115 protein-coding genes and 3 pseudogenes (2 of these 118 cut by a window edge) are annotated in these 110,116 nt (G+C 67.3%); 70 read left to right on the top strand and 48 right to left on the bottom strand.

Going from position 1 to position 110,116, the window contains the following annotated elements; genetic code table 11:
• Both ACTIF2_RS09570 and ACTIF2_RS09565 read left to right on the top strand, forming a co-directional pair.
• On the top strand, positions 1-269 hold the end of the coding sequence (locus tag ACTIF2_RS09570) for a proteasome-type protease (RefSeq protein WP_439496823.1). 481 nt of this gene lie to the left of the window's left edge; 269 of the gene's 750 nt are visible here — the last part of the coding sequence; its start codon lies beyond the left edge, outside the window; its stop codon occupies positions 267-269.
• Positions 270-356: 87 nt separating this feature from the next.
• Positions 357-2,585 (top strand): putative bifunctional diguanylate cyclase/phosphodiesterase, encoded by a 2,229-nt coding sequence (locus ACTIF2_RS09565; protein WP_439496822.1) that lies wholly within the window; start codon positions 357-359, stop codon positions 2,583-2,585.
• A 9-nt stretch (positions 2,586-2,594) separates the two neighbouring features.
• Here ACTIF2_RS09565 and ACTIF2_RS09560 read toward each other — a convergent pair whose 3' ends face one another.
• Both ACTIF2_RS09560 and ACTIF2_RS09555 read right to left on the bottom strand, forming a co-directional pair.
• Positions 2,595-3,194 carry an exopolysaccharide biosynthesis protein gene (locus tag ACTIF2_RS09560; RefSeq protein ID WP_439496821.1) on the bottom strand — a complete coding sequence of 200 codons (600 nt, stop codon included), beginning with the start codon at positions 3,192-3,194 and terminating at the stop codon, positions 2,595-2,597.
• 79 nt (positions 3,195-3,273) lie between these two features.
• The gene (locus tag ACTIF2_RS09555; protein ID WP_439496820.1) at positions 3,274-3,543 is read right to left on the bottom strand and encodes an usg protein; all 270 of its coding nucleotides are present in this window, start codon (positions 3,541-3,543) and stop codon (positions 3,274-3,276) included.
• A gap of 159 nt (positions 3,544-3,702) precedes the next feature.
• Here ACTIF2_RS09555 and bcsS point away from each other — a divergent pair, with 159 nt between their 5' ends.
• On the top strand, positions 3,703-4,437 hold the full coding sequence (bcsS, locus tag ACTIF2_RS09550; RefSeq protein ID WP_439496819.1) for a cellulose biosynthesis protein BcsS: 735 nt from the start codon (positions 3,703-3,705) through the stop codon (positions 4,435-4,437).
• A gap of 13 nt (positions 4,438-4,450) precedes the next feature.
• On the opposite strand, the gene ACTIF2_RS09545 is transcribed toward bcsS, so the two are convergent.
• From ACTIF2_RS09545 to ACTIF2_RS09515, 7 genes are all read right to left on the bottom strand, one after another.
• Entirely contained in the window at positions 4,451-6,052 is a 1,602-nt protein-coding gene (locus ACTIF2_RS09545) for an NTP transferase domain-containing protein (RefSeq protein WP_439496818.1), read from the bottom strand.
• Entirely contained in the window at positions 6,049-6,741 is a 693-nt protein-coding gene (locus ACTIF2_RS09540) for an XdhC family protein (RefSeq protein ID WP_439496817.1), read from the bottom strand. The genes ACTIF2_RS09545 and ACTIF2_RS09540 overlap by 4 nt, the downstream gene beginning before the upstream one ends.
• A gap of 4 nt (positions 6,742-6,745) precedes the next feature.
• Positions 6,746-7,378 (bottom strand): LysE family translocator, encoded by a 633-nt coding sequence (locus tag ACTIF2_RS09535; RefSeq protein ID WP_439496816.1) that lies wholly within the window; start codon positions 7,376-7,378, stop codon positions 6,746-6,748.
• Entirely contained in the window at positions 7,378-7,701 is a 324-nt protein-coding gene (locus tag ACTIF2_RS09530; protein ID WP_439496815.1) for an XdhC family protein, read from the bottom strand. The genes ACTIF2_RS09535 and ACTIF2_RS09530 overlap by 1 nt, the downstream gene beginning before the upstream one ends.
• Positions 7,702-7,739: 38 nt before the next feature.
• A complete protein-coding gene (locus tag ACTIF2_RS09525; protein ID WP_439496814.1) occupies positions 7,740-8,939 on the bottom strand; it encodes a vWA domain-containing protein in 1,200 nt (399 codons plus the stop codon).
• 13 nt (positions 8,940-8,952) lie between these two features.
• Positions 8,953-9,324, bottom strand: a complete 372-nt coding sequence (locus ACTIF2_RS09520; RefSeq protein WP_439496813.1) for a nuclear transport factor 2 family protein — start codon at positions 9,322-9,324, stop codon at positions 8,953-8,955.
• Between the two features lie 118 nt (positions 9,325-9,442).
• Positions 9,443-10,363, bottom strand: a complete 921-nt coding sequence (locus tag ACTIF2_RS09515; protein WP_439496812.1) for an AAA family ATPase — start codon at positions 10,361-10,363, stop codon at positions 9,443-9,445.
• A gap of 139 nt (positions 10,364-10,502) precedes the next feature.
• Between ACTIF2_RS09515 and ACTIF2_RS09510 the strand changes: the two genes are divergently transcribed.
• A complete protein-coding gene (locus ACTIF2_RS09510; RefSeq protein WP_439496811.1) occupies positions 10,503-10,856 on the top strand; it encodes a SnoaL-like domain-containing protein in 354 nt (117 codons plus the stop codon).
• Positions 10,857-10,874: 18 nt separating this feature from the next.
• Here the strand turns inward: ACTIF2_RS09510 and ACTIF2_RS09505 are convergent, their stop codons facing one another.
• From ACTIF2_RS09505 to ACTIF2_RS09480, 6 genes and pseudogenes are all read right to left on the bottom strand, one after another.
• The gene (locus ACTIF2_RS09505; protein ID WP_439496929.1) at positions 10,875-11,066 is read right to left on the bottom strand and encodes a RidA family protein; all 192 of its coding nucleotides are present in this window, start codon (positions 11,064-11,066) and stop codon (positions 10,875-10,877) included.
• A 43-nt stretch (positions 11,067-11,109) separates the two neighbouring features.
• Positions 11,110-11,259 (bottom strand): annotated as a pseudogene (locus ACTIF2_RS09500) (RidA family protein); the annotation flags it as partial.
• A 177-nt stretch (positions 11,260-11,436) separates the two neighbouring features.
• A complete protein-coding gene (locus ACTIF2_RS09495; RefSeq protein WP_439496810.1) occupies positions 11,437-12,240 on the bottom strand; it encodes an FAD binding domain-containing protein in 804 nt (267 codons plus the stop codon).
• 16 nt (positions 12,241-12,256) lie between these two features.
• Positions 12,257-13,324: pseudogene (locus ACTIF2_RS09490) on the bottom strand (xanthine dehydrogenase family protein molybdopterin-binding subunit); the annotation flags it as partial.
• Positions 13,325-13,468: 144 nt separating this feature from the next.
• Positions 13,469-14,620: pseudogene (locus ACTIF2_RS09485) on the bottom strand (xanthine dehydrogenase family protein molybdopterin-binding subunit); the annotation flags it as partial.
• A gap of 84 nt (positions 14,621-14,704) precedes the next feature.
• Positions 14,705-15,205 (bottom strand): (2Fe-2S)-binding protein, encoded by a 501-nt coding sequence (locus ACTIF2_RS09480; RefSeq protein ID WP_439496809.1) that lies wholly within the window; start codon positions 15,203-15,205, stop codon positions 14,705-14,707.
• 347 nt (positions 15,206-15,552) lie between these two features.
• Between ACTIF2_RS09480 and ACTIF2_RS09475 the strand changes: the two genes are divergently transcribed.
• The gene (locus ACTIF2_RS09475) at positions 15,553-16,896 is read left to right on the top strand and encodes a methyl-accepting chemotaxis protein (protein WP_439496808.1); all 1,344 of its coding nucleotides are present in this window, start codon (positions 15,553-15,555) and stop codon (positions 16,894-16,896) included.
• Between the two features lie 9 nt (positions 16,897-16,905).
• Here the strand turns inward: ACTIF2_RS09475 and ACTIF2_RS09470 are convergent, their stop codons facing one another.
• Complete coding sequence (locus ACTIF2_RS09470) at positions 16,906-17,358, bottom strand: SRPBCC family protein (RefSeq protein WP_439496807.1); 453 nt, start codon at positions 17,356-17,358, stop codon at positions 16,906-16,908.
• 195 nt (positions 17,359-17,553) lie between these two features.
• Here ACTIF2_RS09470 and pcaB point away from each other — a divergent pair, with 195 nt between their 5' ends.
• From pcaB to pcaC, 5 genes are read left to right on the top strand one after another with little or no spacing between them, the layout of a single operon-like run.
• Positions 17,554-18,918 carry a 3-carboxy-cis,cis-muconate cycloisomerase gene (pcaB, locus tag ACTIF2_RS09465; RefSeq protein WP_439496806.1) on the top strand — a complete coding sequence of 455 codons (1,365 nt, stop codon included), beginning with the start codon at positions 17,554-17,556 and terminating at the stop codon, positions 18,916-18,918.
• Position 18,919: 1 nt separating this feature from the next.
• A complete protein-coding gene (locus ACTIF2_RS09460) occupies positions 18,920-20,179 on the top strand; it encodes an aconitase X (RefSeq protein ID WP_439496805.1) in 1,260 nt (419 codons plus the stop codon).
• On the top strand, positions 20,170-20,580 hold the full coding sequence (locus ACTIF2_RS09455) for an aconitase X swivel domain-containing protein (RefSeq protein WP_439496804.1): 411 nt from the start codon (positions 20,170-20,172) through the stop codon (positions 20,578-20,580). The genes ACTIF2_RS09460 and ACTIF2_RS09455 overlap by 10 nt, the downstream gene beginning before the upstream one ends.
• Positions 20,581-20,596: 16 nt before the next feature.
• Positions 20,597-21,376, top strand: a complete 780-nt coding sequence (pcaD, locus tag ACTIF2_RS09450) for a 3-oxoadipate enol-lactonase (protein WP_439496803.1) — start codon at positions 20,597-20,599, stop codon at positions 21,374-21,376.
• Between the two features lie 11 nt (positions 21,377-21,387).
• Positions 21,388-21,783, top strand: a complete 396-nt coding sequence (gene pcaC, locus ACTIF2_RS09445) for a 4-carboxymuconolactone decarboxylase (RefSeq protein ID WP_439496802.1) — start codon at positions 21,388-21,390, stop codon at positions 21,781-21,783.
• Between the two features lie 6 nt (positions 21,784-21,789).
• Here the strand turns inward: pcaC and ACTIF2_RS09440 are convergent, their stop codons facing one another.
• Together ACTIF2_RS09440 and ACTIF2_RS09435 are read right to left on the bottom strand one after the other, a co-directional pair.
• A complete protein-coding gene (locus ACTIF2_RS09440) occupies positions 21,790-22,308 on the bottom strand; it encodes a flavin reductase family protein (RefSeq protein WP_439496801.1) in 519 nt (172 codons plus the stop codon).
• Between the two features lie 163 nt (positions 22,309-22,471).
• On the bottom strand, positions 22,472-23,203 hold the full coding sequence (locus tag ACTIF2_RS09435) for a GntR family transcriptional regulator (RefSeq protein ID WP_439496800.1): 732 nt from the start codon (positions 23,201-23,203) through the stop codon (positions 22,472-22,474).
• Positions 23,204-23,338: 135 nt separating this feature from the next.
• Between ACTIF2_RS09435 and ACTIF2_RS09430 the strand changes: the two genes are divergently transcribed.
• The 11 genes from ACTIF2_RS09430 (at position 23,339) to ACTIF2_RS09380 (ending at position 35,135) form a co-directional block, all read left to right on the top strand.
• Positions 23,339-24,241: a dihydrodipicolinate synthase family protein gene (locus ACTIF2_RS09430; protein ID WP_439496799.1), complete on the top strand. Its 903-nt coding sequence runs from the start codon at positions 23,339-23,341 to the stop codon at positions 24,239-24,241.
• Between the two features lie 11 nt (positions 24,242-24,252).
• A complete protein-coding gene (locus tag ACTIF2_RS09425; RefSeq protein WP_439496798.1) occupies positions 24,253-24,579 on the top strand; it encodes a cupin domain-containing protein in 327 nt (108 codons plus the stop codon).
• Entirely contained in the window at positions 24,576-25,808 is a 1,233-nt protein-coding gene (locus tag ACTIF2_RS09420; RefSeq protein WP_439496797.1) for an NAD(P)/FAD-dependent oxidoreductase, read from the top strand. The genes ACTIF2_RS09425 and ACTIF2_RS09420 overlap by 4 nt, the downstream gene beginning before the upstream one ends.
• Positions 25,809-25,847: 39 nt before the next feature.
• On the top strand, positions 25,848-26,858 hold the full coding sequence (locus ACTIF2_RS09415) for a 4-hydroxyproline epimerase (protein ID WP_439496796.1): 1,011 nt from the start codon (positions 25,848-25,850) through the stop codon (positions 26,856-26,858).
• A gap of 269 nt (positions 26,859-27,127) precedes the next feature.
• Positions 27,128-28,051, top strand: a complete 924-nt coding sequence (locus ACTIF2_RS09410; RefSeq protein WP_439496795.1) for an ABC transporter permease subunit — start codon at positions 27,128-27,130, stop codon at positions 28,049-28,051.
• 3 nt (positions 28,052-28,054) lie between these two features.
• On the top strand, positions 28,055-29,437 hold the full coding sequence (livM, locus tag ACTIF2_RS09405) for a high-affinity branched-chain amino acid ABC transporter permease LivM (RefSeq protein ID WP_439496794.1): 1,383 nt from the start codon (positions 28,055-28,057) through the stop codon (positions 29,435-29,437).
• A complete protein-coding gene (locus tag ACTIF2_RS09400) occupies positions 29,437-30,318 on the top strand; it encodes an ABC transporter ATP-binding protein (RefSeq protein ID WP_439496793.1) in 882 nt (293 codons plus the stop codon). The genes livM and ACTIF2_RS09400 overlap by 1 nt, the downstream gene beginning before the upstream one ends.
• The gene (locus ACTIF2_RS09395) at positions 30,315-31,046 is read left to right on the top strand and encodes an ABC transporter ATP-binding protein (RefSeq protein WP_439496792.1); all 732 of its coding nucleotides are present in this window, start codon (positions 30,315-30,317) and stop codon (positions 31,044-31,046) included. The genes ACTIF2_RS09400 and ACTIF2_RS09395 overlap by 4 nt, the downstream gene beginning before the upstream one ends.
• A 13-nt stretch (positions 31,047-31,059) precedes the next feature.
• Positions 31,060-31,413, top strand: a complete 354-nt coding sequence (locus tag ACTIF2_RS09390; protein WP_439496791.1) for a DUF6867 family protein — start codon at positions 31,060-31,062, stop codon at positions 31,411-31,413.
• Positions 31,414-31,562: 149 nt separating this feature from the next.
• Positions 31,563-32,678: a branched-chain amino acid ABC transporter substrate-binding protein gene (locus tag ACTIF2_RS09385; protein WP_439496790.1), complete on the top strand. Its 1,116-nt coding sequence runs from the start codon at positions 31,563-31,565 to the stop codon at positions 32,676-32,678.
• Between the two features lie 159 nt (positions 32,679-32,837).
• Positions 32,838-35,135, top strand: coding sequence for a DUF2235 domain-containing protein (locus ACTIF2_RS09380; protein ID WP_439496789.1), 2,298 nt, complete (start codon positions 32,838-32,840; stop codon positions 35,133-35,135).
• On the opposite strand, the gene ACTIF2_RS09375 is transcribed toward ACTIF2_RS09380, so the two are convergent.
• Together ACTIF2_RS09375 and purB are read right to left on the bottom strand one after the other, a co-directional pair.
• A complete protein-coding gene (locus ACTIF2_RS09375; protein ID WP_439496788.1) occupies positions 35,122-35,673 on the bottom strand; it encodes an RBBP9/YdeN family alpha/beta hydrolase in 552 nt (183 codons plus the stop codon). The two genes, ACTIF2_RS09380 and ACTIF2_RS09375, sit on opposite strands and share 14 nt — an antisense overlap.
• Before the next feature lie 3 nt (positions 35,674-35,676).
• Positions 35,677-36,984, bottom strand: coding sequence for an adenylosuccinate lyase (purB, locus tag ACTIF2_RS09370; RefSeq protein WP_439496787.1), 1,308 nt, complete (start codon positions 36,982-36,984; stop codon positions 35,677-35,679).
• A gap of 135 nt (positions 36,985-37,119) precedes the next feature.
• On the opposite strand from purB, the gene ACTIF2_RS09365 reads away from it, so the two are divergent.
• From ACTIF2_RS09365 to ACTIF2_RS09350, 4 genes are all read left to right on the top strand, one after another.
• Positions 37,120-37,755: a TetR/AcrR family transcriptional regulator gene (locus ACTIF2_RS09365; RefSeq protein ID WP_439496786.1), complete on the top strand. Its 636-nt coding sequence runs from the start codon at positions 37,120-37,122 to the stop codon at positions 37,753-37,755.
• Between the two features lie 26 nt (positions 37,756-37,781).
• On the top strand, positions 37,782-38,225 hold the full coding sequence (locus ACTIF2_RS09360) for an SRPBCC family protein (protein ID WP_439496785.1): 444 nt from the start codon (positions 37,782-37,784) through the stop codon (positions 38,223-38,225).
• 71 nt (positions 38,226-38,296) lie between these two features.
• The gene (locus tag ACTIF2_RS09355; RefSeq protein ID WP_439496784.1) at positions 38,297-38,947 is read left to right on the top strand and encodes a glutathione S-transferase family protein; all 651 of its coding nucleotides are present in this window, start codon (positions 38,297-38,299) and stop codon (positions 38,945-38,947) included.
• 89 nt (positions 38,948-39,036) lie between these two features.
• Positions 39,037-39,393 (top strand): DUF1428 domain-containing protein, encoded by a 357-nt coding sequence (locus tag ACTIF2_RS09350; protein ID WP_439496783.1) that lies wholly within the window; start codon positions 39,037-39,039, stop codon positions 39,391-39,393.
• 135 nt (positions 39,394-39,528) lie between these two features.
• Here the strand turns inward: ACTIF2_RS09350 and rpe are convergent, their stop codons facing one another.
• From rpe to ACTIF2_RS09335, 3 genes are read right to left on the bottom strand one after another with little or no spacing between them, the layout of a single operon-like run.
• Positions 39,529-40,212: a ribulose-phosphate 3-epimerase gene (gene rpe / locus ACTIF2_RS09345; RefSeq protein ID WP_439496782.1), complete on the bottom strand. Its 684-nt coding sequence runs from the start codon at positions 40,210-40,212 to the stop codon at positions 39,529-39,531.
• Positions 40,213-40,223: 11 nt separating this feature from the next.
• Positions 40,224-40,943: a glutathione S-transferase family protein gene (locus ACTIF2_RS09340; protein ID WP_439496781.1), complete on the bottom strand. Its 720-nt coding sequence runs from the start codon at positions 40,941-40,943 to the stop codon at positions 40,224-40,226.
• Between the two features lie 47 nt (positions 40,944-40,990).
• Complete coding sequence (locus tag ACTIF2_RS09335; RefSeq protein ID WP_439496780.1) at positions 40,991-41,971, bottom strand: sodium:proton symporter; 981 nt, start codon at positions 41,969-41,971, stop codon at positions 40,991-40,993.
• A 262-nt stretch (positions 41,972-42,233) separates the two neighbouring features.
• Between ACTIF2_RS09335 and ACTIF2_RS09330 the strand changes: the two genes are divergently transcribed.
• The 3 genes from ACTIF2_RS09330 to ACTIF2_RS09320 all read left to right on the top strand — a co-directional run bounded on the left by ACTIF2_RS09330 (position 42,234) and on the right by ACTIF2_RS09320 (position 45,716).
• Positions 42,234-43,481 carry an NAD(P)/FAD-dependent oxidoreductase gene (locus ACTIF2_RS09330; RefSeq protein ID WP_439496779.1) on the top strand — a complete coding sequence of 416 codons (1,248 nt, stop codon included), beginning with the start codon at positions 42,234-42,236 and terminating at the stop codon, positions 43,479-43,481.
• Positions 43,482-43,658: 177 nt separating this feature from the next.
• Positions 43,659-44,798, top strand: coding sequence for a dipeptidase (locus ACTIF2_RS09325; RefSeq protein ID WP_439496778.1), 1,140 nt, complete (start codon positions 43,659-43,661; stop codon positions 44,796-44,798).
• Between the two features lie 117 nt (positions 44,799-44,915).
• Positions 44,916-45,716, top strand: a complete 801-nt coding sequence (locus ACTIF2_RS09320; RefSeq protein WP_439496777.1) for an RNA methyltransferase — start codon at positions 44,916-44,918, stop codon at positions 45,714-45,716.
• A gap of 68 nt (positions 45,717-45,784) precedes the next feature.
• Here ACTIF2_RS09320 and ACTIF2_RS09315 read toward each other — a convergent pair whose 3' ends face one another.
• Complete coding sequence (locus ACTIF2_RS09315) at positions 45,785-48,016, bottom strand: TonB-dependent hemoglobin/transferrin/lactoferrin family receptor (RefSeq protein WP_439496776.1); 2,232 nt, start codon at positions 48,014-48,016, stop codon at positions 45,785-45,787.
• 382 nt (positions 48,017-48,398) lie between these two features.
• On the opposite strand from ACTIF2_RS09315, the gene ACTIF2_RS09310 reads away from it, so the two are divergent.
• From ACTIF2_RS09310 to ACTIF2_RS09300, 3 genes are all read left to right on the top strand, one after another.
• The gene (locus tag ACTIF2_RS09310; protein ID WP_439496775.1) at positions 48,399-49,691 is read left to right on the top strand and encodes a flavin monoamine oxidase family protein; all 1,293 of its coding nucleotides are present in this window, start codon (positions 48,399-48,401) and stop codon (positions 49,689-49,691) included.
• 110 nt (positions 49,692-49,801) lie between these two features.
• A complete protein-coding gene (locus ACTIF2_RS09305) occupies positions 49,802-50,794 on the top strand; it encodes a hypothetical protein (RefSeq protein WP_439496774.1) in 993 nt (330 codons plus the stop codon).
• 8 nt (positions 50,795-50,802) lie between these two features.
• Positions 50,803-51,267, top strand: coding sequence for a DUF805 domain-containing protein (locus tag ACTIF2_RS09300; RefSeq protein WP_439496773.1), 465 nt, complete (start codon positions 50,803-50,805; stop codon positions 51,265-51,267).
• 136 nt (positions 51,268-51,403) lie between these two features.
• On the opposite strand, the gene ACTIF2_RS09295 is transcribed toward ACTIF2_RS09300, so the two are convergent.
• Positions 51,404-52,333 (bottom strand): bifunctional helix-turn-helix transcriptional regulator/GNAT family N-acetyltransferase, encoded by a 930-nt coding sequence (locus ACTIF2_RS09295; RefSeq protein WP_439496772.1) that lies wholly within the window; start codon positions 52,331-52,333, stop codon positions 51,404-51,406.
• A 142-nt stretch (positions 52,334-52,475) separates the two neighbouring features.
• Between ACTIF2_RS09295 and murI the strand changes: the two genes are divergently transcribed.
• Both murI and rpsD read left to right on the top strand, forming a co-directional pair.
• The gene (murI, locus tag ACTIF2_RS09290; protein WP_439496771.1) at positions 52,476-53,345 is read left to right on the top strand and encodes a glutamate racemase; all 870 of its coding nucleotides are present in this window, start codon (positions 52,476-52,478) and stop codon (positions 53,343-53,345) included.
• Between the two features lie 193 nt (positions 53,346-53,538).
• Positions 53,539-54,156 carry a 30S ribosomal protein S4 gene (rpsD, locus tag ACTIF2_RS09285; RefSeq protein ID WP_439496770.1) on the top strand — a complete coding sequence of 206 codons (618 nt, stop codon included), beginning with the start codon at positions 53,539-53,541 and terminating at the stop codon, positions 54,154-54,156.
• A 105-nt stretch (positions 54,157-54,261) separates the two neighbouring features.
• Here the strand turns inward: rpsD and ACTIF2_RS09280 are convergent, their stop codons facing one another.
• Positions 54,262-54,414, bottom strand: coding sequence for a hypothetical protein (locus ACTIF2_RS09280; protein WP_439496769.1), 153 nt, complete (start codon positions 54,412-54,414; stop codon positions 54,262-54,264).
• A 250-nt stretch (positions 54,415-54,664) separates the two neighbouring features.
• Positions 54,665-55,336, bottom strand: a complete 672-nt coding sequence (locus ACTIF2_RS09275; RefSeq protein ID WP_439496768.1) for a Spy/CpxP family protein refolding chaperone — start codon at positions 55,334-55,336, stop codon at positions 54,665-54,667.
• Between the two features lie 192 nt (positions 55,337-55,528).
• Here ACTIF2_RS09275 and ACTIF2_RS09270 point away from each other — a divergent pair, with 192 nt between their 5' ends.
• From ACTIF2_RS09270 to ACTIF2_RS09260, 3 genes are all read left to right on the top strand, one after another.
• Complete coding sequence (locus ACTIF2_RS09270) at positions 55,529-56,527, top strand: P1 family peptidase (RefSeq protein ID WP_439496925.1); 999 nt, start codon at positions 55,529-55,531, stop codon at positions 56,525-56,527.
• A gap of 165 nt (positions 56,528-56,692) precedes the next feature.
• Positions 56,693-57,004 (top strand): hypothetical protein, encoded by a 312-nt coding sequence (locus ACTIF2_RS09265; RefSeq protein ID WP_439496767.1) that lies wholly within the window; start codon positions 56,693-56,695, stop codon positions 57,002-57,004.
• A complete protein-coding gene (locus ACTIF2_RS09260; protein WP_439496766.1) occupies positions 57,001-58,461 on the top strand; it encodes a methyl-accepting chemotaxis protein in 1,461 nt (486 codons plus the stop codon). Before ACTIF2_RS09265 ends, ACTIF2_RS09260 begins: the two co-directional genes overlap by 4 nt.
• 48 nt (positions 58,462-58,509) lie before the next feature.
• Here ACTIF2_RS09260 and ACTIF2_RS09255 read toward each other — a convergent pair whose 3' ends face one another.
• Together ACTIF2_RS09255 and ACTIF2_RS09250 are read right to left on the bottom strand one after the other, a co-directional pair.
• Positions 58,510-59,013: a GNAT family N-acetyltransferase gene (locus tag ACTIF2_RS09255; RefSeq protein ID WP_439496765.1), complete on the bottom strand. Its 504-nt coding sequence runs from the start codon at positions 59,011-59,013 to the stop codon at positions 58,510-58,512.
• Positions 59,014-59,104: 91 nt separating this feature from the next.
• Positions 59,105-59,362 (bottom strand): YjhX family toxin, encoded by a 258-nt coding sequence (locus tag ACTIF2_RS09250; protein WP_439496764.1) that lies wholly within the window; start codon positions 59,360-59,362, stop codon positions 59,105-59,107.
• Between the two features lie 312 nt (positions 59,363-59,674).
• Here ACTIF2_RS09250 and ACTIF2_RS09245 point away from each other — a divergent pair, with 312 nt between their 5' ends.
• Complete coding sequence (locus tag ACTIF2_RS09245; RefSeq protein ID WP_439496763.1) at positions 59,675-60,463, top strand: ATP12 family chaperone protein; 789 nt, start codon at positions 59,675-59,677, stop codon at positions 60,461-60,463.
• Between the two features lie 40 nt (positions 60,464-60,503).
• Here ACTIF2_RS09245 and ACTIF2_RS09240 read toward each other — a convergent pair whose 3' ends face one another.
• The 3 genes from ACTIF2_RS09240 to ACTIF2_RS09230 are packed head-to-tail and all read right to left on the bottom strand — an operon-like array spanning position 60,504 to position 61,821.
• Positions 60,504-61,115, bottom strand: coding sequence for an ATP-dependent Clp protease proteolytic subunit (locus tag ACTIF2_RS09240; protein ID WP_439496762.1), 612 nt, complete (start codon positions 61,113-61,115; stop codon positions 60,504-60,506).
• Positions 61,116-61,159: 44 nt separating this feature from the next.
• Positions 61,160-61,510, bottom strand: a complete 351-nt coding sequence (locus ACTIF2_RS09235) for an SRPBCC family protein (RefSeq protein ID WP_439496761.1) — start codon at positions 61,508-61,510, stop codon at positions 61,160-61,162.
• A complete protein-coding gene (locus ACTIF2_RS09230) occupies positions 61,507-61,821 on the bottom strand; it encodes an ArsR/SmtB family transcription factor (protein ID WP_439496760.1) in 315 nt (104 codons plus the stop codon). The genes ACTIF2_RS09235 and ACTIF2_RS09230 overlap by 4 nt, the downstream gene beginning before the upstream one ends.
• 167 nt (positions 61,822-61,988) lie before the next feature.
• Between ACTIF2_RS09230 and ACTIF2_RS09225 the strand changes: the two genes are divergently transcribed.
• On the top strand, positions 61,989-63,518 hold the full coding sequence (locus ACTIF2_RS09225) for an acyl-CoA carboxylase subunit beta (protein ID WP_439496759.1): 1,530 nt from the start codon (positions 61,989-61,991) through the stop codon (positions 63,516-63,518).
• 61 nt (positions 63,519-63,579) lie between these two features.
• Here ACTIF2_RS09225 and fabF read toward each other — a convergent pair whose 3' ends face one another.
• Both fabF and ACTIF2_RS09215 read right to left on the bottom strand, forming a co-directional pair.
• Complete coding sequence (gene fabF / locus ACTIF2_RS09220) at positions 63,580-64,845, bottom strand: beta-ketoacyl-ACP synthase II (protein ID WP_439496758.1); 1,266 nt, start codon at positions 64,843-64,845, stop codon at positions 63,580-63,582.
• Positions 64,846-64,854: 9 nt separating this feature from the next.
• Entirely contained in the window at positions 64,855-65,373 is a 519-nt protein-coding gene (locus tag ACTIF2_RS09215) for a winged helix-turn-helix transcriptional regulator (RefSeq protein WP_439496757.1), read from the bottom strand.
• A 155-nt stretch (positions 65,374-65,528) separates the two neighbouring features.
• Between ACTIF2_RS09215 and ACTIF2_RS09210 the strand changes: the two genes are divergently transcribed.
• Together ACTIF2_RS09210 and dksA are read left to right on the top strand one after the other, a co-directional pair.
• Positions 65,529-66,902 (top strand): MBOAT family O-acyltransferase, encoded by a 1,374-nt coding sequence (locus ACTIF2_RS09210; RefSeq protein WP_439496756.1) that lies wholly within the window; start codon positions 65,529-65,531, stop codon positions 66,900-66,902.
• A 273-nt stretch (positions 66,903-67,175) separates the two neighbouring features.
• Entirely contained in the window at positions 67,176-67,598 is a 423-nt protein-coding gene (gene dksA / locus ACTIF2_RS09205) for an RNA polymerase-binding protein DksA (RefSeq protein ID WP_439496755.1), read from the top strand.
• Positions 67,599-67,823: 225 nt separating this feature from the next.
• Here dksA and flgH read toward each other — a convergent pair whose 3' ends face one another.
• From flgH to flgF, 4 genes are read right to left on the bottom strand one after another with little or no spacing between them, the layout of a single operon-like run.
• Positions 67,824-68,573, bottom strand: a complete 750-nt coding sequence (gene flgH / locus ACTIF2_RS09200; RefSeq protein ID WP_439496754.1) for a flagellar basal body L-ring protein FlgH — start codon at positions 68,571-68,573, stop codon at positions 67,824-67,826.
• A 23-nt stretch (positions 68,574-68,596) separates the two neighbouring features.
• Positions 68,597-69,643: a flagellar basal body P-ring formation chaperone FlgA gene (gene flgA / locus ACTIF2_RS09195; protein WP_439496753.1), complete on the bottom strand. Its 1,047-nt coding sequence runs from the start codon at positions 69,641-69,643 to the stop codon at positions 68,597-68,599.
• 10 nt (positions 69,644-69,653) lie between these two features.
• Positions 69,654-70,445: a flagellar basal-body rod protein FlgG gene (gene flgG, locus ACTIF2_RS09190; protein ID WP_439496752.1), complete on the bottom strand. Its 792-nt coding sequence runs from the start codon at positions 70,443-70,445 to the stop codon at positions 69,654-69,656.
• A gap of 20 nt (positions 70,446-70,465) precedes the next feature.
• Positions 70,466-71,209 (bottom strand): flagellar basal-body rod protein FlgF, encoded by a 744-nt coding sequence (flgF, locus tag ACTIF2_RS09185; protein WP_439496751.1) that lies wholly within the window; start codon positions 71,207-71,209, stop codon positions 70,466-70,468.
• A gap of 291 nt (positions 71,210-71,500) precedes the next feature.
• Between flgF and fliL the strand changes: the two genes are divergently transcribed.
• The 6 genes from fliL (at position 71,501) to ACTIF2_RS09155 (ending at position 78,895) form a co-directional block, all read left to right on the top strand.
• A complete protein-coding gene (gene fliL / locus ACTIF2_RS09180; protein ID WP_439496750.1) occupies positions 71,501-72,004 on the top strand; it encodes a flagellar basal body-associated protein FliL in 504 nt (167 codons plus the stop codon).
• 46 nt (positions 72,005-72,050) lie between these two features.
• Complete coding sequence (gene fliM / locus ACTIF2_RS09175; protein WP_439496749.1) at positions 72,051-73,187, top strand: flagellar motor switch protein FliM; 1,137 nt, start codon at positions 72,051-72,053, stop codon at positions 73,185-73,187.
• A 17-nt stretch (positions 73,188-73,204) separates the two neighbouring features.
• Positions 73,205-73,657, top strand: coding sequence for a DUF6468 domain-containing protein (locus ACTIF2_RS09170; protein ID WP_439496748.1), 453 nt, complete (start codon positions 73,205-73,207; stop codon positions 73,655-73,657).
• A complete protein-coding gene (locus tag ACTIF2_RS09165) occupies positions 73,654-74,478 on the top strand; it encodes a MotE family protein (RefSeq protein WP_439496747.1) in 825 nt (274 codons plus the stop codon). Before ACTIF2_RS09170 ends, ACTIF2_RS09165 begins: the two co-directional genes overlap by 4 nt.
• A gap of 49 nt (positions 74,479-74,527) precedes the next feature.
• Positions 74,528-75,307, top strand: coding sequence for a hypothetical protein (locus ACTIF2_RS09160; protein ID WP_439496746.1), 780 nt, complete (start codon positions 74,528-74,530; stop codon positions 75,305-75,307).
• A gap of 147 nt (positions 75,308-75,454) precedes the next feature.
• On the top strand, positions 75,455-78,895 hold the full coding sequence (locus ACTIF2_RS09155) for a tetratricopeptide repeat protein (RefSeq protein ID WP_439496745.1): 3,441 nt from the start codon (positions 75,455-75,457) through the stop codon (positions 78,893-78,895).
• A gap of 25 nt (positions 78,896-78,920) precedes the next feature.
• Here ACTIF2_RS09155 and fliP read toward each other — a convergent pair whose 3' ends face one another.
• Positions 78,921-79,622 carry a flagellar type III secretion system pore protein FliP gene (gene fliP, locus ACTIF2_RS09150; RefSeq protein WP_439496924.1) on the bottom strand — a complete coding sequence of 234 codons (702 nt, stop codon included), beginning with the start codon at positions 79,620-79,622 and terminating at the stop codon, positions 78,921-78,923.
• Between the two features lie 205 nt (positions 79,623-79,827).
• A complete protein-coding gene (locus tag ACTIF2_RS09145; protein ID WP_439496744.1) occupies positions 79,828-80,703 on the bottom strand; it encodes a hypothetical protein in 876 nt (291 codons plus the stop codon).
• A 68-nt stretch (positions 80,704-80,771) separates the two neighbouring features.
• On the opposite strand from ACTIF2_RS09145, the gene ACTIF2_RS09140 reads away from it, so the two are divergent.
• The 9 genes from ACTIF2_RS09140 to ACTIF2_RS09100 all read left to right on the top strand — a co-directional run bounded on the left by ACTIF2_RS09140 (position 80,772) and on the right by ACTIF2_RS09100 (position 87,976).
• Positions 80,772-81,182 (top strand): hypothetical protein, encoded by a 411-nt coding sequence (locus ACTIF2_RS09140; protein ID WP_439496743.1) that lies wholly within the window; start codon positions 80,772-80,774, stop codon positions 81,180-81,182.
• A gap of 281 nt (positions 81,183-81,463) precedes the next feature.
• Positions 81,464-81,865 carry a flagellar basal body rod protein FlgB gene (gene flgB / locus ACTIF2_RS09135; protein WP_439496742.1) on the top strand — a complete coding sequence of 134 codons (402 nt, stop codon included), beginning with the start codon at positions 81,464-81,466 and terminating at the stop codon, positions 81,863-81,865.
• Positions 81,866-81,889: 24 nt separating this feature from the next.
• Positions 81,890-82,300 carry a flagellar basal body rod protein FlgC gene (gene flgC / locus ACTIF2_RS09130; protein WP_439496741.1) on the top strand — a complete coding sequence of 137 codons (411 nt, stop codon included), beginning with the start codon at positions 81,890-81,892 and terminating at the stop codon, positions 82,298-82,300.
• A 23-nt stretch (positions 82,301-82,323) separates the two neighbouring features.
• Complete coding sequence (locus ACTIF2_RS09125; protein WP_439496740.1) at positions 82,324-82,650, top strand: flagellar hook-basal body complex protein FliE; 327 nt, start codon at positions 82,324-82,326, stop codon at positions 82,648-82,650.
• Positions 82,651-82,675: 25 nt separating this feature from the next.
• Positions 82,676-82,942, top strand: coding sequence for a flagellar biosynthesis protein FliQ (gene fliQ, locus ACTIF2_RS09120; protein WP_439496739.1), 267 nt, complete (start codon positions 82,676-82,678; stop codon positions 82,940-82,942).
• An 80-nt stretch (positions 82,943-83,022) separates the two neighbouring features.
• A complete protein-coding gene (gene fliR, locus ACTIF2_RS09115) occupies positions 83,023-83,781 on the top strand; it encodes a flagellar biosynthetic protein FliR (RefSeq protein WP_439496923.1) in 759 nt (252 codons plus the stop codon).
• 9 nt (positions 83,782-83,790) lie between these two features.
• Complete coding sequence (flhB, locus tag ACTIF2_RS09110) at positions 83,791-84,858, top strand: flagellar biosynthesis protein FlhB (RefSeq protein WP_439496738.1); 1,068 nt, start codon at positions 83,791-83,793, stop codon at positions 84,856-84,858.
• Between the two features lie 76 nt (positions 84,859-84,934).
• Complete coding sequence (cckA, locus tag ACTIF2_RS09105; RefSeq protein ID WP_439496737.1) at positions 84,935-87,439, top strand: cell cycle histidine kinase CckA; 2,505 nt, start codon at positions 84,935-84,937, stop codon at positions 87,437-87,439.
• Positions 87,440-87,496: 57 nt separating this feature from the next.
• On the top strand, positions 87,497-87,976 hold the full coding sequence (locus ACTIF2_RS09100; RefSeq protein ID WP_439496736.1) for a hypothetical protein: 480 nt from the start codon (positions 87,497-87,499) through the stop codon (positions 87,974-87,976).
• A gap of 29 nt (positions 87,977-88,005) precedes the next feature.
• Here the strand turns inward: ACTIF2_RS09100 and ACTIF2_RS09095 are convergent, their stop codons facing one another.
• Genes ACTIF2_RS09095 through ACTIF2_RS09085 form a run of 3 tightly spaced genes read right to left on the bottom strand, consistent with a single transcriptional unit; the run spans position 88,006 to position 90,726 of the window.
• Positions 88,006-89,049, bottom strand: a complete 1,044-nt coding sequence (locus ACTIF2_RS09095; protein ID WP_439496735.1) for a DUF2955 domain-containing protein — start codon at positions 89,047-89,049, stop codon at positions 88,006-88,008.
• A complete protein-coding gene (locus tag ACTIF2_RS09090) occupies positions 89,039-90,169 on the bottom strand; it encodes an HlyD family secretion protein (protein ID WP_439496734.1) in 1,131 nt (376 codons plus the stop codon). The genes ACTIF2_RS09095 and ACTIF2_RS09090 overlap by 11 nt, the downstream gene beginning before the upstream one ends.
• Positions 90,170-90,186: 17 nt before the next feature.
• Positions 90,187-90,726 (bottom strand): transporter suffix domain-containing protein, encoded by a 540-nt coding sequence (locus ACTIF2_RS09085; RefSeq protein ID WP_439496733.1) that lies wholly within the window; start codon positions 90,724-90,726, stop codon positions 90,187-90,189.
• 343 nt (positions 90,727-91,069) lie between these two features.
• Here ACTIF2_RS09085 and recA point away from each other — a divergent pair, with 343 nt between their 5' ends.
• From recA to ACTIF2_RS09070, 3 genes are all read left to right on the top strand, one after another.
• On the top strand, positions 91,070-92,155 hold the full coding sequence (gene recA / locus ACTIF2_RS09080) for a recombinase RecA (protein ID WP_439496732.1): 1,086 nt from the start codon (positions 91,070-91,072) through the stop codon (positions 92,153-92,155).
• 277 nt (positions 92,156-92,432) lie between these two features.
• Entirely contained in the window at positions 92,433-95,084 is a 2,652-nt protein-coding gene (gene alaS / locus ACTIF2_RS09075; RefSeq protein WP_439496731.1) for an alanine--tRNA ligase, read from the top strand.
• Positions 95,085-95,145: 61 nt separating this feature from the next.
• Complete coding sequence (locus ACTIF2_RS09070) at positions 95,146-95,769, top strand: hypothetical protein (RefSeq protein WP_439496730.1); 624 nt, start codon at positions 95,146-95,148, stop codon at positions 95,767-95,769.
• Between the two features lie 168 nt (positions 95,770-95,937).
• On the opposite strand, the gene ACTIF2_RS09065 is transcribed toward ACTIF2_RS09070, so the two are convergent.
• A complete protein-coding gene (locus tag ACTIF2_RS09065) occupies positions 95,938-97,152 on the bottom strand; it encodes an NADP-dependent isocitrate dehydrogenase (RefSeq protein ID WP_439496729.1) in 1,215 nt (404 codons plus the stop codon).
• Positions 97,153-97,441: 289 nt separating this feature from the next.
• Between ACTIF2_RS09065 and ACTIF2_RS09060 the strand changes: the two genes are divergently transcribed.
• The 3 genes from ACTIF2_RS09060 (at position 97,442) to ACTIF2_RS09050 (ending at position 99,682) form a co-directional block, all read left to right on the top strand.
• Positions 97,442-98,215, top strand: a complete 774-nt coding sequence (locus ACTIF2_RS09060) for a hypothetical protein (protein ID WP_439496728.1) — start codon at positions 97,442-97,444, stop codon at positions 98,213-98,215.
• Positions 98,216-98,305: 90 nt separating this feature from the next.
• A complete protein-coding gene (locus ACTIF2_RS09055; protein ID WP_439496727.1) occupies positions 98,306-99,025 on the top strand; it encodes an SDR family NAD(P)-dependent oxidoreductase in 720 nt (239 codons plus the stop codon).
• A 105-nt stretch (positions 99,026-99,130) separates the two neighbouring features.
• Positions 99,131-99,682 (top strand): 2,4'-dihydroxyacetophenone dioxygenase family protein, encoded by a 552-nt coding sequence (locus ACTIF2_RS09050; protein ID WP_439496726.1) that lies wholly within the window; start codon positions 99,131-99,133, stop codon positions 99,680-99,682.
• A gap of 141 nt (positions 99,683-99,823) precedes the next feature.
• Here ACTIF2_RS09050 and ACTIF2_RS09045 read toward each other — a convergent pair whose 3' ends face one another.
• Positions 99,824-100,231, bottom strand: coding sequence for a flagellar assembly protein FliX (locus ACTIF2_RS09045; RefSeq protein ID WP_439496725.1), 408 nt, complete (start codon positions 100,229-100,231; stop codon positions 99,824-99,826).
• A gap of 207 nt (positions 100,232-100,438) precedes the next feature.
• On the opposite strand from ACTIF2_RS09045, the gene ACTIF2_RS09040 reads away from it, so the two are divergent.
• The 8 genes from ACTIF2_RS09040 to flaF all read left to right on the top strand — a co-directional run bounded on the left by ACTIF2_RS09040 (position 100,439) and on the right by flaF (position 106,557).
• Positions 100,439-101,572 (top strand): flagellar basal body P-ring protein FlgI, encoded by a 1,134-nt coding sequence (locus tag ACTIF2_RS09040; protein WP_439496724.1) that lies wholly within the window; start codon positions 100,439-100,441, stop codon positions 101,570-101,572.
• Positions 101,572-101,943, top strand: coding sequence for a rod-binding protein (locus tag ACTIF2_RS09035; RefSeq protein WP_439496723.1), 372 nt, complete (start codon positions 101,572-101,574; stop codon positions 101,941-101,943). Before ACTIF2_RS09040 ends, ACTIF2_RS09035 begins: the two co-directional genes overlap by 1 nt.
• Positions 101,930-102,418, top strand: coding sequence for a hypothetical protein (locus tag ACTIF2_RS09030; protein WP_439496722.1), 489 nt, complete (start codon positions 101,930-101,932; stop codon positions 102,416-102,418). Before ACTIF2_RS09035 ends, ACTIF2_RS09030 begins: the two co-directional genes overlap by 14 nt.
• 164 nt (positions 102,419-102,582) lie before the next feature.
• Positions 102,583-103,023, top strand: a complete 441-nt coding sequence (locus tag ACTIF2_RS09025; RefSeq protein ID WP_439496721.1) for a hypothetical protein — start codon at positions 102,583-102,585, stop codon at positions 103,021-103,023.
• 247 nt (positions 103,024-103,270) lie between these two features.
• A complete protein-coding gene (locus ACTIF2_RS09020) occupies positions 103,271-104,410 on the top strand; it encodes a flagellin N-terminal helical domain-containing protein (RefSeq protein ID WP_439496720.1) in 1,140 nt (379 codons plus the stop codon).
• Between the two features lie 210 nt (positions 104,411-104,620).
• Positions 104,621-105,763 carry a flagellin N-terminal helical domain-containing protein gene (locus ACTIF2_RS09015; RefSeq protein WP_439496719.1) on the top strand — a complete coding sequence of 381 codons (1,143 nt, stop codon included), beginning with the start codon at positions 104,621-104,623 and terminating at the stop codon, positions 105,761-105,763.
• A gap of 46 nt (positions 105,764-105,809) precedes the next feature.
• Entirely contained in the window at positions 105,810-106,202 is a 393-nt protein-coding gene (gene flbT, locus ACTIF2_RS09010; protein ID WP_439496718.1) for a flagellar biosynthesis repressor FlbT, read from the top strand.
• Positions 106,186-106,557, top strand: coding sequence for a flagellar biosynthesis regulator FlaF (flaF, locus tag ACTIF2_RS09005; RefSeq protein ID WP_439496717.1), 372 nt, complete (start codon positions 106,186-106,188; stop codon positions 106,555-106,557). The genes flbT and flaF overlap by 17 nt, the downstream gene beginning before the upstream one ends.
• 13 nt (positions 106,558-106,570) lie before the next feature.
• On the opposite strand, the gene ACTIF2_RS09000 is transcribed toward flaF, so the two are convergent.
• Positions 106,571-107,446: a LysR family transcriptional regulator gene (locus tag ACTIF2_RS09000; protein WP_439496716.1), complete on the bottom strand. Its 876-nt coding sequence runs from the start codon at positions 107,444-107,446 to the stop codon at positions 106,571-106,573.
• 55 nt (positions 107,447-107,501) lie between these two features.
• On the opposite strand from ACTIF2_RS09000, the gene ACTIF2_RS08995 reads away from it, so the two are divergent.
• Positions 107,502-107,792: a YciI family protein gene (locus ACTIF2_RS08995; RefSeq protein WP_439496715.1), complete on the top strand. Its 291-nt coding sequence runs from the start codon at positions 107,502-107,504 to the stop codon at positions 107,790-107,792.
• A 13-nt stretch (positions 107,793-107,805) separates the two neighbouring features.
• Here the strand turns inward: ACTIF2_RS08995 and ACTIF2_RS08990 are convergent, their stop codons facing one another.
• Positions 107,806-109,323, bottom strand: coding sequence for a flagellin N-terminal helical domain-containing protein (locus tag ACTIF2_RS08990; RefSeq protein WP_439496714.1), 1,518 nt, complete (start codon positions 109,321-109,323; stop codon positions 107,806-107,808).
• Between the two features lie 13 nt (positions 109,324-109,336).
• Positions 109,337-110,116 carry the 3' end of a flagellar hook-associated protein FlgK gene (gene flgK / locus ACTIF2_RS08985; protein ID WP_439496713.1) on the bottom strand. 1,080 nt of this gene lie beyond the right edge of the window, so the window shows 780 of its 1,860 coding nt (coding positions 1,081-1,860); its start codon lies beyond the right edge, outside the window — the gene reads right to left on this strand; the stop codon is at positions 109,337-109,339.

The following is a 110,116-nucleotide window of genomic DNA, read 5'->3' as shown; positions in this document are numbered from 1 at the left end:
TGGATCGGGCCGTGACCTTCAAGACCGATCTCTACGACGCCTTGAAGGTCGGGCTGATCTCCATGGATTCGACCATGCGCTCCAATCTCGGCGTCGGCCTGCCCATCGACATCATCGTCATGCGTCGCGATGCCGACGAGCCCGAGCTGAATCGCCGCATCGAGGCCGGGGAGCCCTATTTCCACGATCTGCGCGAGCGCTGGTCTGCCGCGCTGCGGGCCGCCCACACCGCGATTCCGCGCCCGCCCTACGGACCAACTTCTGCCTGAATTTCTCCGACCACACGCTTGGCTGGCAACGGGATATCAACAAACCGCTGCAAGAGTGCCGATACTGACGGCCCTCTGAGACAGCTGATGCATTCGCCCCCTGTCGCGAAGACGACCAACGCGGACTCCTCGGCGCGCATGCTCACCAGCACTGTCGCGACGCTGGGTTGCGCATTCGTGCTGGTCATTGTCGCCGCCGTGACGGCGATGCTCGCGATCACCCACGAGGCCAACCGAACCGAAGCCGTGCGGCAGCGCGACCGTGTCGAGGCGGCCATCGAAAGTCAGGTGCGGCTGCGCCGCCTCCGCCTCGAAAACTTTGCCGCGGCCGGCGCGCTGCAACTCGTGCTGAATCCCGGCGTGCCGGCCAACGCGCTGCAATGGGCCTTCACCAAGCTCAGCAACCGCTTCCTCGAATTCGACGGCGCCTATCTCGTGACAGCGACCGGGCAGGTGCTCGCCGGCGTCGAGGGCGGCAAGCCGGCCGGCCAGCCCGGCTATGAGGGGCTCAGGCATTTCAGCCATGCGATCCCTGGCGCCGAGAAGCCGCAAGGCGGGGCGACCGGGACGGAAATCGCCGGCGCCAAACGCGACGCGATGAGCCTGAAGCTCGTCGATGACGGGCATGCGACGGTGGCGCTGATGATCGCGGAGCTGACCGCGCTGCCGGGCCTGGAGGAGACGCAGCCGGCGCGCCGGGTCTTCATGGTCGGCTACCGGTCCGTGACCGCGCCCATGCTCGCAGAACTGGCAGTCCGCTACCGCGTCCCGGATGTCAGGGTGGTCCGCGACATGCCGGCCGACCCGCTGCTGCGTCGCGAAATCTTCGCGCCCGATCAGAGCGTCAAGGCGTGGCTGAGCTGGACGCCGGAAAGGCCCGGCGACGCCATGATCCAGCAATTCGCCTGGGCGCTGGTCGGCGTCGGCATCATCTTCGCGGCGATCTTCGTCTACGTCATCCAGCGCCTGCGCGGCGCCGCCAGCGAGATCGGCCTGCGCGAGCGCCAGATCCAGCGGCTCGCCGCCCATGACGAGCTCTCGCTGCTGCCGAACCGCCGCACCTTCGATCTCAGGCTCGATCAGGAGCTCGCGCAGCTCGGCCGCACCAAGACCGGGATCGCGGTCCTGCTGCTCGACCTCGATCGCTTCAAGGCCGTCAACGACACCTATGGCCACACGGCAGGCGACGAGCTCATCAGGCAGGTCGCCGACCGCCTCGCCGGAATGATGCGCGCGGGAGATACGGTCGCTCGCCTGGGGGGCGACGAATTCGGCATCATCCAGACCAATCTCCAGGACGCGGCCGGCTGCGCCGCCCTGGGCGAACGCATTCTCGAAGCGCTGACCCGGCCCTTCGACCTGATGGGGATCGATACCATCATCGGCTGCTCGATCGGCATCGCGCTCGCACCGCAGGACGGCAGTGACCGCGAGACCCTGCTGAAGCTCGCCGACACCGCGCTCTATCAGTCGAAGAACGAGGGGCGGAACCGCTATTCCTTCTTCGAGGCGCGGATGAACCGCTCGCTGCAGCTCAAGCGCCTGGTCGAGGACGATCTGCGCAAGGCCATCGCCAACGACGAGTTGCTCCTGCATTTCCAGCCCCAGGTTTCCGTCGATGGCTCGACCATCACGGGCGTCGAGGCGCTGGTGCGCTGGCCCCACCCCGTCCATGGCATGGTCCCGCCCTCGGAATTCATCGGCATCGCCGAGGAGCGCGGCCTGATCGTGCCGTTGAGCGAATGGGTGCTGCGCCGCGCCTGCCTGGAGGCGAAGCGCTGGGATCGCCTCAAGCTCGCGGTCAACATCTCGCCGGTCCAGTTCCGTCACAAGGATTTCGTCCGCAACGTCATCCGCATCATCGAGGAGACCGGCTTCGATCCGGCGCGCCTCGAGCTGGAACTGACCGAGGGCGTCGTCGTCGAGGACGCAGACGCGGCCGAAACCGCGCTGATGGACCTGCGCGCCCATGGCATCGGCCTGGCGCTGGACGATTTCGGCATCGGCTATTCCAGCCTGATCTATCTGCGGCGCTTCGCCTTCGACAAGATCAAGATCGACCGCTCCTTCCTCGAGTACATGGAGACCACGGGCGAATCTGCCATCCTCGTCCATTCGGTGGTGCATCTTGGCCGGGCGCTTGGATTGCGGGTCTGCGCGGAAGGTGTCGAAACCACCGAGCAGCACCGCTTCCTGCAGGCGATCGGCTGTCACGAGCTGCAGGGCTTCCTGTTCTCGAAAGCGGTCTCGCCCGACGAGATCGACCGGCTTCTCACTCTCGACGCGCCCTTCGCCGACAGCCTTGCCGCGGCGTGAAGTCGCGGCTCAGAAGAAGAGGCCCGAGATCCCGCTCACGATCGCATAGGCGAAGCCGGCGCTCAGCAGCAGCCCGCCCGCCCCGACCAGCGCGCCGGCGATGATGAACAGCCCGTCACGCTCGACCAGCCCAAGCCCGACCAGGCAAACGGCGAGACCAAGCGGGATCTGCCCGATGAAAGGGGCCGACACCACCAGTCCGAGCGCCAGCACCAGGATCAACAGGCCGAGGATCGGGATCGCGACGGCCCCGCCCAGCATGGTCAGCCTCGGCCGCGAGATCCGCTCCAGCCTGACCAGCGGAGGCAAGGCGCGCGACACCGCCCGCGCCAGTTCCGGCTTGCCGATGGTCTTTCCGAGCAGCCCTTGCGGCAGCCAGGGCATGGCGCGCCCGGCCAGCATCTGCGCGGCGACGAAGGCGAGCACCAGCCCGCAGACCAGCGGGATCGGCGGCGGCATCGGCAGGCAATTCGGCAGGCCGAGCAGGACCACGAGCAGCGCGTAGGTCCGGTCCTTCAGCGCGGCGACGATCGATGCGACCGAGATCCGGTCCCCGGGCAGGCTGGCAAGGGCAGTGAGAAGTCCGGATGTGCGTAGAGGAGATGACAAGCGTCGTGGCCGGGCCGTGGCGGAAGCTGCGGCCTAGCACGCCCCCGCTTCGTGCAACAAGCTCCAGCGGCGCAGACGCTCAATGCAAGGTCAGCACGCCGTTCACGTTCACGATCTCTGCCGGCCGGATAAGCCGCGCATGCGCGACGACGACCGAATGCAGCGGGCCGTCGAGCTCCCGCTTCCAGAAATCGAGAAAATCGTGCAGGGCCGGAAACCTCGGCGCCAGATCATATTGCTGCCAGATGAAGGTCTGCAGCACGCTGGGATGATCCGGCATGCGATAGAGGATCGTCGCCGTCGTCAGACCGTAGCCCTTGAGCTGCCGGATGAAATCCTCTGACACCATCGCCACCTCCCTCGTCGCGATGCGATGAAAGCTTAGCCGATTTCCCGAGGCTGCGCCCGCTTGGTTAACAAAACCTTGCCATCCTGCGGCCAAGCTGCTGCAATTCTGACGTGTGACGGCAGCCTGCAATGGCTGGCGGCGTGAGTTCCGGGGGCGTGCGTGGCTTGTCGTTGCGCGGAGTTGGGGAGAGCCCGGCTGGCTGCTCTGGCCGGTGTGCTCGTCGCCGCGCCCGCGCTGGCGGAGGATGATGATTTCTCCCCGCCCTCTCCGGTCTCGGCCGTGCTCTTCGGCTCGCTCGAGGCCGGGGCCTCGAAGACGCTGGCGACGATCGGCATCAAGCAGGCCTGGGGTGGCGCTGGGCTCGATGCCAGCGGCTTCCGCACGCTCATGAAGATCGGAGCCGCCCGCGAAGGAGCGAGCCGCACCCGCCCGCGCGGTATCGCCTACAAGGCCGAGAGTCAGGCGCTGTTCGGCTATGAATGGCGCTTCGGCGATAACTTTATCGCTCTCTATGCCGGCCCGGATGTCGAAGCCGAGTATCGGGAGCAGTGGAACGCCTCGTCCTACATCGTCAGGATGGGCCCGCGCCTGCAGGCCGACCTCTGGGCGAGACCCACCGGAACGACGATGGTGCAGGCCGCCGCCTATCTCTCCTCGCTCGACCGGCGCGCCTGGCTGCGGGTCGCACCGGGCTGGGCGATCAGGCAGGATCTTTATGCCGGCCCCGAGATCGAGCTCTACCGGCAGGACGGCTACCACAAGCTCAGGGTCGGGCTTCATCTGACCGGCCTGAGGCTTTTCGGCCTGACCTGGCGGCTCGCCGGCGGCTGGCAGCGGACGAACCACCGGTCGTCGGAAGCCTATGCGACGCTGGGCCTGCACTGGCGGCGATGAGATCGGCAGAAGCCTACCCCGCCAGCGCCTTCAACGCCTCCGGCGTATCGACATCCAGCGCGATGGCGGGATCGTCGAGCGGCACCTCGACGATCGCCTCGCCAGCGGAATCGAGCAGGCGTCGTGCGCCCTCGTCTCCCGTCAGCCGTTCGACCCGGGTAAACAGCGCCCGGGACAACAGCACGGGATTGCCGCGCTGGCCGAACAATGTCGGCACCACGGCCGGCGCATCCGGGCGATCCGCGAAGGCCTCGGCCAGACGGTCGATCACTTGCGGCGTGACGTTCGGCATGTCGGCGAGCGACACCACCACGCCGGGCGCATCGGCCGGCAGGGCCGCGATCCCGGCCTTGACCGAGCCGGCAAGCCCCGTGGCGAAATCGGGATTGTGGACGAATGTCACATCGAGGCCGGCGAGCGCGGCCCTGATCTCGTCCTGCTGGTGCCCGGTGACGACCAGCACCGGCGCGGCGCGGGACGCCAGTTGCGCCTTGACCGCGTGACGGACCAGCGTCTCGCCGCGCACCGGCTGCAGCAGCTTGTTGCGCTCGCCCATGCGCGTCGACCGACCGGCCGCGAGCACCAGCCCGGCGACCGGCGCCGTCGCCGCGTGGCCCGGCGCACGCGGCTGCGGCCGCGAGACGATCTCCATCAGCAAGCCGCCCACGCCCATTTTCTGAACGTCGGCCCGCGTCACCGGAATGCCCGCGAGGCAGCGCTGCAGCACCCAGTCGAATCCGTTCTCCTTGGGCGAGCGGGCGCAGCCGGGCGCGCCGATCACCGGCTTGCCGTCGAGCTCGCCGATCAGCAGGAGGTTGCCGGGGTCGACCGGCATGCCGAGATGCTCGATGCGCCCCCCCGCCTCGATCAGCGCCTGCGGGATCACGTCGCGGCGGTCGGTGATCGCGGACGCGCCAAAGACGACGACGAGCTCGGCCGGCCCCGCCACCGCCTCGCGGATCGCCACGGCAAGCGGCGCGGCCTGATGCGGCACGCGCTCGTCGGACACGACCTGCGCGCCGGCCGGTGCGACGCGTTCGGACATCACCCGCAACGTCTTGTCGACCACCGAGGGCTTCAGGCCGGGCAGCAGCGTCGAGACGACGGCGACCGAAGCGAGCCGGTATTCGGTGATCGCGATCGGCTTGACCGCGCCGATCCGCCCCAGCGCATCCTCGACGCGGTCGCTGGCGACGCCATAGGGAATGATCTTCACGGTCGCCACCATCTCGCCGGCGACGACCGCCTTCAGCGCCGGCAGCGTCGCGACGGTGATCGCCTCGTCGATGGCGTTGAAGGCGTCGAGCGCCGCGACATCGAGCGTCAATATCCCGGCCGCCGCGGCGAAGAGATTGACCCGCCCGGTGAAGGGCGCCTCGGTGACGACGCCGCGCCCGGCAAGCGCTCTTGCCAGCCGCTCCGCCGCCTCGTTCTCGTCGACATCGCCGGCCTCGAGCCAAACGGCAACGAGTTCGCTGACGCCGGCGGCCGTGAGGCGGCGGACATCTTCCTGCGTGATCGTCGCGCCCTTGCGGACGATCACGTCGCCGGCGCGCACGGAATGCGCGGCGACGGATCCGGCCGCCTCGGAGACCGCTATCGAGCCGAACTTCATGGCTTCGGCCGGCGCGGGCCGCGCAATGTGCTGATGATCTCGCCGAGGATGGCGAGCGCGATCTCGGCCGGCGAGACCGCGCCGATATCAAGCCCGATCGGCGCATGGATGCGGCCGAGCGTCGTCTCATCGAACCCGGCCGCCGTCAGCCTCTCGAGGCGCCTGCCATGCGTCTTCCGGCTGCCGAGCGCGCCGATATAGAAGCAATCGGAGCGCAAGGCCGCCTCCAGCCCGGGATCGTCGATCTTGGGATCATGGGTCAGCGCCACGAAAGCGCTGTAGGAATCGAGCCCGAGCGAGGCGAGCGCGGCGTCCGGCCATTCGGTCAGCAAGGTGACATCGGGAAAGCGCTCCGGCGTCGCGAAAGCCGCGCGCGGGTCGATGATCGCGAGATCGAGGTCGAGCAGCTTCGCCATCGGCGCCATGGCCTGCGAGATATGCACGGCGCCGGTGACGATCACGCGCGGCGGCGGCGCCTGCACGGTCAGAAAGTAGCTGTTTCCGCCAGCCTCCACGGTGCCGCTCTTGCCGGTGCGCAACTGCTTGTCGAGCAGCTCGGCCAAGGGATCGGCGGCGAGGTCGGCAGCTTTCACCAGCCGCTGCGCGCCTGAGCCGGTATCGGTGACCAGCACAGCCGCGCGGCGGGCGGCGCGCTCGGCGTTCAGCGCGGAGAGCAGCGACAGATCCATCGCGTCAGCCCTTGTCGGTCGCGAGCTTGATGCCGAGTCCGATCATCAGCGAGCCGCCGAGCCAGCGCCCGAGCGCGAAACCGGCGCGGCTCGCCTTCATCGTCTTCATCACAAGCGTCGCGCCGAAGACGGTGACGAGATCGGCCGAGGAGAAGGCGAAATTGACGAGCATGCCGAGGATCAGGAACTGCGCCCAGACCGGCAGCGAGCCTGCCGGGTCGACGAATTGCGGCAGCAGCGCGATGAAGAACAACGCCACTTTCGGGTTGAGCACCTCGACGATGAAGGAATCGGTCAGCGCCCGGCGCACCGTCTTCGACGGCGCGAGCGCCTGCGGCTCAGCCGCGCCGAGCCTGGAGCGGATCATGTCGATGCCGAGCCAGACCAGGTACAGCGCGCCGATGAGCTTCACCGCGAGATAGAGCTCCGGCACATGCTTGAACACGGCCGAGAGGCCGAAGGCTGCGGCGAAGACGTGGACATAGCAGCCGAGATGGATGCCGAGCATCGCCATCAGGCCGGCCTTCCTGCCATGCGCGATGGTCTGCGCGGCCGTATAGAGCAGCGCCGGTCCAGGGAAATAGGCGACGATCAGCGTCAGCGTCGCGAAGGCGAAGAGGGTTTCCCAGGAGGCCATCAGTTCACCTTTTCCACATAGACCCTGATGCGCCCGCCGCAGGAGAGCCCGACCTTCCAGGCCGTCTCGTCGGCGACGCCGAATTCGAGCGTGCGCGCCTTGCCGTCAGCGATGACGTCGGAGGCTTCCTCCACCACCGCGCCCTCGACGCAGCCTCCCGAGACCGAGCCGAGGAAATTGCCTTCCCCGTCGATCACCAGATGCGAGCCGACCGGCCGCGGGGCCGAGCCCCAGGTCTCGATCACGGTGGCAAGCGCGACGCCGCGCCCGGCCTTGGCCCAGGCTTCGGCGGTGGCGAGGATGTCGGTGTCGGTGCTGATCATGACTGGATCTCCTGCCGGGATTCCCTAGAGATCATGCCTCACCCCGCCTTCTTCAACCACAGGCGCGGATCGCTTCTCCGGTCTGCGTCCGGCGAGAGCGCAGCGCAGAGATCGGTCATCGCCGCGAGGTTGTGGATCGGCCTGAACGAGTCGACATGGGGCAGCATCGCCCGGATGCCGCTGGCGCGCGCTTCGAAGGCGTCGAAGCGCAGCAGCGGGTTGAGCCAGACGAGCTGGCGGCAGGAGCGGCGCAGCCGGTCCATCTCGAAACCGAGCTCTCCGTCGAGATGGCGCTCCAGCCCGTCGGTGAAGAGCAGCACCACCGCTCCCCCTGAGAGCACCCGCCGCGACCAAACCCGGTTGAAGCTGTGCAGCGCATCGGCGATGCGTGTGCCGCCTTCCCAGTCGGGCGCAGCCTTGCCGGCGAGCGCCAGCGCCTCGTCGGGATCGCGCGCCCGCAGCATGCGGGTGACATTGGTCAGCCGCGTGCCGAAGACGAAGGAATGCACGCGCCGGCGCTTCTCGGTGACGGCGTGCAGGAAATGCAGGAAGATCCGCGAATACTCGGCCATCGAGCCCGAGATATCGACAAGCGCGACCACCGGCGGATGGATTTCGGCACGCTCGCGGAAGGCGAGATCGATCGAGCCTCCCCCGCCCCTGAGCGAGCGCCGGAAGGTTCGGCGCGGGTCGATCCGGGCGCCGGCATGGGCAGCCTGGAAACGCCGCGTCGGCACGGTGTCGTCGGGCAGGCGCAGCTCGGCGATGAGCTGCTTTGCCCTCGCGATCTCGGCCGCGCTCATTTGCGCGAAATCGCGCGACTTCAACAGCTCGCGGTCGGAGACCGTCAGCCTTGCCGAGAGCTCGGTCAGCTCGACCGGCTCCTCGCGCTCGTCGCGTGGCGGCGCGAAGGCCTCCGCGACCCGCAAGGCACCGGCCTCGGCCTTCTCGGGCTGGCTGTCGCCACCGGGCGAAACCGGCGACATCTGCGCCATGATCTTCTCGATCAGGTTGCGCCGCCGCCAGAACAGCCGGAAGGCCTGATCGTAGACCGCACTGTCCTCGTGGCGCTTCACGAAGATCGCATGCAGCACCCAATAGACGTCCTCGCGCCCGCCGAGCGCGCCATCGGCCAGCGCCTCGACCGCCTCGACCACCGCGCCGGCGCCGACCGGCACGCCGGCGATGCGCAGGGCCCGGGCGAAATAGACGATGTTCTCGGGCAGCTTGCCGGTCACGGTGATGCCGACCTCATGCCGTCTCGGTCATAAAAACCTTCTGCGCCACGACCCATTTGCCATCGAGTTTCACGAAGGAGAGCAGGTCGGTGAAATAGCGCGGCGGCATCTGGCACTTGACCTTGACCAGCGCCAGCGACGGGCCGACGAGGTCGATGGTCAGGACATGGTCGCCGCGCGCGAGGCCCGCCGCCTTCGGCGAGGCCCGGTTGCGCACCGCCTCGAACCACTCGGCCCGCGGCACGATCTTGAGCTCGCCCTCGAGCGATTGGGTCAGCGCGCTGGACGGGTGGAAGACCTGGCCGAGCTTCTCGACATCGCCCTCGTAGAGCCCGTCGAGATAGGTCCAGGTCGCGGCCTCGATCGCCTTGATGTCGTCGTTCATGGTCTGCTCCAGTTGCAGCGCGTCATGCTCGGGCTTGACCCGAGCATCTCGGAAACCAGCTCCATCCTGCAGGAGATTCTCGGGTCTGCGCTCCGCTCCGCCGAGAATGACGAGTCCCCTACGCCCGCGCCTCCGCCTTCACCTGATCCAGCAGCTCCTTCACCTTCGAGCCCTGCATCGCCTGGATGTCGTCCTGGTACTTCAGCAGGGCGCCGAGCGTGTCGGAGACGATGGCCGGGTCGAGCGCCACCGCGTCGAGCTCGACCAGAGCGCTCGCCCAGTCCAGCGTCTCGGCGACGCCCGGCGCCTTGAACAGCTCCTCCTTGCGGATCGCCTGCACGAAGGAGACGACCTGCCGGGCGAGCCTGGCCGGCGCCTCCGGCGCGCGCGCCTTGAGGATCGCGAGCTCGCGCGCGGTGTCGGGATAGCCGACCCAGTGATAGAGGCAGCGGCGCTTGAGGGCGTCGTGGATCTCGCGCGTGCGGTTCGAGGTCAGGATCACGATCGGCGGTTCCGCCGCCTTGATCGTGCCGAGCTCGGGGATCGTCACCTGCGCATCGGCAAGGACCTCGAGCAGGAAGGCCTCGAAAGCTTCGTCGGTGCGGTCGAGCTCGTCGATCAGCAGGATCGGCGCTCCGCCCTCCTGCGGCTCCAGCGCCTGCAGCAGCGGCCGCTTCACCAGATAGCGCTCGGAGAAGATGTCGGATTCGAGCCGGTCACGGTCGCCGGCCGCGCCGCCCGCCTCCGCCAGCCGGATCGCCATCATCTGGCCGGCATAGTTCCACTCATAGACCGCCGAGGCGAGATCGAGCCCCTCATAGCATTGCAGCCGGATCAGCCGGCGCCCGAGCCCGGACGCGAGCACCTTGGCGATCTCGGTCTTGCCGGTGCCGGCCTCACCCTCGAGCAGCAGCGGCCGCTTCATCCGGAGCGCGAGGAACAGCACGGTCGCCAGCGCCCGGTCGGCGACATAGCCCTGCGATTGCAGCAGCGTGAGGGTGGCGTCGATGGAGGCGGGAAGCGGAGCGGTTTCAGGCATGCGCGACCTTTAGTGCAGGATGGCGAAAACTCGAAGCGGTTGGGCATGTCGGGCAGGGCTGCTGTCATGCTCTGGCGACAGGGAGGTGGAAGGATCGCGCCGCGATGCCGGCCACGGCATCGGGACTAAGGAGGTTGATATGACGACACAGGCTCTCGCACAGGATTTCACCGAGCTGCTCAAGGCCGGCAAGCATGACGAGGCGGCGGAACGCTACAATGCCGACGACATCGCCAGCTATGAGAACATGGAAGGCCCGATGTCCGCCTGCAGCGGCAAGGACGCGGTGAAGGCCAAGGGCGAATGGTGGGTCGCCAATCACGAGGTGCACGAGTTCACGACCGAGGGACCGTTCCTGAACGGCGACCAGTTCGCCGTGCGCTTCTATTTCGACGTCACGGTCAAGGAGAGCGGCGAGCGGCGCAAGATGGCGGAGATCGGCCTCTATACCGTGAAGGACGGCAAGATCGTCGAGGAGCGGTTCTTCTACTGACGCCGGCATCCGATTGGCTCAGGCCGCGGCGATCGCTTCGATCTCCAGGAGCCAGGCCTCGTCGAAAATACCCGCGACGATCACGGTGAGCGCGACCTTGCGGTCACCGAGGATTTCCTTGCGCGTCCGGCGGCTTTCCGCCGCGTAGCGCCGGTCCGACAGGAAGGTCGTGACCTTGACGAGGTTGTCGAGCGTCATGCCCGGCGGCATGGAGCTGCGCCTCGACATTGCGCCAGGCCAGCAGCGACTGCTCGGCGAAGCTGTCCGGCACGACGCCGTCGCGCGTGCTCGGGATCTGCCCGCTGATATAGAGCTGGCGCGACGTGCCCGAAACCAGCAGGGCCTGGGCATAGCCGCCGGCGGCTTCGGGCGCCTCGGGGGCGGCAATGACGGTCTTGTCCATGTGCACCTTCGCAAATTGCCGGAAACGATTCCGTCGAGTCGAACCGTCATTGCGAGGAGCGCAGCGACGAAGCAATCCAGGGGGACTGCGTGAGACCCCTGGATTGCTTCGCTGACGCTCGCAATGACGGCCGGCGCTCGTCGAACCCGGAAAAGCGCGACGGACGCCGCAGCCGGGCTACTTGCCCGTCGCCCTGGCGACGGCTTCCTTCGCCATCACGCCGATCAGATGGGCGCGGTATTCGGCGTCGGCATGCATGTCGGCATTGATGCCCTTGGCGGAGGCTTTCAGCCCGTCGAGCGATTTCACAGCGAAGCGCGCCTTCAACGCCGCCTCGGCTTCCGGCCAGCGGAAGACGCCGCCCTCGCCCGCTCCGGTGATTGCGACGCAGGTCTCGGAGCCGCGCTTTGCGACGAAGACGCCGACCAGCGCATAGCGCGAGGCCGGGTTCCGGAACTTGGCGTAGCCCGCCTTCGAGACCAGCGGGAACGAGACCCTGGTGATGACCTCGCCTTCGTCCAGCGCCGTCTCGTAGAGGCCGGTGAAGAACTCCTCGGCCGAAAGCTTGCGCTTGTTGGTGACGACGGTGGCCCCCAGCGCCAGCAAGGCGGCAGGATAATCCGCGGCCGGGTCGTTATTGGCGACCGAGCCGCCGATCGTGCCGCGATGGCGCACATGCGGATCGCCGATATGGGCGGCGAGATAGGCGAGCGCCGGGATCGCCTCCTGCACCACGGCCGATTCAGCCACCTCGGCATGGGTCGTCATCGCGCCGATGACGATGTTGCGGCCCTTGCGCTCGATGCCCTTGAGATCGGCGCAGGCGGCGAGATCGACCAGATGCGTCGGCGAGGCCAGCCGCTGCTTCATCGTCGGCAGCAGCGTGTGCCCGCCGGCCAGCAGCTTGGCGTCTTCCTTCTTGGCGAGGAGGCCGGCGGCCTGACGCGCCGTGGCCGGGCGATGATAGGTGAAAGCGTACATCTCTTGTCCTTTCAGATCACTCTGCGGCCATTCGCCTGATGCTCTTCTGCGCGGCGCGCCAGACCACTTGCGGCGTCGCCGGCATGGCGACCTCCTCATGGCCGAGCGCATCGGTGATCGCGTTGATCACGGCCGGCGGCGCGGCGATGGCGCCGGCCTCGCCGCAGCCCTTGATGCCGAGCGGGTTGGAGGGGCATGGCGTCACCGTCATGCCGACATCGAAGGACGGCAGGTCGTCCGCGCGCGGCATGCAATAGTCCATGAAGCTGGCGGTCAGCAGCTGGCCGTCGGCGTTGTAGCGGGCGCCTTCGAGCAGCGCCTGGCCGACGCCCTGGGCGATGCCGCCATGGACCTGGCCCTCGACGATCATCGGGTTGATGACGATGCCGAAATCGTCGACGGCGGCCCAGCGTTCGATCTTGGTGATGCCGGTCTCGGGGTCGATCTCGACCTCGCAGATATGGACGCCGGCCGGGAAGGTGAAGTTGGTCGGGTCGTAGAACGCGCCCTCCTTCAGCCCCGGCTCAAGGTCCTGCCCGTTGAACTTGTGCGCGACATAGGCCTGCAGCGCGCAGGAGCCGAAATCGAGCGTCTTGTCGGTGCCCTTCACCCGGAAGTTGCCGTCCTTGAAGTCGATATCGGCCTCGTCGGCCTCGAGCACATAGGCTGCGACCTTCTTGCCCTTGGCGATCACCTTGTCGACGGCCTTGGCGATCGCCGACATGCCGACTGCGCCGGAGCGTGAGCCATAGGTGCCCATGCCCATCTGCACCTTGTCGGTGTCGCCATGGATGATGGAGACGTTGTCGATCGGGATGCCGAGCCGGTCGCTGACGAGCTGCGCGAAAGTGGTCTCGTGGCCCTGGCCATGGCTGTGCGAGCCGGTCAGCACCTCGACGGTGCCTACGGGATTGACCCTGACCTCGGCCGATTCCCAGAGGCCGACGCCGGCGCCGAGCGAGCCGACCGCAGCCGAAGGCGCGATGCCGCAAGCCTCGATATAGGAGGAGAAGCCGATGCCGCGCAGCTTGCCCTTGCGGGCGGAGTCACGCTTGCGCTTGCCGAGCCCCTTGTAGTCGATGATCTCCAGCGCCTTCTTCATCGAGGCGCCGTAGTTGCCGGCGTCATACATCATGATCACCGGCGTCTGGTGCGGGAACTTCCTGATGTAGTTCTGCATCCGGAACTTGGCCGGGTCCTTGCCGAGCTCGCGCGCCGCGACCTCGACCAGCCGCTCGACCACGAAGGTCGCCTCGGGGCGGCCCGCGCCGCGATAGGCATCGACCGGCGCGGTGTTGGTATAGACGGCGTCGACCTCGGCATAGATCGCCGGGATGTCGTATTGGCCCGACAGCAGCGGCGCGTAGAGATAGGTCGGCACCGAGGACGAGAAGGTCGAGAGATAGGCGCCGAGATTGGCCGTCGTCTTGACCCGGAGGCCGAGCATCTTGCCGTCCGCATCCGTCGCCAGTTCGGCATGGGTAACGTGATCGCGGCCATGCGCGTCGGAGAGGAAGGCCTCGGTACGGTCGGACGTCCATTTCACCGGCCGGCCGACCTTCTTCGCCGCCCAGACGCAGACCGTCTCCTCGGCATAGATGAAGATCTTGGAGCCGAAGCCGCCGCCGACATCCGGCGCGATCACGCGCAGCTTGTTTTCGGGCGCGATGCCGATGAAAGCCGAGAGCACGAGCCGCGCGACATGCGGGTTCTGGCTCGTGGTGAAGAGCGTGTAGGCGCCCTCGCCCTGGTCGTAGTCGCCGACGGCCGCGCGCGGCTCCATCGGGTTCGGCACGAGGCGGTTGTTGACGATGTCGAGCCTGGTGACGTGCTTGGCCGCCTTGAAGGCCTTCTCGGTCGCATCCTTGTTGCCGAGATGCCAGTTGAACACCGTGTTGTCCGGCGCCTCGGTATGGATCGCCGTCTTGGCCTTGGCGGCGCTCGCGGTATCGACCACCGCCGGCAGCACGCCATAATCGACCACGATCGCCTCGGCGGCGTCGCGGGCCTGCGCCAGCGTCTCGGCCACCACGACGGCGACATGGTCGCCGACATAACGCACCTTGCCCTGCGCCAGTGCCGGATGCGGCCCGGCCCGCATCGGCGAGCCGTCCTTGTTGTGGATCATCCAGCCGCAGATCAGCCCGCCGACCTTGTCGGCGGTGAGGTCGTCGCCGGTGAAGATGCCGAGCACGCCGGGCATCTTGGCCGCGGCCTTGGCGTCGATTGTCTTGAGCGTCGCATGGGCGTGCTGCGAACGCAGGAAATAGGCATGGGCCTGTCCGGGGCGGTTGACGTCGTCGGTATAGCGACCCTGGCCGGTGATGAAGCGGTGGTCTTCCTTGCGACGCACGGCGGCGCCGATTCCGGTTGCGGACATGGTGTTCCCTCCTCGCACGGCGCCTCTGACGGGCGCCTCATGGCATGAGAACCGGCTCGCGCGGGATGGCGCGGGCCGAAGGCGTCACTCGGCGGCCTGGCGCGCCGGCTTGGCGCCCTTGCCCATCGCTTCCGCCCCGGCCGCGATCGCCTTGACGATGTTGTGATAGCCGGTGCAGCGGCAGATATTGCCTTCCAGGTCCTCGCGGATCGTCACCTCGTCGAGCGCGTGACCGCGCCGGTTCACGATGTCGACGGCCGCCATGATCATGCCCGGCGTGCAGTATCCGCATTGCAGGCCGTGATGCTCGCGGAAGGCTTCCTGCATCGGATGCAGCGCGCCATTCGCGGCGAGCCCCTCGATCGTCATCACCGAGGCGCCCTCGGCCGAGACCGCGAGCGTGGTGCAGGATTTGACCGCCTTGCCGTCGACATGCACGACGCAGGCGCCGCATTGGCTCGTGTCGCAGCCGACATGCGTCCCCGTCAGCCTCAAATTCTCGCGCAGGAGCTGCACCAGCAGGGTGCGAGGGTCGACTGTCGCGGTGACGGCTTTGCCGTTGACCGTCAGCGAAACGGTGGCCATGAGCATACCTCCTGTACCCATCTGTCGCCCGGCTGCCGACAAATGGGCAGCCGATGCGTTTGGAGCCGCGACTTCCCGGAACTGCTGAATCCCCCTCGGGCAGCTTTTCCTTGGAACAGCTCGAAACGGAGTGTGGACCCGGGATTTTGCGCGGTCAAGCGCGATCGCGATTGGCCGAGATGCCAATTTTGCGGGTTTTTTGGCTCGATTCTGGATGTTTGGCGACTATCCTGGGTTTCGGGCGGGGCGGGATCGCTCGCAGCCGCGGCTGCATTCGCAGAATGTTAACGCCGCAGCAGCAGGCTTGCTGGTCGGCAGCCATTCCAAGCGGTCGGATCATGAGTTCCATGTCCACCATCTCCGATCAGATTCAGCGCCGGCTGCGGGCGATCGGCTACGACGAGGCCCAGCGCGCCCGGCTGAGGGTCTACCGCGCGATCGTCGACCGGGTGATCGAAGAGATCGTCTCGAAAGACTTCGCCCGCGCCTTCTCGATCCATGCCAGCCTGCGCGATTCGGTCGACCCCGTCGCCGACACGCTCTACCCCGCCGAAGCAGAGCATTTCCGGCTGCTCTTCACCGGTGATTTCGACGATGCCTATTGCGCCTCGATCGAACGCCTCAGCCATATCGAGCGCGTCGCCAAGGTCGGCCCGCGCCCGCGCGCCTCGATCGCCTTCACCCTGATGCGGGCGATCGCGGTGGAAAGCCGCCTGCGCCTGGTGCTGTCGCCGCGCAAGGTCACGCGCGATCTCTACATCATCGAGCGCATCCTCACCTATGACGTCAACACGGCGATCACGCTCGACCAGCAGATCGAGGCGGGCGAGGCCGCCCGGCGCCGGGTCGCGCTCGATGAGGCCGCCGCCACCATGAAAGCCCGCATCGGCACGCTCGACACCACGATCAGCGGGGCCGTCGAGCAGTTCGTCGCGACCTCGGGCGAAACCACGGAAGCCACCGCCTTCATCAAGGACCAGGTCGGCGGCGTCGCTCGCGCCTCGGCCCTCGTCCGCGAGAAGGCGATCCAGACCGCCGCCGCCACCGAGGAGATGTCGGCCAACATCGCCGAGATCGGTCATCGCGCCCGCCAGAGCCTGGAGATCGCCAACCGCGCCGTCGGCGACGCAGAGGCGATGAACGAAGCCATCGCCCGGCTGCGCGAGGTTACCGGCAGCATCGGCACCGTGGTCGGATTGATCGCGGACATCGCCGCGCAGACCAACCTGCTCGCGCTCAACGCCACGATCGAGGCGGCGCGCGCCGGAGAGGCCGGACGCGGCTTCGCCGTCGTCGCCTCCGAGGTGAAGTCGCTGGCGACGCAGACCGCGAGCGCCACCCAGGACATCGCCCGGCAGATCGCCGAGCTGGCCGCCAGCGCCGAGGTCTGCAGCGTCCGCGCGGCCTCGATCGGCGAAACCATCGGCGAGATCAGGATCGATTCAGAGGCGATCTCGGACGCGGTCGCCCAGCAGAGCAACGTCACGACCAGCATCGCCCGCGACGCGGCCGATGTCGCCGGCAGTTCGGACGAAGCCATCGCCAGCGCCAATGCGGTCAATGACAGCCTCGAGACCACGGCCCGGGCGCTGGAGCGCGCCAATGCCGCAGCGGCCGATATCGCCATGCAGGTCGGCGCGGCCGAAGCCACCGTCAGCGGCGCGCTGGACTCGCTGCGCCAGGCATCGTGACGGTCCGGCTCAGCCTTCGCTCACCGCCTTGGCGAAATTGGCGAAGAACTCGTCGGCGAGCTTCTTGGACACCGAATCGATCAGACGCGAGCCGAGCTGCATCAGCTTGCCGCCGACCTGCGCCTCGACATCGTAGCGCAGCAGCGTATGCCCGGCATCGGCGTCGCTGAGCGCCACCCTGGCGCCGCCCTTGGCGAAGCCGGCGATGCCGCCCTCGCCTTCCCCGGCGATCCGGTAGCCGTTCGGCGGGTCGAGCTCGGTCAGCTCGACCTTGCCGCGGAAGGTCGCCTTGACCGGGCCGAGCTTGACCTTCACCACCGCGGAGAAATGCGTGTCGTCATCCTTGGTGAGCTGTTCGCAGCCGGGGATGCAGGCCTTCAGCACCTCGGGATCGTTGAGCTTGGCCCAGACCACTGCCTTGCTGGCCGGCAAGGTCGCCTCGCCATTCATCGTCATCGCCACGGCGTCGCTCCTTCATTCTCGCTGAGGTGATTGGCCATGTTGCGGCCAGCCTCGCCTCGGGTCTATCCAAGACTGCCGGTCTATCCTTGATCGCAAAGCACCGGCACGCACAAGGGAGCACGCTCGCATTGCGCCACGCATTTCCCGAACGCCCATTCCGCGCAAACGCCCTTGCCGCGCAAATGCCTGCCGCACATGAGTGACGGCCCCGGACTCCATGGCGAGCTTTTCGTCGACCGCGAGATGGCCGCCCTGTTCGACGACCGGGCGACCTTGCAGGGCATGCTGGATTTCGAGGCCGGGCTCGCCCGCGCCGAAACGTCGGCCGGCGTCATCCCCGCTGCGGCGGCGGAGGTGATCGCCGCGGCCTGCAAGGCGGAACTCTACGATATCGGCGCGATCGGCAGCGCCGCGACGCTCGCCGGCAATCCCGCGATTCCGCTGGTCAAGGCGCTGACCGCCCGCGTCGCATCGACGGATCCGGACGCCGCCAAATGGGTCCATTACGGCGCGACCAGCCAGGACGTGATCGATTCCGGCCACGCCCAGCAACATGGCGCGGCCTGGGAGCTGATCCTGCGCCGCGCCGCCCGGCTGGCGCATGCGCTGGCCGAGCTCACCAGGCGCCACCGGCAGACGCCGATGATTGGCCGCACCTTCCTGCAGCACGCCGTGCCGATCAGCTTCGGCAGCAAGGCGGCGCGCTGGCTCGGCCCGATCGTCCGGTTCCATGACGGCTTCATGGCCTTCGGACAATCCTCGCATCAGCTCGGCGGAGCAGCCGGGACACTGGCCTCGCTCGGCGACAAGGCCGAAGCCGTGCTCGAAGCCTTCAACCGGACGATGCCCTCGATCGGCGCCGTCATGACGCCATGGCACACCGAGCGCGACCGGCCGGCGCGGATCGCGGCCGAGCTCGGCATCCTGACTGGCCATCTCGGCAAGATCGCGCTGGACATCGCCTTGATGGCGCAAACCGAGATCGGCGAGCTTGCCGAACCGGAAGCGCCCGGCAAGGGCGGTTCCTCGGCCATGCCGCACAAGCGCAACCCTGTCCTGTGCACGCTGATCCTTGCCGCCGCGAAGCGCTCTCCCGGCCTGGTCTCGACCATGCTCGCCACGATGCCGCAGGAGCACGAGCGCGCCATGGGCGGCTGGCACGCCGAATGGCCGACCCTGGCCGAGCTCTTCAAGCTGGCCGGCGCATCGCTTCATCACAGCGCGATGCTGATCGAAGGGCTCCAGGTCTTTCCCGAGCGCATGCGGCAAAATCTCGAACTGACCAACGGGCTCATCATGGCCGAGCGCGTCTCGCTCGCGCTGGCAGGCACGCTCGGCCGCGGCGAGGCACATCACCTGCTGGAGGAGGCGAGCCGCACCTGCGTCGATAGCGGCAGGCATCTCAAGGACGTTCTCGCCGAGAGCGTGGCCCTCGCCGGCAAGCTGGATGCCGCCGAGCTCGACCGCCTGTTCGATCCCACGACCTATCGTGGGGCGAGCGACGCCATCATCGACCGCGTCCTTGCACTCTACGAGCAGGAGCGGGAGCATATGCTCTGAGATGCAGCAACTGACGCATGACGAGCAGGCCATCGCTTCGGGCGCGCGCGGCGACGGGGCCGCGGCGGCGCTGCGCATCGTCGCCGAGGCCGCGCGGCTGATGGGGGCGCCGCGGCTGATCCCGGTCGCCTCCGCCCATATCGACGGCGCGCTCTATCACGGCGATTCAGGCACGCTCTTCGCGGAGAAGCTGGTCGAGGGCGGAGCGCAGGTCTCGGTCCGCGCGACGCTGAATGTCGGTTCGCTCGCGCCCGCCGGCTGCGCCGCGATCCGGCTGCCTGCGCATGAACGCGACATGGCCAGGCGCATGATGCGCGCCTACGAGGCCATGGGCTGCGAGCCGAGCTGGACCTGCGCGCCCTATCAGGCCGGGCACCGCCCGGCGAAGGGCAGCGACGTCGCCTGGGGCGAATCCAACGCCGTCGTCTTCTGCAACTCGGTGCTGGGCGCGCGCACCAACCGCTATGGCGATTTCCTCGACATCGCCTGCGCCATTGCCGGCCGCGCGCCGGATTACGGCCTGCATCGGCCCGAGAACCGCGTCGCGAGCCTGGTGATCGATGTCGGCGGGCTTTCGGAGGTGTTGCGCCGCTCGGACGTGTTCTATCCCGTGCTCGGCACGTTTCTCGGTCGAACCGCCGGCAGCACGGTCGCGGTCATCGACGGGCTTCAGGGCTGCACCACGGAGGACCGCCTCAAGGCGCTCGGCGCGGCAGCCGCTTCCGCCGGCGGCGTCGGCCTGTTCCATGTCGCCGGCGTCACGCCCGAGGCCCCGGACCTCGCGACGGCGCTGGGCCACGAACCGCCACGCGAGCGCATCCTGCTGACACCGGAGCAGGTCCAGGCGACGCTCGCCCGGCTCTCGACGGCCGGCGGAACCGACAGGATCGACGCCGTCGCGATCGGCTCGCCGCATCTCTCGCTGGCCGAGATCGCCGAGCTGGAAAGGCTGATCGCCGGGCGCCGGCTCGCCCGCCCGCTCTACGCCAATACCGGCCGCCATGTCCTCGCGCCGCTGGAGGCGCAGGGTCGCCGCAAGGCGCTCGAGCAGGCCGGCGTCGCCTTCGTCGTCGACACCTGCGTCGTCGTCACCCCGATCCTGCCGGAGATCGAGGACGCCGTGCTGATGACCAATTCCGGCAAGTTCGCGCATTATGCGCCCGGCAATACCGGCTATGCCGTGACCTATGGCTCGCTCGCCGAATGCGTCGAGAGCGCGGTCGCGGGCCGCCTCGTCAGGGAGCCGCGCGCATGGTCGTGACGGGCGAGATCCTGATTCCCGGCGAGGACGCCTCGGGCGAATGCCTCGCGCTCACCGCGCCGATCAGCTTCTGGGGCGGCGTCGATCCACGGACCGGCATGATCATCGATGCCCGTCACCCCGAGCGCGACCGCAACATCGCCGGCATCGTCCTCGCTCTGCCCGGCACGATCGGCTCGTCATCGGCCTCAGCCGTCCTGCTCGAGCTCGTCCATGCGGGCAAGGCGCCGGCCGCGATCCTGATGGATGCGCCGGATGCGATCCTGCTGCTCGGCCTCGTCGTCGCGCGCGAGATGGGCTGGAAGACGCCGCCTGCGCTGCGGCTGCCTGCGGCCGCACAGGCCGCTCTCGCCGGGCGCAAGCTTCTGGTATCCAGCGACGGAACCATCACGACAGAATAGCGACGGAGAGACGCCGATGCCGATCGAGACCATCCGGGGCGAGCCCTTCAACATCAGGTTCGATGGAGCAGAGGACCGCCCGGTGCTGATGCTGTCGAACTCGCTCGGCACCAATCTGCACATGTGGGATCCGCAGATCGCCGAATGGGCGAGCCATTTCCGGGTCCTGCGCTACGATTCGCGCGGCCATGGCCAGTCGACCGCGCCCGACCGGCCCTATTCGATCGCGGAACTGGGCAGCGACGCCGTCGCGATCATGGACCATTTCGGCATCGACAAGGTGCATTGGTGCGGCCTCTCCAAAGGCGGCATGGTCGGGCAATGGCTCGCGACCCATGCCGGCAAGCGCCTGGACCGGGTGGTGCTGGCGAACACCGCTGCCCATATGGGCCCGCCCGACCTCTGGAACGGCCGCATCCGCAATGTCCGCGCCAACGGCATGGCCCCGCTGGTGCAGCCGACGCTGGAGCGCTGGTTCAGCCAGGGTTTCCGCGAGCGCGACAAGGAGACCGTCGCCAAGGTCAGCGAGATGTTCGGCGCGACACCGCCGCTCGGCTATGCCGGCTGCTGCGCCGCGATCCGCGACATGGACCAGCGCGAGGCGATCTCGGCCGTGATCCTGCCCGTGCTGGTCATCGTCGGCGCGCTTGACCCCGCGACCCCGCCCGCCGCCGGCCAGCAGATCGCCGGCGCGATCCACGGCGCCGAACTTGCCGAGCTCGACGCCGCCCATCTCTCCAATCTCGAGCAGCCCGAGGCCTTCACCAAGGCCGTGCTCGATTTCCTGAACGCCTAAGGAACCCGCCCATGGACGAAACCGCCCGCCATGCCAACGGCATGAAGACACGCCGCGCCGTGCTCGGCGAAGCCTATGTCGACAAGGCCAGCGCCGGGGTCAACGAGTTCAACCGCGACTGGCAGGATTTCATCACCCGCACGGCCTGGAACGACATCTGGAACCGGCCGGGGCTGGTGCGGCGCGAGCGCTCGATCATCGTTCTCTCGATCGCGGCCGCGCTCGGCGCCTGGGGTGAGTTCCGCATCCATGTCCGCGGCGCGTTGAACAACGGCCTGACCCGCGACGAGATCAAGGAAGTGCTGATGCAGGCGGCGATCTATGCCGGCGTGCCGGCGGCGAACCATGCCTTCAAGGAGGCCGCCAGCGTCTTCACCGAAATCGACGCCGAAACTGCGAAAGGCTGAGGGCCTTCAGGTCGCCGAGAAGCCGCGCTGCCGGTAGATCAACCCGCTGCCCTGCCCGGTGCCGCCGATTGCCACGACCTCGCCGATGAGGACGCGGTGCGTGGCGACGCGATGGACCTCGATCAGCCGGCAGTCGAAGGCGGCGAGCGCGCCGGCCAGAACCGGCGCGCCAGTCGCCAGGGTCGTCCAGGCGGCGGTGGCGAAGCGCGCCTCACCCTCGATGCCCCTGCGGCGCGCGAAAATCTCCGCGAGCTCGGCATCGCTTCCCGTCAGGGTGTTGATGCAGAACGAGCCGCTCGCCTCGATCGTCGCAAGCGTGCGGCTGATGCCGTCGACGCAGACCAGCATGGTCGGCGGCGCATCCGACACCGAGGCGACCGAGGTCGCGGTCAAGCCAGCCCTGCCCTGAGGGCCGCGCGTGGTGACGACGTGCACGGCGCTGGTGACCTGCGCCATCGCCTGGCGGAAGGCCGGCCCGTCGGGAATGGCCGTCGCATGCGGCACGGCCTGGAACGTCTTGGTCATCAGCCCGATCTACAGGAGTGAGGGTCTTTGCCGGCTGATGTAGGGGCTTTGAGGGGCGAAGGCCAGCACATGCCGGTAATACCACGCCGCGATGCGCCTCAAGGTTGTCGAGGAAGATATATCAACGTAGCTTTCGTGCAGCCCGATGCCGCCTCCGCGCTCGTCAATCGCGCCTCAGGGTCGCGAGCAGGCCGTTGCGCAGATGCAGCATCAGCGCGTCGCTCGCCGCGCCCGCCGCAACCGGATCGGCCGTCGCCAGCGCCTGCGCGAAGGCGACATGATGCGTCGCCGCCGGCACGAGATCGTCCTGCCGCTCGAAATAATACCAGGCCCGCCGGATCAGGGCCTGGAGCGGCTCGACCGCGCGGGTCGCATAGGGACTGCGCGCCGCCGCGGCGACCATGGCGTCGAGCTCCTTGTCGAGCCGCATATAGGCGTTCGCGTCGCCCATTTCGGCCGCCGCGCGCATCGCCCGCGCCTTGTCGATGATGGCGATGCGCTCGCCCGGGCTGGCCCGCTTCGCCGCATCGGACACGATCAGCCGCTCCAGAACCTCGCGTGCATCGAGCGCCGCCATGATGTCGATCGCGTTGATGTCGGTGACCGCGACGCCCTTGCGCGGCAGGATCTCGACCAGCCCCTGCTGCGCCAGCCGGATCAGCGCCTCGCGCACCGGCGTGCGGCCGACGCCGACCAGATCGATCAGCTGGGCCTCGGTCAGGATCGCGCCTGGCTTCAGCGAAAGCGTCACGATCGCTTCCTCGAGTCGGCGGTAGGCGATCTCGGCCAGGCTCGTCGCCGCTGACGACCCGAGACGCGCATCATCCTCCTCCGCGGCAGAGCGAGGATCGGAGCCCGGCTGCCCTGTCGTCTTGCCTGTCATCTTGCCTGTCATCTTGCCCTCCAGCACCGCAGGCCCAGGATTGACGCGATGTTCAGCATTGATATATCAATCTCCGGGAAACAGGCCAAAGACAATGGAACTGCAATCTGCAAGCGAAACAGGCCTGCGCGCAAGGAGCATTCTGCCATGACGAAATGGACCGGCGTACTCCCCGCCGTCACGACGAAATTCACCGCCGACGACAGGCTCGACATCGCCGAGATGGAGCGCTGCTTCGCGCTGCAGGTCGAGGCCGGCGTACATGGCCTGATCGTCGCCGGCTCGCTGGGCGAAGCTTCCACGCTGGAGCCAGAGGAGAAGATCGAGGTCCTGAAGACGGCGCTGCGCGTCGCGAACGGCAGGATCCCGGTGCTGCTGACCGTCGCGCAGGGCTCGACCCGGGCGGCCTGCAAGCTGGCCGAGGATGGCGCCAGGGCCGGCGCGGCCGGCTTCATGGTCCTGCCCGGTATTCCCTATAAATCCGAGCCGCGGGAGACCGCGGCCCATTACCGCACCGTCGCCAGAGCCGGCGGCCTGCCGGTGATGATCTACAACAACCCGGTCGCCTACGGTGTCGACATCCCGCCGGCGATGCTGACCGAACTCGCCGACGAGCCGCTCTTCACCGCGATCAAGGAATCCTCCGACGACATCCGCCGGGTCAGCGAGATCAAGTCGCGCTGCGGCGACCGTTTCGCGGTTCTGACCGGCGTCGACAACCTGGCGCTGGAGAGCCTGGCGATGGGCGCCGACGGCTGGGTCGCCGGCCTCGTCGTCGCCTATCCGCGCGAGACCGTGGCGATCTACGAACTCGCCCGGGCCGGCCGCATGGAAGAGGCCATCGCGATCTATCGCTGGTTCCGGCCGCTGCTCGACCTCGACGTCTCGGCTCGACTCGTCCAGAACATCAAGCTGGTCGAAGCGCTGGTGATCGGCTCCAATGATCGCTGCCGCGCGCCGCGCATCGCGCTGGAAGGCACGGAGCGTGCGCGCCTGACGGCCATCGTCGAGGCGGCGGAAGCCAAGAGGCCGACGCTGCCCTCCTTCTGAACGGAGGCCCAATGGCATTCGCCTGCACGACGCCCGCTGTCCCGACCGTCCAGCAGGACGACGAGGCGATCCGCATCACGCGCTGGGATTTCGAGCCCGGCGCTGTGACCGGCTGGCACAGCCATGGCTGGCCCTATTTCGTGATCATGCTGGTCGAAGGCACGCTCAGCATCCATGACGGCGCGAAGGTCACCGACGTGCCGCTCGCCCAGGGCCAGGCCTATATGCGGCCGGCCGGCATCGAGCACGACGTGATGAACGGCTCGCAGCATCCGATCGCCTTCGTCGAGATCGAGGTGAAGCGGCCGGGCGCGCTCAAGGAGCTCAGCCTGTCATGAAGGTCGCGATCGTCGGAGCCGGCATCGTCGGCGTCGCCACTGCGCATGCCTTGCTCGACGACGGTCACGAGGTCCTGATCATCGACAAGGAGGAGCCGGCCTTCGGCCCCTCGCGCGGCAATGCCGGTTGGGTGGCGCATACCGACATCCTGCCGATCGCCAGCCCGAAGAACCTGCGTCAGGTCCCGAAATTCCTGACCGATCCACTCGGCCCGCTCTCGATCCGCCCGGCCTATCTGCCGCGGCTCCTGCCCTGGCTCGGGCGCTTCCTCCTCGCCGCGCGCCCGGCAGCCTATGAGCGCTCGATCCAGGGCCTGGCGGCGCTCCAGCAGCGCGCCCTGCCCGCCTGGCTGAAGCTGGCGGAAACAACAGGCCTGACGGCGCATCTCCACCGCAAGGGCGGGCTCTACGTCTTCACCGACAAGGCCGCCTTCGACGAGGCCGGCCATATCGCGAAACGACAGGCCGAATTCGGCATCAAGGTCGAGATGATCGGCCCCCACGAGCTGCGCCAGCTCGAGCGCGCGCTGAAGAGCGGCTTCGTCGGCGCTGCCTTCCATCCCGGCGCCGCCCATATCAGCGACCCGCTCGAGCTGACGCTCGCGCTGTTCGAGGCGGCGCTGGCGCGCGGCGCGACCTATGAGAAGGCCGAGGTCACCAACCTCTCCATGGCCGAACGCCCGGCCCTGATCGGCCCTGACGGCTGGCAGCGCGTCGTCGACCGCGCCGTGATCGCCACCGGGGCCTGGTCGAAGCCGCTCGCTGCCGCATTGGGAAACCCGGTGCCACTCGACACCGAGCGCGGCTACAATGTCAGCTTTCCGGGCGTCACCGGCCTGACCTCGCGCCCGATCGGCTTCGAGGGCCACGGCTTCGTGGTGACGCCGCTCGACAGCGGCTTGCGCATCGGCGGCGCGGTCGAGTTCGGCGGGCTCGACGCGCCGCCCAATCACGCGCGCACGCGAGCGCTCTATGACAAGGCGAGCCGCTTCGTCGACGGACTGCCGGCCTTCGACAGCGGCCGGCTCTGGATGGGTTTCAGGCCGTCATTGCCTGACTCGCTGCCGGTCATCGGCAAGGCCGCGCGCAATCCCAGCGTCGTCCTCGCCTTCGGCCACGGCCACTACGGCATGACGCAATCGGCGGCGACCGGCGGCCTCGTCGCCGATCTCATCGCCGGCCGGGAGCCCCCGATCGATCTCGGCTATTTCAGCCCGAGCCGCTTCTGATCGCGATGAATCATTTTCCGAGCCAATAGAGCCAACCTCATGACGACCCACACCTTCTTCTGTGTCGATGGCCATACCTGCGGCAATCCCGTGCGTCTCGTCGCCGGCGGCGGCCCGGCGCTGAAAGGCGCCAACATGGTCGAGAAGCGCGCGCATTTTCTCGCGGAATTCGACTGGATCCGCACCGGCCTGATGTTCGAGCCGCGCGGCCACGACATGATGTCCGGCGCGATCCTCTATCCACCGACCCGCGATGACGCCGACATCGCCTTCCTGTTCATCGAGACCTCGGGCTGCCTGCCGATGTGCGGCCATGGCACGATCGGCACCGTCACCATGGCGCTGGAGCGCGGGCTGGTGACGCCGCGCGAGCCAGGCGTGCTCAAGATCGACACGCCGGCCGGGCTCGTCACCGCGACCTATGTCCAGAACGGCCCTTATGTCGACAGCGTCCGCATCACCAATGTTCCCGCCTATCTGCATGCGACCGGCCTGAGCGCCGAGGTCGAGGGGCTGGGCGAGGTCACGGTCGATGTCGCCTATGGCGGCAATTTCTACGCGATCGTCGATCCGCAGGCCGCGATCAACGATATCGCCGAGGTCAACCCGTCCGACCTGCTGCGCTGGAGTCCGAAGCTGCGCGCGGCGCTCAACGCCAAGTACAAGTTCGTGCATCTTGAGAACCCGGCGATCAACGGACTGAGCCACGTGCTCTGGACCGGCAAGCCGACCAAGCCCGAGGCTCATGCCCGCAATGCCGTGTTCTACGGCGACAAGGCGCTCGACCGCTCGCCCTGCGGCACCGGAACCTCCTCGCGCATGGCGCAATGGGCCGCCCAGGGCAGGCTGAAGGTCGGTGACGAGTTCGTCCACGAAAGCATCATCGGCACGCTCTTCCGCGGCCGCGTCGAGGCGACGGCCAAGGTCGGCGACCGCGACGGCATTATACCTTCGATCGAGGGCTGGGCCCGGATGACCGGCTACAACACGATCTTCATCGACGACCGCGATCCGCTGGCGCACGGCTTCCAGGTCACGGATCGGCTCTGAGAAGGCTTGCGAAGCAGGTCTTATTGGCGACCACGGAGGGTTTTGCACAGCACAACGGACAATCATCTTGCGCCAATTTGGCGCTGCGCCGCACAGAGTTCTGCCTATTTCGAGAGCAAATCGCGCGAGATTGCTTTTGACAGAAATATGGACCGGGTGGATTGTCGCAACCGCAAGCCATTGGTAGCTCTGCGTAGCAATCGCATCCCGCATGCGCCGGCGTCATGCCGGCCGAAGAACGGGTCTGATTCGAGGGGTTAGGCGTCTCAATGGAAGTATTCCTCCAGCAGCTCATCAATGGGCTGACCCTGGGGTCGATCTACGGCCTCATCGCCATCGGCTACACGATGGTTTTCGGCATCATCGGCATGGTCAATTTCGCCCACGGCGATGTCTTCATGCTCTCGGCCTTCATCGCGCTGATCTTCTTCATGCTGATCACGGCCGTGGTCGGCACCGGGGCGGGCATGATCATGTTGGCGCTGATCGCCGTGCTCTTCCTGGCGATGTTCTTCACCTCGCTCTGGAGCTGGACGATCGAGCGCGTGGCCTACAGGCCCCTGCGCGGCTCCTTTCGCCTGGCCCCGCTGATCTCCGCGATCGGCATGTCGATCTTCCTGATGAATTTCGTGCAGGTTGTGCAGGGCCCGCGCAACAAGTCGACGCCGCCCATGCTGAACAAGTCGATCACGCTGATCGACAGCACGACCTACAGCGTCACCATCTCCTACAAGCAGATCGTCATCATCGTGACGACGGCCGTGCTCCTCGCAGCCTTCTGGTACATCGTGCAGAAGACGCCCCTCGGCCGCGCCCAGCGCGCCTGCGAGCAGGACCGCAAGATGGCGAGCCTGCTGGGGATCGACGTCGACCGCACCATCTCGGTGACCTTCGTGATGGGCGCGGCGCTCGCCGCCGTGGCCGGCGTCATGTATCTCGTGCTCTACGGCGTCGTGAACTTCGCCGACGGCTTCACCCCCGGCGTAAAGGCCTTCACGGCCGCGGTGCTCGGCGGCATCGGCTCGCTGCCCGGCGCAGTGATCGGCGGCCTGCTGATCGGCCTGATCGAGGTGATGTGGTCGGCCTATTTCACCATCGACTACAAGGACGTCGCCGCCTTCTGCATCCTCGCGCTGGTGCTGGTTTTCATGCCGTCGGGCATTCTCGGCCGGCCCGAAGTCGAGAAGGTCTGACGCATGGCACCCGTCTCCCAGACCCCGGCGGCCCGGCAGGCCGACATGGTGAAGGCGCTCAAGGAAGCCGCCTTCGCCGCGCTCGTCACCTTCGGCCTGTGCATCCCGATCATCGCCTGGGGCACGCGCCAGAACATCAACAACGTCCTCGAGCTCGACCCGCGCTGGGATGCCGTCGCCTGGGCCGTCGCGATCGTCTTCGTCGGCCGCTTCGTGCTGGCGCTGCGCCAGCTGAAAAAGACCGAAGGCAAGCCGGCCGTGCGGCTGCTGCCGCACGGAACGCTCGGCTTCTTCCAGCGCCACTCACGCATCTTCTCGCTGTTCGGCCTCGGCTTCCTGCTCACCTTCCCGATCATCGCGATCAACCTCGCGGGCTGGGGCGGCGCGCTGAAATGGATCGACAATTTCGGCGTCCAGATCCTGATCTATGTCATGCTCGGCTGGGGCCTGAACATCGTCGTCGGCCTCGCCGGCCTGCTCGATCTGGGCTATGTCGCCTTCTATGCGGTCGGCGCCTATTCCTACGCGCTGCTCGCCAAGAATTTCGGCCTGTCCTTCTGGATCCTGCTGCCGCTCTCCGGCATCCTCGCCGCCTTCTGGGGCATGCTCCTGGGTTTCCCGGTACTACGGCTGCGCGGCGACTATCTCGCCATCGTGACCCTGGCCTTCGGCGAGATCATCCGGCTCGTCCTGATCAACTGGGTCGATTTCTCGAACGGCTATGCCGGCATCTCGGGCATTCCGCGCCCGACCTTCTTCGGCATCCCGTTCACCGCCGCCGACAATGGCTTCGCGGCCGTGTTCGGGCTCGAATTCTCGCCGCTCTACCGCACCATCTTCCTCTATTACGTCATCCTGGCGCTGGCCCTGCTGACCGCCTTCGTGACGCTCAGGCTGCGGCGCCTGCCGGTCGGGCGGGCCTGGGAAGCCTTGCGCGAGGATGAGATCGCCTGCCGCTCGCTCGGCATCAACACCACCAACACCAAGCTCACCGCCTTCTCGCTCGGCGCGATGTTCGGCGGCTTCGCCGGCTCCTTCTTCGCCGCGCGCCAGGGCTTCATCAGCCCTGAATCCTTCGTCTTCATGGAATCGGCGATCATCCTCGCCATCGTCGTGCTCGGCGGCATGGGCTCGCTCTGGGGCTGCGCCATCGCCGCCATCGCCATGATCGGCGGCACCGAGCTCCTGCGCGAGCTCGACTGGCTGAAGCAGATCTTCGGCCCCGATTTCGACCCGACCAAATACCGCATGCTGATCTTCGGCTTCGCCATGGTCGCGGTGATGATCTGGAAGCCGCGCGGGCTGATCTCGACGCGCGAACCGACGGCCTTTCTCAAGGAGAAGAAGACGATCTCGGCCGACATGGTCCAGGAGGGCCACGGCTGATGACCGAGATCGCTTCCGCCACGACCGCTACTACGGTCGCGCCGCCCGGCACCCCGCTTCTGAAGGTCGAGCATCTGACGATGCGCTTCGGCGGCCTGACCGCCGTCAACGACCTCTCCTTCGAGGCCCGCAAGGGCGACATCACCGCGCTGATCGGCCCCAACGGCGCCGGCAAGACCACGGTCTTCAACTGCATCACCGGCTTCTACAAGCCGACCGAAGGCATGATGACGCTGACGCAGGACAGCGGGGCGAGCTACCTGCTCGAGCGCATGCCCGATTTCAGGATCTCCTGGAAAGCGAAGGTCGCCCGCACCTTCCAGAACATCCGCCTCTTCGGCGGCATGACGGTGCTCGAGAACCTGCTGGTCGCGCAGCACAACCCGCTGATGATTGCGTCCGGCTTCACCTTTCTCGGCGTCCTCGGCATCGGCGGCTACAAGGCGCGCGAGAAGGAGGCGGTCGAGAAGGCCAAGTTCTGGCTCGAGAAGATCAACCTGATCGACCGCGCCGACGACCCCGCCGCCGACCTGCCTTATGGCGACCAGCGCCGCCTCGAGATCGCGCGCGCCATGTGCACCGATCCCGTGCTGCTTTGCCTCGACGAGCCGGCCGCGGGCCTCAATCCGCGCGAGAGCCACGACCTCAACGAGCTCCTGCTCTCGATCCGCAAGGATCTGGGCACGGCGCTGCTGCTGATCGAGCATGACATGTCCGTGGTCATGCAGATCTCCGATCACGTCGTGGTGCTCGATTACGGCACCAGGATCGCCGACGGCACGCCGGCCGAGATCCAGGCCGATCCGCGGGTGATCGCGGCCTATCTCGGCGTCGATGACGAGGACGTCGCCGCGGTGGAAGCAGAGGTTGGGCTGCAATGACGGACGCCGCGCCGCTGCTCTCCGTTCGCGGGGTCAAGACCTTCTACGGCAAGATCATCGCCCTGAAGGGCGTCGATCTGGACATTCACCAGGGCGAGATCGTCACGATGATCGGCGCCAACGGCGCCGGCAAATCGACGCTGATGATGACGATCTTCGGCAATCCGCAGGCCCGCGAGGGCACGGTCACCTATGAAGGCCGCGACATCACGAAGATGCCGAGCCACGAGATCGCGAGGCTCGGCATCGCGCAGTCGCCGGAAGGCCGGCGCATCTTCCCGCGCATGACGGTCTACGAGAACCTGCAGATGGGCGCGGCTCTGCGCGACCTCAGCCATTTCGACGAGGACCTCGAGAAGATCTGCGTGCTCTTCCCGCGCATCCGCGAGCGGCTGCAGCAGCGCGGCGGCACGCTCTCGGGCGGCGAGCAGCAGATGGTGGCGATCGCACGCGCCCTGATGGCGCGCCCAAAGCTGCTCCTGCTCGACGAGCCGTCCCTCGGCCTCGCCCCGCTGATCGTCAGGCAGATCTTCGAAGCGATCCGCGAGCTCAACCGCACCCAGGGGCTGACGGTCTTCCTGGTCGAGCAGAACGCCTTCCATGCGCTGAAGCTCGCGCATCGAGGCTATGTCATGGTCAACGGCGTGATCACCATGAGCGGCAGCGGCAAGGAATTGCTGGCGAACCCGCAGGTCCAGTCGGCCTATCTCGAAGGCGGGCGGCATTGATCGGAGCACGGCCATGCAAGGCATAATCTACGAGGAGCCGACAGTCTGGCTGTTCCTGCTCGTGACCGTGGTGTTCGGCGGCTGGGCCGCCTGGATGACCGGACGGGCGGTTGCCATCACCTGGCGACCGGTCTTCCAGCTCGTCCTTTACATCCTGGTGCTCGGCCTCTTCGTGCGCTTCATCCACTTCGCTCTGTTCCAGGCGACGCTGCTGACGCTGCACTATTACGTCATCGATACGGTCGTGCTCATGGCCTTCGGGTTCGCCGGCTGGCGCTACTACCGCACCCGGCAGATGACGACGCAATATCGCTGGCTCTACGAGCGCACCGGCCCCTTCGGCTGGAAGGCCCGTGAAGGCGGCTAACCCCCTCCGAAAGAGGCAAATTCCGCATCGAGCTTGCCGCGTGACAGACCGTTGAAAAAGCGCAAGACTGCATTTCACGGTGGCACCACGCGCCGAGACGGACCGACCATCTGGCCCGTTCATAGTGACATACAGGGGAGTCTCATCTCATGAAGAAACTGCTGTTGGGCGGTATTGCGCTCGGCGCGGTCCTCGCCTTTTCCGGCGTGGCCAATGCTCAGATCAAGCTCGGCGTCGGCGGCCCGATCACCGGTCCGAATGCGGCCTTCGGAGCGCAGCTCAAGAACGGCGTCGAGCAGGCGGTGGAGGACATCAATGCGGCCGGCGGCGTGCTCGGCCAGAAGATCTCGGTTTCCGTCGGCGACGACGTCTCCGATCCGAAGCAAGGCGTCTCGGTCGCCAACAAGTTCGTCGGCGACGGCGTCAAATGGGTGGTCGGCCACTTCAACTCCGGCGTCACCATGCCGGCTTCCGAAGTCTATGCCGAGAACGGCATCCTGATGATCAGCCCCTCGGCCACCAACCCGAAGATCACCGAGCGCGGTCTCTGGAACACCTTCCGGACCTGCGGCCGGGACGATCAGCAGGGCGGCGTCGCCTCGGCCTATCTCCTGAAGAACTTCAAGGACAAGAAGATCGCCGTCGTCCACGACAAGACGACCTACGGCCAGGGCCTCGCCGACGAGACCAAGAAGGGTCTCAATGCCGGCGGCGTCAAGGAAGTGCTCTATGAAGGCGTCAACGCCGGCGAGAAGGATTTCTCGGCGCTCGTCTCCAAGATCAAGGCAGCCGGCGCCGATTATCTCTACTGGGGCGGCCTGCACACCGAGGGCGGCCTGATCGTGCGCCAGATGCGCGACCAGGGCCTGAAGACCGTGCTGGTCTCCGGCGACGGCATCACCACCGACGAGTTCGCCACGATCGGCGGTCCCGGTGTCGAAGGCACGCTGATGACCTTCCCGCCGGATCCGCAGAAGCGTCCGGAGGCGGCTGCCGTCCTGGCGAAGTTCGAGGCCCGCAAGTTCAAGCCGGAAGCCTATACGCTGTACAGCTACGCCGCCGTGCAGATCATGGCGGAAGGCGCCAAGCGGGCGAACTCGGTCGATCCCAAGAAGATCGCCACCGCGCTCCAGGGCGGGCAGCCGGTCAAGACCGTGATCGGCGACATCGCCTTCGACAAGAAGGGCGACATCACCCGCCCCGACTACACCGTCTACACCTGGAAGAAGCAGGCCGACGGCAAGGTCACCTATGTCGAGAATTGATCCCGGCGCCTGATCGCCGCGATCGACATCAGACCCGCCCCGGAGCGATCCGGGGCGGGTTTCGTTTAGGCTGAACCATTCGCATGCTTGCGCGGCGCGCAATCCCCGCCCTACGCTACCCACCGTAAAGTGCAGTCATTGGCGCGCGGGGGGCACGCAATGGCGGATCACGACCCCAGGAAGATCATCCTGCTCTCGGACGGCACCGGCAACAGCGCCGCTGCCCTGTTCAAGACCAATGTCTTCCGGCTGTACCAGGCGCTCGACCTGTCCCGGAAGGACCAGGTCGCCTTCTACGATGACGGGGTCGGCACCTCGACCTTCAAGCCGCTCGCCATGCTGGGCGGCGCCTTCGGCTTCGGCCTGAAGCGCAACGTGCTCGATCTCTATGTCCAGCTCAGCCGCACCTATCGGCCGGGCGACAGGATCTACATGTTCGGCTTCAGCCGCGGCGCCTTCACGATCCGCATTCTTGCCGGCCTCATCCTGAAGCAGGGCCTGGTCGCCAAGGGCGGCGAAGCCAAGATGCAGCGCAGTGCGCAGGCTGCGTTTCGTCGCTACAGGCAGGATTTCGTCAGCAAGAGCCGCGTCTTTCACGCCATCCTCACCGGTTTCCGCGCCCTGCGTGACGCCGCCCTCGCGGCTCTCGACAAGCTTTTGAACCGCAAGCGCGAATTCGGCGCCCATCGCGACACGATCGAGGTCCGCTTCATGGGCCTCTGGGACACCGTCGCGGCCTATGGCCTGCCGATCGACGAATTGACCCGCGCCTGGGACGCCATCTTCCCGCTTTCCGTCCCGGACCGCGACCTGCATCCGCGCGTTCTGAAAGCCTGCCACGCGCTCGCGCTCGACGACGAGCGCAACACTTTCCATCCCGTTCTGTGGAACGAGGCGCTGGAGCCGGCCCGCGACCGGATCGCCGACGAGCGCATCAGCCAGGTCTGGTTCGCCGGCATGCATTCCAATGTCGGCGGCAGCTACCCGCTCGACGGCCTCGCCTATGTCACGCTGGACTGGATGATGCAGCAGGTCAGCGAAAGCGGGCCGCTGGGCACTGAGGGGCTGCGCTTCAACGCGAACGAGCCGGACCGGATCAGGCTTCTCGCCGATCCGGATGCACCGATGGCGGATTCCCGCCAGGGCTTCGGCGGCACCTATCGCTACCGGCCGCGCAAGCTGGTCGAGCTTTCCCTCGACACGCTCGATCCGCGCAATCCGGTGCTGATCCACCGGATCAAACTCCATGAGAGCGTGATGAAGCGCATCGCCAGCGGCGTGACCGGCTATGCGCCGATCGTGCTGCCAGATCACTATGCCGTGGCCGGCAATGACGGCGCCATCCTCGCCATGCCCGACGGCAAGCGCCCTGCCCGGCCGGCCTTGCCGATCGAGCACCGGCTGCAGGGCGAAAGCCGCGCCAACGCGCAGGAATCGGTCTGGAACCTGGTCTGGGCCAAGCGGGTCGCCTATTTCAGCTCGATCTTCGTCGCGCTTCTCCTGGTCGCGCTACCGCTGCTGACCCCGGCGGAGGATGTCTGTGCGGGGCCGGCCTGTTTCGTCACGCCAGCGATCGACGCGCTGGGGTCGTTCCTGCCCGGCTTCGCCGAGACCTGGCTCGCGACCTATCGAAGCCATCCCGGAACCTTCCTGATCCTGGCCGCGATCCTGCTGCTGCTGGTCAAACTCGGCGACATGCTCAAGACCGAGATCGATGACCGCATGCGTCCCCTGCTCGCCCCTCTCGCTGCAGCGGGCGGCAAGCCGCCAGCCACGGTCGCACCGCTTCCCGACAGCAACCTCTTCCGCCTGCGCAGCTCGCGCCTTTACCAGCGTGTCTTCGGCGTGCTGAAGCGGGTCGTGATGCCGACGCTCGCCGGCGTGATCGCGCTCCTGCTGATCGTGGCCGGGCTGAACCGCGTGCTGGTCAGCGCCGCGTCCTCGAGCGGGCTGATCTGCCGGAAGGCGCCGACCAGCTACACGCCGGCGACACCGTTCCGCACCAATGATCCATGCTGGTCGAACGGCGCGATCCTGGAGAAGGGCAAGCGCTACACCATCACCCTCACCATCCCGCCCGGCGACGACAAGGCGTGGAGCGACGATGGAACGCCGACCGGCACGCTCGGATCCCCATCCGACAGCCAATCGATCTCGGATCGCGCCTTCGTGCTGCTTCGGCGCCAGATCGGCCGCTTCTGGAACCAGCCGATCGCGCGGATCGGCGGCCTCGGCGACGACGAGTATCCGCTCTATCCCGAGGATTGGTCGCTACCGACCGGAACGGAAACCCGGCTGAAGGCGCAGATCACGCCGAAACGCGAAGGCCCGCTCTATCTTTACGTCAATGACGTGGTTCTGCCCTTCGGGCGCTGGCAGCCGGGCTACGCCAATAACCGGGGCGAGGCGACGGTCGAGATCGAGCCGCCGCCCAAAGGCGTCGTCACAACCCCTTGAGGAAACTCGCAAAGCGCAGCAAACCGTCCGGCCACGGCCCATGGCCGGATTCGCTGTTGAGATGGCCGCCATCGCCGGCATCGACGAACTCGGCGCCCCAGGCCGCGGCCAGCGCCCGCGCCTCGTCCTGCGAGCAATAGGGATCGGTCGCGCTGGCGATGACGATGGCGGGAAACGGCAGCTTCTCCAGCCGATGCTCGGCAAAGGCCGCTTCCATGCCGGGAATGGCGCGCTTAGCCGTCTCGGACGGCGGAGCCACAAGGAAGCCGCCCGCCACCTCGCCGGGCTTCAGGTGCTCGGCCGCATGGGCCACCGCGCTGACCCCGGCCGAATGCGCCACGAGCACCACCGGCCGCGTCGCGGCCCGCACCGCCTCGACGATGCGCCGCGACCAGTCCTCACGCTCCGGCTTGTACCAGTCGGCCTGTTCGACGACGCGGGCCGTCGGCAATTTGGCGACCCAGCGGCTCTGCCAGTGGTCGGGTCCGGACCCGGACCAGCCGGGGATGATGAGGATATCGGCTTCGGAGGATTTCATGGTTCACCCCTCCCCGAACACCCGGGCGAAGATCGTGTCGACATGCTTGAAGTGATAGCCCTCGTCGAACATCGCCTCGAGCTCCGCTGCCGACAGCTTCGCGGTGACGTCATTGTCGGCCTTGAGGTTGGTCAGGAAATCCTCGCCATGCTCCCAGGTGCGCATCGCGTTGCGCTGGACCAGTGAATAGCTTTCCTCGCGGCTGGCGCCCGCCTGGGTCAGAGCGAGCAGCACGCGCTGGGAGTTGTGCAAGCCACCGAGCCGGTCGAGGTTCTTGCGCATGTTCTGCGGATAGATCAGCAGCTTGTCGACGACGCCGGTGAGGCGCGCCAGCGCGAAGTCGAGCGTCACCGTGGCGTCGGGGCCGATCATGCGTTCCACCGAGGAATGCGAGATGTCGCGCTCGTGCCAGAGCGCGACGTTCTCCAGCGCCGGCGTGACCATGCCCCGCACCAGCCGGGCGAGCCCGGTCAGGTTCTCGGTTAGGACCGGATTGCGCTTGTGCGGCATCGCCGAGGAGCCCTTCTGGCCCGGCGAGAAGAACTCCTCGGCCTCATAAACCTCGGTACGCTGCAGATGCCGTATCTCGGTCGCCAGCCGCTCGACGCAGGATGCGACGACGCCGAGCGTCGCGAAATACATCGCATGCCGGTCGCGCGGGATGACCTGGGTCGAGACCGGCTCGACCGTCAGCCCCATCTTCGTCGCGACATGGGCTTCGACCTGCGGGTCGATATTGGCGAAGGTGCCGACGGCGCCCGAGATCGCGCAGGTCGCGATCTCGGCGCGGGCGGCGACCAGCCGCGCACGGCAGCGGCTGAACTCGGCATAGGCCTGCGCCAACTTGAGCCCAAAAGTCACCGGCTCGGCATGGATGCCGTGCGAGCGGCCGATGGTCGGCGTCAGCTTGTGCTCGAAGGCGCGCCGCTTGATTGCGGCAAGCAGCGCGTCGACATCGGCGATCAGGATATCGGTCGCCCGCGCGAGCTGCACCGACAGCGTGGTGTCGAGGATGTCCGAGGAGGTCATGCCCTGATGGACGAAGCGCGCCTCCGGTCCGACGATCTCGGCCAGATGCGTCAGGAAGGCGATGACGTCATGCTTGGTGACGCGCTCGATCTCGTCGATGCGCGCGACGTCGAAGGTGGCATCCTTCGCCTTCGCCCAGATCGTCGCGGCCGCCTCCTTCGGCACCACACCGAGCTCGGCCAGCTTGTCGGTGGCGTGAGCCTCGATCTCGAACCAGATCCGGAACCGGGTCTGCGGCTCCCAGATCGCGACCATCTCGGGGCGGGAATAGCGCGGGATCATCGGAATACTCGCGTTGAATTTTGATTGCGTCCGCGCTCGCTAGCATGTGCGGGCCCCACGCGAAACGTCGGCCGCGTGCAGACCATCGGATTTGGCGCGATTGACATCGTACCGACCGGTTGGTATGTCAACAGAATGAACACGACGTCCGCCATCGAACAAGTCTCCGGCGATGCCCGCAGCCGCCTGCTCGCAGCGGCCGTCACGCTGATCCGCCGGCATGGCTATGCAGGAACCTCGGTCAACGATCTCTGCGCCGCCGCCGGCGTGACCAAGGGCGCCTTCTTCCATCACTTCAAGAGCAAGGACGAGCTCGGCGTCGCCGCTGCGGACCATTGGTCCGACACGACCGGCGCCCTGTTCGCCGAAGCGCCGTATCACGATCATCCCGATCCGCTCGATCGTGTCCTCGGCTATGTCGCCTTCCGCAAGGCGCTGCTGCAGGGCGGCGTGCCCGAGTTCACCTGCCTCGTCGGCACCATGGTGCAGGAAACCTACGAGACCGCGCCGGCCATCCGCGACGCCTGTGACCGCAGCATCAGCGGCCATGCCGCCACGCTGGAAGCCGATATCGAAGCGACGATGCGGGACCGGCGCATCACGCCCGGCTGGACCGCCAAATCGCTCGCGCTCCACACCCAGGTCGTTCTCCAGGGCGCATTCATTCTCGCCAAGGCGAAAGGCGGAGCGGAAATCGCCGCCGACAGCATCGACCATCTCGTCCGGTATCTGCAGTTGGTCTTCGGCTCCGGAAATACCGAACGTCTCTAATGACATCGCATCAGGAGGAGAAGAGCATGCCCAATACAATCCGATTCCACCGCGTGATCGCGACCAGCCCGGAGAAGGTGTATCGCGCCTTCCTCGAAAGCGATGCCGTGGCGAGCTGGCTCCCGCCTTACGGCTTCCTCTGCACGGTCCATGAACTGGACGCGAAGGTGGGCGGCACTCACAGGATGTCGTTCCGCAACTTCACCACGGGCGACAGCCATTCCTTTGGTGGCACCTATCAAGAACTCGTGCCGGGAAAGCGCCTCGTCTACACGGACAGGTTCGACGACCCGAATTTGCCGGGCGAGATGCGCGTGACGGTGACCTTGAAGGCCGTTTCGGTGGGCACCGAAGTCAATATCGAGCAGGAAGGCGTGCCGGACCTGATCCCACCCGAGGCGTGCTACCTCGGCTGGCAGGACTCCTTGCACAAGCTGGAAAAGCTCGTGGTGCCCGAAATCAACCAGTAAAATGGAAGGGAAGCCTTCGCCATTACCTGCGTGACGCCCGATGGCGTCCCGCCATTACCCGGAGCCTTCCAATGACTCCCACCATCACCGCCTTTGAGCGCTCGCCTGATCGCGGCAAGGGGCTGGCGCGTGACATGCGTGTTCGCTGGGCTCTCGAAGAAGCAGGCCAGCCCTACGAGGTTCGCCTTCTTTCGTTCAAGGCGATGAAGCAGACCGCGCATCTCGCGCTTAATCCCTTCGGGCAGATTCCAACCTATGAGGACGGCGATCTCGCCCTGTTCGAGTCGGGCGCGATCGTGTTCCACATCGCCGAGCGCCATGCGGGCCTGCTGCCGCGCGATGTGAATGCCCGGGCGCGCGCGATCACGTGGATGTTTGCCGCGCTCGACACGGTGGAGCCGCCGATCTTCGACCGCGCTCTCGCCAAGATCCTGGAGCGCGACGAGCCCTGGTACGAGCAGCGCCTTCGTGTCCTCGAGGACAGCATCCGGAAACGGCTGGGCGGTCTTTCAGCTCGCCTTGGCGATGCCGACTGGCTCGATGGCGCGTTCAGCGCCGGTGACCTGCTGATGGTGACGGTGCTGCGCAGGCTGCACGGCTCGGCTATGCTGGAGGACTATCCGAACCTCGCCGCCTATGTCGCACGCGGCGAGGCGCGGCCAGCATATATGCGTGCCTTCGAGGCTCAGTTGGCGGTCCTCACCGCCGCATCGACGAGCTGACGAGCTCGGCTCTGCGAAAGCTCTCATCGAGGTCTTTCGCTCTATTCATCGCCCTGACAGGGCCAACCAACCACAAGAGGAGAACGCCCATGTCCTATATCGATGGTTTCGTCGCTGCCGTACCCGCTGCCAACCGCGAGGCCTATGCCGAGCATGCCCGCAAGGCCGCGCCGCTCTTCAAGGAACATGGCGCCACGCGCGTCATGGAATGCTGGGGCGACGACATCATGCGCGGCAAGCAGACCGATTTCTATCGCGCCGTCGAGGCGAAGGACGACGAGGTCGTCGTCTTCTCCTGGATCGAGTGGCCGAGCAAGGAGGCCCGCGACGCGGCCTGGCAGAAGCTCATGGCGGATCCGCGCATGCAGCCTGACGCCAACCCGATGCCCTTCGACGGCAAGCGCCTGATCTATGGCGGCTTCGCTGAGATCGATATGGCGGCGTGAGTTGAAGCACTCGCCTCCCGATGAGGCGTGGTCGTCATTGCGAGGAGCGTAGCGACGAAGCAATCCAGGGGCCGTCCAGCGAGTCCTCCTGGATTGCTTCGCTCCGCTCGCAATGACGGTGGGCGGTGCCGTCTGTCAGACCCACTCCCCGCGGGCGGCCTCGGCTGCCTTGCGGATCGCCGCGATATTGGCGGCGTAGTGCGCGGGCCCGCCCTTGAAGGCGGCCGATCCCGCGACGAGCGTGTCGGCGCCGGCCTTGACCGCGAGCGGCGCGGTCTCCGTCGTCACCCCGCCATCGACCTCGAGCGCAATCGGCCGCTCGCCGATCAGCGCACGCACGCGGGCGATCTTCTCGACCACGGAACGGATGAAGCTCTGGCCGCCGAAGCCGGGATTGACGCTCATCAGCAGGATGAGGTCGAGATCGTCGAGCAGCGGCTCGACGGCGCTTTCCGGCGTGCCGGGATTGAGCACGATGCCGGCCTGCTTGCCCTGGGCCTTGATCGCCTGCAGCGTCCGGTGGCTATGCGGCCCGGCCTCGACATGGAAGGAGATCAGGTCAGCGCCGGCCTTGGCGAAGGCTTCGACATAGGGGTCGACCGGCGCGATCATCAGATGCACGTCGAAGAACTTCTTCGTGTGCGGGCGGATCGCCTTCAGCACATCGGGGCCGAAGCTGATATTGGGCACGAAATGCCCGTCCATCACGTCGCAATGGATCCAGTCGGCGCCGGCGGCGTCGATGGCACGGACCTCCTCCCCCAGCTTGGAGAAATCGGCCGAGAGGATCGAGGGAGCGATGCGGATGGGGCTGGTCATGGCCGAAGCGTTTAGCGCCCGTCGGCCAGCCCCGCAATCCGAGCATATCCTTTTTCGGGGCGTTTCACCGGGACGGACAGCCGCCTGTCCGCCTCGGCAATCTCTTCGGCCGCCACGGCGAAGGCCGGACGCTCCGACAGACGTCGCCACCAGCCGGACAGCGCCTTGAAGGCATCGAGCGGCGGAGCGCCGAGCCGCAGCGCCCAGAGCACGGTCATGAAGGTCGCGATGTCGGCGACTGAGAGCGCCTCGCCGAGGAAGTCCCGCCCCGCCAGCTTCTCGTCGAGCCGCGCGTAATGGCGCTCGAGCTCGACTTCGGCGATCAGGGCGTCAGTCTCCTGCTGCGCCCGCTTGTTGCGGTCCGTCGTCGGCGGCGCGTTGCGGTGCATCAGCGGCCGCACTGCCGCGAACATGATCTCGTCGGCGTGGAGTTCGTCGAGCCTGCACAGCGCCCGCTCGACGGGCGTCCGTGGAAAGAGCGGCGGCTGCGGATAGGCCTCGTCGAGATATTCGAGGATCAGCGTCGAATCGTAGAGCACCAGCCCGGCGTCGTTGAGCACGGGAACCTGGCGCTTAGGGTTCATCGCCAGCACCTCGGGATGGCGCGGCTCGTAGCCCGTGGTCTGGTTGAACGGCACCATGATGCGCTCGAAGGCGAGATCCTTCTCCCGCAGCGCGATCTCGACCTTGCGCGAGAACAGGCTCAGCGGTCCGGAATAGAGGGTGATCATGGCAACGCTCCCCAGAAATGGTGGAGCAAAGCTCGCAGGTCGTGCGGTCAGTCCGCGTCAGCAGGCGTTTCGCTGCGTCTGATCCGTGCGGCCACCCCGCGCAGCAGCCAGGGCAGCAGATAGATCGGGAACTGCGCCAGCGCGAAAAAGAGAAAAGTGGTCGGCGGCACGCCCGCCCCGAGCGCCGCGACCAGGAGCCCCATGTTCCGCTGACCCGTGCCATAGCCGATCATGAAGCGTTCCGAGCGCCGGAACGGTCGCAGCAGCAGCATGGACAGCAACAGGCCGGCGGCCGAGACGGCGAAGACGATCACGAGGAACAGCAGAACCTGGCCGGGATTCGCCAGGGCGGCCCGCGTCACCCCGTCCATCGCCGCAATGGCGAAGACGAAATACATCAGCACGCCAAAACCATCGAGATTGGCCTTCATCGCCCGGATGCGCGCGACGCCGAGCCAATGGCGCAGGATCGCGGCGACGACCATGCCGCCGCCGACGAACAGCACGAGCCTGAGCGTCAGGGCCCAGCGATCGAGCGGGACGGCGGCGCCCGCCAGCAATTCGACCACGACCGGCGCGACGATGGGGCTGATCACCGTCGTGACCACCACGCCGGCGATGATCAGCGACGGCTCGAAACCGTAGAGGATCGCGACCGCGGGCGACGACATGATCGGCGGCGCCGCCCCCATGATGGCGAGCCCGAGGATCAGGCCGGGATCGAGCGCGGCCCGCCCGACGAGCAGGAACGCTCCGCCTATCAGCAGCGCCGGGCCGAGGATGAGCCACAGGCATGCCAGGATCAGCTTGGCCGGGCGCCGGACGAGCCCGGCGATGACGCTGAAATCAGCGCGCACGAAGACGACGGTGGTGAAGCAGAAGATCGTCACCGGCAGCAGCGGCCGGGCCGCCGCCGAGAATTGCGGCAGGGCCAGGCCGAGGAAGATCGAGAGGGCGAAGCCTTGCGTGCCATAGCGGCCCAGAAGGGCGAGGCCGGCGGCGAGGAAAGCGGCGAAACGCGAGAGCATGAAGGCCTGAATCGGTGAGAAACCCGCGCCACACTGGCCGATCACGGCCGCTGCGTCACCCGCTCCTCCCGCAGACCCGTTGAGCGCAGACAGAATCTTGCGCCGAAACCGCTGGTTTGACGATCGCGAGAATGTTCTTCGCTGAGTTGGCGCAAAACTTGCGAAAGTTTCGCGATATGACCGCAAAAATGCGCCACGGCGCTGACATCGCGGCTGGGGCCGCTATTTTCAGGGTCGAGCCAGGGGCTGACAGGAGCAGGCAATGCGGACCGATACGATCGTTCTCGGGGCGGGGATCGTCGGCATCTCGGTGGCGCTGCATCTGCAGAAGGCCGGCCGCTCCGTGCTGCTGGTCGACAAGCGTGGGCCCGGCGAGGAGACCAGCTACGGCAATGCCGGGCTGATCCAGCGCGAGGGCGTCTATCCTTACGGCTTCCCGCATGATTTCGGGGCGCTGTTCCGCTACGCGATGAACAACACCATCGACGCCTCCTACCATTGGAACGCGATCCCGAAGCTCGCGCCTTTCCTGTGGTCCTACTGGATGCATTCGCGCGCCGCCAAGCACCAGGCGATCGCCCATCAATACGCGACGCTGATCGAGCATTGCGTCACCGAGCACGATGCGCTCGCGACTGAGGCCGGCGCGACGCAGCTCCTGCGCCGCAAGGGCTGGCTGAAGGTCTTCCGCACCGCAGCCCAGCAGGAAGAGCGCCTCTCCGAGGCGGAGCGCTGGAACAAGGAATTCGGCCTGAACTACCGCCCGCTCGACGTCGCAGCCCTGCGCACTGAGGAACCGCATCTCGACCAGAGCCTGATCGGCGGCCTGCACTGGACCGATCCGGTGACGGTGGTCGATCCGCACGGCCTCTCCAAGGCCTATGTCACGCTGTTCGAGATGCTCGGCGGCAAGCTGGCGCAGGGCGATGCCGGCTCGCTGGCGCAGGACGGCCAGGGCTGGAGCGTGACGCTTGCCGACGGCACCCGCGCCAGCGCCCATGATGCGGTCGTGGCGCTTGGCCCCTGGGCCGACGTGCTGACCAACCGGCTCGGCTACCGGCTGCCGCTGGCGGTCAAGCGCGGTTACCACATGCATTACAAGCCGCTCGGCAACGCCGTCTTGAACCACCCGGTGCTCGACACCGAGCGCGGCTATTTCCTGGCGCCGATGCTGCAGGGCGTGCGGCTGACGACCGGCGCCGAATTCGCGCTGCGCGATGCGCCCAAGACCCCGGTGCAGCTCGCCCGCGCCGAGCCGATCGCAAGGACCCTGTTCCCGCTCGGCGAGCGCATCGATCGCGAGCCCTGGCTCGGCAACCGCCCCTGCACGCCCGACATGATGCCGATCATCGGCCCGGCGCCGAAGCACCGGAACCTCTGGTTCTCCTTCGGCCATGCCCATCATGGGTTGACGCTGGCGGCGGTCACCGGCCGCATGGTCGCCGAGATGGTGACGGGCGAGAAGGTTTTCGTCGATCCCGCCCCGTTCTCGCCGGCGCGCTTCGGCTAGACGACACCCGTCATTCCCGGGCGGGCGCAGCGGAGACCCGGGAATCTCTTGATCCGGAGATGCTCGGGTCAAGCCCGAGCATGACGCGAAGGGCTGGCCTGCGTCACGCCCCCTCGCCTCCCGCGCCAAGCCCTGCCACGATCGCCGCCGCTTTCGATTCTGACCCAAGGTTGCGCCATGGCCCTCGCCAAGACACCGATCCAGGACAATGCCTATGCCGCCGCGCTCGCCCTGCTCGAGCGGGCGCCGATGATCGACGGCCATAACGACCTGCCCTACGTCATCCGGCTCGACCGCGAGGCAAAGGGCGACGTCGCCGCCTATGACCTGACCAGGGTCCATCCCGAGACCGACACCGACATCCCGCGCATGCAGGCCGGCAAGCTCGCCGGCCAGTTCTTCGCGGCCTATGTCCCGCCGAACCATCCCAAGCCCGCCGGCTTCGCGCTCGCCCAGATCGCGCTGATGCGCGACATCATGGCCAAGCACGCCGACGTCTTCCGCCCCGGGCTCTCCGCCGACGATGTCGAGGCGGCCAAGGCCGAGGGCAGGATCGCTCTGTTCATGACGATCGAGAACGGCTCGGCGCTCGACAACGAGCTCGATGCGCTCGACGCCTATTACGCGCTCGGCGTGCGGCTGATGACGCTCTGCCATAACGGCACGCATGACTGGTGCGATTCGGCCACCGACGCGCCCCGCCATGACGGGCTCTCCTCCTTCGGCATGCGGGTCATCCGCCGCATGAACCGGCTCGGCATGATCGTCGACCTCGCCCATGTCGCGCCCAAGGCGATGCATGACGTGCTCGATGTCAGCCGCGCACCAGTGGTCTGGTCGCATTCCAACGCCTTCTCGCTCTGCGACCATCCGCGCAACGTTCCCGACGACGTGCTCGACCGCGTCTTCGGCGCTGGCGGCCTCGTCATGGCGACCTTCGTGCCGGATTTCATCAGCCAGGCCTCGCGCGACTGGCACCGGCCGGCCAAGGACCAGTATGGCAAGACGCCGGACGGGCTGGACTACAAGAAGGCCGAGGCCGACATCGCCGCGAAATCCGGCCCTCGCCCCAAGGCGACCCTGGCGGAGTTCTGCGACCATCTCGACTACCTCGCCAAGCGCGTCGGGCACGATCATATCGGCATCGGCTCGGATTTCTTCGGCGGCGCGGTGCCCGAGGGGCTGGAGGACAATTCCGTCTACCCGTCGCTGATCGCCGAATTGATTCGCCGGGGCTGGTCGGAGCAGAATCTGGAGAAGCTCGCCGGCGGCAACCTGCTGCGCGTGATGCGCGCCGTCGAGGCGGCGGCCGACTGACACAGCCAGGCTCGTCATCGTCGGGCTTGACCCGACGATCTCTTTCCTGAGATTGCCGGGTCTTCGCTTCGCCCGGCAATGACGGTGCGCGGCCGGCCGAAAACGACGAGTCTCCCCATGCCCGGTTCCGGCACCGACCGCACCCGCCCCGCGACGCAGGCCGCAGCTCCGGTCGTCATCCTGGTCGAGCCGCAGCTCGCCGAGAATATCGGCATGTGCGCCCGCGCCATGGCGAATTTCGGCCTCTCCGAGATGCGCCTCGTCGCGCCGCGTGACGGCTGGCCGAGCGGCGGCGGGCTGAAGAAGGGTGCGACCTCGGCCGCCTCCGGCGCGACCCATATTCTCGAGAACGCCAGGCTCTATCCCGACGCGGCGGCGGCGATCGCCGACCTCAACCATGTGCTGGCGACGACCGCCCGCGAGCGCGGCCAGATGAAGCGCGTCGTCACTCCCGCCGAAGCCATGCCGGCCCTCGCGGAGCGTGTCGGTGGCGGCGAGCGCGTCGGCATCCTGTTCGGGCGCGAGCGCATCGGCCTCACCAATGAGGAGATCTCGCTCGCCGACGCGATCCTGACCTTCCCGGTCAATCCGGCCTTCGCCTCGCTCAACCTGGCCCAGGCCGTGCTGCTCGCCGGCTATGAATGGTTCAAGGCGACGGGCGGCGAACCGCCCTTCCGCGAGAACAACCTCTCGCCGCCGGCGACGCGAGAGACGGTGTTCTCGATGTTCGACTATCTTGAGGGCGAACTCGAGCGCTGCGGCTTCTTCCCCCCCGGCAAGAAGCCGGTGATGACCGCGAACCTGCGCGACATCCTGCATCGCCTGGAGATGACCGAGCAGGAGGCGCGCACTTTGCGCGGGGTGTTCAAGTCGCTCGCCGAAGGACCGCGCCGCAAGCAGACCCCACAAGGCGAATAAAAAAGCCGGCCGCGAACGGCCGGCCTTGATTGCGCGCCGTCTCCTGGGACGGCGCGCTGGAGGTTTCGTCAGAACTGATACTTCATCGTCGCCTTCACCGTGCGGCCCGGCTCGCTGTAATAGTCGCGCGCCTGGGGCAGCGCGCCGGTCTGGATGCTGACGGCGTCGAAATACTTCCGGTCGAAGATGTTGTAGACGCCGACCTGGAGCTGGATGTCGGCGAGCTGGGTCGGCCGCCACCAGGCCGTCGCGTCGAACACCGCATAGCCCGGCGCCTTGAAGCCGGCATTCACGTCGTCGCGCGCCGAGGCGAGCTTGGTCGACACTTCCGCACCCCAGACATTGGTCGCGTAGCTCACCCCGACGACCCCCTGCATCGGCGGGATCGAGTCGATGAACTGGCCCGTGTCGCGGTTCGTGCCGCGGATATAGGAGAAGGAGCCCCTCACCTTCCAGTTCTCCGCGAAAGCATAGTAGCCGGAAAGCTCGATGCCCTGGATCTCGGCGCGCGGGATATTGCGCGGCCCCTGGATGCCGCCCTGCGGATAGAGCGCGTTCGGCGGGGCGATCTGCACGACCTCGATGAAGTTCTGGTAGCTCGTGTAGAAATAGGTCGCCGAGCCGCCGAGCTGCTGGTCGCCGAAGCGGAAGCCGACATCGATGCCGCGGCTGATTTCGGCCTTGAGGTCGGGATTGCCGATCCGGAGATAGGTGCCGGGCCCGCCGAAGGTGCCGTAGAGCTCGCTGGCCGTCGGCGCGCGGAAGCCCTTTGACAGCTGGACGAAGCCGGTCAGCTTGGGCAGCACGTCGTACTCGACCCGCAGGCGCGGCGAGAAGGCCTGGTCGCTCGACGAGCGCGGCAGCCCGGAGAACGAGGCGTTGCCGGCATATTGCGCCGTCAGCTTCGGCACTTCCTCGTACCAGTCGAAGCGCGCGCCGGGCGTGATCCGCAGGCTCCCGCCCAGCAAGCCGATCTCGTCATGGGCGTAGATGCCGACCATGCGGCCCTCGACCTTCGGCGTGTCGGCCTGGTTGCTGTGCAGGTTGTTGCAGGCGGTGAAGGGCGCGAGATGGCGGCCGGATGCCGGGCGCGGCGGGCAGTTGTCGAGGCCCTTCGAATATTGCTCGAGCTCGGATTGGCGTAGCTCCACGCCGGCCGTCACTGTGTGCGAGGCGATGCCGGTCTGGAAGTTCTTGATGACATAGCCGTTGAAGCCGAAGGAGCTCTGCTCGGTCTGGTTGTCGCGGGCATAGAGACCGATAGGCGTCGAGCTGCGGATGCCGTTGACGGTCGCGTTCTGCTGGATGCGCTGGTAGTAGAGCACCGCGCTCGCCTCGTCGACGATGGCGCCGGGCAGCTTGAAGTCATAGGAGAGCGAGACGCGCTGGCGCTGGACCTCCTCGCCGGTCCGATAGTCGCCGGGCCGCCAGATCCCGGTCAGCGTCTGCGTCGTCCGGCCGTCGAAATTGTCCTTCCGGCGATAGATCTCGCCGGTCAGCCCAAAGCGATGCACCTCATCGGCCGAGCTTTGCTGCAGCTTGGCGAGGAAGCTGTACTTGTCGAAATCGTCCGGGTTCGGCTGCGTCCTGGTCGGGCCGAAGCTGTTGACCGTGCCCTTGCTGTCCGTCTCGTGGCCCTTTCGATAGCTCCCCTGCAACAGCCCCGAGGTCTGCGCGACGCGCGCCGCGACGGCCGCGCTGCCGAACCAGGCATCGTCGAGGCTGTCATAGCCGGTCTTGGCGAGCGCCCCGAAATTGCGGCCGCGCAGCAGATCGGCCGGGTCGAGCGTGCGCAGCGCCACCGCGCCGCCGAGCGCGCCGCCCAGCGTCGAGCTGCCGCTGCCGCCGCGCAGCAGGTCGAGCGTCGAGAGCGCGTCGAAATCGAAGGAATTGGTGCCGCTGCGATCGATGCGGGTGTCCGTCAGGAACGGGATGCGGATGCCGTCGATCGTGGTCAGCACGCGCGCGCCATCCAGGCCGCGGATATTCACCGAATTGGTGCGCCGGTTGAAATTGAACCCGGCCTCGCCGCGGCGCGCCAGTTCCTCGAAGCTCTGGATCTGGCGGTTGTCGAGTTCCTCGCGGGTCGTGCGGGTCGTCGTCGGCCCGGCGACCAGCGCCGACCCGGCCGCCGCGCCCTGTACCGTGATCGGGTCGAGCACCACCGGCTCTCCGTCGGCCTGCGGAGCGGCTGCCTGCGAGCGCGGTTGCTGCTGCGCTCCGGCCTGGGATGCCGTCATGATCAACGCAAGAACGCCAAGCGCCACGCCATAGCGCAGCCCGCCAGAATGCCCACCCATCGCCAGACCCCGTCCCTGCAGATCGCAACCAAGAACTGGCCACGTAGTCTGCAGTTTAAAATTGCTGAAAACTAAGCTTTACCATTCGTAATAAAGCCGTTATCCGATAGAAATTGAGTCAGGGCCTGTCAATCGATTCCAAGTGTATTTCATAACTATAGAATTGTTATAAAAAAGAACTACTGCACTTTATAATACTTCTATATTGCGACATGGGTCGGCGACCTCCCCGGCTGCCCCCCATGTGCTCCCGATCTCGTGATCGCCGTCATCCGGCCGCAAACGTCGTTGTGTATTGCAACGCACAAGCCGAGCCGCATCATGCGGTCCGGGGGGCGCATCACAGATCGCCGGATCAATGCTCAATCGCCGGACCTTCCTCATGAACACAGGCGCGTTCGCCGCGTCTCTCGCCGGAGCGCAGCGGGCGGCCTTCGCTGCCGATCTCGACGTCGTCGTCATCGGCGCCGGCGCGGCCGGGATCGCGGCTGCCCGCGAGCTCAAGGCGGCGGGCCGCCAGGTCCTGGTCGTCGAGGCCCGCGACCGGCTCGGCGGGCGCGCCTTCACCGACGCGTCGCTCGGTCCGGCCTATGATGCCGGCGCGATGTTCATCCACTGGGCCGAGCGCAATCCCTGGGTGAAGATCGCAGCGGACCTCGGGATCGACACACCCAGCGAGCCCTGGGGCGGCGGCTTCAGGGTCTTCGCCGATGGGCGCCCGATGCCCGACGCCGACCGCACGAAGCGGCGCGCCGTCTTCGGTCAGATCGACCGCCGGCTCGAGACGGTCGACATCGGCAAGCGCGACCTCTCGGTCGCGGAGCTCCTCGGCGATCTCGGTCCCGAGATGGCGCCTGTCGCCGCCTCCGGGCTGCTGCTCTCGATCGGCGAGGAATCGGACCGGATCTCGGCGCGCGACTACCAGCGCCTCTGGGCCGGCGACGATCTCGTGGTGCCGTCAGGCTATGGCAACCTCGTCGCGCGCCATGGCGAGGGGCTCGATATCCGCCTCGGTGAGCCGGTCAGCGCCATTCGCTGGGACGGGCCGGGCGTCGAGATCACGACGCCGTCCGGCACGTTGCGGGCCCGCGCCTGCATCGTCACCGTGCCGGTCGGCGTGCTCAAGGCCGGTTCCATCCGATTCACGCCCGAGCTGCCCTCGGCCACGCGCGACGCGCTGGATGGCATCGGCATGGGTGCGCTGACCAAGATCGCCCTCAGGGTCGAGGGCGACCGATTCGGTCTCGGTCCGGGCATGAGCTATCTCGAAGCCGGCTCGCCCAAAGCAATGATGAATCTCGACCTCTTCCCCGACGACAAGGACCTCGTCATCGCCACCTGCGGCGGCGACCATGCCCGCGAGCTGTCGCTCGCCGGCGCCGATGAGGCGCGGGCCCATGTCACCGACCTGCTCGCGAAGATGGTTGGCGAGAGCGTCCGCAAGGCGGTCACCGGTGTCTCCTTCCCGGCCTGGTGGACCGATCCGTTCTCGCGCGGCTCCTATTCGGTCTGCCTGCCCGGCTCGGAAGCGGCCCGCGACAGGCTCGCCGAACCGATTGGCGGGCGCATCTGGTTCGCCGGCGAAGCCACGGCCGGCGGCGGCGCGATGACGGTCGGCGGCGCGACCCTGGCAGGCCGCGCGGCGGCAGCGGCGGTCGCGCGACTGAAGGTCTGAGCGTCGCGAGTATGGGCTGCATGCGCCGTCACAGCGCATGACATGACTTGCCCAACCTGATCCAACCCTGCCACCATGGCCCCGCTGGGAACCGTAAGCGGAGCTTTGACATGAGGATGTCGATCGTTCTCGCCGGCGCATTGCTGGCCTTCCCGGCGTTCGCCGCCGGGCCTTTCGCCAAATTCTCGATCGGCAACTGGAGCGGCGGCGCCTTCACCCATAACGACAGCGGCCAGTTCTCGCATTGCGCGGTCACCGCCAACTACAAGAGTGGCGTCAGCATGCACGCCTCCGTCACCTCGGGCTTCGGCTGGAATCTCGGCTTCTCCAACCGGGCCTGGGGCTTGAAACCGGGCGACGACGTGCCGCTCGAACTGGTCTTCGACCGCAACGACACGGTGAAGATCAACGCCAAGGCGGTGCGCCCGCAGCTCGTCGTGGTCTCGATGCCGGCCAATTCCGATATCATCCGCGCCTTTCGCGGCGCCGAATTTCTCGAAGCCGCGATGCTCGGCGCGCGCTACACCTTCCGCCTGACCTCGACCGCGCAGATGCTGCCGGCGCTGGTCGATTGCGTGAAGGCGAATGCGAACCTCAAGGTCGCCGCCGGCGGCAATGCCCCGGCAACCACGGGCAATGACGGCGCGCTGCAGCTCGAGGCGGTCACCCTCGCCACCAACTTCCTGCTTCGGACGCAATTGCCCGAGCCAAAAGTGCTGAGCGGCAGCGAGGCGCCCGCCGGCGTCGGCGCCAACGCCGTCGGCTGGCGGGCCGATGGCGCAACCGGCATCGTCCGGATCATGCCGGCCCCGAACCAGAAGGATATCGACGTTGCCGCCGCGGTCTCCGCATCCGATGCGCGCGGCTGCCAGGGCAAGTTCGCCTCCGGCCGCACCACCGACGCCGCCGAGGGCGGCGGCAGCGTGCTGCGCGGCTTCTCCTCGTGCGAGAACAACGGCGCGACGCGTTACTCCGAATATTACGTGCTGCCGCGCAAGCAGGGCGGCTTCGTGATGTTCTCGGTCGTGACGACTGGAGATGGTTCACTGCACCAGCGGCGCCGTGCAGATTTCCAGCGGGCGGCCCTGACCTCGGTGCAGTGACGCCAGCGATGACGGCCTTCCTCACCAGTTTCTGGCGCTTCGACGGCCGCCTCGCGCGATTGGCTTATGCCTTGCGCTTCGCTGCCGCCCTCGCCGTCTTCCTGGTCGTGCTGGTGCTGGCAGTGGAGATCATCGGCCTCACTCCGGTCGGAACCTCCGGACCCTGGTTCTTCGTCGAACCGGTCCCCAACGCCATCGTCATGCTGCTGTTCTATTGGGTGACGATCGCGCTCTCGGCGCAGCGCATCCGCGATATGGGCTTCCCGGTGCTGCCGATCATCGCGGCGCTGGTCGTGCTCGAACTGCTCGAGAATCTCGTTCTGCCCCATCTGACCGAGGCGCGCCTGCCAGAGCCGCTCGAAGTCATGACGCCGCTCGGAGGCATCCTCTCGATTGCCGCGCTGCTTTGGCTGTTCGTCTGGCCGAGCGCTGGAGCCCGGCCCGATCAGCTTGCACCGCAAGCCGATCGGTGAAGCAGTCTCTAGAGCAGGATGCGAAAAAGTGGGAACCGGTTTTTCGCATGGATCCTGCTCTAACTTATTGGTGAGAGACGGATTCAGCTTTCAGATGGGATCGCAAAGCGATCCCATCTGAAAGCTGAATCCGTCTCTAGAGATCGCGCTCCCAGTTCTGCCCGACCAGATTCTGCCCGAAGGAATGGTGCTTCTCCTCGGCGACCAGCCTGAAGCCCTCGGCGACATAGATCGCGCGCGCCGCATGCAGGATGTCGTTGGTCCACAGCACCATCCGGCGATAACCGGAAGCGCGCGCGAAGCCGATCGCCTCCTGCACCAGCCGCTTGCCGAGGCCGAAGCCCCGTGCCCGCGCTTCGACCAGCACGAGCCGGAGCTTGGCGACCTCGTCCGACTCGCGCACGACGAAAGCCGATCCCACCGGCGCGCCATCGAGCTCGGCTATGAAGCAGCGCTCCTTCCCCGGCTTGAAGTCGCGCAGGAATTTTGCCGCGATCTCGGCGACGAGCGCCTCGAAGCTGATGTCCCAGCCATAGTCCTGCGCATAGAGCCGGCCATGGGCCGAGATCACCCAGCCGATATCGCCCGGCCGGTGCTCGCGAATGATCAAGCGGGGCGCTTGCGGCGCCCTTCCCGACAGCAGCGCCTCGGCCTGATCGAGCGCCGCCACAAGCCTCTGCCGCTCAGTGGGCTGCAGCCGCGCCAGGATCGCGCCGGCCTGGTCGCGAGACGCCATGTCGAGCGGCGCGAACGCCTCGCGGCCTTCCTGCGTCAGCCGCAATCTCAGCGCGCGGCCATCCTCCGGCGAACGCTCGCGCAGGAGCCAGCCCGACGCCGCGAAGCGCTTGAGGATGCGCGAGAGATAGGCCGGATCGAGATCGAGCTCGCGCGCCAGCTCTCCGGCGAGCCAGTCGTCGCGCTGCGCCAATTCATAGAACACCCGCGCTTCCGTCAGCGCGAAGCCGGAACCATGCAGGCTGCCGCCGAGCGCGCCGGTCCAGCGGGTGTGGAACCGGTTGAAGCGTCGGATCGCCGCGACGGCTTGGGTATCGTTGCCTTGCATCATCTGCCTCCGGCGCGGACCATTTTCCCAATTAGTGGACAAAGTCAACTAAATTGACACAGGCGTCCTCGGCGATCCTTGACCACTCCTTAACCGGCCTCTGGCCCAATCGGATCCTTGTCCACTCCCGAGCAGGCGCTGGCGCATGCAGGTCGATCTCCTGGCCGGAACAACCTATGGCGCTGCCGTGATCCCGAAGCGCCGCCCCACGATTCTCGCCTTCGATTCGGGCCTCGGCGGCCTCACCGTGCTGGGCGAGGCGGTTCGCGCCCGCCCCGATGCGCGGATCGTCTATGCCGCCGACGATGCCGGCTTCCCCTATGGCCGGCTGAGCGAAGCCGAACTGGTCGGCCGCGTGCTGCAGGTGATGGAACGGCTGGTCGCGCGTTCCCATCCCGATCTGGTGATCATCGCCTGCAACACCGCATCGACCCTCGTGCTGCCGGCCTTGCGGGCGCGCTTCACCATCCCCTTCGTCGGCACGGTTCCGGCGATCAAGCCGGCGGCCGAGATCACGCGCAGCGGCCTGATCTCGGTGCTGGCGACGCCGGGCACGGTCGCGCGCGATTACACGCGTGGGCTGATCGAGACCTACGCCGCAGCCTGCGACGTCACGCTCGTCGGCTCGACCCGGCTCGCCAGCCTGGCCGAGGCGGCGCTCAAGGGCGAGGCGGTCGATGACGAGGCGATCCGCGCCGAGCTCGCACCATGCTTCGTCGAACGCGACGGCGCCCGCACCGACGTCGTGACGCTCTCCTGCACCCATTACCCGCTGCTGCTGGAACGGATGCGGCGGCTGGCGCCCTGGCCCGTGACCTGGATCGACCCTGCCCCCGCGATTGCCCGGCGCGTGGCGCAGTTGCTCGGACCTGCGGGCGATCATGCCATCGACGCTGCCGGCGACGCGCCCGCGATCTTCACCAGTGGCGCCGGCATCACCGGGCCGTTGCGCATCGCGCTCGCAGGCTATGGCTTGACGCAGGTCATGGTGGAGCCGGTTCCGCTGGCCAATTGACGGCCGTCGCGACGCTCCGGGTTTGACAAATCCCCCTCGGCATGGTTCTAAGCCGGCGTCGCGCGGCTCCGTCAGGGGCCGCGTGGCTTTTTCCGCACCCGTGATCCGCTCACTTCAGAGCCGGATCTGTCGCCCCGGAGACGGGGACAGGAGGGCGCGGTCCTCAACTCGCAACCTTACGAGGACACGCGACATGTCGAAGCGCCACGAGGCGAAATACAAGATTGACCGCCGTCTCGGTCAGAACATCTGGGGCCGTCCGAAGTCCCCGGTCAACCGCCGCGAATACGGCCCCGGCCAGCACGGCCAGCGCCGCAAGGGCAAGCCTTCCGATTTCGGCACGCAGCTGCGCGCCAAGCAGAAGCTCAAGGGCTATTACGGCTCGATCTCCGAGAAGCAGTTCCGCCGCTATTACGCCGAGGCGATCCGCCTCAAGGGCGATTCGGGCGAGAACCTGGTCGGCCTGCTCGAGCGCCGTCTCGACGCGGTGATCTACCGCGCCAAGTTCGTGCCGACCGTCTTCGCCGCCCGCCAGTTCGTCAATCACGGCCACGTCACCGTGAACGGCAAGCGCGTCAATATCTCGTCCTACCAGGTCAAGCCGGGTGACGTGATCGCGGTCAAGGAGAGCTCCCGCCAGCTCGCCATCGTCATCGAATCGGCCACGCTGGCCGAGCGCGACGTGCCCGACTACATCGACGCCGACCACAACAAGTCGACCGCCACCTTCACCCGCACGCCGACCCTGACGGACGTGCCTTACGCGGTGCAGATGGAGCCGAACCTGGTCATCGAGTTCTATTCGCGCTGATTCAATCTCATAGCCGGCGGCCGCAAGCCTCTGGCCGGAATCAGAAAGGGCGGCTCGCAGGAGCCGCCCTTTTCGTTTTCCGTTGCCTGGACGGGCCCTGCCTGGTCACAGATGCGAGCCGGCCTCGTGGCGGAAGAAATAACAGCCGAGCCCGATGCAGCCGATCAGGATCGAGAGGCCATAGGGGCCGAACAGGCACAGCACGAATACGAAGGCGATGAAGGTTCTCATCAGCCATGTTAACCATGAAGTCTTCACGGCATTCTCCCTCTCGCGAGAGTTACTGCCGAACCCTAGGCGGTTAAAAGTGAACTCAATTTGAATGTTTATGGTAAACTGGCATTATCCATAGCTGCGGCGCGGCTTTGCTCGCGACTGACCCCATGCACGGTTCCGCGAACGGCGCTTGAATCGCCGGCGCAGCAAGATGCCGGAAGCATCTGACGCACGCCGACAAAAAAAGGGCGGCCCCGCGGCCGCCCTTGTCTTCCCCGGCAGAATGCCGTGCTCAGTTGCGGTCGCCCCAGCCACGGTCTCCCCAGCTGCGATCTCCCCAGCCGCGATCGCCGTTGTCCGAACGGTCACGCCAGCGGCGCGGGCCATGATCGTCGCCGTCACGACCACCACGGCGTTCGCTCCAGCGCTCGCGCATCCGCTCCATCCGGCCACGCCCATCGGCGATGGCCTCGCGCACGGCGCGGCGCGCCACCGTCTTCTGCTCGTCGCTGAGCGTCGCCCAGAGCGGGCGCACCGTGTCGGCAAGTTCCTTGCTGCGGGCGGCGCGCTCGGACTGACGGTTGGCCGTCATATCGAGCTTTTCCATGATGTCGGCATGGCGATAGGTCTCGCGCTGCTCGCGCATTGCGGTCCAGCGCTCGCGGCGCTGCTCGGCATTCTTCTTGACCGCATTCTCGACCGCCTCGAACAGCGGCACCTGCTCGGGCTTGAGATTCATGTCGGTGCGCAGCTTGGCGAGGCGTTCGTTCAGGCGGGCCTGCATCTGCTCGGCGCGACGCTCACGCCATTCGCTGCGGCGCTGCTCGCGCTGTTCGGTCCGCTCCTGGCGGGTGTTGTCGCGATCGGAGCCACCGGCCTGCGGGACCGGCTGGGGCTGAGCGATTGCCAGCGTCGCGGCTAGCGCTGCGGCCGACGACGCTGCGATGAGGGCAATGCGTTTCATCTTCGGTCTCCATCTGTCTTATCGACAAGGTCGGGTCGCTGAGCGGGTCTCGAAGCCGGTTCGCGATGCTGGCAAAGGTGGCCTCACGGCCGTGTCCCGGCGATGGCGCAAGCATGAAAAGATCGTAATGTGGCGATGACGCGCCAGCCAGCGCGAAGTTCCATCGTCAGCTTCCGTCTGTTCCTGGTCCCGATGCGCAATCTCATCACCGATGTCCGTGGCCTCCTGGTTGGCCAGGCCCATGACGCCGCTGCCGCCACCGGCGTCACCGTCGCCCTGTTCGAGCGGCCGACCATCGCCTCGCTCGCCATTCTCGGCGGCGCGCCCGGCACGCGCGAGAGCGCCCTGCTCGAGCCGGAGATGACCGTCGAGCATGTCGACGCCATCGTGCTCTCGGGCGGCTCCGCCTGGGGTCTGGCTGCGGCCGACGGCGTGATGGCCACGCTTGCCGCCAGCGGCCGCGGCTTCCCCGTCGACGGATTGCGTGTACCGATCGTACCGCAGGCGATCCTGTTCGACCTGCTCAACGGCGGCGAGAAGAGCTGGGCGAAAGGCGGAGCGGAGGCGCCCTATCGCGCTCTGGCGCGGACGGCGACGGAGGCCGCGGGGCAGGACTTCGAGCTCGGCAGCGTCGGCGCGGGCCATGGCGCGACCACGGCCACCCTCAAGGGCGGGCTCGGCTCGGCCAGCGCCCGGGCGGCGACCGGCCAGGTCGTCGGCGCGCTCGTCGCGGTCAATGCCGTGGGCAGCGCCACGATCGGCGACGGCCCGCATTTCTGGGCGGCGCCTTATGAGCGCGACGGCGAGTTCGGCGGGCTCGGCTGGCCGAGCGCGATCACGCCCGAGGATCTCGGCCTGCGCTTCAAGGGCGGCGCCGGCCAGAACACCACGATCGCGCTCGTCGCGACTGACGCCATGCTGACCAAGGCCCAGGCGAAGCGCCTGGCGCTGGCAGCCCATGACGGGCTCGCCCGCGCGCTCAGGCCGGCCCATGCGCCGCTCGACGGCGATATCGTCTTCGCCGCCGCGACCGGACATAGCGGCGCGCCCTCGGACGCTTTTGCGCTGACCGAGCTCTGCGCGACCGCCGCCGACGTCCTGGCGCGCGCCGTCGCGCGCGGCGTCCATGCTGCCACCGCCCTGCCCTTCGCGAAGGCCCAGCCATCGTGGAAAGACCGGTTCGGACGCTGAACGCATCGCCGCGCTACGCCGCGATCTGCCGCCCGTCATTCGCTGTTTGCGTTTACAGACTGGAAACGTTGGAAACTATATACTGATGCACTCAAAGGTTGCATCGCCATATTTTCATTGACTGCTTTGCGCCAGTGGCGCGTTCGTCGATACGGGCTGCCGCACATGCGTGAGATCGCCTTCGGCGTCGCGTTCAGTCTCGTCGTCGCGCTGGCCGCATTCCTCGCCGCTGCCTGGCCGGTCCCCGGTCGTCCGGTCATGTCCTATTTTCCAAACGCCACGGCGGCCGACGTCGTCGCAGCGATCGACCTTGCCGGCGGCCGCCTTCTGCAGATCGGCGACACGCCATCGCTCGTCGTCAGCATCAGCGATCGCGCGGACTACACGGAAAAATTGTATCGCTCGGGCGCCTGGCTCGTGACCGACGCGTCCTTGGCCCGGCTTTGCATGAACCGCCTGCGGGATGCCAGCACATGACCGATGTCGAGAAGCTCAGGGCGCGTTTCGCTTATGTACTGATCGCAGTGCTCTGGGCGAATACCGCGCTCCTGGCGCTCGCAGGCCAGATCACCGGGGTCGACAATCCGGGAATGCTCGTCGGAGCCAGCGTGGCGCTCGCCCTCCTGGCGACCCTGGCCTGGTGGGCGGACGGCACGAAATGGCTGTCCCGGCAGGTCTCTTCGGTCGCCACGATGGGACAGGTGATGCTGCTGGTCTACGCCTTCGCGCAGCACCCCTATCAGGCCGACATCCATATGTACTTCTTCGCCATGCTGGCAGTGCTCTCCGGCTGGCTCGACTGGCGCATCTTCGTCACGGCGACACTCGCGATCGCCGCGCATCACGGCATCCTGAGCATCGTCTACCCCTCGGGGGTCTTCCTGAATGGCGGCAGCGTCGGGCGGGTGCTGCTTCATGCCCTCATCGTCGTGGTGCAATCGGTGGCGCTCGGCTGGGTCGTGATCTCGCTGCGGAGCGCGCTGGTGGCCTCGGAAAGCGAGCGCCGCGCCGCCACGGACGCGAAGCTCGTCGCCGAGGAGGCGCGCAACGAAGTCGCCGCCACGACGCAACAGGCGGCGGCGGAGCGCCAGACGGTGCTGTTCGCCGTCGCGGACGATTTCGAGAGCAAGATCGCCGGCATCGCCAGGGATGTGATCTCGTCGGTCCATACCCTTCGTGCGGCCTCGCAGCAGATGAGGGCGGGGGCCACGCAGGTCGCGGAGCGCTCCGGCGCCGCCTCACTCTCGTCGCAGCACACCTCCTCCAATGTCGTCGCCGTCACCCAGGCGACGACCGAGCTCGCGGCCTCGATCGGCGAGATCGACAAGCAGGTCGGCGAGACCGCGCGGATCGTCGGGTCGACCACGACCAAGGCCCGCACCGTCCTCGCCACCGTCAACGAGCTCTCGAAGAAGGCGGACGATGTCGGCAACATCGTCGGGCTGATCTCGACGATCGCGTCGCAGACCAATCTGCTCGCCCTCAACGCCGCCATCGAGGCGGCGCGCTTCGGCCATTCCGGCAGCGGCTTTGCGGTGGTCGCTCAGGAGGTCAAGGCGCTGGCCAACCAGACCTCGCGTGCGACTGACGATATCCAGGCTCAGATCGAGGCGATCCACGCCTCGGGCGAAGAGGCGATCCGCGCCATCGACGCGATGAACGCGACGATTGGCTCGCTCAACGAGGTCTCGGCCGCGGTCGCGACCGTGATGGAGCAGCAGAACGCCGCAACCGCAGGCATCGCCTATAATATCGAGGTCGCCGCCCAGGAGACCGTGATGGCCTCGGAGAATATCGGCATCGTCAGCCGCGTCGCCGCCGAGACGGGAGACGCAGCCGCCTATGTCGCCGAATCCGCCGATCGCCTGGCCGAGCAGTCGGCGCAGCTCGATCTCGAGGTGGCTCGCTTCCTCGGCCGGATCCGGGCGGCCTGAGCGGGTCCGGAAGGCGCCATTCGGCCGCGTCCCGGCTCTGATCGCATCCTATGTCCCGCTGATCAGGAACGCAGGATGATACCGGACCTCGCCGGCCGGCGGCTCGCCTGCAAAGGACAAGGCGAGGAAATACTCCGGCGGCACGTCGGCCAGCCGGAGTTGCGGGCAAGCTGCGAAGCCGAAGCGGCCATAATAGCCCGGCGCGCCGAGCAGCACGCAGCCTTGGGCTGCCGAAGCGCGCAACCTGGCGAGGCCGGCGCGGACCAGCGCCTGGCCGATGCCCTGCCCTTGCGCCTCAGGCTGCACGGCGAGAGGGCCGAGGCCGAACCAGCCGCGCTCCCGCCCGTCGATCGTGACGGGCGAGAAGGCGATATGGCCGAGCACCACTTCCCCCTCGACGGCGGCGAGCGAGAGTGTCAGCGCACCCGCGTCGCGCAAGCTGTCGACGATGGCGGCCTCCGTCTGGCTGCTGTAAGGCGCATCCTTGAAGGCGGCAGCGACGAGCTCACGGATCACCCAGACATCCTGCGGGCCTTCATCCCTGATGATCATCGCCGCCCCTTTCTCGCTGGAGCGGCAGGTCGGCCCGCATTGCGGATTTTTCGATGTTGGTCATGTCGAACTCCTCGAATGCCGAATCGCTTCAACGGTTGTCGCCTTGCGCGCGCACGGAAAACCTGCCCTGCCGCGAGATGCGATAGGGCTCGCCATTCCGGGACTCGATCAGCCGCTTGCGTCGGAGCCTTGCGAACAAATCCAGCGTGCAATCAGTCAGGACATGACCTTCGCGCGTGAAGCAGTCGATATGGACAATGCGGCCGTCTTCGCCGCGATGGTGGCGGATACGCCCGCCCTGGGCCAGCACGTGCAGCACGCGCTGCTCGCCCCTGGAGATATTCATGTTGAAAGCCTGTGCATGAAACCATGACAGACACCGGCCCGAACGCGCGCATCGATTGCGGCGTTTCAGATCCAGCGTCGCGCCACGTTCCGCCTCAGCGGAACGTCAGCGGGTTCCTGCAATCTCCAACATAAAACCCCCGAACAAGGTCGCCCGGCGCATCGGCACCGAGGGACGCTGCGTTTAAGCGACAGCTTTTGCGGCGTCAATGCCGCGTTCATGGCACTGAGGTCGGCGATCGGCCCGGATCACGGCCCATCATGGCAGGCAGCGCCCGTTTCCCGCCCGCCGCAAATGCGCTATGGGGCGGGCATGTCGACCGATGCATTCCTCCAGCGCTTCGGCGCGCCCGGCGCGCGCCAGCCCGACCCCGTCGCCGCGGCACAGGGCGCGATGCGCAACGCCCTGCCCAAACGCTTCTATGAAAACGCCGCCGTACTGGAGAAGGACGGGCTGTTCCATGTCGCGCTCGACGGCAGGACGGCGCGCACCCCGGCGCGCAACGCCCTTGCCGTCACCTCGCGCCCCGTCGCGGAGGCGCTCGCCGCCGAATGGCAGGCGCAGGCCGAGCGTATCGACCCCGCCGCGATGCCGGTGACGCGCCTCGTCAATTCCGCGCTCGATGGCGTCGCGGACCAGGCCGCCGCCGTTCGCGCCGAGATCGTCCGCTATGCCGGCAGCGATGCGCTCTGCTACCGCGCCGGCGAGCCGGACAATCTCGTCGAGCGCCAGCGCGCGGTCTGGGATCCGATCATCGCTGCGACCGAAGCCGCGCTCGGCGCCCGTTTCGTCCTGGCGGAGGGCATCGTCTTCGCCGAGCAGCCGGCGCCGGTGCTGGAGGCCGTCACCCGCCGCGTGGCTGAGCTTCCGGCTCCGCTGGCGCTTGCCGGCGCGCATAGCGTGATGACCTTGACCGGCTCCGCCATCCTGACGCTGGCACTGGCCGACGGCCGGCTCGACGAGGAGCAGGCCTGGGCGGCCGCCCATCTCGACGAGGACTACCAGATCGCGATCTGGGGTCAGGACGAGGAAGCCGCGGAACGGCGCACCACGCGGCGGCGGGAATTCGCGGCCGCGGTGCTGTTGCTGATGCAGGGCTGAGGGTCGGCGCGACGCCGCCATCATTCCGATCTAACCCAACCTACCCTGCCGCGGCGCTCTCCAGCCCGGTCAGGATCCGGTCGATCAGCCCCCATTCGACGGCTTCCTCCGCCGTCATGAAGCGATCGCGGTCGAGCGCGCGCTCGACCTCCTCACAGCTGCGTCCGCAATGCTCGGCGTAGAGCCTGATCATGCGCTGCTTCGTCCGCTGGATCTCCTCGGCATGGATCAGGATGTCCGAAGCCTGCCCCTGGACGCCGCCCAGCGGCTGGTGGACATGCAGGCTCGCATTCGGCAGCGCCGCGCGTTGGCCCGGCTCTCCCGCCATCAGCAGGAAGGACCCCATCGAGCGGGCCGTGCCCATGCACAGCGTATGCACCGGCGCCTTGATGTAGCGCATGGTGTCGTAGACCGCGAGACCGCTGGTGACCACGCCGCCGGGCGAGTTGATATAGAGATTGATCGGCCGCTTCGGGTTCTCGGCCTCCAGGAACAGCAGCTGCGCGCAGACGAGCGCAGCGCTCGCGTCGTTGACCTCACCGTTCAGGAAGACGATCCGCTCGCGCAGCAGGCGCGAATAGATGTCGAAGGACCGTTCGCCGCGGCTCGACTGTTCGACGACCATGGGGACGAGCTGCATCGCTTCGCGCATCGGCAAATTCCTTCTGTCCAGATTGTCGGAAATGGTTCGAAGCGTCAGGCCGCGCGCATGAGCGCCGGTCGATTGCTGTTTGCCGCGGATGGCTGGACCGCAGCCCCGGCCGCGTCGTCCAGCCTGTGAATGATCCGCAACTGCGTGCCACCCTCGCCTGGCCTGATCTGAAACGTCACCGTGCTTTCGAGAAAGGGCGGCTGGTCCTCCCTCATTCTGTACTGCAGCTCCTGTCCGGGCACGCAGGAAACCGGCTCCGGCCCGGCCAACGCCTCCGCCGGCAGCCATCTTTCCCGGAATTCAGGGATGCTGAGCGCGCGCCACACCTTCTCGGGCGGGGCGCGCAGCCGATAATCGAGAACCAGGCGCTGTTCGGCGTCTTTCACGTCGCTCATTGATCCATGTCCTGCAGCAGAGCCTCGAGCGCTTCCACACGCGCCGGCCAATAGGCGCGATATTTCGCCAGCCATCGGGCGATCAGGGCGAGCCCCTCCGGATCGACCTCGTAGTTCACGAAGCGCCCCTCGCGCTCCTCCCGCACCAGCCCGGCCTGGCGCAGCACCGAGAGATGCTGAGACATCGCCGGCTGGCTGATCTCCATGCCCATCCGCAAGGCGCTGGCATTCATGCGGCCGGCCGCCAGCTTCTCGAAGATCCCGCGGCGGGTCGGATCGGCCAGGGCCTTGAAGATGTCCTGCTCCAACATGCCAATACATAAGCATACGCTTATCTGACTTGCAAGCGCCCAGCCGGGACCGGGCGCTCCGGCCCAGCCCGCCTTGCACCAAAGCGGCAGCTGCGCCCAATGGACAGGCACGGCTTCCGCCCTTAAGCCGGATCATCAAGCTTTCAGGCCGGCGACGGGGCGTTTCCATGAAGGATATTCTCGAACAGCTCGAAGACCGTCGCGAAGGCGCCCGCAAGGGCGGCGGCGAGCGGCGCGTCGAGGCGCAGCACAAGCGCGGCAAGCTGACGGCGCGCGAGCGCGTCGAGCTCCTGCTCGACCACGGCTCCTTCGAGGAGTTCGACATGTTCGTGCAGCATCGCGCCGTCGATTTCGGCATGGACAAAGCGGAAAAAATCCCCGGCGACGGCGTCGTCACCGGCTGGGGCACGGTCAATGGCCGCACCGTCTTCGTCTTCTCCAAGGATTTTACGGTGTTCGGCGGCTCGCTGTCGGAAACCCATGCCCAGAAGATCATCAAGATCCAGGACATGGCGCTGAAGATGCGCGCGCCCATCGTCGGCATCTTCGACGCCGGCGGCGCCCGCATCCAGGAAGGCGTCGCGGCGCTCGGCGGCTATGGCGAGGTCTTCAAGCGCAATGTCGCGGCCTCGGGCGTGATCCCGCAGATCTCGGTGATCATGGGGCCCTGCGCCGGCGGCGACGTCTACTCTCCGGCGATGACCGATTTCATCTTCATGGTCCGCGACACGAGCTACATGTTCGTCACCGGCCCCGAGGTGGTGAAGACCGTCACCAATGAGACGGTGACCTCCGAGGAGCTGGGCGGCGCCAGGGTCCATACCTCCAAATCCTCGGTCGCCGACGGCTCCTTCGAGAACGATGTCGAGGCCTTGCTGCAGGTGCGCCGGCTGATCGATTTCCTGCCGGCCAACAATACGGCGGGCGTGCCGGAATGGCCGTCCTTCGACGTGCCGGACCGGATCGACATGAGCCTCGACACGCTCGTGCCGGACAATCCGAACAAGCCCTATGACATCAAGGAGCTGATCCTGAAGACGCTCGACGAGGGCGATTTCTTCGAGATCCAGGAAGCCTACGCGAAGAACATCGTCACCGGCTTCGGCCGCATCGAGGGCCGCACCGTCGGGGTGGTAGCCAACCAGCCGATGGTGCTGGCCGGCGTGCTCGACTCGGACGCCTCGCGCAAGGCGGCCCGCTTCGTGCGCTATTGCGACGCCTTCGAGATCCCGATCGTCACCGTCGTCGACGTGCCGGGCTTCCTGCCGGGCACGGCGCAGGAATATGGCGGGTTGATCAAGCACGGCGCCAAGCTGCTTTTCGCCTATAGCGAATGCACCGTGCCGCTGGTCACCGTGATCACCCGAAAGGCTTTTGGCGGCGCCTATGACGTGATGGCGTCCAAGCATATCGGCGCCGACGTCAACTATGCCTGGCCGACGGCGCAGATCGCGGTGATGGGCGCCAAGGGCGCGGTCGAGATCATTTTTCGCGGCGGCGACGCCGAGACCATCGCGCGCCAGACCAAGGAATACGAGGACCGCTTCATGTCCCCCTTCGTCGCGGCCGAGCGCGGCTATGTCGACGAGGTGATCATGCCCCACTCGACCAGGCGCCGGATCGCAAGGGCGCTGGCCATGCTGCGGACGAAATCCGTCGAGCGGCCGTGGCGGAAGCACGACAATATTCCGCTTTAACGGAGCTTAAGAAGGCTTCCCCGCGCTGACGCGTTTCAGATGAGGGCCTGCCCTTCAGACTCTACGACCAGCGCCGGAACACCACACTCGCATTCACCCCACCGAACCCAAACCCGTTCGAAATCGCGTGCTCCATCGCGAGCGGCCTTGCCTGCTTGGCCACGAGGTCGAGCCCGGCCGCGTCCTCGTCCGGGGTCTCGAGATTCAGCGTCGGCGGCGCGATCTGGTCGCGCAAGGCCAGGATCGTGAAGATCGCCTCCAGCCCACCGGCGGCGCCAAGCAGGTGGCCGGTCGCCGATTTCGTCGCGCTGATCGCGATGCTCTTCTCCGTGCCGAAAACCGCCTTGATCGCCGCCAACTCGCCGCGGTCGCCGACCGGCGTCGAAGTCGAATGCGCATTGAGATGGCGGATATCGCCGGGCTCGAGGCCAGCCTGCTTCAGCGCGGTCTCCATCGCCCGCCGTGCGCCGGATCCGTCTTCCGGCCCCGAAGTGATGTGATAGGCGTCGGCGCTCGTGCCATAGCCGGTGATCTCGGCCAGGATCGTGGCGCCGCGTGCCTTGGCATGCTCCAGCGCTTCGACCACCAGCATGCCGGCGCCCTCGCCCATGACAAATCCGTCGCGATCGCGATCGAACGGGCGTGAGGCCTTTTCGGGCTCGTCGTTGAAACCGGTCGAGAGTGCCCGCGCCGCAGCGAAGCCGCCGAGCGCAACGAGATCGATGCAGGCCTCGGTGCCGCCGCAGAGCGCGATATCGGCCTCACCGGCGCGGATCAGCCGCGCCGCGTCGCCGATCGCCTGCACGCCAGCGGCGCAGGCCGTCACCGGCGCGCCGATCGGCCCCTTGAAGCCGTGATCGATCGAGACATGACCTGCTGCGAGATTGACCAGAAAGGAGGGGATGGTGAAGGGCGAGAGCCGGCGCACGCCGCGCGTATCGGTCGTCCGCACTGCCTCGGCAATCGCTGGGAAGCCGCCGATGCCGGAGGCGACCACCGTCGCGGTGCGCTCGCGCTGGGCCTCGCTTGCCGGCGCCCAACCTGCCTGTTCCAACGCCTCCTTCGCCGCGACCAGCGCGAACTGGATGAAGCGGTCCATCTTGCGTTGATCCTTGGGCGCGATCGCCGCATCCGGATCGAAGCCGCCCTCGCCGTCCTCCGCCTTGGTCGGCACGACACCCGCGACCTTGGCCGGCAAGGTCCCGACGATGGCCTCGGGCAAGCGCCGCAGCCCGGAGCGGCCGGCCAGCAGCCGCTGCCAGGCGAGCTCCGCTCCACACCCGAGCGGCGAGACCACGCCCATTCCGGTGACGACGATGCGAGGCATGGCGTGCTCCTATTGCGGGTTGACTGCTGCGGCGACATTGCGCGCCGCGGCCTTGGCAAGGCGCTGCCGCATGCCGGCGCTCGCGCGCGGCCCGGCGACGACGATGGCGCTCTCCGAGGTCACCGGCTGCAAGCTCGCGGCATCGACCACGACCGGTACGACCGGCGTCCCGGTTTCGCGATCTGCCAGCAGCAGCGAGGCGCCCTCAGGCGCGAGATGCCGGTTTGCATAGGCCACTAGCGCGGCGATGACCGGGAAGAAGTCCCTGCCCTTCTCCGTCAGCACGTATTCGTAACGCTTCGGCTTCTCGCTATAGAGCCGCCGCTCGAACAGCCCGCTCTCGGTCAGGTGCTTCAGCCGCCGGGCCAGCATGTTCGGGGCGATGCCGAGACAACGCTCGAATTCGTCGAAGCGGGTGAGGCCCTGCAGCAGCGCGTCGCGCAGGATCAGGATGCTCCACCACTCGCCGACGGTCTCGACCGCGCGGGCGCAGGGGCATTCGGCCAGTGGAAGGAGCTTGGGCTGCATGACGAGCGGGAGCTAGTGCAGTCACTATTATTTTGCAAGCTATATCCGATCGCGGCTTCCCCCGGCGCTCGGCCATGGCGCCGCGGCGCGAGCGACATGACTCCCGCGCCACGATCGTCTAAGGCGGCCTCGACCCAGAGAAACCGCCGTCGTCGATGCTGTTCAACTCCTTCGTCTTCCTGCTCGGCTTCCTGCCCTTTGCGTTCGCCCTGCACTGGCTGGCCGAGCGCTTCCGGCCGGGCTGGCGGCTGCCCGTGCTCGCGGCCCTGTCCTTCGCCTTCTACGGCTATTGGGACTGGCGCTTCATCCCGCTGCTCGCCTTCTCGATCCTGCTCAACTGGTGGATCGCCGAGGCCTTTGTGAAGACCAAGCGCGGCGCCCTGATCACGCTGGCGATCGTCCTCAACCTCGCCGTGCTGGCGCTGTTCAAATACTTCAACTTTTTCGCCGATCTCGCTGGCATGATTCCCGGTTTGCCGGCGCCGAGGCTCGACCTGGCGCTGCCGCTCGGCATCTCCTTCTTCACCTTCCACCATGTGATGTACCTGACCGATCTGCGGCGAGGCGAGGCGCCGCGCTACGATCTCGTCCGCTATGCGCTCTATATCGCCTTCTTCCCGCAGGTCCTGGCCGGGCCGCTGGTGCGCTGGCGCGAGATCATGCACCAGTTCGACGAGCGCCCGTATCTGCGCTCCGACGCGGCCGAGCGCATCGCGCGCGGGCTGATGCTGCTGACGGTCGGCCTCGCCAAGAAGGTCCTGCTCGGCGACCCGCTGGCGGAATATGCCAATCCGGTCTTCGCCGCGGCTGCGGCGGGGCAGGCCGTGTCGGTAGCCGAGGCCTGGCAAGGCACCCTCGCCTTCACCTTCCAGATCTATTTCGACTTCTCCGGCTATACCGACATGGCGCTGGGGCTGGCCCTGCTCTTCGGCATCGTCCTGCCGCAGAACTTCGATGCGCCCTATCGCAGCGCGAGCATCCAGGATTTCTGGCGGCGCTGGCACATGACGCTGTCCCGCTTCCTGCGCGACTATCTCTATATCGGGCTCGGCGGCTCTCGGCACGGCCTGCCGACCCAGGTCTGGGCGCTGTTCGCCACCATGGCGCTGGGCGGGCTCTGGCATGGCGCTGGCCTGACCTTCGTCGCCTGGGGCGTCGCTCATGGACTGGCGCTGATCCTCGCGCTGTTCTGGCGGCGCGCCGGACTGCCGATGCCGCCCTTGCTCGGCTGGCTCCTGACCTTCGTCTTCGTGATGCTGTGCTGGGTCCTGTTCCGCGCCACCTCCTTCGAGGCCGCGCTGACGATCTACAAGAGCCTCTTCGGCTTCGCGCCCCTGGGAAACGGTTTCAAATGGCGCGCCTTGCTGCCCGCCGCCGCTTTCGCGATCATCGGCCCGACCGCCTGGGCGCTGGTCCACCGCTTGCCACCGGCACGCTGGCTCGCGGTGCTGGCGGCGGTGCTCTTCGTGCTGGTCCTGTTCAAGATCGGCGACGACGCCAACTACGAGTTCATCTATTTCCAGTTCTGAGCTGGCGAGGCAGGCAGCACATTCCCGTGAGCGGTGACGCGACTCGGGCCCTGATCCCGCTCGCAATGCAGGCGACAGAGCCCGCATGCGCGGCCAAATATATCTCACGGCGCAAAATAACCAATAAATATCAAATATCTAGGGAATGATACTGAAACCCGACCGAACGCGATTGTTCCCGTTCGCCTCCCCCGCTATAAGGGCGCCAAATCGGCGGCCCGACTAAGGCAAAGTCGGTAGGCACGCCGGCACAGACACTCAGAGAGCGCGCCTATGTCGAAACAGATCATTCTCGATGCGGACTACCGCCCCTCCGACTCGGAACCCTTTATGAACGAGCGGCAGCGCGAGTATTTCCGCAGCAAGCTGGCGGCCTGGAAGGACGAGATCCTCAAGGAAGCCAAGGAGACGCTGGTCACCCTGCAGAGCGAGAGCGAGAACCACCCCGACATCGCCGACCGGGCCTCCTCCGAGACCGATCGCGCCATCGAGCTTCGCGCCCGTGACCGCCAACGCAAGCTGATCGCCAAGATCGAAGCCGCGATCGCGCGGATCGACGAGGGCTCCTATGGCTATTGCGAGGAGACCGGCGAGCCGATCTCGCTCAAGCGCCTCGAGGCCCGGCCGATCGCGACGCTGTCGCTCGAGGCCCAGGAGCGCCACGAGCGCAACGAGCGGGTCTTCCGCGACGATTGACGGTTCGGGCAGCGCGCCCAGGCAACAGGCCTCCTGCCCCGGCGGGAGGCCTTTTTCATGGGGGAAGCCCCGCGCGGGAGGCACGGGGCTTCATGGGCGCCGACGGTGAAGCTTGGGGAGCGTGGTCGGTGCCCGGGAGCAAGGCCGCCTCGGGAGAAGCGGCCCGCCGGCCGGCGCGGGGAAAGCGGGGAGCGTTCCGCGCCTGGCCGGGACTTCTCGGGAGCCTCAGAAGGGTAAGAGGATGTCCATCACCTGCTGGCCGTAGCGCGGCTGCTGGACATCGGTGATCTGTCCGCGCCCGCCATAGGCGATGCGGGCCTGGGCGATCTTGGTCGAATCGATCGTGTTGTCCGATTCGATGTCCTCCGGCCGGATCACGCCGGCGACGATCAGCTCGCGGACCTCGAAATTCACCCTGATCTCCTGCTTGCCCTCGATCACGAGGTTGCCGTTCGGCAGCGTCTGCGTGACCACGGCAGCGACATTGGTGGCGAGCTGCTCGGCCCGGCGCACCGAGCCGGAGCCCTCGCTGGTGCCCTCCGAATCGAGCTTGAGCAGCGAGCCCGGCTTGGCGCCGCCGTTGAACTTCTCGAGCTTGTTCTCGAAGCCGAGAATGTTCTCGGCGCCAAAGTCCTCGCCGTTCTTGCGGCTGCGCTTGGTGGTGTTGTCGAGCTGGGCCCTGTCGGTCACCCGCACCCGCACCGTGACCAGGTCGCCGACCATGCGGGCGCGCTGATCCTTGAAGAAGGCGCGCGAGCCGGTGCGCCAGAGCGAGTTCGGCGCGAAGGAGGCGTGCTCCACCGCCGGCATCGGCATCTGCACCGGCTTGTAGCCCTTGGTCGCGGTCGGGTCCTCGATCGGCGAGAGCGCCGGGGCCTGGCCGACATTGGCGAGCCTGTCGGCAGCGCCGCAGGCGCCGAGCGTGAGCCCGAGGGCGAGGACGCCGGAGAGCTTGAGGATCGTGCTTGAGGTCATGGCGATGTTCCGGATGCTCGAGATCAGCGCGCGCTGGCGATATGGCCGGCCATGGTCGACTTGACCGAGACCTGGCCGGGCCCGCTGACCGTGCCTTGCAGCACGCGCTTCGACTGAGGATTGGTGACCGAGACGACGTCGCCCATCGCGCCCGCCTCGCCGGCGCGTCCACGCATGGTGATGCGCAGGCCCGGCGCCTCGTAGATGATGGTGACGAGATCGCCGCGACCGACGATCTCCTCGCGCTGCACGTCGCCGTTGCGCAGCGGCAGGCCGGCCAGCAGGGCGCGCCTGGCCACCTTGTCGACGGCGCCCTGAATCTCGCCGATCAGCTCGCCGCTCTGTCCGTCGCGCGGGCGGCGCTCCATGATCACGTCGGCGGCCGTCAACGTCTCGCCGCGCGCGATCGCCCGGCGCGGCACCACGACCTCGACGGTTTCGACAAGCTGCCCCGAGATGTGGACTGGCTTGAGCCGCATCGCCGCGCTGCCCGGCACGGTCAGCCGGGCCTGGAGTCGGCGCGAACGCGGGTCGAAGCTGAGGTCGAGCACGCTCATCGCGCCGGTCAGCTCAGGCTCGACCGCGATCGAGGGCGCGCCGCCATCCATGGCCAGCGCGAAGGCGTGGCTGTCGACGCCGAAGCGCTCGCGCAGGCCGGTCTTGACCGCGGCCTCGATGTCCGACGCCATGATCCGGCGCGCGGCACGGCTGACGACGACCTGCGCGATGCCCTGGCTGTCGAGATCGGCGGCGTCGCGGAGGATGCCGCCGCTCTTGGCGGCCTCGACGATGCGCGCGACCTGGATCGTGCCGGTCTCGCCCAGCGCCGGGGCACGGAAGGCCGGCATCGCCGCATCCTGCGCCGACAACCCGGCAATCAGGTCGCCGAAGGTCACGAGATCGCGCGACAGGGTCAGTTCGCCGCGCAGCAGCGGCTTGTGCGGGGCGGGAGCCTGCCGCACTGCGCCGGGCGACAGGGCCGCGGTCGCGACAGCGCCGTCCTGCAGCGGCCCGGCCAATGCCGAACCGACCAGCGCGAGCGTGGCGAGGAGGATGGAAGAGCGGATCATGACGCTGCCCTCAGCCACGGAACATCTGGGTCGTCGCCGACATCATCTGGTCGGCAGCGGTGATGACCTTGGAGTTCATCTCGTAGGCGCGCTGCGCCGCGATCAGCGAAGAGAGCTCGGTGACGGCCTGGACGTTGCCTTCTTCCAGGTAATATTGCTGCAGGGTGCCGAAACCCTCGCCGCCGCCGAGCCCGTCGATGGCCTGGCCCGAGGCCGCCGTCTCCAGGAACAGGTTGTCGCCGATCGATTCCAGCCCGACCTTGTTGATGAAGCGGGTGAGTTGGAGCTGGCCGATCTGCTGCAGCGCCGTCTGCCCCGGCAGCTGGACCTCGACCGTGCCCTGCGCGTTGATGCTGACGCTGGTCGCGTTGTTCGGGATCGTGATCCCGGGCTCGACCTGGTAGCCGTCGCGGGTGACGAGCTGGCCCTGCGAATCGAGATCGAAGGAGCCGTCCCGCGAATAGGCGGTGCGCCCGTCCGGCATCCGGATCTTGAAGAAGCCCTCGCCCCTTATGGCAACGTCATACTGCTTCTCGGTCGGCGTGGTGTTGCCCTGGGTCATGACGCGGCCGGTCGAGACGGTCTTGACGCCCGAGCCGATGAAGGTGCCGGCCGGCACCTGCGTGTTCTGGTCCGAGGTCGCCGAGCCGGCCCTGCGAAAGTTCTCGTAGAGCAGGTCCTGGAAATGCACGCGCTGGCGCTTGTAGCCGGTGGTGCGCACGTTCGCGATATTGTTGGAGATGACCTGGACGTTGAGTTCCTGGGCCATCATGCCGGTGGCGGCTGTCTGAAGGGCGCGCATGGTGCTGCTCCTCTTTCCGGTCAGGCTTGCTGGTCGGCTAGGCGCGAGATCGCCCGGCTGCGCAGTTCATCGGATTTCGACATCAGGTTCGCGATGCTCTGGTAGGAGCGCTGCACCTCCATCAGGCGCGTCATCTCGATCACGGCCTTGACGTTGGAGGTCTCGATCGCGCCTGGCTCCAGGCGAGCCTGCGGGCCGGCCGGCAGCGCGGGCGTGGGGGACGCGAAGAGGTTGGCGCCGTCGCTGCTCAGCCCGCGCGGATTGTCGAAGCGGACCATGCGCAGCTTGCCGCGCGTGCCGAGATTGCTGGAGACGGTGCCATCGACGGCGATGCCGACATTGGTCTCGGTGTCGCCGAACTGGATCGGGCCGCCCTCGCCCATCACCGGCTGGCCGGTCTGGGTCACGAGCTGGCCGCGCGGGTTGATCGAGAGCGAGCCCGCCCGAGTATAGCGCTCGCCCTGCGGCGTCTGCACCACCAGGAAGTTGTCGCCGCGCAGGGCGACGTCGAGCGGGTTGCCGGTGCGTTCGATGACGCCCTGCGTCAGGTCGATCGGCGTGCCCTTGTCGATGACATAGGAGAGCTTGCGGTCGAAACCCTTGAAGCCCTCGGCGCTGGCGACCGGCATCAGGAACTCGTTGAAGCGCGCAGAACGCGCCTTGAAGCCGTTCGTGCCGACATTCGCCATGTTGTTGGCGATGACATCCAGCTCACGCGCCAGAGCCATCTGACGCGACAGGCCGACGAGAAGCGCGTTCTCCACGGCGAAATCTCCCGATCATGTCCCGCGAAGACCTCGACGCTCCCCAGCGCAGTCTCCGCACCGTCATCCTCGCAACGGCCGTGCCAACATGGTTAATTCCGCTTATCCATATGAAATATAACGATTATAATTGCGCTGAGCTGACCGCCGGCACCCGGCAAAGTCGAGGCTCCAGGCAGAAACAACCCGGCAAAAACTGCCGTCCTTAACGACGCGTTAACCCTGTTTCGTCAGGTTGGCAGGGTGAGCCGCCCAGGACGGTGCCGTGCTCCGGACCCGGGCCAGACGCAGATGTCCAAGAAGCCGACAACCGACGACGAAGCCGCCGAGGGGGCGCAGCCCCCCAAGCCCGGCAAGAAGAAGCTCGTCATGATCGCCGGCGGCGTCGCCCTGCTGGCCGCGCTCGGCGGCGGCTGGTTCTTCTTCAAGAAGCCCTCGGCCGAGCAGCTCGCCGCAATCGAGGCCGCCAAGCAGGTCAAGAAGCCGGCGACCTTCGTCGAGATGAAGGACATGATGATCGGCATCTCCAGCGGCGGCCAGCAGGACCGCCAGCCGATCATCAAGATCAAGGTCGTGCTCGAGATCGCGGACGCCAAGGTCTCCGAGGAGATCAAGCCGCTGCTGCCGCGCGTCGAGGATGCCTTCCAGGTCTTCATGCGCGAGCTGCGCCCGGCCGATCTCGACGGCTCGGCCGGCATGTACCGGCTGAAGGAAGAACTGCTGCGGCGCGTCAACGTCACGGTCTATCCGGCCAAGGTCGACGCGGTGCTGTTCAAGGAATTGCTGGTCCAGTGAGCCGGATCCTCGGCCCGATGTCCCCATCCAGAGCGACGACAAACGCATGACCGACAACGATCTCGAACAGACCGGCGCAACGCCCAAGGACGAGCCCCTGACGCCGGAGAACATGGCGGCGGAATGGGCCGCCATGCCCGAGGGCATCGAGGAGGAAGGCGAGGTCGAGGGCGGCACCGACCGCCTGATGTCGCAGGACGAGATCGACACGATGCTCGGCTTCTCGGCCGGGGACGACAAGGACAGCCGCAACGGCATTCAGGCGATCGTCGATTCCGGCTCGGTCTCCTATGAGCGCCTGCCGATGCTCGAGATCATTTTCGAGCGCATGGTCAGGCTACTCTCCACCAGCCTGCGCAACTTCTTCACCGACAATGTCGAGGTCTCGCTCGAGAGCATCCGCTCCGTCCGCTTCGGCGACTACATCAACTCGATCTCGCTGCCCGCCATGCTCTCCGTCTTCAAGGCGGAGGAATGGGACAATTTCGGCCTGGTCACCATCGAATCGGCGCTGATCTACTCGGTGCTCGACACCATGCTCGGCGGCAAGCGCGGCCAGCCCGCCGCCCGCGTCGACGGGCGGCCCTTCACCTCGATCGAGCTCAACCTGCTGAAGCGCGTGATCGGGCTCGTGCTCAGCGATGCCGAGGCCGCTTTCGGCCCGCTCTCGCCCGTCACATTCAAGGTCGACCGCGTCGAATCCAATCCGCGCTTCGTCTCGATCTCGCGCCCGGCCAACGCCGCGATCCGCGTCGAGCTGCGCTTCGACATGGAAGGGCGCGGTGGCTCGCTCCATATCCTGCTGCCCTATGCCACGATCGAGCCGATCCGCGAGCTGCTGCTCGAGAGCTTCATGGGCGAGAAGCTCGGCCGCGACCCGATCTGGGAAAACCACCTCGCGACCGAGGTCTGGCAGACCGATGTCGCGGTGAAATGCGTGCTGCACGAGACCAGGATGCCGCTGAAGCGGGTGATGAAGCTCGAGATCGGCGACACGCTGATGTTCGACGCCCGCCCGGATTCGGTGGTCGCGCTGCGCTGCGGCGATTTCATGGTCAGCGAAGGCCGGATCGGGCGCGTCGACGACAAGATCGCCGTCCAGGTCGTCAGCCCGCTGCGCCGCTCCAAGACGACGATCGCCGCGTTCGACAGCATCACCAGCCATCTCGGCTCCCCGGCCTGAAGCCTCGGAAACAAGCCATGACGATCACCCTCATCGCCGATGCGCTGGTTGCCAGCCTCCTCGTCGCCACGATCATCACCTGCTACGTCCTGGCCAAGCGCATCGAGCGGCTGAAGGCCGACGAGAGTGCGATGCGCCAGACCATCGGCGCCCTGATCTCCGCCACCGACACCGCCGAGCGCGCCATTGCCGGCCTGAAGCTCACCCTTGGCGACTGTGACCGCACGCTGGCCGAGCGCCTGCGCACGGCCGAGCGCTACGCGGCCGATCTCGCCGCCCAGGTCGAGGCCGGCCAGGGCGTGATGGAGCGCATCTCGCAGATCGTCACAGCCGCGACGCTGGTGGCGCCGAAGCCGGCGGAGGCTCCTCCCGAGGAGCCGACCGCGATCTCGCGCATGACCAGCGCCGCGGAGATGGCCGCGGCGATCCGCATGCGCGCCGCCAAGCGGCTGGAGGGCCAGGCGGCGTGATCGAGCGGCCCCGCCTGATCCCGGCCGTCATCCTCGGCGCCATGGGCCTCCTGGCGCTGAAGCTGCTCGCCTGGACCTCCGAGCCCTATCCCGGCAAGCTGCCCGTCACCGAGGCCTCCCTGTTCCCGTCATCCAACGCCGCCCCGGCGAAAGCCGAGCCGCAGGTCTGGGCTCTCGCCAAGGTCATAGCCCGCGCGCATGCCCCCGATGGCGTGCTCGATCCCGAGACGACAGGCACGATCGACCCTCCCAAGCCCAAGCCGACGGCCGCCGACGAAGCCGCGCGCGCCGCCAATCCCAACAACAAGGCCGGTATCGTCAACGGCACGGCGGCGCCGGTCTCCCCGGCCGAGCGCGCCATTCTCGAGCGCCTCGGCGAGCGGCGCGAGGAGATCGAATCGCGCATGCGCGAGCTCGAGATGCGCGAGCGCCTGCTCGACACCGCCGAGAAGAAGCTCGACGGACGCGTCGGCGACCTGAAGCAGCTCGAGGACAAGGTCGAGGGCCCCACCGCCAAGCCCGCGGAGGAAGAGGCCAAGGCGATCCGTAATCTCGTCATCATGTACGAGGCGATGAAGCCCAAGGACGCCGCCCGCGTCTTCGACCGGCTGAGCCTCGACATCCTGGTCCCGGTGGTGCAGCAGATGAACCCGCGCAAAATGTCCGATGTCCTGGCGGCGATGTCGCCGGGCACCGCGGAAAAGCTGACCGTGGCGCTGGCGACCTCCGGCCGCAGCGCCAGCGCGGACCGCATGAATCGCAACGCAGCCCAGTTGCCGCCGAACGAGCTGCCGGCCATAGCCCCGGCGGCCCGGCGCTAGCCGGCAGCCTCGGCGTTGCAAAGAGCCGTGCCCGGTGCGATGAAGCGCCATGATCAGCGCCAGACTCAAGACCGGCCTTACCCTCGCCGCCCTCATGCTCCTGGTCGCGGCCGGGCCTGTCCGGGCCGAGATCCCCGCCAGCGGCATCGCGCAGCTGGATGCCGCCTATGCCGAGCTCGACAGGCTCTACCGCCTGAAGCGCGATGCCAATACCGTGCCGCGCTTGTCCGATCCGGCCTCCGCCAAGGCTCTCGCCAGTTTCTGGGACGCGCCCGCCATTCTCGGCAAGCCGCCCTATGAAGCCGATGACGTCCCGCAGCTGATCACCATCGTCGAGAAGCAGTCGCAGGTGCTGAAGATGTACCTGTTCTTCTCCCCCAACCCTATCCTTCCGCCGGACACCGTCCAGAATGCCGTGACCTTCCAAGACGAGGTCATGCGCTCGCACGCCTTCCTCGTCCGCTCCGCGGGCGCCGTCATGCCCGCGCTCGGAGCCTTGATTGGCGCACTTCCGCCCAGCGAGATGAACGAGGCCCGCGTCAAGGGCCTGAGGCAGGTGCGCCTCGGCATGCAGCAGATCGTGAGCAGCGCCGCTTTCGCCCTGCGCAGCAACGGTCTCACGCCGGAAAACCAGGCGCTGGTCGTCGCGAGCTTCGCCGACAATGCGGCTGCCCTGGCACAGGGCACGACGCTGGCCGATCGCAAGGCCACCGCCGCGACCATGGAGGCGGCCCTGCCCGCGCTGGCGCCGGCCTCGCGGACCAGGATGCAGGCCTTCATCAAGGCGATGTCGGACCAGCGCTGCGAAGGGCTCTGCGCGCTGGAGTGAACGAGGCCGGCGGCGCGCTTTCCGCGCAGTCCCGCCTGGTTGACCTTAACCCGCCATTATCCTTGACACGCTAGCGTCCGTCGCGTGCGGGCTGGCTTGGTAACGTCGCGCCCGTCCGCTTGTGTCGCGTTGCGTGAGTTTGCCGGTTTGCGTTTCCCGCGTTCCCTTGCCTTCGGCGTCGGGTTGGCTGCGCTCAGCGTCGCCGCCGGCCTGCCCATGCCGGCTTCGGCAGCGACCGCGACCTTGCACGGCGCGGCCATGCCGCCCGGCTTCGGACGTCTGTCCCTCACCTTCGACGAACCGACGCCGATGCGCGTGCGGGTCGCCAACGGCGTCCTCGTCGTCGCCTTTGGCGCGCCGGTGAAGATCGACGTCAACAAGATCGCCAAGGAACTGCCGGATTATGTCGCGATCGCGCGGATCGACCCTGACGGGCGCGGCATGCGGTTCGCGCTGTCCCGGCCCTACAAGGCCAATCTGATCGAGGCGGGAGACAAGGCCTTCATCGATCTGCTGCCGGAGAGCTGGACCGGTCTGATGCCAGGGCCGCCCCCGGAGGTGATCGCGGCCCTGGCCGAACGCGTCCGCCTGGCGGAAGCGCGGGCGCGCGAGATCGAGCGCCGCCCGCCGCCGGCCCCCAAGCCTCTCCTGCTGCGCAGCGCGACGCTGCCGACGCTGGAGCGGCTGATGTTCCAGGCGCCGGCCGACACCAGGCTCAAGCACGAACTGGCCGAGGGGACGCTGAGGCTGAGCTTCGACCAGCCGCTGGTGGCCGAGGCTGCCGCGATCAGGCCCTCGCTGCCGGACGGCGTGACGCTCGCTTCCTCTGAGACGACGGCCGAGGGCACGCAGCTCGACCTGACATTGCCCAAGGACTGGCAGGTCCGCAGCTTCCGCGACGAGGACAAGCTCGTCGTCGACCTCCTGCGCCCAGGCAAGTCGAACGCGCTGAGCCTCGCCAGCCTCCAGACCGACACGGGCGCGCCAGCGGCCAAGCCTCCCCAGCCTGCGGCAGCAGTCAGGCCGCCCGCGGCAAATGACGCAGCGCCACCGAAACCTGCCGAGCAACCGCGCCAATCCGCGAAGCCGGCCGTCGAAGCGCCTCCGGCGGTGGATCCCACGCCGCAACCGGTCAGAATCGAAGCTACGACCGACGCCAAGGGCAGCCGGATCGACTTCCGCTTCCCGCGACCGACCGGAGCCGCCGCCTTCCTCGATTCCGGGATCGTCACGCTCGTCTTCGACACGCGCGACACGATCGACCCCGCCAGCTTCAGGCAGGTCCTGCCCCGGCTGATCGACGAGGCGGTCGTGACGCGCGAAGGCAAGGTCACGCTCGTGCGGCTTCGCCTGTCGAGCCAGCAGCTCGTCCACCTGAGCGACGACGGCACCGCCTGGTCGCTTGCCTTCGGCGACGAGGCCGGCAAGCCGGCCGACCCGGTCGCCCCGCATCGCGCGGTCGACGAGCGCGGCCAGACCATCCTCTCCGTGCCGCTGCCCGGCATGACCGGCGTCCATTGGCTCGAGACCGGCCCGGCGGGCATGCCGATCGCCGTCGCGACGGCGGTCGGGCCGACGCGCGCCGTGGTCAAGCCCTATCGCTTCGTCGAATTCGGATTGCTGCAGACCGCACACGGCCTCGCCGTCATTCCCCGCTCGGACGACATCGCCGTCCGCGCCGGCACCGAGCAGGCGTTGATCGGCCGCTCCGGCGGGCTGACGGTGACGCTGGACCTGCCCCAGGCCGAAACGGAGGCGCCCAAATCGCCCGTCGCGACGCCGGCGGCGCTGCTCGATCCCGAGGTTTGGGCGAAGCTGCGCGGGCCGGCGGTGCGCGAGCGCGCCCGCGAGTTGCTGCGCGACGTCGCCGACGCGTCCCGCGCCCGCAAGTCCGAAGCGCGGCTTTCGCTCGCCCGCTTCTATGCCGCCAACGGCCTCATGTCCGAAGCGGGGGGTCCGCTTCAAGCCCTTCTGGTCGACGATCCGGCGATGCGCGGAAATCGCGAGGCCCTGTTCCTGAAGGGCGTGATCGCGGCGAAGATGCACCGGAACCAGGAGGCGATCACGGCACTAGAGGCCGGGCCGCTCAAGGAGGATCCCGAGGCCGGGCTGTGGCGGGCCCTGGCCGAGCAGAGGCTCGGACGCAACGCCCAGGCCCTCGTCGGCTTCCGCCGTGCCGAGCCCATGCTCGATGGCTATCCGGACGATCTGCAAGCCCAGTTCCGGCCGGCCATGGCGCGTGCCGCCATGGCGATGCAGGACATGACCACCGCCGAGCGCCAGATCGAGCGCCTCGCCGAGCTGCCGCGCGAATGGGTCGACAAGGACGACCTCGCCTTGCTGCGCGCCATGCTCGACGACGTCAGCGGCAGGCCGGAGGCCGCGCTCAACGGCTACCGGCCGCTGTTCGAAGCCGCCAGCCGTCCGGTCGCTGCCGAGGCGCAATTGCGCGCCGTCAAGCTGATCCAGGCGGAAAAGCGGGCGGACATGCCGCTCGACGAGGCGATCGCCCGGCTCGAGACCGTCTCGATCATCTGGCGCGGCGGCGAGATCGAGATCGAAGCGCTCGCCGAGCTCGGTCGACTCTATATCGAGCAGCAGCGCTGGCGCGACGCCTTCCAGACCGCAAGGCGCGCCAACGAGAACTATCCCGACAACCCGCTGACCCGCCGCCTGCATGACGAGACGGCGCAACGCTTCGCCGAGCTGTTCAGCAACAAGGAGGCGGCGCAGGAGCAACTGTCGCGCATCGAGGCGCTGGCGCTGTTCTATGACTTCAAGGAGTTCCTGCCGGTCGGGCGGCGCGGCGACGAGATCACGCGGCTCCTCGCCGACCGTCTGGTCGAGCTCGACCTGCTCGATCAGGCGAGCGAGATCCTGCGTTATCAGATGCAGGCGCGGCTGACCGGGGCGGCGCGCTCGACGGTCGCGGCGCGGCTGGCCATGATCGCCCTGATGAACGGCAAGCCGGCGGAAGCGCTGCAGGCGCTGGCCTCGACGCGGCTGATCGAATTGCCCGGCGACGTCAAGCGCGCGCGCCTGCTGCTCGAGGCCAAGGCCCTGTCCGACCTGTCCCGCACCGACCAGGCGCTGGAACTGCTGGAAGCCGAGCGCGGTCCCGAGGTCGACCGCCTGCGCACCGACATCTACTGGACGGGCCGGCGCTGGCGCGAGGCCGGCGAGGCGCATGAGCGTATCCTCAGTGAGAGCTGGCGTGGCAACGCCGCGCTGAGCGAACGCGAGCGCGCCGACGTGATGCGCGCCGCCATCTCCTATGTCATGTCGAACGAGGCCCTCTCGCTCGACCGGCTGCGCACCAAATTCGCAGCCAAGATGGCGGAGAGCACGGACGCGCGCACCTTCGCCTTCGTCACGGGGGCCAGCCGCGCCAACGCCGCCGACATCCGCGAAATGGCGCGGACCGCGGCCGGGGCGGACAACCTGTCGGATTTCATGAAGGCCTATCGCGAGCGCTACCCCGCCTATTCGACGACGGTCCGGACCCCGGCGAAGCCCGAACCCGCGCCGCCAGCGGACACCTCGACCGGCGCCGAGGCCAGCCCAACGGCGGGTGCCGGACGCGGCTGAGCCATAGAGAACGCGTGGCTCTAGCCTACCCGGTATAGCTCTTCACCAGGGAGCCGGCCACCAGCCCCCAGCCATCCACCAGCACGAAGAAGATCAGCTTGAACGGCAGCGCGACCGTCACCGGCGGCAGCATCATCATGCCGACCGACATCAGGATCGACGCCACCACGAGATCGATGATCAGGAATGGCACGAACAGCAGGAAGCCGATCTCGAAGGCGCGCCGCAGCTCCGAGATCATGAAGGCCGGCACCAGGATCTGGATCTGGATCTCTTCCGGCGTCGCCGGCGGCGGCTCGCGCGACATCTCGACGAAAAGCTGCAGGTCCTTCTCGCGGACATGTTTCAGCATGAAGGTCTTGAAGGGGACGACGCCGCGGTTATAGGCCTCCTGCGGCTGGATCTGGCCCGCGACCAGCGGCTCGATCGAGACGCGATAGGCCTCGCGCAGGGTCGGCGCCATCACGAAACCGGTGAGAAACAGCGCCAGGCCGATGATCACGGCATTGGGCGGCGCGGTCTGCGTGCCGATCGCGGAGCGCAGCAGCGAGAGCACCACCGCGATCCGCGTGAACGAGGTCACCATGATCAGGATCGACGGCGCCAGCGACAGCACCGTGATGACGGCGATGAGTTGCAGCGCCCGCTCGGCGACGCCCCCGCCCTGCCCGAGATCGAGCGAGAGCGTCTGGGCCGCGACCGGGCTGCAGAGCGCGACGGCCAGCAGCGCGCCCGCGCCAGCGACGCGACAGCCGTGACGCCGTCTCGCACCCGTCAGAATCTGGATCACACGAAGCCGCCGGTCCCGCCCGACTCAGCTGATCGGGCCGCAAGACGCTAAGGCGGTGCCGCGCTATTCGGCAACCGACGGCACAGCCCCGCCGCCGGCACGCATCGACAATCCTGTTGATCGCGTCGCGAACGCGCGCCCGTCAGGATTTTGGCTTCGGGTCGCGCCCGAGCAGCCGCGCGAACTCGGCCTCGATCGCGTCGACCGAGAACGGATCGATCTGGGCCGGCTTGTCCTCGGGCTTCGCCTCGCCCTTCTTCTCCGGAGCCTCGGCTTCCGCGCTCTTCTTGCTGGCGGGCGCCTTGTCCGGCTCACTTTTGTCGCTGTCGGCGCCCTTGGTCGGGGCACCGTCATCGCCCTCGTCTTCCGCCTCAGCCTTGGTGTCGGGGCCGGCTGGCTTCGGCGCGGCCGGCTTCACCTCAGGCTGCTCCGCAGGCGACGGCTCGCCGCGCTTGCCCGAATCCTGCGACGGCTCGGAGGCGGATTTCGGCGCATCGGCCGGCTTCGGCGGTTCGGGCTTGCGCGGGGCCTCGACCGGCGGCGCGGATTTGGCCTTCGCGCCGTCCGGCTCCGGCTTCAGGCCGAGCGCCATCTCGAGTTCGGCCGCGACATCGGGCGGCACGCCGACCGGACGACCGAAGACCGGCGGCGGAGCGGTGGGAACCGGTGTGAGCGCCGGCGGGGCCAAATCTTGCTTCGGAAGATCCTGCTTCGGAGGATCCTGCTTGGCGACGGGAGGCGCCGGGGGTGCAGGCGGGGTCGATGGCGCCGGAGAAAGCTTGGGCGTCTCCTGCGGGGCAGCCGGCTCGGCCGGCGCATTGGCGGGTCGCACGGCCGAGAACGGCCGCTTCAGGGCCTCCTCGAGCTGGCGCGTCATATCGTCGAGCTCGCCCGAGCTCGCGCTCGGAGCGGGAGCCTGGCTGCGGCCGAAATTCGGCGCAGGGGTCGCGGAGGAGACGGCGGCGCCTGCCGCGGCAGCGGCGACGTTGGCGGCAGAAGCACCGGTCGGCGTGGCCACGGGCTCGGCGCGCGGCGGCGGGGGCGAACGGTGCGGCAAAGGCGGCAGCGCCTCCGGCTGCGGACCCAATGGCTGTGATACGCCAGCCGAGGTCCGGCGCGGCTCCTGTCCGCGCGAAACGCATCGGAGGAGAGCGCGGGATCGACCGCCAGCGGCCGCTCGGAGGTCTGGAACTCGGCCTGGGCCGGCACCGCGACGCGCGTGCCGCCACGCAGGATATTGGTCTCGACCACAACGTCCGAGGCGCCGCCGATCATCACCAGATGCTCGACATTGTCGCGCCGGATCAGCACCAGCTGACGCTGCCGGTCGAGGTCGTGGATGTCGACCACGCCGAGGCGGGGTTGGCGTGCCCTGCCCCCGCCCTGGCCCCTCGCTCTGAGGCGCCCGCCCGTGATCCGCCGCAGCAGGAACGCGAACAGCGCGACCAGGATGAGGACGATAGCGAACGCGATGATCCAGCGCAGGCCGGTCGATAGTTCGAAGCCAAACAACGTCTGCAAGGTTTGCCTCATTGAGCGACGGCGATAGCCCTTGGCGGCCCGTATTCCACACAAGGTTCAACACGTTGGCTATAGCATAACGCCCGCACTATCGGGAAACACGGTTAGCGCTTGGTTAATCCGATGCGCGAAACCGGCCGTCCTTAACGCGGCGTTAACCATGCACCCGGCAATATTTTCCCACTGGAACGGCTCGACAATGGGGCTGGCAGCCGACCCGCAACATCGGGCCACGTCTTGGGAATGGGGCAAAAGCCATGTCTGGCAATAGCTTGGGCGCAGGCGGTAACCTGATGCAGGCGCTGAAGACGCGCATGCACTGGCATCAGTCGCGCCAGAAGGTCCTGGCCGAGAACGTCGCCAATGCCGACAGCCCGGGCTTCCGTCCGCATGACCTCAAGGCCCCTGCCGCCGGTCCCGGCGCCGGCGGGGTCGCGTTGGCGCAGACCTCTCCCGGTCATCTCGGCCCCACCGGCCGGCGCAACGGCTTCGACTCGAACAACGCCCCGCGCTTCGAGATCACGCCCAATGGCAACGGCGTCAATCTCGAGGACGAGATGATGAAGGTCGCGCAGAACCAGTCCGACTATCAGCTCGCCGCCTCGCTCTACAGCAAGGGCCTCGGGCTGATGAAGATCGCGATCGGCAAGGGCCGCTAGGCCTGAGGAAAGAGGGCAGACGCCATGGATCTTCTCAAGAGCATCGCCGTCGCGACCTCCGGCCTGCGCAGCCAGTCGGGCCGCATGCGGATCATCGCCGAGAACCTGGCGAACGCCGATTCGGGTCCGGAACGCGCCGGCACCGATCCCTATCGCCGCAAGATCCCGACCTTCCAGCGTCGGGTCGACCGCGAGCTCGAGGCGCAGGTCGTCGATCTCGGCCGCGTCCAGCGCGACCAGAGCGCGTTCCGCACCAAGTTCGAGCCGGGCAATCCGGTCGCCGACGCCGAGGGCAATGTCCGCATGCCCAATGTCAACTCGCTGGTCGAGACCATGGACATGCGCGAGGCCCAGCGCAGTTACGAGGCCAATCTCAACCTGATCTCGTCCACGCGCCGGATGATCCAGCGCACCATCGACATCCTGCGCGTCTGACAAAGCCGAACGGAACCCGGATCATGGCCACCTCCAGCTTCGCCGCCGGCGCCTATGCCTCGATGCAGGGATTGGGCGCGGGCAACCTGATGCGCAAGCCCCTCGGCGCCGCCACGGGCGCCGCGGCCGGCATGCCCGATTTCTCCGCCCTCGTCGGCCAGGCGCTGGAAGCCACGGCCGATGCCGGCCGCAAGGCCGATACCCAGGCGGCCAATGTCGCTGCCGGCCGCTCCGACATCGTCGATGTCGTCACGGCCGTCGCCGAGAGCGAGGCTGCGATCGAGACGTTGGTCGCGGTGCGAGACCGCGTCATCGCGGCCTATGAAGAAATCATGCGGATGCCGGTCTGATGACCGGGCCGATCGGGACGACATCATGACCTCCGCAGCCATTCTCGACGTCGCGCGCGACGGCATCATCGTCTTCCTCAAGGCCGGCGGCCCCTTGATGATGGTCGCGCTCGGCGTCGGCCTCGCCATCTCGCTCGTCCAGGCCCTGACGCAGATCCAGGAGCAGACCCTGATCTTCGTCCCCAAGATCGTTGCGGTCTTCGCCGCGATGCTGCTGTTTCTCCCGTTCATGGGAGACGCGCTTGCAGGCTATATGGGACGGGTCGCCGTCCGAATCGCCACGGGCGAATGAGCCCGTCGCTGCTGCAGCCGGCTCTCGCCTCGGGCCTGCCGACGCGGCGTCCCGCGCGGCGAAGGGGCCAAGCCGGCACGATGCAGATCGCGATACTGCCCGAGATCAGCGCCATTTTCGTGCTCGTCTTCGCGCGGGTCGGCACCCTCGTGATGCTCATGCCCGGCATCGGCGAGCGCTTCATCTTCTCGCGCGCCCGGCTGTCGCTGGCCTTCTTCATCGCCCTGATGATCGTGCCGATGGCGCGCGGCCTGATCACCCCACCCGCCGATGTGCCGAGCCTTGTCGGCCTGCTCATCAGCGAGATCCTGATCGGCCTGACCATCGGGGTCTGCGTGCGCCTCGTCATGGCCTGCCTGCAGAGCGCCGGCGCCATCGTGGCCCAGACCATGGGCCTCGGCTTCGCGATGACGGTCGATCCGACGGGCGGCCTGCAGAACCCCTCGATCGGCAACCTGCTCTCGATGCTCGGGATCACGCTGATCCTGGTCACCGACCTGCACCATGTCGCGATCGCCGCCATTCACGAGAGCTACCGCCTGCTGCCGCCCGGCGGCTTTCCGGATGTCAGCGACGTCACGACCCTGGCGATCCGCGCGACGACGCAGGGCTTTGCGCTGGCGGTGCAGATCTCGGCGCCCTTCATCGTCTTCGGCCTGCTCTTCAATCTCGGCCTCGGCGTCCTGGCGCGGATGATGCCGCAGCTCCAGGTCTTCTTCCTCGCCGTCCCGGCCTCGATCCTCGGTGGCATGCTCGTGCTGCTCGCCGTCGTCGGCGTGATGATGGGCGTCTTCCTCGACGATCTCGGCGGCTTCCTGCGCCAGTTCACCGGCAACTGAGGAGCCACGATGTCCGAGGAAGCCGAAAACGACGACAGGACAGAAGAACCGACCCAGCGAAAGCTCGATCAGGCGATCGAGAAGGGCGACGTCGCCCGCTCGCAGGAGATCGGCACCTTCTTCGTCCTCTGCGGCTTCACGCTGGCATTGCTCGTCGCCGCCGGCTGGTCGACCAGCCACGCGGCGCTCTCTCTGCGCTCCTTCCTGATGAACGCGCATCAGGTTCCCTCCAGCGGCGACGCCTTCTTCAACGTCACCAAGCAGGGCGTCATGACCGGCTTCATGGCGCTCGGCCTGCCCTTCGCCTTCATCCTCTGCGCCGCGCTCGCCGGCGCGCTGATCCAGCACAAGCCGCTCTGGACCACCGAGCCAATGATGCCGAAATTCAGCCGCATCTCGCCGATGGCCGGCGCCAAGCGCGTCTTCGGCAAGGAAGCCTGGTTCAACTTCGCCAAGGGACTCGCCAAGATCGCCCTGATCGGCATCGTCGTCAGCCTGACCTTGTGGAACGAGCACGACCGGCTCGAGAGCTTCGCCCAGATGAGCGTCACCGCGCTGATGCCGGCGACGCTGGCGCTGACGATCAAGCTGATGGCGAGCGTGCTCGCGCTCTTTGCCGTGATCGCGATCGGGGATTTCGTCTATCAGCGCTTCACCTGGCACCGGCGCCAGCGCATGACCAAGCAGGAGCTGAAGGACGAGTTCAAGAACTCTGAGGGCAATCCCGAGGTCAAGGCCAAGCTGCGCCAGATCCGGGCCCAGCGCGTCAGGAAGCGCATGATGGCCGCCGTGCCGAAGGCGACCGTCATCATCACCAACCCGACCCACTTCGCCGTCGCGCTGCAATACGAGCCCGGCATGGGCGCGCCGCTCTGCCTCGCCAAGGGCGTCGACGCGATCGCGCTGAAGATCCGCGAGGTCGCCGGCGAGCATCGGGTGCCGATCATCGAAAACCCGCCTCTGGCGCGTGCGCTCTACGCCACAGTCGATATCGACGAAGAAATTCCTGTCGAACACTATCAGGCGGTCGCCGAAGTCATCGGTTACGTCTTGCGCCTGAAGGGCCGGCGCGCCTAACTCGCATCTTGCGCGAACTGCGTGGCGGACCACCTGTCACGGGGGCGGCGGGACAGCAACGGGACGGATCTGCCGCATGAGCGGAACCACGGCGACAACCGCGATCGATCGCTCCGACAAGCCGGGGCATGTCGGCGTGATCCTGCTCGTCGCCGGCCTCCTGGTCGGGGCTGCGATCGCGCTCGGCTTCATCGCCAACGAATGGGCGCAACCGCTGATCCTCGGGTTGCTCGCGCTGCTCTCGGTGATCGGCGTCTTCGGGCTCTTCGCCTTCGCCATCGGCCTCGTGCAGTTCTCCGGTCGGGCCGCACGCAACGACCTGACCAAGGCGATCGTCGACAGCGCCGATGACGGCGTCGTCGTCACCGAGGGCGAGAACCGCATCGTCTATGCCAACGAGGCCTATCTGACGCTGGCCGGGGCTCGTGGCGCCACCGATATCCGCCCGGTCGAGCGGCTCTTCACCGGACGCGCCGAGGTCTCCGAGGCGATCTACCGCCTCGCCACCGCCGCGCGCGAGGGCCGCAAGCTCAGCGAGGAGGTCCGCCTCGAGCCGGCGCTGAACGGGCGCGGCGCGGTCGGCTGGTACCGGATCCGCGTCTCGCCCGTGCGGCGGGACGGCCGCCCCGCCATGCTGTGGAGCGTCTCCGACGTCACCCCGGAGCGCGAGCGCCAGGAGAACGCCTTCCAGGAACTGCAGCACGCGATCGACTATCTCGACCATGCGCCGGCCGGCTTCCTCTCGATCGACGCCGATGGCGAGGTTTCCTATCTCAACGCCACGCTCTCCGGCTGGCTCGACTACGACCTCGCCCGCTTCGGCTCCGGCGGCCTGCATCTCGACGACATCGCCACCTCGAATGCCGCCGCCCTGATCCAGGCCATTCGCGGCCAGGCCGGCGATGTCCGCGTCGAGGTGCTGGACGTCGACCTGCGCCGGCGCAACGGCACCACCCTGCCCGTGCGGCTGCACCACCAGGTCGCCTTCGGCAGCGACGGCCGCGCCGGCCCCTCGCGCACGCTCGTGCTCAACCGCACCGCCGGCGAGGCGGGCTCCGACGGGCGCAGCGACGCCGAGGTGCGCTTCGCCCGCTTCTTCCATTCGACGCCGATGGCGATCGCCACGGTGGACCGCAACGGCGCCATCCTGCGCTCGAACGCCGCCTTCGCCCGCCTGGCCCAGCAGGGCGCGCAGCCGGCGACGATCCAGGATCTCGTCGCGCCGGGCGATGCTCTCGACGAGGGTCTCGCGGCGGCCATGGCCGGCAGCGGTGATATCGCCCCGCTCGACGCCACGCTCGCCGGCGAGGACGGCCGCTCGGCGCGCCTCTATCTCTCGCCGGTCGCGGCAACCGAGGACGAGGACGGCGAGCGCGCCATCGTCTATGCGCTGGAAACCACCTCCGAGCGCAAGCTGAAGGACAATATCGACCAGGCCCAGAAGATGCAGGCGGTCGGCCAGCTCGCCGGCGGCATCGCGCACGACTTCAACAACGTGCTGCAAGTGATCATCAACGCCTCGGAATTCCTGCTCGCCAGTCACCGGCCGACCGATCCGTCCTTCCCGGACATCATGCAGATCAAGCAGAATGCCTATCGCGCCGCGGCGCTGGTCAGGCAGCTGCTCGCCTTCTCGCGGCGGCAGACCTTGCGCCCGCAGGTGCTGGAGCTCGGCGACGTGCTCTCCGACCTCTCGCTGATGCTGAAACGCGTCGTCGCCGACAAGATCACGCTCGACGTGCGCCAGGGCCGCGACCTCTGGCCGGTCAAGGCCGATCTCGGCCAGCTCGAGCAGGTCATCGTCAATCTCGCGGTCAATGCGCGCGACGCGATGCCCGACGGCGGCAAGCTCCATGTCCGCACCCGCAATGTGGCGGCGCAGGAATGCGCGGCCCTCGGCCATCAGGCGCTGCCGGCGGCCGATTATGTCATGCTCGAGGTCGAGGACAGCGGCACCGGCATCCCGGCCGAGCATCTCGACAAGATCTTCGAACCCTTCTTCACGACCAAGGAGGTCGGCAAGGGCACGGGGCTCGGCCTCTCCATGGTCTATGGCATCGTCAAGCAGACCGGCGGCTTCGTCTTTTGCGATTCGACCCTCGGCAAGGGCACGACCTTCCGCATCCTGCTGCCGCGACATGTCGCGACCGAGGAGGAGATCGCCGCCGATCTCGCCGCCAGGGAGGCGCCGAAGAAGGTCGCGGCCGACCATACCGGCGCCGGCGTCATCCTCCTGGTCGAGGACGAGGACGCGGTGCGCGCGCTCAACGCCCGCATGCTGGTCTCGCGCGGCTACACCGTCCACGAGGCCGCCTCGGGCGTCGAGGCGCTCGACATCTTCCTCAAGCATGACGGCAAGATCGACCTCGTCGTCTCCGACGTGGTCATGCCCGAGATGGACGGCCCGACCCTGCTCGGCGAGCTGCGCCAGCGCAACCCGGCGACCAAGGTCGTCTTCGTCTCCGGCTATGCCGAGGAAGCCTTCCGCAAGAACCTGCCGGAGGGCGAGGAATTCCACTTCCTGCCAAAGCCCTTCACGATGAAGCAGCTCGTCGAGACGGTGAAGGCGACGATGGGGTGAGGCGGCGGCAGCGCCGGCGCGAGGGCTCCCGCATCGGCAAGGGGATGAACGCCTGCGATGTGGACCGGGAACTCACGCAGATATCTGATCCTGCTTCTCGCCCAAACAATCTGCGCGGCGATCATCCTCTATCACATCCAATCGGCCTTCCGCGTGCTGCTGGACAGTATCGGACGGCCGAACTCCGCCTCGCTCAGCAACGTCATCCAGCTTGCCTGCGCCGCCCTGGCCGGGCAGGCCTGCTATTGGTGGCGCCTGCGCAAGGTCGCGGTTCCGAACTCTTACAGGAATGTCTTTCTCGGCCACCTGCTCGCCTTTGCCAGCAGGATCGGCTTCATCTTCGGCGGCGCGCTGTTCTCGCTCTATTTCCTGCGACATGTGCCGGCACTTGACCTCGGCTATCTCGACCTGAGCTGGCGCGGCGCGCTCCTCATCGCCATTCTGTTCGCTCTCTACTGCTACTTGCTGGAGCTGGAGCGGCTCGGCAACGCATTCCAGGAGCGCTCCCGCGCGCGAGTTCCGGGCGAGCCCGGTTAACGCAGCTTCGGCCGGTTTGTCGCACGCCTTCAGGGAGAAACTTCCGCGATCGCGCCCGCGGCTCGCCGACGGGGCCACAACAGCGACGTCATGCAGAGCGTGTAGACGACGGCCAGCAGCACATAGCCGATCCTCGTCGCGAAGGATTCAGGGGTCGATGCCGGCAGCGGCGACAGCCCGGTTCCGAGCAGGATCAGGAAGGTCGTGAGCGCGCCGCCATAGATCTTGGCATAGGGATGAGCCGCGGTCGCACGCCCTCCCAGGATCAGCCCGACGAGCAGGACGACCAGGAACAGGGAGAGCAGCGAAGGCCGCAGCTCGACGAAGGCGAAGGCCAGCGAAGCCAGGACCCCTCCCAGCAGGTTGACGGCCACGAGCCCGAGCGCCACGCGCCAGCCGGCCGCCAGATCGAGCTGGAGCAAAAGGGACGCAACCGTGATCGGGATCACCAGCGCCGACGAGAACGCGCTGTTGGTCAGGCAGAACGTGACGGCCATGAGCAGGATGACCGCGCTGGCGAGGGCGTGCACCGCAGCCCCCTCGACACCGCCGGCGGCCTGCACCGACGCTTCATCCGGCATGTCGGCGTCCGGCAGCGCGGCATGGGCGAGCCAGGAGAGGATGGCTCCGCTCGCGCAGCCCTGGAGAAGAATGGCGATGATGCTCGTGTCCAGCTTGTCATGCACGCGGTCGAGCAGCGGGACCATGATCGCGATGACCAGGCAGACGAAGATCGCAGGCCCCCCTCGCCCCTCGGCCTGCAGGAAGAAGCACAGGAAGTAGAACAGGCCGAGCAGGCTGAGAAACTGCGCCGGCCGGTCGCCGAAGATCCCGCTCAGGAGAATGAAGGCCTGCCCGACGACCAGGACGATCCCGACCAGCCCGATCGCCTTGGCCAGCGGCAGCGGCCTTGCTCCCGAAACCAGGAACTGCGCGGCGAAGAGCGCGCCCAGGAACGGGATGACGGCGCCCGTCGCCATGTCGAATGTCAGCCCTGTCGCGACCGCAAGCGCGACACGCAGCCCGATCCGGCGCCGGCGGGCCAGACCGGCGGCGAGTGCCTCAGCTGGCATAGGTCAGGATCGAGATGAGGCGTATCCAGGCCCCACCGATGGCGTTCGCCACAGGATTGCTGCCGGTATAGATGACGACATTGACCTGCGAGCCGAAGCGAATGCCGCGCGGCGGCGTGCCGTCGAAGATCAGGCGCACCGGGAACCGTTGCGGATCGCGCACCCAGCTGCTGTCGTTCCTGATCGTCGGCAGGCCGGTATTCGGATCGACGCTGCTCTGCGAGACGCCCCAGCCGATGCTTTCGACTTTTGCGGGGAAGACCTGGCCCGGCAGGGAATCGAAAACGACCTCCGCCATGTCAGTCGTCGACATGTGCTCGAGGCTGTTCTCCTTGAAGCTCGCCGAGACCCAGATCGAGCCCGCATCGATGAAGGTCAGCGCTGCCTGACCCGCCCCGATGAACTGGCCGGTCGCGAGCTGGAGATTGGAGACGACGCCCGCGGCCGGCGCGGTGACGGTCGTATGCAGGAGGTTGAGCCGCGCGCGCTCCAGCGTGGCCAGCGCCGCCCTGAGCTGCGGATTCTCGGCTCCCCGGGGCCCAAGCTCCTCGCGCGCCTTGGCAAGATCGGCATCCGCCCCGTCGACCGATGCCCGCGAGCCGTCGAGCGCCGCGCGCGCCTCGTCTCCCTTGGATTTCGCCAGGATGCCGCGCTGGACGAGTTCGAGAACGCGCTGCGACTGGGCCTGGATATTGTCGAACTCGGCTGTTGCCCGCACCAGCCGCGCCTGCGCCGATTCCACGGCGGCGGTGGAGGCGCCCAGCGTCTGCCCGATCCGCTCGACCTGGGCCTGGGCCTCGGTCACCGCAATCTCGTAGGGGCGCGGATCGATGCGGAACAGCACCCGCCCCGGCTCGACGCGCGCATTGTCGGATACATTGACCTCGATGACCCGCCCGGCGACATCGGGCGCCATGCGAACGACATAGGCCTGCACCACGGCCTGCGAGGAGGATGGCGTGAGCCGTTCCATGACGATCGACAGGGCAAACAGCACGACGACCGCCGCGACCACCGCGAGAGCGACCCGGCGCAGCGGGTTCTGCGACGACGGCCGCTGCGCCGCTGCCGGCGGGTCGGCAGCGGCCGGAGTAGCTGCGCTCTTGGCTTCGGTGCTCATGGCCCCCGCCTGCCCCCTCAGACGCCTGCCGTCGCGCCCGTATTGCGGGCGTCCACCACCTTGGCCGTGCGGATGAAGAGCGCCCGGACCTTGCTCCAGAAATCGCCCCCGAGCACGAAGAAGCTCGCAAACAGCATGAGGTCGCCGAGCGCCTGGAACTGCCAGATATTGGGTCTCAACCCGGGCCAGAACTGGTCGATATACGGCTCCAGCATCGCCGAGAGGAGCGGCAGGCAGAACATCACCAGCCCGATGGCATGGCGAACGGGGCCGACCGTGTCGCTCGGCGACAGGCCCTTCACATAGCCGAATGCGAGCCCCTTGAGCTGCTGGAAGCCGGCCTTGCCCATGACGGCGATGCAGGTCAGCAGCAGGACCTTGTTGGCGACGAAGATCGCGCCCGTCATCGCCGCGATGCGGGTCGTTGGCGTGCCCAGCGAGGCCGCGAGCGGAATCAGCAGCCAAAGGGCGAAGGCGAATATGAAGATGCAGATCCCGAGCTTGAAGCGCCATCCGGCGGCTGCAACCGCGTCCGTGGCGTCGACTGAGGCGGCCATCCCATCCCCCCTCGAAATCTGCTGTCGCGAAGCCTCGTAGGTATGAAGGGCGACGTTCGCCCGGTAAGCGACGGCTTTAGGCCCGATCTCGCGCCAGCCAACGCGCGGGCGCAGTGTCCGTCTCAGGCAAATTCTGCGCTTGCTTCTCGGGACTGTCGAGAAAAATTCGTCGCAGTGCAGCCGGGCCCGGCGAAGCATTGCCGCAACGGAAGCCGGAGCCGGCCGAGTGGAAGGCGGCAACGAGAACAAAAAAAGAACTTGAAGGCGAGAACAAACCATGATCATAATTGCGCTTGGCGCGCATTGAGATGTGGTCGCGCCCCTGCCATAAGGAGCGCAAGTCGTGAATCAGGCGAATCTCAGGCTCGTGGAAGGCTCTTCGATGGACAAGGCCAAGGCGCTGGATGCAGCGCTCTCGCAGATCGAACGCGCTTTCGGCAAGGGCTCGATCATGCGGCTCGGCAAGAACCAGCAGGCGATCGAGATCGAGACGATCTCGACCGGCTCGCTCGGGCTCGATATCGCGCTCGGCGTCGGTGGCCTGCCCAAGGGCCGCGTCATCGAGATCTACGGCCCTGAATCCTCCGGCAAGACGACGCTGGCGCTGCACACCATCGCCGAGGCCCAGAAGAAGGGCGGCGTCTGCGCCTTCGTCGATGCCGAACACGCGCTCGACCCGGTCTATGCCCGCAAGCTCGGCGTCAATCTCGACGACCTCCTGATCTCGCAGCCCGACACCGGCGAGCAGGCGCTGGAGATCACCGACACCCTGGTGCGTTCCGGCGCGATCGACGTCCTGGTGATCGACTCGGTCGCGGCGCTGACCCCTCGCGCCGAGATCGAGGGCGAGATGGGCGATGTCCAGCCCGGCCTGCAGGCCCGCCTGATGAGCCAGGCCCTGCGCAAGCTCACCGCCTCGATCTCGCGCTCGAACTGCATGGTCATCTTCATCAACCAGATCCGCATGAAGATCGGCGTGATGTACGGCTCGCCGGAGACCACGACCGGCGGCAACGCGCTGAAATTCTACGCCTCCGTCCGGCTCGACATCCGCCGCGTCTCGACGCTGAAGGAGCGCGACGAGGCCACCGGCAACCAGGTCCGCGTCAAGATCGTCAAGAATAAGGTCGCACCGCCCTTCAAGCAGGTCGAGTTCGACATCATGTTCGGCGAGGGCATCTCGAAGGTCGGCGAGCTCATCGACCTCGGCGTCAAGGCCGGCATGGTCGAGAAATCCGGCGCCTGGTTCTCCTTCGACAGCCAGCGCCTCGGCCAGGGCCGCGAGAACGCAAAATCCTTCCTCAAGGCCAATCCCGACATGGCCGCCCGCATCGAGGCGACGATCCGGCAGAATTCCGGTCTCGTCGCCGAGCGCATCCTCGACGAGGCGACGCCGACCGACGACGATCTCGACGAGGGCGAGGCCTGAGCCTTCGGCTTTCCGGCAACGGATCCTGTGACGGGCGGCCTCGCGGGCCGCCCGTTTCCGTTTTGCGCCAAGCCTCTGTCTTTGCGCCGGAACCTGCCGTCTGGTTTCTGGACAGGTGCGAGGCGGCTGAGTAGATCACGTCCCTCGTATTCGGATGGAAACCCGCGCATGGCCTACGCGAAAAACCGGTTCCCACTTTTTCGCGCCATGCTCTAGAACCGATCCGCACCAGATGGCCTGCCCGGCCACCCAATCCTGAAGCAGAGTTCGAATTGCGATGAGCGGCGTCAACGAGATCAGGTCCACCTTCCTCGACTACTTCAAGTCGGCCGGCCATGAGGTGTTGCCGTCGAGCCCGCTCGTGCCGCGCAACGACCCGACGCTGATGTTCGCCAATTCCGGCATGGTGCAATTCAAGAACGTCTTCACCGGGCAGGAGAAGCGGCCCTATCCGCGCGCCACCACGGCGCAGAAATGCGTGCGCGCCGGCGGCAAGCATAACGACCTCGACAATGTCGGCTACACCGCCCGCCATCACACCTTCTTCGAGATGCTCGGGAATTTCTCGTTCGGCGACTATTTCAAGGATCGCGCGATCGAGCTCGCCTGGAAGCTCGTCACCAAGGAGTTCGGCCTCCCCGCCGACAAGCTCACCGTCACCGTCTATTCCGAGGACGACGAGGCGCACGGCCTCTGGAAGAAGATCGCGGGGCTGACGGATTCCAAGATCATCCGCATCCCGACCTCCGACAATTTCTGGCGCATGGGCGATACCGGCCCCTGCGGCCCCTGCTCCGAGATCTTCTACGATCACGGCGATCATATCCCCGGCGGCCCGCCCGGCTCGCCCGACGAGGATGGCGACCGCTTCATCGAGATCTGGAACCTCGTCTTCATGCAGTACGAGGAAGCCGCCGGCGGCATCCGCACCAACCTGCCCCGCCCCTCGATCGATACCGGCATGGGGCTGGAGCGGGTCGCGGCGGTGCTGCAGGGCACCCATGACAATTACGAGATCGACCTCTTCGCGACGCTGATCCGCACGATCGCCGATCTCACCTCGGTCGCGTCGGACGGCCCGATGAAGGCGAGCCATCGCGTCATCGCCGATCATTTGCGCTGCTCCGCCTTCCTGATCGCGGACGGCGTGCTGCCCTCGAACGAAGGCCGCGGCTATGTCCTGCGTCGGATCATGCGCCGCGGCATGCGCCATGCGCAGCTTCTCGGTGCCAAGGAGCCGCTGCTTTACCGCCTCGTGCCGGCCCTGACCCGCGAGATGGGCCAGGCCTATCCCGAGCTGCTGCGCGCGGAGGCCCTGATCACCGAAACGCTGAAGCTCGAGGAAACCCGCTTCCGCACGACGCTGGCGCGCGGCCTGACCATCCTCGACGATGCAGCCAGGGACCTGAGCTCCGGCCAGAGCCTCAAGGGCGACGTCGCCTTCACGCTCTACGACACCTATGGCTTCCCGCTCGACCTCACACAGGACGCGCTGCGCGCCCGCGGCGTCGGCGTCGATGTCGAGGGCTTCGACGCGGCGATGCAGCAGCAGAAGGCCAAGGCGCGCGCCGCCTGGTCCGGCACCGGCGAGGCGGCGACCGAGAAGCTCTGGTTCCCGCTGCGCGACCGCGTCGGCGCGACCGAGTTCCTCGGCTACGACACCGAGACGGCCGAGGGCGTGGTCACCGCTTTGGTCAAGGACAATGCCGAGGTCGAGACCCTGAAAGAAGGCGAGAGCGGCGTCGTCATCCTCAACCAGACGCCGTTCTATGGCGAATCCGGCGGTCAGGTCGGCGACAGCGGCACGATCACCGGCAACGGCTTCAAGGCCGAGGTCCTGGACGTCCAGAAGAAGCTCGGCGACGTCTTCGCCCACCAGGTCAAGGTCGTCTCCGGCGAGATCGGTGTCGGCAAGCCGGCCGAGCTGGCGGTCGACCATGGCCGGCGCAGCACCATCCGCGCCAACCACTCGGCCACCCATCTGCTGCACGAGGCGCTCCGGCGCGTGCTCGGCGACCATGTCGCGCAGAAAGGCTCGCTGGTGCAGCCCGAGCGCCTGCGTTTCGACTTCAGCCATCCCAAGCCGATCAGCCGCGCGGAGCTGGCGCAGGTCGAGGAGATGGCGAACCGCCTGGTGCTGCAGAACGAGCCGATCGTCACCAAGCTGATGTCGGTCGACGACGCGATCGCGTCGGGCGCGCGCGCCCTCTTCGGCGAAAAATACGGCGACGAGGTCCGTGTTGTCTCGATGGGCACGGATCGCGATGCCGACACCCCGAAGACCTTCTCGGTCGAACTCTGTGGCGGCACCCATGCCAGCCGGACCGGTGACATCGGTCTCGTCGCCGTGCTGTCGGAGTCCGGCGTCGCGGCTGGTGTGCGCCGTCTCGAAGCGCTGACCGGCGAGGCGGCACGTCGTCATCTGCGCGAGGAGAGCGTCGCGCTCGACGAGATGGCCGGACTGCTCAAGGCGCCGATCGCCGAACTGCCGGCACGCGTCTCGACGCTGATCGAGGAGCGCCGGAAGCTCGAGCGCGAGCTCACCGACGCGCGCAAGAAGCTCGCCATGGGCGGCGGCGGCGCGGCCGAGGACCCCATCCGGGAGATCGCCGGCGCCAGGCTGCTGGCGCGCGCCGTCACCGGCGTCGAGATGAAGGACCTGAAAAGCCTCGCCGACGAGGCCAAGACCCGCGTCGGCTCCGGCGTCGTCGCCATCGTCGGCGTCGCCGAGGACGGCAAGGCAGGCGTCGTCGTCGCCGTCACCGAGGATCTGACCTCCCGCTTCGACGCGGTCGCGCTGGTGCGCACGGCGTCCGAGCAGCTCGGCGGCAAGGGCGGCGGCGGGCGCCGCGACATGGCCCAGGCCGGCGGGCCGGACGGGGCCAATGCGCAGGCGGCGCTCGATGCGGTCGCCGCCGCCATGGGCTGAGAACGACCTTGGTGGCAAGGCGCCCGGAACCGGTCGAACCCCCGTGCATTCCTTCACGAGCATGATCAGGCTCCTCATCGCCATGCTGCTGGCGGCAATCGTGTCGGCCAGCATGGGCACGTCCCTTGCGCAGCCGCGCCCGCCGGCGCCCCCCACCTTGTCGGCGTCGCGCAGCGTCATGGCGGGCACGATGCTCTCGGTCTTCGTCGGCAAGGCGCCCGACGCAGCGCTTCTGGCGATCGCCCGTCCCACCGACGCGCCGGAAACGGCCTTCGTGTCGATTCCGCTAGGCCTGGTCTCGGCAGCCTCGATCACGACGCCGGGCGAAGCCGGCGTCTATGAGCTGCGGCTGCTGCGCGAAAACGCCGGCAAGAGCGAGATCCTGGCCCGCCAGCCGCTCGCGACGACGACGGCCTCGGCGACGCTGGCCGCGCCCGACAAGGTCAAGGCCAATGCAAGTTTTGCGGCACGCGGCATCGGCCCCAATGGCGGCCGCGATCGCGTCGTCATCGTCGCGCCGGATGCGGCGGTCGACGCGGCGGGGCCGAGCTTTCTTCCCGCGGAGAATGTCGAGGCCACGCTCGAGGCGCCGGACACACCCGGCATTTACGAGCTGCGCTATGTCATGAACGCGCCGGTGAGCGGACAGCGCATCCTGGCTCGCCGGCCATTGACGGTCGAGTGAACGGGGCCGGCATCGCGCGCCGCGTCACGGATCGCGCACGCCCCCTCCGACCGGTCGCATCGGCTGAACACGGTGCACCCCCGGCTCCGCACGAAAAAGCGCCCGGCACAAAAAAGCGCCCGGATCGGAACCCGGGCGCTTCTCTCATCCTGATTGCGGATGGTCGGATCAGGCAGTCATGGCCTTGCGCAGGTTCTCGCTGACCTTGTCGAGGAAACCGGTGGTCGAGAGGAACTTCTGGTCGGGGCCGACCAGCAGCGCCAGGTCCTTGGTCATGTCGCCGGCTTCGACCGTGTCGACCGTGACCTTCTCGAGCAACGTCGCGAACTTCGCGAGCTCGGCATTGTTGTCGAGCTTGGCGCGGTGCGTGAGGCCGCGGGTCCAGGCGAAGATCGAGGCGATCGAGTTGGTCGAGGTCTCCTTGCCCTTCTGGTGCTCGCGGTAGTGGCGCGTCACCGTGCCGTGTGCGGCCTCGGCTTCGACCGTCTTGCCGTCCGGCGTCATCAGCACCGAGGTCATCAGGCCGAGCGAGCCAAAACCCTGCGCGACGGTGTCGGACTGCACGTCGCCGTCATAGTTCTTGCAGGCCCAGACATAGCCGCCCGACCACTTCATCGCCGACGCCACCATGTCGTCGATCAGACGGTGCTCGTAGGTGATGCCGAGCTTGTCGAACTCGGCCTTAAACTCGGCCTCGTAGATCTCCTGGAAGATGTCCTTGAAGCGGCCGTCATAGGTCTTAAGGATGGTGTTCTTGGTCGAGAGATAGACCGGGTACTTGCGGATCAGGCCGTAGTTCAGCGAGGCGCGGGCGAAGTCGCGGATCGAATCGTCGAGATTGTACATCGCCATCGCGACGCCGGCGTCGGGGGCCTTGAAGACCTCCTTCTCGATCACCTGGCCGTCCTCGCCGACGAACTTGATCGACAGCGTGCCCTTGCCGGGGAACTTGAAATCGGTCGCGCGATACTGGTCGCCATAGGCATGGCGACCGATGACGATCGGCTGGGTCCAGCCCGGAACGAGGCGCGGCACGTTCTTGCAGATGATCGGCTCGCGGAAGATCACGCCGCCCAGAATGTTGCGGATGGTGCCGTTCGGCGACTTCCACATCTGCTTCAGGTTGAATTCCTTCACGCGCGCCTCGTCCGGCGTGATCGTCGCGCATTTCACCGCGACGCCATGCTTCTTGGTGGCGTTGGCGGCGTCGATCGTGACCTGGTCGTTGGTCGCGTCGCGGTTCTCGACGGACAGGTCGAAGTAATCCAGCTCGAGGTCGAGATAGGGGAAGATCAGGGTGTCCTTGATCTTCTGCCAGATGATGCGGGTCATCTCGTCGCCGTCCATATCGACGACGGGATTGGCGACCTTGATCTTGCTCATGTGATTTCGACCCCTGCTTCTGGCCAGACTGGAACGTTTCCGGGCTGCAGCAGTGACGCCACGGCCCGCCCGCGCGCTTCCTAGCGGGTTACGCGCGCAGGGGGAAGCCGGCCTTTTGGGCAGCGGCGAGCCGCCCGGCGCGGCCCGGTCGATCGGGCTTTTGCTGCACCGCCGCAAAATCTGCACCTTCACGTGACAAAGTCCCGTCTCAGCCATCGTCGAGCGGGACGATCGTTTGTCCGAAACACAGTGCCAGACAGGATTGCGGCCGCGTTCGGCCGCCTTGAGCATGGCCGTCGGCCTGGCCTTGTTCGCCGTAGCGCCGGGCTGGGCCGAAGATCTGCCCAAGGCCCGCGCCAAGCCGGCGCCGGACCGCTACGCCTTCGATCCGCTATCCGACGAGGTCGCGTGGGAGATGGCGAATGACCCGGTCCTGACCGTCCCGGTCTTCGTCGCGCCGCGCCTCGACAGGAATGCGGCTTATCAGGCTCGCGCCGAGCGCAACGGGCTGATCCGCCCGCCGATCAAGACGACGGTCATTCGCCAGGGGCTTGCCACGGCGCCTCGCGGACCGACGCCGGCGACCGAACGCGCGGTCGGGGTCAAGCTCGAGCCCGACCGGTTCTCGCTGGCGACGTCCTTCATCACCGGCAGCGGCACCTGGCAGGCGGCCGATACGCGCTTCGACTGGGCGCTGTCCCGGAATGTGCCCGCCGATGCGCTCGGCCTGGTCTGGGACGCCAACACCGGCGGTGGAATCGGCTTCTCCGGCACGGCCGAGCAGCGCGCCGGCGCTGCCTTGGGCTTCCGGACCCAGCTCTTCGACCACGTCACGCTGACCTCGCAGCTTGCGCTGGCCACGAGCTATGCCTTCGCCGCCGACAATCTCTTCGCAGCCAGCGTCACGCCGCAGATCCAGGTCCTGGCCGATCTGAGCCAGCCGATGGCAAGCCCCTGGAAGACCGTGCTCGACGTCAAGCTCAGCCGGCAGGTTCCGCTCGCCAGTGGCGAGTTCGACACCAGCGCCTCGGCCATGCTCCGGCTGAACTACACGCTGCGCTGAACAGCGCCGGGGGCGATCACCCCGTTTCCTGCGCAGCCGCATGCGGCTGCCACCCTTCCCGTCGCCGGCCCGCCATTCTAGCGTGCCGTCATGACAGACCCCTCCCCCAAATTCGCTCTCGTCACCGGCGGCACGAGCGGCATCGGCGCCGGTGCAGCGCTCGCGCTCGCCCAGGCGGGCTATGATGTCCTCGCCACCGGCCTCACCGAGAAGGAGGTCGCAACCGCGCCCCCTCACCCCGCGATCCGCCATGCCAGGCTCGACGTCACCAGCGACGATCAGGTCGCGGCCATCGTCGCCCTCTGCCCGCGCATCGATGCGCTGGTGAACTGCGCCGGGATGATCCAGCGCGGCGGCAAGGAGTTCGAGATCGAGGCCTTCAGGCTGACGGTCGAGGTCAACCTCACCGGCTCGATGCGGATGTGCGTCGCTGCGCGCGAAAAGCTCGCAGCGAGCAAGGGCGCGATCGTCAACACGGCCTCGATGCTGACCTTCCACGGCTCGCCCTTCGCGCCCGGCTATGCCGCCTCCAAGGGCGGCGTCGGCCAGCTCACCAAGTCGCTGGCCGCCGCCTGGGCCACTGAGGGCATCCGCGTCAACGCCGTCGCGCCGGGCTGGATCGCGACCGAGCTGACTCGGCCGCTGGTCGAGGACGAGGTCCGCTCGGCCCCGATCCTCGCCCGCACGCCGCAGGGCCGCTGGGGCGAGCCGGCCGATGTCGGCGGCGCGATCGTCTTCCTTCTGTCCGACGCGGCAAAGTTCGTCACGGGCGCGATCCTGCCCGTCGACGGCGGTTATCTGGCGATCTGACGCCACCCGCGCTAGCTTGGAAAACGCAGATACCGCAGGCACATGCGGCCGCTTCCGGAATCAGGCCGACAAGGCCTTGAATCATGATTTCAAGGGACAGATGCCATGGACAAGCCCAATTCCATGCCCACGCCCGTCGCGGCGACCAATGAGGAGCGCTGGACGCCCTATCGCCACCCCCAGCCGAAGGATTCCCCGCCCGAGCTCATCGTGCCGAACGTCATCCCGACCGACGAGCGCGTCTGGGTGCCGGTCGATGACAATGTCTGGTTCCGGCCCCTGCTCTTCTGCGTGACGCGCGGCTACTGGATGAACCTGCTCAAGGTCCGCCGCGCCGGCGTGCTCTCGCGCCATCGCCACCCGCTGCCGGTGCATGGCTACGTGATCAAGGGCCAGTGGCGCTATCTCGAGCATGACTGGGTCGCGACCGAGGGCTCCTATGTCTACGAGGCTCCCGGCGAGACGCATACGCTGGTGGTCGATCCCGAGGTCGAGGAGATGATCACGATGTTCCAGGTCAACGGCGCGATGATCTATGTCGATCCGGACGGCAAATGCCTGGGCTATGACGACGTCTTCACCCGGCTCGACAAATGCCGCGCCCATTACGCGACCAACGGCCTCGGCGCGGAGTACGCGGATCAGTTCATCAGATAGCGGCCGCTGCCGTTTCTCAGAACCACAGCCCTCATCCTGAGGAGCCGCGCAGCGGCGTCTCGAAGGATGCTCCAGCGCGCTCTGAAACATCCTTCGAGACGCGATCTGCGATCGCTCCTCAGGATGAGGCTATAGGATCATTCAGCGCCCGAGCTTGGCCAGCTCGACTGCCGCCCTGAGTTCGATATGGGCCAGCACATCGTCGAGGCGCGGATCGTCGGTGGTCTCGCGCCGCAGCGACAGCATGGTCTTGAGGCGCTCGAGCTCGGCGACCTGGACCCGCCCCGACAGCAGCGCCGCCTTCAGCCGGTCGAGCCCGTCGAGCAGGTCGTGGCCGCGCCGCGCCTGGCGCTTCTTGCGTTCGGTCGCATCGCCTTCGGCTTGCACTGCGAGCAGCGTGTCCAGCGAACCGGCAGTGCTGACCGCGCCGGCCTGCGCCGGGGTCGCGCTGTCCCGCGCGGGAAGCGCGAATGACGACCCGCTTGCCCGCCTGCCCTGGCTGGCCGAGCCTGGCCCGAGAACGGGCGCGCGCGGGTCGATGCGGATCATGCGCAAAGCCTTGGGCCGGCCTGGTTAACAAGCGGTAAATCACCCGGCAGAAACTGCCGGTCCGGCAGGAACGGCATAGCCGGATGCGCCGTCCCATTCACCCGCCTGATCGCCAATACACTCTGATATAACGGCTTTTTCTCAGGCGGCGATTGGCACGGGCTTCGCAGGGCATGGCGGCAACCATTCCGCTCACCCAGGTGCCCGATGCTTCGTCTGCCCGCCCTGAAACGTCTCGCGATACCGCTCGCCGCTTTGCTGGCGGCCGGGCTTGCGCTGGCTTCGGGCCCGGCGGAGGCGCTCTCGCGGATCAAGGACCTGGCCTCGGTCGAAGGTGTCCGCTCCAACCAGATCCTGGGCTATGGCATCGTGGTCGGCCTCAACGGCACCGGCGACACCCTGAACAACGCGCCCTTCACCAAGCAGTCGCTGACGGCGATGCTGGAGCGGCTCGGCGTCAACACGCGCGGCGCCAATATGCGCACGGCCAATGTCGCGGCGGTGATGGTCACGGCGAGCCTGCCGCCCTTCGCGACGCAGGGCACCCGGCTCGACGTCACGGTCTCGGCGCTCGGCGACGCAAAGTCCCTGCAGGGCGGCACCCTGCTGGCGACGCCGCTGCTCGGCGCCGATGGCGAGGTCTACGCCGTCTCGCAGGGGCCGGTCGCGATCTCGGGCTTCTCGGCCGAGGGCGAGGCCAGCAAGATCACGCGCGGCGTGCCGACGGTCGGCCGCATCGCCAATGGCGGCCTCGTCGAGCGCGAGATCGACTTCGCCCTGAACAAGCTGAAGACGCTGCGGCTCTCGCTGCGCAATCCCGATTTCACCACGGCGCGCCGCGTCGCCGCCGCGATCAACGATTTCCTCGGCGGCGACGCCGCCGAGCCGACCGATCCCTCGACCGTCGTGCTGCAGATCCCCGCGCGCTTCCAGGGCAACATGATCCGCATGCTGACCGAGATCGAGCAGCTGCGCGTCGAGCCGGACCAGCTCGCCCGCGTCGTCATCGACGAGCGCTCCGGCATCATCGTCATGGGCAAGGACGTCCGGGTCTCGACCGTCGCGGTCGCGCAGGGCAACCTCACGGTGACGATCAGCGAGCAGCCGCAGGTCAGCCAGCCCGAGCCCTTCAGCCGGGGCGAGACGGTCGTGACCCCGCGCACCAGCGTCAAGGTCGACACCGAAGGTGGCAACAAGCTCGCCCTCGTCAAGGAAAGCGTCACGCTGGCCGAGCTCGTCGATGGGCTGAACGCGCTGGGCATCGGCCCGCGCGACCTGATCTCCATCCTCCAGGCCATCAAGACGGCCGGAGCGCTGCAAGCAGAAATCGAGGTGATGTGATGACTGCCGCCCTCGCTCTCCCCGCCGCCCGGCTCGCGCTCAATGCTGCCGGCAGCCTGATCGACGGCATCGCCGGCGCGCTCGACCCGGCCAAGGCGAAAGCCAAGAAGCAGGCCGACGAGTTCGAGACCATGTTCCTCGAGCAAATGACCGACAAGCTCTTCGCGACGACGGAGAACGAAGGTCCGCTCGGCGAGAACGGCACCGGCGGCGGCGTCTACCGTTCGATGCTGACCCAGGAATATGCCCGCCATCTTCAGAAGGCCGGCGGCATCGGGCTGTCGGACACGATCATGCGCGATCTGCTGCAGGTCCAGGAACAGGCCGGCAATGCCAAACCGGCAACCGGAGCGGCTCATGTCCGTAGCTAGGCGCGTACTGGACGAGCGGCCGCGCGTCGCGACCGCGATCGAGGCCCGGGCGCTGATCGAGACCGTGCTCGAGACGCTCGGCGCGCTCTCCCATGTCGTCGGAGAGGAAACCGAGCTGGTGCGCGCCGGCCGCCTCCCCGATGCGATGGAGCGCGAGCCGCGCAAGACCGAGCTCGCCGGCATCTATATGCGCGGCGTCGAGCAGGTGAAGCTCAACGCCGTCGCGCTGGCGCGCTTCGTGCCCGACGAGGTCAAGCGCCTCAAGGCCGCCCATATCGCCTTTCAGGACCTGATCGAGACGAACCAGATCGTGCTGGCCACGGCGCGCGCGGTCTCGGAATCGATCGTCCGCGACCTCGCGGCGGAGGCGAACCGTCCGGCTCGCGCCGCGGGATACGGGCCGGCCGCCACGGTCGGAGCCGGCGCCTTCGCGCGCCCGAACTCGGGGCCCCTGGTCGTCTCGCGAAGCCTCTGAAACCCCGCGCTGCGCCGCCATTCGTCAATATTTACCTAATTCCCTTACGTAAGATTCAATTTTTACCGACATGATCGCTGTGATCCGATGGGCTTGGCCTATCCGGGCTTCGAGGATCATGGCCGTGGCCGTCAGCCGCTGCCTGGCTCCAGAAGGAGTGAGCGATGGATTTCGGCAGCGCCGCGCGGGCGACCGCGATTGGGCCCTTCAACGTTCCCGCCAGGAGCGACGCAGTCGCGACGAGCGGCAGCATTCCCGTCGAATTGCCACCAGCCAAGACCGTGCAATCGGCCGCCGCCGGCGAGGCCGTCCGGCTCGATTTGCGCGGGCGTTCCGAGCAGGCTGCCCGTGATGCCGCCGCCGCGCAGCAGCGCGCCTCCTCGGAACAGCAGAGCCAGCGCCTGCGCGAACGGGATCTGCGCGACCTTATCGAGCCTCGCACTCGCACCCTCGTCTACCAGAAGAAGAACCGCGAGACCGGCGAGACCGTCTCGCAGCTGCCCGACGAGACCATGCTGAAGCTGCGCGTCTTCTCCCGCGAACTCGCCGAACGCGCCCGCAGCGCCGAAGAGCAGCACGGCTCCAGCATCGAGCGCACGGCCTAGCCGAAGCGCGGCACCAGCAGCATTGCCAGAACGCCCGGCGCCCGCTCCCGCGGGCGCTGCCCGTTTGCGCGAGATCTCGCCGCCGCTCGCTCTTAGCGCGCGCTTAACCATGCCGTGGCTTTGCCCAAATTCACGGCAATTCGCCCTCTGAAATTTACCAGTTGTTACGGGCTGGCGGCCAGTGTCGCCCCGTCCTGGCCAGAAGGCCATGACGCCAGAAGGCACCATACCAGAAGGGTATAATCACATGGCCTCCACCATCTCGCTCTCCGCGGGCGTGCGCTCCGCGCTCTCCTCCCTCGCCCAGACCACCTCCGCCTCGCAGCAGGGTCAGTACCGTCTTGCCACCGGCAAGAAGGTCAACTCGGCCGTCGACAACGCCGTGAACTTCTTCACTGCGGCCGGCCTCAACGACCGTGCCGGGCAGTTCACCAACCTCCTGGACGGCATCTCGAACGGCATCCAGACGATCACGTCGGCCTCGAAGGGCATCGACGCGATCACCAAGCTGGTCCAGTCCGCCCAGTCGACGATCAAGCAGGCTCAGGCCGACGCCGCCCAGAACCGCCCCAGCGTCACCACCGCGTCTCTCGGTGCGACCAAGGCGGCCGCTCTGGCCTCGACCGTCGTCGGCGCCGGCACGCTCACCCTGACTGCCGGCAGCACGGAATTCTCGGTCACTCTCACGGCCACCGACACGATCCGTGACGCCGTCAACAAGATCAACGACTCGGGCATCGCCACCGCTTCGGTGAACAATGCCGGCGAACTGACGATCAAGGGCTCGGGCTCGGACGACCTGGTTGTCGCAGGCGCCAACGCCACCCTGGCCGCCGGCCTCGACGGCACCGCCACGGCTACCGGCAACTCGGACGTGCGCGCCAGCCTCGTCGATCAGTTCAACGAACTGCGCACGCAGATCGACCAGCTCGCCAAGGATGCTGGCTATAACGGCATCAACCTGCTGTCGGGCGACGCGCTGTCGGTCGTCTTCAACGAGAAGACCGGCGCCGCTCAGAACAAGCTCGACATTCAGGGCGATGAGATCACGGCCTCCAACCTCGGCATCCAGGAAGCCGGCGCTGCTGGCATCGACTTCCAGGACGATACCGACCTTTCGAACGCCGCCGACGCGCTGACCAACGCGCTGACCTCGCTGCGCTCGACGGCTTCGTCGCTGGGTTCGAGCCTCGGCGTCGTCCAGGCCCGTCAGGATTTCTCCAAGGACCTGATCAGCACCCTCACCCAGGGCGCCGACAACCTGGTGCTGGCGGATACCAACGAGGAAGGCGCCAAACTGCTTGCGCTGCAGACCCGTCAGCAGCTCTCCCAGACCGCGCTCAGCCTGTCGAGCCAGGCCGACCAGGCAGTGCTGCGTCTGTTCTGATCCTTCGTCCCGCAGATGCGGGCAAGCCCACTGGAGGTGGGCGGGTTAAATGGACGGGGGGGGGTTCATCGACCCGCCGCCTTTCTTGATTCCTGCACCCAATTCTTACGTACGCGCGCCCGCGCTTAACGTTTTATTAGCCTTAACGAATGATGATCGGTCCAGGGCAATCCGAGCAGGCGTTGAGCCGCGCTTTCAGGGGACCGAGAGATGGCCAACACGATTCTTACCAGCGGCGTGCGCAACAACCTGCTCACCCTCCAGCAGACGACGGCTGAACAGGGGGCGATCCAGAACCGCCTCGCCACGGGCCGGCGCGTCAACTCTGCGATCGACAATCCGATCAACTTCTTCACCGCGGCAGGGCTGAATGACCGCGCCGGTCAGCTCAACGGCCTGCTCGACGGCATCTCGAACGGCATCCAGACCATCCAGTCGGCCTCGAAGGGCATCGACGGCATCATCAAGCTGGTCCAGTCGGCGCAATCGACGATCAAGCAGGCCCAGGCCGACGCGGCCCAGAACCGCCCGACGGCGACCAGCGCCACGCTCGGCGCAACCAAGGCCGCAGCGCTCGGCGCCACCGTCACCGCCGCCGGTACGATCACCATCACCGCCGGCAGCACCGCTTACACGGTCACGGTAGGCGCGACCGAGACCATTCGCGACGTGGTCAACAAGATCAACGACTCTGGCATCGCCACCGCTGCCGTCAACAACGCCGGCGAACTCACCATCAAGGGCACGGGTTCGGACGACCTCGTCATCGCCGGCGCCGACGCGGTCACCGCCGCAGGCCTCAACGGAACCCATACCGGCGCAGCCGCGAACTCCGATGTGCGCGCCAATCTTGTCGACCAGTTCAACGAGCTGCGGAACCAGATCAACGAGCTTGCCACGGACGCCAGCTACAACGGCATCAACCTGCTGGCCGGCGACGCGCTCTCGGTCGTCTTCAACGAGAAGACCGGCGCGGCGCAGAACAAGCTCAACATCCAGGGCGAAGAGGTCACGGCCGCCAATCTCGGCATTGGCCAGGCGGGTGCCGGCGGCATCGACTTCCAGAACGACACCGACCTTGCGAACGCCTCGGACGCCCTGACCAATGCGCTGACCTCGCTGCGCTCGACCGCCTCGTCGCTCGGTTCACAGCTCTCGGTCGTCCAGACCCGCCAGGACTTCACCAAGAACCTGGTCAATACGCTGACGATCGGCGCCGACAACCTCGTTCTTGCCGACTCGAACGAGGAGGGCGCCAAGCTCCTGGCCCTCAACACGCGCCAGCAGCTTTCCCAAACGGCGTTGTCGCTCGCCTCGCAGGCCGATCAGGGCGTGCTCCGGCTCTTCGGCTGATCCCGAGAGCCCCGCCCTCCCCGTCAGCCAGAAGGCAGGTCAAGACATGGCCCTCAAGGTCGAGCTCAAGCCGAACGAGCGCATCATCATCGGCGCCGTCGTCATTCGCAACGACGAGCAGCGCACCCGCTTCTTCATCGAGGGAGAGGCGCCGATCCTGCGCGAGAAGGACATCATGACGTCGGCCAACGCCGACAGTCCGGCCAAGAAGATCTATCTCTCGATCCAGCTCATGTACCTGGCCCAGGAACCGACGCATCAGCACGCGACCTATTTCCAGCTGGTGCGCGATTTCCTGCAGGCCGCGCCGAGCGCCCTGCCGCATATGACCGAGATCAATAACTGCATCTTAAGCGGCGATCTCTACAAGGCATTGAAGGCAGCCAAGAAGCTGATCGCTTACGAAGCGGAACTCATCGAGAATGCAACACGGGTTTAACGCCTACGGCGCGGCCGCAAGGACCGCGCAAGCCACCGTCTCCCCCCGCGAACTCGAAGCCACGCTCCTTCTCAAGGCCGCCGTCAGGCTCCAGGCGATCGTCGACGACTGGACCGCCCGTGAAGGCGAGCTCGACGACGCGCTCGGCTATAACCGCAAGCTGTGGACGCTGCTGGTTTCGGCCGTGATCAAGGAAGACAATCCGCTTCCGGTCGAGATCAAGCGCAGCATCCTGACGCTGGCCAATTTCATCTTCAACCAGACCTTCCGGATTTCGGCCCAGCAGCAGCCGGCAGGCCTCGCGGTTCTCATCAACATCAACCGCGACGTCGCCGCCGGCCTGCGCGGCCGCTGATCGCCGGCTGGCGCTAGCTGCGCCAGTCCAGGCCGTCGAGCCAGCCGATCACCGTCTCGATCCGCGCCTCCTTGCGGATGTCGCGGCGGGTCATCAGCCAGACCTCGCGCGACGGGAACGGCCCGCCCGCCTCGCTCCGCTCGAGATCCGCATCGGCATCGGCGACGCGGCAGGGCAGCAGGGACTTGCCGAGCCCTGCCTTCACCGCCGCGAGAGCGCTCTGCACATCGTTGACCGCAAATCCGGCCCTGGGCTCGGATGGGGCATGAGCCAGCCATTGCGCCTGCGGCAGATGCTGGCTGCCCTCCTCATAGCCGATCCAGGACAACGACGCGGCTTTGCGGCCGCGCGCCGCATAGGGCGCGAAATCGAGCGTGCCGAGACGACGGGCCAGCGCGGCCGCCTCCGCCTGCGGCCGCCCCAGGCGCAGGACGATATCGGCCTGAAGCCGGCTCAGGCTGAGATTGCGCCCCTCGGCGATCAGATCGAGCCGGAGCGCCGGATGCGGCGTGAGCAGCTTCGGCAGGGCCGGCATCAGCACATGGTTCACCAGAATCGGCACCGCGCTCAGCCGCACGGTCCCTGAGACGAGCGCCGGCGCTGTGGCCACATTGGCCAGCGCTTCGACCTCCTGTTCGACCCGGGCCGCCCGCGTCACCGCCAGCTCGCCCGCCGCGGTCGGCCGCAGCCTGCCGTCGCTGCGCAGGAACAGGCTCGCGCCGAGCGCAGCTTCCAGCGCTGCGAGCCGGCGCGCCACGGTGGTCTGGTCGACATCCAGCCGGCGCGCGGCGCCCGCGAGCGTGCCCGCCCGGGCGATCGCCAGCGCATAGCGAAGATCGTTCCAGTCCATGCCTGCATATTTGCAGATTGGGATGGCAGTCGTCTGCATGTTCCTGCAGGATGCCACGGCGCATGCTTCGCCCTCGACCCAGGGAGAGACCCACATGCTGTTCGCCGTTCTGTTCACCGACGATCCGGCCCATGCCCAGGCGCGCGACCGCCTGATGCCTGACCATCTCGCCTTTCTTGAAAGCAATAGCGGTACGATCCAGGCCGCGGGCCCGCTTCGCGAAGGCGAGGAGGCGGCTGGGGGCCTCTGGCTCGTCGAGGCGCAAGACGAGGGCGCGGTGCGGCGTCTCTGCGAGAGCGATCCGTTCTGGCCGACCGGTTTGCGCCGCTCCGTCCGCGTGCTGCGCTGGCGCCAGGTCTTCGCGGACGGGCAGCGGCTCGCCTGACGAGCCGCGCCGGTCAGAGATATTTCGTCAGCGTCAGCTGCGACAGGATCGCGGTCGTCTGGTAGCTCGCCTGCAGACGGGTCTGCAGCGCCAGGATCTGCACCGCGACCTCCTCGGTGGTGACGTTCTCGATGCCGCCTAGCGCCGTGGTCAGGTAGTTCTGGGTGCTCTCGTGCCGCTCCTTGGCGCGCGCCAGCGAGGTCTGGGCCGTGCCGAGTTCGGTGATGATCTCGGCCGGCTTCTGTACGCCCTCGCCGAAACCGAGCTTGTTCTGCGCTCGGCTGGCCATGGCCTCGTAGCGCGCCTGGGAGTTCGGGTCGGTGGCCGGGAAGGTCTCGGTGGCGAGCACGGCGAATTGCGCCAGCCCGACCCGGAAGGCCTCCTCGTTGGCGCGGGCGCCAGTGCCGACGATCTGGCTCTGGTCGACCTGAACCGTCGCCGTGCCGCGCGCGGGTCCGGGACCATCGTCGCCCTGGTACCAGATCACGGTATTGGCCGCGGTGCCCGGCGCGGGAGCAGCCGTCGCCGTCGCGAAGGGCGGACCGGGCACCCGCAGCGGCGGGTTGCTCGTGCTGCCTGCGAAGAAGTTCTCGGCCGCGACCGAGGCCGAGGCCGCCGACAGGCTGGTCTTCGCCTCCTTGCCGAGCGCCGCGCTGATCGAGGCGCGAAGATTCGCGGCCGTCGCGGCCTCGTTCGCGCCGATCTCGAAGGTGGTGGCTGCGCTGCCATCGGTGCCTGCCGCACGGGCGGTCAGGACGATTTCCTGCTTGGTGCCGTCGGGCAGGTCGAGCTGGATGCGCAGCGTTTCGCCGGCCAGCGGCTGGCCGGCGACATCGACCGAGAGATTGGCCGGAGGACCCGCCGTATAGGTCGGCACCAGCGCGGCGCCGCTCGTCGAGGCGCCGGTGAGCTTGAAGCCGTAATTCGGGTTGCCGGCCTCTTCCGCGATCGTCGCCGTGGTGCCGGCGCCGCCTGCCGTCAGCCGCCCGAGCCCGGTCAGGCCGAGATCGGCCTCCTTGCGCTCGGCGATGAGCTGCTTCACGCCGGCCCGGCCGGCGCCGTCCCCCTCCATGATCAGCGAATAGCTGACCGTCGGCTCGACATCGGAGGTACGGCCGGAGAACAGGTAGCGGCCGTTGACATTGCTGTTGAGCAGGTCGAGCACCTGCTTGAACTTCTCCTCGGCCAGGACTTGAGGCGCCGAGCGACCGCTGGCATTCGCCGTATAGCTGCCCGGCCGCACGTCGTTCTTGGTCTCGGTCACCAGCTTCGCGTAGTTCTCGACCGCCTGGCTCTGCAGCTTGAGGTTGATGCTGGAAAGCTGGATGCCGGAGAGCCAGGAATCGATCGACGCCATCTTGGCGTTGAGATCGAGGCTGGTGCGCCGGTCCATGCCGAGATCGCCATAGCTCGTGACCTTCTTGCCGGTCGAAAGCTGGCGCTGCAGGTCGTCGAACTGGGCCCGGGTCGAGACGAATTCGTTGGGCTTGGCGGCGCGGTAGGCGCCCGATCCGGTTGCGGTGATCGTCATGGCGGCGCCTTCCTCAGACTCTCATCAGCAGATCCATCATCTCCTTGACCGTGGAGATGATGCGGGCATTGGCGGCGTAGGCATTCTGCAGTTCGATCAGCATGGTCATTTCCTGATCGACATTGACCTGGGCGGTCTCGGCGAAGCGGCTCTGCACCGAGGCGAGCGCGACCTGCTGGCCCTCGTCGAGGCGCTTGGCGGTCTCGACCGCCTGGCCCTGCGAGGCGACCACCCGTTGCACGAAGCTCGAGATGGTCGCGGTCGAGGTCGCCTTGGAGCCGTCAAGCGAGGTCGCGTTGGTGAAGCTGCGCTGGCTCTGGGTCAGCCGCTCCAGCATCAGCTTCGCCCGCGTGTCGTCGCCCTGCGGCGTCGCCGGCGTCGTGTTGAAGACGACGAGCTTGGACCGGTCGGCGATCAGGTCCGGATTGATCGCGATGCGCCCGGCATAGCCGAGCGCCTGCGAGCCGCCCTCGAAGGAGCCGGTATAGGGCCGCGTGCCATCGACGAAGAAGGGCAGCTCGGCCGATCCCGACTGCAGCCCGGCCGCGGTCGACCGCGCCGTCAGTCCGAGCACGTCGCGCGTATTGCCGGCGCCGTCATCGACGATGCTCAGCACCGAGCCGGTGTTCGAGACGGTGAAGCCGCCGCCGGTCGCCGCCTGGATCTGCGCCGCGACGGAGGCCGGCCCGCCGGAGAAGTCGATGCCGACGACGGTGTTGTTGGCGTCGCCGGTAGCCGAGGCCGGCAAGGGCAGCGAGGCCCCCGATTCGACCCGCACGAAGGTGAAGCGCCG

It is taken from the genome of Allobosea sp., from assembly GCF_051860145.1.
Lineage (GTDB): Bacteria > Pseudomonadota > Alphaproteobacteria > Rhizobiales > Beijerinckiaceae > Allobosea.
Note: the sequence above shows the minus strand (reverse complement) of the source record. Positions and strands in the feature narration are given on the sequence as shown.

Coding starts and splice junctions, on each gene's coding strand:
- ACTIF2_RS09375 (WP_439496788.1), bottom strand. CDS start 35,673: ATGAAATCCTCCGAAGCCGATATCCTCATCATCCCCGGCTGGTCCGGG.
- ACTIF2_RS09545 (WP_439496818.1), bottom strand. CDS start 6,052: ATGAAGTTCGGCTCGATAGCGGTCTCCGAGGCGGCCGGATCCGTCGCC.
- rpe (WP_439496782.1), bottom strand. CDS start 40,212: ATGACCAGCCCCATCCGCATCGCTCCCTCGATCCTCTCGGCCGATTTC.
- ACTIF2_RS08990 (WP_439496714.1), bottom strand. CDS start 109,323: ATGACGATCACCGCAACCGGATCGGGCGCCTACCGCGCCGCCAAGCCC.
- flbT (WP_439496718.1), top strand. CDS start 105,810: ATGGCCCTCAAGGTCGAGCTCAAGCCGAACGAGCGCATCATCATCGGC.
- ACTIF2_RS09225 (WP_439496759.1), top strand. CDS start 61,989: ATGAAGGATATTCTCGAACAGCTCGAAGACCGTCGCGAAGGCGCCCGC.
- ACTIF2_RS09055 (WP_439496727.1), top strand. CDS start 98,306: ATGACAGACCCCTCCCCCAAATTCGCTCTCGTCACCGGCGGCACGAGC.
- ACTIF2_RS09565 (WP_439496822.1), top strand. CDS start 357: ATGCATTCGCCCCCTGTCGCGAAGACGACCAACGCGGACTCCTCGGCG.
- ACTIF2_RS09330 (WP_439496779.1), top strand. CDS start 42,234: ATGCGGACCGATACGATCGTTCTCGGGGCGGGGATCGTCGGCATCTCG.
- ACTIF2_RS09070 (WP_439496730.1), top strand. CDS start 95,146: ATGATCAGGCTCCTCATCGCCATGCTGCTGGCGGCAATCGTGTCGGCC.
- ACTIF2_RS09515 (WP_439496812.1), bottom strand. CDS start 10,363: ATGCCTGAAACCGCTCCGCTTCCCGCCTCCATCGACGCCACCCTCACG.
- ACTIF2_RS09270 (WP_439496925.1), top strand. CDS start 55,529: ATGCGCAATCTCATCACCGATGTCCGTGGCCTCCTGGTTGGCCAGGCC.
- murI (WP_439496771.1), top strand. CDS start 52,476: ATGCAGGTCGATCTCCTGGCCGGAACAACCTATGGCGCTGCCGTGATC.
- ACTIF2_RS09530 (WP_439496815.1), bottom strand. CDS start 7,701: ATGATCAGCACCGACACCGACATCCTCGCCACCGCCGAAGCCTGGGCC.
- ACTIF2_RS09380 (WP_439496789.1), top strand. CDS start 32,838: ATGGCGGATCACGACCCCAGGAAGATCATCCTGCTCTCGGACGGCACC.
- ACTIF2_RS09275 (WP_439496768.1), bottom strand. CDS start 55,336: ATGAAACGCATTGCCCTCATCGCAGCGTCGTCGGCCGCAGCGCTAGCC.
- ACTIF2_RS09400 (WP_439496793.1), top strand. CDS start 29,437: ATGACCGAGATCGCTTCCGCCACGACCGCTACTACGGTCGCGCCGCCC.
- ACTIF2_RS09060 (WP_439496728.1), top strand. CDS start 97,442: ATGGCCGTCGGCCTGGCCTTGTTCGCCGTAGCGCCGGGCTGGGCCGAA.
- ACTIF2_RS09495 (WP_439496810.1), bottom strand. CDS start 12,240: ATGTACGCTTTCACCTATCATCGCCCGGCCACGGCGCGTCAGGCCGCC.
- fliM (WP_439496749.1), top strand. CDS start 72,051: ATGACCGACAACGATCTCGAACAGACCGGCGCAACGCCCAAGGACGAG.
- ACTIF2_RS09555 (WP_439496820.1), bottom strand. CDS start 3,543: ATGGTGTCAGAGGATTTCATCCGGCAGCTCAAGGGCTACGGTCTGACG.
- ACTIF2_RS09475 (WP_439496808.1), top strand. CDS start 15,553: ATGTCCACCATCTCCGATCAGATTCAGCGCCGGCTGCGGGCGATCGGC.
- ACTIF2_RS09310 (WP_439496775.1), top strand. CDS start 48,399: ATGAACACAGGCGCGTTCGCCGCGTCTCTCGCCGGAGCGCAGCGGGCG.
- fabF (WP_439496758.1), bottom strand. CDS start 64,845: ATGCCTCGCATCGTCGTCACCGGAATGGGCGTGGTCTCGCCGCTCGGG.
- ACTIF2_RS09020 (WP_439496720.1), top strand. CDS start 103,271: ATGGCCTCCACCATCTCGCTCTCCGCGGGCGTGCGCTCCGCGCTCTCC.
- ACTIF2_RS09160 (WP_439496746.1), top strand. CDS start 74,528: ATGATCAGCGCCAGACTCAAGACCGGCCTTACCCTCGCCGCCCTCATG.
- cckA (WP_439496737.1), top strand. CDS start 84,935: ATGAGCGGAACCACGGCGACAACCGCGATCGATCGCTCCGACAAGCCG.
- fliQ (WP_439496739.1), top strand. CDS start 82,676: ATGACCTCCGCAGCCATTCTCGACGTCGCGCGCGACGGCATCATCGTC.
- ACTIF2_RS09215 (WP_439496757.1), bottom strand. CDS start 65,373: ATGCAGCCCAAGCTCCTTCCACTGGCCGAATGCCCCTGCGCCCGCGCG.
- flgA (WP_439496753.1), bottom strand. CDS start 69,643: ATGATCCGCTCTTCCATCCTCCTCGCCACGCTCGCGCTGGTCGGTTCG.
- ACTIF2_RS09240 (WP_439496762.1), bottom strand. CDS start 61,115: ATGCGCGAAGCGATGCAGCTCGTCCCCATGGTCGTCGAACAGTCGAGC.
- ACTIF2_RS09245 (WP_439496763.1), top strand. CDS start 59,675: ATGTCGACCGATGCATTCCTCCAGCGCTTCGGCGCGCCCGGCGCGCGC.
- ACTIF2_RS09535 (WP_439496816.1), bottom strand. CDS start 7,378: ATGGCCTCCTGGGAAACCCTCTTCGCCTTCGCGACGCTGACGCTGATC.
- ACTIF2_RS09540 (WP_439496817.1), bottom strand. CDS start 6,741: ATGGATCTGTCGCTGCTCTCCGCGCTGAACGCCGAGCGCGCCGCCCGC.
- ACTIF2_RS09440 (WP_439496801.1), bottom strand. CDS start 22,308: ATGACCAAGACGTTCCAGGCCGTGCCGCATGCGACGGCCATTCCCGAC.
- ACTIF2_RS09325 (WP_439496778.1), top strand. CDS start 43,659: ATGGCCCTCGCCAAGACACCGATCCAGGACAATGCCTATGCCGCCGCG.
- purB (WP_439496787.1), bottom strand. CDS start 36,984: ATGATCCCGCGCTATTCCCGCCCCGAGATGGTCGCGATCTGGGAGCCG.
- ACTIF2_RS09140 (WP_439496743.1), top strand. CDS start 80,772: ATGGCTGTGATACGCCAGCCGAGGTCCGGCGCGGCTCCTGTCCGCGCG.
- ACTIF2_RS09100 (WP_439496736.1), top strand. CDS start 87,497: ATGTGGACCGGGAACTCACGCAGATATCTGATCCTGCTTCTCGCCCAA.
- ACTIF2_RS09085 (WP_439496733.1), bottom strand. CDS start 90,726: ATGGCCGCCTCAGTCGACGCCACGGACGCGGTTGCAGCCGCCGGATGG.
- ACTIF2_RS09025 (WP_439496721.1), top strand. CDS start 102,583: ATGGATTTCGGCAGCGCCGCGCGGGCGACCGCGATTGGGCCCTTCAAC.
- ACTIF2_RS09015 (WP_439496719.1), top strand. CDS start 104,621: ATGGCCAACACGATTCTTACCAGCGGCGTGCGCAACAACCTGCTCACC.
- ACTIF2_RS09315 (WP_439496776.1), bottom strand. CDS start 48,016: ATGGGTGGGCATTCTGGCGGGCTGCGCTATGGCGTGGCGCTTGGCGTT.
- ACTIF2_RS09395 (WP_439496792.1), top strand. CDS start 30,315: ATGACGGACGCCGCGCCGCTGCTCTCCGTTCGCGGGGTCAAGACCTTC.
- flgH (WP_439496754.1), bottom strand. CDS start 68,573: ATGACCTCAAGCACGATCCTCAAGCTCTCCGGCGTCCTCGCCCTCGGG.
- ACTIF2_RS09300 (WP_439496773.1), top strand. CDS start 50,803: ATGACGGCCTTCCTCACCAGTTTCTGGCGCTTCGACGGCCGCCTCGCG.
- ACTIF2_RS09335 (WP_439496780.1), bottom strand. CDS start 41,971: ATGCTCTCGCGTTTCGCCGCTTTCCTCGCCGCCGGCCTCGCCCTTCTG.
- pcaB (WP_439496806.1), top strand. CDS start 17,554: ATGAGTGACGGCCCCGGACTCCATGGCGAGCTTTTCGTCGACCGCGAG.
- ACTIF2_RS09420 (WP_439496797.1), top strand. CDS start 24,576: ATGAAGGTCGCGATCGTCGGAGCCGGCATCGTCGGCGTCGCCACTGCG.
- ACTIF2_RS09520 (WP_439496813.1), bottom strand. CDS start 9,324: ATGAACGACGACATCAAGGCGATCGAGGCCGCGACCTGGACCTATCTC.
- ACTIF2_RS09340 (WP_439496781.1), bottom strand. CDS start 40,943: ATGATCACCCTCTATTCCGGACCGCTGAGCCTGTTCTCGCGCAAGGTC.
- ACTIF2_RS08995 (WP_439496715.1), top strand. CDS start 107,502: ATGCTGTTCGCCGTTCTGTTCACCGACGATCCGGCCCATGCCCAGGCG.
- ACTIF2_RS09435 (WP_439496800.1), bottom strand. CDS start 23,203: ATGACAGGCAAGATGACAGGCAAGACGACAGGGCAGCCGGGCTCCGAT.
- pcaD (WP_439496803.1), top strand. CDS start 20,597: ATGCCGATCGAGACCATCCGGGGCGAGCCCTTCAACATCAGGTTCGAT.
- ACTIF2_RS09505 (WP_439496929.1), bottom strand. CDS start 11,066: ATGCCGCCGGGCATGACGCTCGACAACCTCGTCAAGGTCACGACCTTC.
- ACTIF2_RS09210 (WP_439496756.1), top strand. CDS start 65,529: ATGCTGTTCAACTCCTTCGTCTTCCTGCTCGGCTTCCTGCCCTTTGCG.
- ACTIF2_RS09235 (WP_439496761.1), bottom strand. CDS start 61,510: ATGAGCGACGTGAAAGACGCCGAACAGCGCCTGGTTCTCGATTATCGG.
- ACTIF2_RS09455 (WP_439496804.1), top strand. CDS start 20,170: ATGGTCGTGACGGGCGAGATCCTGATTCCCGGCGAGGACGCCTCGGGC.
- rpsD (WP_439496770.1), top strand. CDS start 53,539: ATGTCGAAGCGCCACGAGGCGAAATACAAGATTGACCGCCGTCTCGGT.
- ACTIF2_RS09030 (WP_439496722.1), top strand. CDS start 101,930: ATGTCCGTAGCTAGGCGCGTACTGGACGAGCGGCCGCGCGTCGCGACC.
- flgC (WP_439496741.1), top strand. CDS start 81,890: ATGGATCTTCTCAAGAGCATCGCCGTCGCGACCTCCGGCCTGCGCAGC.
- ACTIF2_RS09050 (WP_439496726.1), top strand. CDS start 99,131: ATGGACAAGCCCAATTCCATGCCCACGCCCGTCGCGGCGACCAATGAG.
- flgG (WP_439496752.1), bottom strand. CDS start 70,445: ATGCGCGCCCTTCAGACAGCCGCCACCGGCATGATGGCCCAGGAACTC.
- ACTIF2_RS09125 (WP_439496740.1), top strand. CDS start 82,324: ATGGCCACCTCCAGCTTCGCCGCCGGCGCCTATGCCTCGATGCAGGGA.
- flhB (WP_439496738.1), top strand. CDS start 83,791: ATGTCCGAGGAAGCCGAAAACGACGACAGGACAGAAGAACCGACCCAG.
- ACTIF2_RS09040 (WP_439496724.1), top strand. CDS start 100,439: ATGCTTCGTCTGCCCGCCCTGAAACGTCTCGCGATACCGCTCGCCGCT.
- ACTIF2_RS09365 (WP_439496786.1), top strand. CDS start 37,120: ATGAACACGACGTCCGCCATCGAACAAGTCTCCGGCGATGCCCGCAGC.
- fliR (WP_439496923.1), top strand. CDS start 83,023: ATGCAGATCGCGATACTGCCCGAGATCAGCGCCATTTTCGTGCTCGTC.
- flaF (WP_439496717.1), top strand. CDS start 106,186: ATGCAACACGGGTTTAACGCCTACGGCGCGGCCGCAAGGACCGCGCAA.
- dksA (WP_439496755.1), top strand. CDS start 67,176: ATGTCGAAACAGATCATTCTCGATGCGGACTACCGCCCCTCCGACTCG.
- pcaC (WP_439496802.1), top strand. CDS start 21,388: ATGGACGAAACCGCCCGCCATGCCAACGGCATGAAGACACGCCGCGCC.
- ACTIF2_RS09480 (WP_439496809.1), bottom strand. CDS start 15,205: ATGGCCACCGTTTCGCTGACGGTCAACGGCAAAGCCGTCACCGCGACA.
- ACTIF2_RS09000 (WP_439496716.1), bottom strand. CDS start 107,446: ATGCAGACGACTGCCATCCCAATCTGCAAATATGCAGGCATGGACTGG.
- livM (WP_439496794.1), top strand. CDS start 28,055: ATGGCACCCGTCTCCCAGACCCCGGCGGCCCGGCAGGCCGACATGGTG.
- ACTIF2_RS09425 (WP_439496798.1), top strand. CDS start 24,253: ATGGCATTCGCCTGCACGACGCCCGCTGTCCCGACCGTCCAGCAGGAC.
- ACTIF2_RS09355 (WP_439496784.1), top strand. CDS start 38,297: ATGACTCCCACCATCACCGCCTTTGAGCGCTCGCCTGATCGCGGCAAG.
- ACTIF2_RS09090 (WP_439496734.1), bottom strand. CDS start 90,169: ATGAGCACCGAAGCCAAGAGCGCAGCTACTCCGGCCGCTGCCGACCCG.
- ACTIF2_RS09360 (WP_439496785.1), top strand. CDS start 37,782: ATGCCCAATACAATCCGATTCCACCGCGTGATCGCGACCAGCCCGGAG.
- alaS (WP_439496731.1), top strand. CDS start 92,433: ATGAGCGGCGTCAACGAGATCAGGTCCACCTTCCTCGACTACTTCAAG.
- ACTIF2_RS09250 (WP_439496764.1), bottom strand. CDS start 59,362: ATGAATATCTCCAGGGGCGAGCAGCGCGTGCTGCACGTGCTGGCCCAG.
- ACTIF2_RS09065 (WP_439496729.1), bottom strand. CDS start 97,152: ATGAGCAAGATCAAGGTCGCCAATCCCGTCGTCGATATGGACGGCGAC.
- ACTIF2_RS09260 (WP_439496766.1), top strand. CDS start 57,001: ATGACCGATGTCGAGAAGCTCAGGGCGCGTTTCGCTTATGTACTGATC.
- ACTIF2_RS09430 (WP_439496799.1), top strand. CDS start 23,339: ATGACGAAATGGACCGGCGTACTCCCCGCCGTCACGACGAAATTCACC.
- ACTIF2_RS09510 (WP_439496811.1), top strand. CDS start 10,503: ATGACGACACAGGCTCTCGCACAGGATTTCACCGAGCTGCTCAAGGCC.
- ACTIF2_RS09385 (WP_439496790.1), top strand. CDS start 31,563: ATGAAGAAACTGCTGTTGGGCGGTATTGCGCTCGGCGCGGTCCTCGCC.
- ACTIF2_RS09415 (WP_439496796.1), top strand. CDS start 25,848: ATGACGACCCACACCTTCTTCTGTGTCGATGGCCATACCTGCGGCAAT.
- ACTIF2_RS09230 (WP_439496760.1), bottom strand. CDS start 61,821: ATGTTGGAGCAGGACATCTTCAAGGCCCTGGCCGATCCGACCCGCCGC.
- ACTIF2_RS09305 (WP_439496774.1), top strand. CDS start 49,802: ATGAGGATGTCGATCGTTCTCGCCGGCGCATTGCTGGCCTTCCCGGCG.
- ACTIF2_RS09095 (WP_439496735.1), bottom strand. CDS start 89,049: ATGCCAGCTGAGGCACTCGCCGCCGGTCTGGCCCGCCGGCGCCGGATC.
- ACTIF2_RS09255 (WP_439496765.1), bottom strand. CDS start 59,013: ATGATCATCAGGGATGAAGGCCCGCAGGATGTCTGGGTGATCCGTGAG.
- flgB (WP_439496742.1), top strand. CDS start 81,464: ATGTCTGGCAATAGCTTGGGCGCAGGCGGTAACCTGATGCAGGCGCTG.
- ACTIF2_RS09320 (WP_439496777.1), top strand. CDS start 44,916: ATGCCCGGTTCCGGCACCGACCGCACCCGCCCCGCGACGCAGGCCGCA.
- fliL (WP_439496750.1), top strand. CDS start 71,501: ATGTCCAAGAAGCCGACAACCGACGACGAAGCCGCCGAGGGGGCGCAG.
- ACTIF2_RS09350 (WP_439496783.1), top strand. CDS start 39,037: ATGTCCTATATCGATGGTTTCGTCGCTGCCGTACCCGCTGCCAACCGC.
- ACTIF2_RS09045 (WP_439496725.1), bottom strand. CDS start 100,231: ATGATCCGCATCGACCCGCGCGCGCCCGTTCTCGGGCCAGGCTCGGCC.
- ACTIF2_RS09390 (WP_439496791.1), top strand. CDS start 31,060: ATGCAAGGCATAATCTACGAGGAGCCGACAGTCTGGCTGTTCCTGCTC.
- ACTIF2_RS09170 (WP_439496748.1), top strand. CDS start 73,205: ATGACGATCACCCTCATCGCCGATGCGCTGGTTGCCAGCCTCCTCGTC.
- ACTIF2_RS09460 (WP_439496805.1), top strand. CDS start 18,920: ATGCAGCAACTGACGCATGACGAGCAGGCCATCGCTTCGGGCGCGCGC.
- ACTIF2_RS09410 (WP_439496795.1), top strand. CDS start 27,128: ATGGAAGTATTCCTCCAGCAGCTCATCAATGGGCTGACCCTGGGGTCG.
- ACTIF2_RS09035 (WP_439496723.1), top strand. CDS start 101,572: ATGACTGCCGCCCTCGCTCTCCCCGCCGCCCGGCTCGCGCTCAATGCT.
- ACTIF2_RS09295 (WP_439496772.1), bottom strand. CDS start 52,333: ATGATGCAAGGCAACGATACCCAAGCCGTCGCGGCGATCCGACGCTTC.
- ACTIF2_RS09265 (WP_439496767.1), top strand. CDS start 56,693: ATGCGTGAGATCGCCTTCGGCGTCGCGTTCAGTCTCGTCGTCGCGCTG.